Raw genomic sequence first — 115,343 nt, forward strand, 5'->3', positions numbered from 1 at the left:
ACGAAGTGTGTTTGGCCTATCATAAAAAGCGTTATGAGGTTTGTACTCTATACGTTCACTATAACTCTCGGCTAGTGACCATAGGCACTTATGATTGCTGACCTTGGTGACGATTTATTTGCTTTTTTCCCCCACAAACCGATCGCTTTCATTTTTAAAGAGCACATTAAAACTGGTCAATGAACCGTATATGCGGGTAATGTATTGCTGCAAGTCAATTTTATCTTGATCTTCAAGGGTTTTGCTACTGTTTACTTTTTGCTCCATTACCCGTAGTCGGTCACGTACCATCACGATTTTATGAAAAAAGGTTGCAATTGGCATTTCTTTATTTGCAAGGTCACCTCCGGGTTCCAAGATGAGCTTCCCACCTTTCCACTTGTCAGCAATGGCGACTTTTTCATGCGTGTCACCCCATTTCTTTAGAATGCTTACCAAAGAACTTTCCACATCAAAAAGACTAACGGTATCCACATCATCCTCCGAACGTTCAATAACTTCAAATTCGGAATCCAAATCAATGGTTTCGAGACCCTTTTCTATAAAGGTGACCCAATAATGCTGTGATGAAACGTTTGTGACGACCCCTTTACCGTAATCAGGGTGATTTATTCTAGAGCCTATGCCCAATAATTTCATAGTAGTTGTTTTATAAACTCAAAAATACCTCACTCCCTCTCAAAAGCCAATAAGGTCTCATAAAAATCTTGATAGATGGCATCCGCATCGATGCTTTTGTAAAAGGTGACCACTCGATTGCCACTATCACGTGAGGTTTTGATTTTGACGGTTTCCCCAAAATCGGGATTTATAAACACTGATATCAAGGCCAAGTCCCATAAGGTGCGGCTTCTTCGTTCGCCATCAATATGGTCAACCCATCGTTTCTGAAGGTGTTTCCCTAGAAAATGACTACCAATTTTTGAATCCATTACATCAAAACCAATCTTCATGGCACTGGCTACACTTACCGGAATAATGTTCAATTCCACTTCAGACTCCAATAGATAATCAAGTGCAAACGGGTCCATTAAGGGATTGAAGTCGTTTCGCTTCACAATTTCTTTTTCAAAATCAACCGTTGTACCCAACCAATAGACCGTTATGTTCTTGGCTATCTCCGGCTTAATGAATACTGCAGAGCCAACATTGGTCAAGGCCCCAAGGGCAAGAATTGTTAAATGTCCTTTCTCAGCTTCATTAATAATATTATAAGCAGCAGCCGAGTGTTGGGCGCGATCTCCCCAATCATACATTCTGGCAGAGGCTCCCCGATAGGTGGGAATTTGCAAATCCATTTCACCCAATAATTGCTGGTTTAACCGGTGGCTATTTTCCATCGAGTTCTCGATTGACCAATGACTGGTTTGCCAATGGGCCGCATTCAAGGCGGTTACTTTAATGGAAGGTTCCAACAATATGCGAACCAAAGCATATAAATCATCGACTTCATTACCCGTGTCAGCATCTACAATAATTTGCTTTTGTGCCGAACTTATAAGGGTTGCCGTTACACATATCAAAAAAAATAGCTTTTTCATGGTGTCCACTTTGTTTAAAAATAGCAGATATACTTCATAAAACAACAATTGAATCTCACTTCTTTTTTAGTAGTCAAAGCCGTATTTTTGAAGCTTTGCTATGTTTAAAGAAGCTGAATGATTAACTACGAAGAAAACATCGAAGTAAAGGGTGCCCGGGTGCATAACCTAAAAAATATCGATGTTACCATACCTCGTGAAAAATTGGTGGTTATTACCGGTCTCTCGGGCAGTGGTAAATCATCTTTGGCCTTCGATACCATATATGCAGAAGGCCAACGGCGTTATATTGAAACCTTCTCTGCCTATGCCCGTCAATTCTTGGGAGGTCTTGAACGACCCGATGTAGATAAAATCGATGGCCTATCTCCCGTCATTGCAATTGAACAGAAGACTACTTCAAAATCACCAAGGTCTACTGTAGGAACAATAACCGAGGTTTATGATTTTCTTCGTTTGCTATTTGCAAGGGCTGGTGATGCCTATAGCTATGTAACTGGCCAAAAAATGGTGAGTTACAGCGATGAGCAAATCAAGCAATTGATCATTGATAGCTACCACGAAAAAAAAATCAATGTTCTAGCACCAGTAATAAAATCAAGGAAAGGGCATTATCGCGAACTTTTTGAGCAAATTGGCAAGCAAGGATTTGTTAAGGTCAGGGTGGATGGTGAGGTACAAGACATCGTTAAAGGAATGAAAGTCGACCGTTACAAAACCCACGATATAGAAATCGTCATCGACCGCTTAAAGGTTGGCCAAGGAGAGGATTTTGACAAACGCCTCATGGAAACCATTAATACGGCCATGTACTCTGGTAACAATGTTTTAATGGTTCTTGAAGAAGGATCTGATGAACCTCGCTATTTTAGTCGTGATTTAATGTGCCCGACTTCAGGAATCTCCTACCCCACGCCTGAACCCAATACCTTCTCTTTCAACTCCCCGAAAGGCATGTGTCCCGATTGTAACGGTTTAGGACACGTATATGAGGTGAACAAGGACAAGATATTCCCAAACAAAAAATTGTCCATCAAAAATGGAGGTATTGCCCCTCTAGGTGAATACAAGCGTTCATGGGCTTTCAAACAATTGGAAACCATAGGGCAACGCTACGGTTTTGATATGGAAACCCCAATTGAAAAAATACCAAAAGAGGCCATGGAAATCATCCTAAATGGCGGTAATGAAAGCTTTACGGTGGATTCAAAAACCTTGGGGGTCAAGCGCGATTACAAAATCGATTACGAGGGTATTTCGAATTTTATCAAATCCCAGTTTGAAGAATCGAATTCAGCTTCCATAAAAAGATGGGCCAAGGAATACATGGATAAAATTACCTGTCCAACCTGTGAAGGATCTCGTTTGCGGAAAGAATCGCTTTATTTTAAGATTGACGGAAAGAATATCGCTGAGCTGGCCCAAATGGACATCGCAGAACTGGCCGATTTCTTTAATCAATTGGAAGGTAAACTAGAAGGCAACCAAAAGAAGATTGCAGAAGAAATAATTAAGGAAATTAAGGCTCGTATTGGTTTTCTGTTGGATGTAGGTTTGGATTACCTTTCGTTGAACCGAGGGTCCAAAACACTTTCAGGTGGTGAGGCGCAACGAATTCGTCTGGCTACCCAGATTGGCTCCCAATTGGTTGGGGTACTTTATATTTTAGACGAGCCTAGTATTGGATTACACCAACGCGATAATGAACGCTTAATTAATTCACTATCATCATTACGCGATATCGGCAATTCCGTAATAGTTGTTGAACACGATCGTGATATGATTGAAGCCGCTGATCATGTCATTGATATTGGGCCGAAGGCAGGTAAACATGGAGGCAAAATAATTTCTGAGGGGCCACCTTCCGAATTAGTTAATTATGATACGTTAACTGCAGATTATATCACAGGCGATAAAGAAATTGCTGTTCCGCAGAAACGTAGAAAAGGTACGGGTAAAAAAATCACCTTGACAGGCTGTACGGGTAACAATTTGAAGAATGTTTCGGTTGACTTCCCTCTAGGGAAAATGATTGGGGTAACTGGAGTATCCGGTAGTGGAAAGTCCACTTTGATTAATGAAACCCTTTACCCTATCATGAATGCCCATTATTTCAATGGGGTCAAAAAACCAATGCCCTATAAAAAAATATCTGGGCTACAGCATATAGACAAAGTAATTGACATCAACCAATCACCTATCGGCAGAACGCCACGTTCTAATCCGGCGACATATACCGGCGTTTTTAGTGAAATACGTTCACTTTTTGCGAAAACTACCGAGGCTACCATTCGAGGATACAAACCAGGTCGCTTCAGCTTCAATGTCGCAGGAGGTCGTTGTGAGACATGTCAAGGTGGTGGCATGAAAGTTATTGAAATGAACTTTCTACCAGATGTGTATGTACAGTGCGAGACCTGTAATGGCAAGCGTTTCAACAGAGAGACCCTCGAGATTCGGTATAAAGGGAAATCCATAGCCGACGTGCTTGAAATGACAATTAACGAAGCCGTTGACTTTTTTGAAAACATTCCAAAAATCCATCGGAAATTAAAGACTATTAAAGATGTTGGCTTGGGATATATTTCATTAGGCCAACAATCAACAACGCTTTCAGGCGGTGAAGCGCAAAGGGTAAAACTGGCAACAGAATTGTCGAAACGTGATACAGGAAATACATTCTATATTCTTGATGAACCAACTACAGGGCTACATTTTGAAGATATTCGTGTTCTAATGGAAGTTTTAAACCAATTGGTAGACAAAGGAAATACCGTATTAATCATAGAGCATAATCTCGATGTCATAAAAATGGTCGACCACATAATTGACATTGGCTATGAAGGCGGTCGCGGTGGTGGAATGGTTGTTGCAACCGGTACTCCGGAACAAGTTATCAAAGATGACAAGAGCTACACCGCTAAATTTTTAAAGAAAGAATTGGAACCATCAAATAAAAACATTGCAAAAGCAGTTTAAACAATATTATGGCACTAAGCAATCATCCTAAAGGTTGGAACGAAATCAAAACCAACGACTCCTGGGCACTTTTTAAAATTATGGGTGAATTCGTTAATGGGTTTGAACGAATGAGCTTAATAGGCCCATGCGTATCGGTTTTTGGGTCTGCGCGCACAAAACCAGGTGAAAAGTATTACGAGCTCGCCGTTAATGTTGCCAAGAAAATTGCCGAATCAGGATATGGAGTGATTACCGGTGGAGGACCCGGAATCATGGAAGCTGGTAATAAAGGAGCAAACGCTGCTGGCGGAACTTCTGTTGGATTGAATATTGATTTACCGTTTGAACAACACGACAATCCGTTTATTGATCCAGATAAAAGCCTGGATTTCGACTATTTCTTTGTACGAAAGGTAATGTTCGTGAAGTATTCTCAGGGTTTTGTGGTAATGCCTGGGGGTTTCGGTACCCTTGATGAACTTTTTGAAGCAATGACACTTATACAAACCCATAAAATTCAGAACTTTCCTATCATCTTGGTGGGAACTGAATTTTGGGGAGGTCTTTTTGACTGGATTAAAAATACCATGTTGGAAGCAGGAAATATCAGTCCAAAAGATTTGGACCTTATTAAATTGGTTGATACTGAAGACGAGGTTGTTGAAATTATAAACGCATTTTACAAGGGACACACCCTGAGTCCTAATTTCTAAGCCTTGAGTTGTCAAAAGTTATTCTTCTTTTTAATTTTTACGCTGTGCATTCATCCTGCCTCTGAAATCCTTGCACAGAGGCATAGCAACACAATCTCGGCCACTCTTGATGGGATTTCACATGCCATAGAGATAAATCAAGAATTTGTTTACTTCAATAATTCAGGTAAACCACTAAAGGAATTATATTTCAACGATTGGAATCACTCCTATTCAAGCAGTACAACTGCGCTAGCCAAAAGATTTGGGGAAGAGTTTAAGAAGAGCTTGCATTTATCCAAAGAAAAAAATAGGGGGTTTACTTATATCAAAAGCATTACTGACAGTGATAATAATGGACTAAATTGGGATAGGAAACATGCACCAGACATTATCAAAATAGTTTTGAAAGAGCCGTTACTCCCACGTGAATCACTAAAACTTTTCTTTTCGTATGACATTCAACTTCCAAATAGCAAGTTCACTACCTATGGTCATGGCTACCTAAATGGTTATTACTTAAATGACTGGTATCTCACACCTGCAGTTTTTGACAAGGAATGGAAACTTTATAGCAACAAAGACCTTAACGACCTTTACACAGAAGCCTCAGATACAGAGATACGATTAAAGTATCCTAAAGGCTTGAATGTCGCGAGTAATTTCAAGCGTACCAGCTCAACTGATTTCTCCTCAGGGAACTTTTTAATGCTAACAGGCACAAATAGAAAAAGCTGTAGAATTATTCTAACTCCTGAAAAGCGATTTACCACGCACAAAACAGAAACGTTGACCATTACCACTGACCTTGAAAGTGACAAGTACAGTGAAATGTCACAAATATTATCAATCGACCGTATAACAAGGTTCTTATCGGAAAACCTTGGTGCCTTTCCGCATGACAATTTATTGGTATCTGATTTGGATTACGGTAGAAACCCCTTGTATGGGCTTAGTTTGTTACCAGGTTTTGTAAGACCGTACCGAGAACAATTTCAATTTGAGCTGAAGTTCTTAAAAACTGCCCTTTACAATATTGTCAAAGAATCGGTGTATTTGGATGAACGAAAAGAAAGATGGGTTCTGGATGGCATCAAGAATTACTTGATGATCAAATATGTTGATGAATTCTACCCGAACCAAAAATTCACTGGAAAGCTTTCCAATGTCTGGTTGTTCCGATCTTACAATTTGGCAAAGATGGATTTTAATGAGCAGTATTTCTTATTGCAAATGGCTGCTGTTAGAAGAAATGACCATCAATCGTTATTAACACCAAATGACTCACTTACACGGTGGAACCAAAAAATAGCCAATCGTTACAAGGCAGGTCTTGGTTTGTCTTTTTTAGGCGAATACGTAGGTTACGACCATATAGATAAAACCATTAAAGATTTTTATGCTACACACAAAACCGAGCCGAGATTAAAGGCAACCGTTTTCGAAGAGATACTGAATTCAAATTCAGAGAAGGATATCTCGTGGTTTTTTGATGAATTTCTTAATCAGCGTAAAAACATTGATTTTAAGATTAAAAAGGTTGTAAAAACCGAAGATTCCCTTTACGTAACCATTAAAAATAAAACCAAATCAACTGTACCAATTTCACTATTCGGATTGCAAAATGATAGCGTAATCACCAAATATTGGTTAACCGATATCGATAGCACACAAAGAGTGGTACTGCCCAATAACAATGAAACCAGATTGGTTTTAAATTATGACAAAAAGATTCCTGAAACCAATCAACGGAATAATTGGAAGAGTTTGACCGGCAGCATTTTCAGTAACAAGAAGCTCCAACTTCGTTTTTTTAAGGATATTGAAAACCCCTATTACAATCAGTTGTTTTATTTACCGGAGTTCAAATTTGACGTGAATAACGGAATTACCGCAGGTTTGACATTGAACAATAGAACCTTCCTTAACCGTAATTTTAGCTTTTCATTGAAACCCCAGTACTCATCAAAAGAGCAAGCTTTGGTTGGTAGTCTAGGGTTTACCAAAAGAAATTTCTTCACCGAAGGCAAATTAAATAGTTTCAATTATTCATTGAGTTACAGTAATTTCTTCTTTGATACCAATTCTAGATTTACCACTTTCACTCCATCTGTAAGCTTTAATTGGCGACCTACTGACTTCATTTCAAACCACCGACAGTTCCTTTTCGCCAGACTGCGAAACGTTTTTCGAAACATTGATGAAAGCGTGGCTGAAACTATTGATACTGACCCTGACTTCACGATTTTCAATGTTCGTTATGGAGATATAAATAATAGTATTCTAGATTTTAAGTCATGGGTTATTGATGGTCAAATTGCAGGTAACTTTTCAAAGTTATCCGTTGAATGGGAAAGTCGAACCTTATTTAACAACAACCGACAACTCAATCTCAGGTTTTATGCCGGAAAGTTTATAACCAATAATACGAATTCCGATTTTTTCAGTTTTGCATTGGACAGACCCACAGATTATTTGTTCGATTTGAATTATTTAAATCGATCTACAAATGCCAGCGGCCTTAGTAGCCAGCAATTCGTTTTGGCCGAGGGTGGTTTCAAATCAATTTTTGATGACCGATTTGGTAATGATTGGATTATCGCTGGTAACCTTAGCTTTAATCTATGGCAATGGATTGAAGTCTATGGGGATATAGGTGGAATAAAGGATAAAGGCGAATCTGCGCGCTTTGTTTATGATTCAGGTATTCGATTGAACCTCGTCACTGATTTTTTTGAATTGTACTTTCCAGTGTACTCCAACAATGGCTACGAAATTGCACAGCCAGACTATGGCGAGCGCATCAGATTTGTTGTTACCCTAAGTCCCAGAACTTTAACGGGACTGTTTACGAGAAAGTGGTTTTAGTTTGAATTATTCTTAATTCGAATACTTCAATTTAGCTTTAAAATAACATATTATCAATTTATGTGATATTTTTTGTCATATTCTCAATTATTTAAGATGCTTCGATATACGAAAATTCGTTATGGTTTTGTAGTTTTGCAAAAAATCACCCTTCAATGAATAACAATCCCGAAACGAGCAAAAATATTTCATTTGATGACTTCAAATCACAAATCTTAAATGATTACAAGATTGCCGTTACTAGTAGGGAATGTAGTTTGTTGGGAAGACGTGAAGTTCTAACTGGAAAAGCAAAGTTTGGGATTTTTGGTGATGGTAAGGAATTACCCCAGCTCGCAATGGCAAGAGCTTTCCAAAATGGTGATTTCAGAAGTGGTTATTACCGCGACCAGACTTTTATTATGGCCCTTGGCCAATTGACCCCGAAAGAACTATTCCATGGTTTATATGCTACGACAGATTTGGAATTGGAACCGATGAGTGCTGGTCGACAAATGGGTGGACATTTCGGAACGTACAGCATTAACGAAGATGGTTCTTGGAGAGATTTGACCCAACAAAAAAACAGTAGTGCCGATATTTCCTGTACTGCTGGTCAGATGCCACGATTACTTGGACTTGCACAAGCCTCGAAGATTTATCGTGAAGTTGAAGGAATCGATGGTACCAATTTCTCAAAAAACGGAAACGAAGTTGCTTGGGGCACTATAGGTAATGCAAGTACAAGCGAAGGTCATTTTTTTGAGACCTTTAATGCTGCGGGTGTAATGCAAGTTCCCATGGTCATTAGTATATGGGATGACGAATATGGTATTTCGGTTCCTGCAAAATACCACACTACAAAATCGAATATTTCTAAAGTCCTTGAAGGTTTCCAACGTAATGAAGAGGAAAAAGGATATGAAATAATTGTAGTTAAGGGCTGGGATTATACAGGCTTGATACATGCTTATGAAACGGCCTCCGATTTAGCTCGCGAACAACATGTTCCGGTAATGATTCACGTTACCGAATTGACTCAGCCACAGGGTCATTCAACCTCGGGTTCACATGAACGATACAAGTCAAAAGACCGGCTCGAATGGGAAAGGGAAAATGACTGCAACAAACGGTATCGCGAGTGGATATTAGAGAACAATATAGCAAATGAGGCAGAACTTCTAGAAATAGAAAAAACAGCAAAAGTAGAAGTGCGCACTGCACGAAGGGAAGCATGGTCAGAATTCTTGCGGCCACTTTTGAAACAAAAAGAAGAATTGGTTGGTCTTCTAAATCGCATAGCAACAAAAAGTTCAAACAAGGTTTTCTTGCGAAAACTCATCAATGAGCTCGCTGAAACTAAGGAACCCATTAAGAAGGACTTGATTTCTACAGCAAGAAAATCATTGCGATATACCCTAAAAGAAAACATCGGAGAAGTAAAACAACTTCAAACCTGGATTAATAACTTTTTTGAAGAATCCCAACCAAAATACAGTTCTGAATTGTACTCCGAATTACCAAATAGAGCCAGCGCCATTGAAGGTATTGCACCTAGTTATGGCCCTGACAGCCCTGAAGTTGACGGCAGAGTAGTTCTCAGGGATAATTTCGGGGCCGTTTTCTCCAAATACCCTGAAACTTTGGTTTTTGGTGAAGATACTGGGGCAATTGGTGATGTCAATCAAGGGCTTGAAGGCTTACAAGAGAAATTTGGGCCTTTACGTATTGCCGATACAGGAATTCGGGAAACAACGATTATAGGTCAAGGTATTGGTATGGCAATGAGAGGTTTAAGACCGATTGCTGAAATCCAATATCTGGATTATATCTTATATGCCTTACAAACGTTAAGTGATGATTTAGCGACTTTAAGATACCGAACCGTCGGAAAACAAAAGGCACCTTTAATAATTCGAACTAGAGGGCATCGATTGGAGGGAATTTGGCATTCAGGCTCACCAATGGGTGGATTGATTCATTTATTGCGGGGAATCTATATTCTTACACCGCGCAATATGACCCAAGCAGCTGGTTTTTACAATACCCTATTAAAATCGGATGAACCGGCGTTAGTTATAGAAAGTTTAAATGGCTATCGCTTAAAGGAAAAAATGCCCAGCAACCTAGGCGAATTCTGTACACCAATTGGCCAGGTCGAGACGATAAAAGAGGGCAAAGACATTACCCTTCTTTCATATGGATCAACGTTAAGAATTGTTGAGAAAGCGGCACAAGAACTGTTAGAAGTAGACATCGATGCAGAGGTTATTGACGCACAATCATTATTACCTTTCGATTTGAACCATAACATGGTAAAAAGCATAGCGAAGACGAATCGTTTGTTGATAATCGATGAGGATGTGCCAGGAGGGTGTTCGGCCTATTTATTGCAGGAAATCATTGAAAAACAACAAGCCTATCGGTATTTGGACAGTGCACCACAGACACTTACTGCCAAAGCTCATAGACCGGCTTATGCAACAGATGGTGATTATTTCTCTAAACCTAGTTCTGAGGATATCTTTGAAAAAGTGTATTCCATTATGAATGAGGTTAATCCTGTGGATTATCCCGCTTTACGCTAGTCTTTCAAGCCTAAAAACTTCTTTCTGAATTTTTCGGGGTAATTCCTATTTCCCTATTTAATTTGCGATTACTATTTTCGTCAAATAACTAATTCCCCCTTTAATATGAATTCTAATATTCTAAAACACATTGGTTTAGCAATTTTAAGGATAGCGCCGTCCTTATTGATGTTGACACATGGCTACCCCAAATTCCAAAAACTAATTTCAGGTGATTTCTCCTTCGGTAACCCTATAGGTATTGGAGAAGCACCAACGCTATTTTTAGCGGTTTTAGCTGAATTTGTTTGTCCGTTACTTATTATAATCGGCTATAAAACAAAACTTGCGTCTATCCCTGTAATTATTACAATGCTTGTTGCAGCATTCGTAGTTCACCTTTCCGATCCAATTGGTACCAAAGAAAAGGCTTTGTTGTTTCTGGCATTCTACGTTTGTGTATTTCTACTTGGTCCTGGTAAGTTTAGTTTGGACAAACGTTAAAAAGTACCGGCTAATAGCTCTTTAAGTAAATCAGCTTGTGAAATATTTTGGCTTCCTACGCCTTTACCCTTAAGGTCAAGATTGCGTAGGTGGCTAATTATTCTGCTTACCTGTTTCATTGGATAATTTTTGGCTGCAACCTCAAATTCATTTACAAAGAACGGATTGATTCTTAAGGCAGAAGCAACATTTCTTGAGGATTTGTCTTTCAAGCCATGGTATTGCAAGAGTTGCACAAAAAATGCTTGCAAGGTTGCTACCGTAACCACAAAAGGATTGTCCTTTGGGTTTTGTGAAAAATAGGACACGATGCGACCAACTTTTTTTATGTTCTTTTCACCGATGGCCTTTTTAAGTTCAAAATTGTTGTAATCCTTACTAATCCCAATGTGCTTCTCAATGAACTCTGGGGTTATTTTTTTTTCAGCTGTCAGCATTGGTAGCATTTTCTTAAACTCATTTGAAATCCTGCTGAGGTCATTTCCTAGAAATTCAGCCATCATCTCCGACCCTTTGAAGTCTATTTCAAGTCCCCGTGCCTTTGCAAATGAAGAAATCCATGGTCCTACTTGATTATCATATAGTTTTTTGGTCTCCAGTACAATTCCGTTTTCCTTGATTAACTGGTGCAACTTTTTTCGCTTGTCCAGTTTTTTGTATTTGTAACAAACTACTAGAATGGTAGTGAGTTGTGGGTTTTTTGCGTAAGCACCCAGTTGTTCAATGGTTCTAGAAAGCTGCTGCGCCTCTTTGACTATAATAACTTGGTAATCTGCCATCATTGGAAAACGTTTGGCATTTGAAGTTATCTCGTCTATGGTAGTGTCTTTACCATATAAGACCATTTGGTTAAAGCCTCTTTCTTCTTCTGTCAAAACTGAATTTGAGATGTAATCAGAAATTAAATCGATATAATAAGGCTCATCACCCATTAGAAAATATATAGGTTTGAGTTCCTTGCTTTTTATGTCCTTCAAAATCTTCTTTACTTCCTCCATGTCAATAAGATTATGCAAATTTGTGCATGCAGTCTTTGAACTTTCCCAAATTCAACTTTCGATTCAAAAATAGCGAAAAGGGTGTTCAAATATTTGATATAATCCGCAAGAAGTTTGTTGTCTTGCAACCCGAAGAATGGGTAAGGCAACATGCAGTTCACTACCTCATTGAAAATTTGAATTATCCAAAGAATTATATCAATGTAGAAAAGCAGTTAAAGCTAAACAAGCTAACTAAACGTACGGATATTATAGTTTTTGATGCTATTGGAAATTTGGAAATACTTGTGGAATGCAAAGCACCATACGTGAATATTGATCAATTGACCTTTGATCAGATTGCACGGTACAATCTTGCTGCAAATGCGAAGTTTTTGATGGTCACTAATGGGCTTTCACATTACTATTGTCAAATGGACTATGGTGACGAAAAATATAATTTCATACCAGAACTTCCTGAATTTAGCCGTTAATTTGCCCTCGTTTTGAAAATCGCGATAGTCATATTGAATTGGAACGGGGTTACTTTGCTAAAAGAGTACCTCCCTTCTGTGGTTGCACTTTCAAATAATGCGGACATTTGGGTAATTGATAATGCATCAAGTGACGATTCAATTTCTTTCCTAAAAGAAAATTATCCACAAATCAATATTGCAGAGTTAGCGAAAAATTATGGGTTTGCCGGTGGTTACAATAGAGGGTTAAAACAAATTAAGGCAGACATTTACTGCCTATTAAACTCTGATGTAAAGGTATCTGAAGACTGGCTTCAACCCATCATGGAATTATTTCAGAACCGAACTGATATTTCAATTATCCAACCCAAAATACTAGATCTTAAAAAACCTGAGTATTTTGAGTATGCCGGGGCTGCAGGTGGTTTTATTGACCTTCTAGGCTATCCCTTCTGTCGTGGACGTATTTTTCAATCAATTGAAAAGGATGAAGGCCAGTATAATGATGAAATTGATATATTCTGGGCTACGGGTGCATGCATGTTCATAAGAACCGATGTTTTCAAAAAACTTGGTGGCTTTGATGAAGATTATTTCGCACACCAAGAAGAGGTTGATTTATGCTGGAGAGCACAAAACAAAGGACACAAAATTCGATACTGCGGTGAATCTAAGGTTTATCATTTAGGGGGTTCAACATTATCGAACATGAATCCGAAAAAAACATTTTTAAATTTTAGGAATTCGCTTTATTCCATCACTAAAAACCTGCCTGCCAGTAAAGCATTCCCTATAATTTTTGCCCGTTTAATTTTGGATGGGATTGCGGCGGCACGCTTTTTACTACAGCTAAAACCCTTGCATTGCCTAGCAGTATTGCGGGCCCACTTCAGTTTTTACAGTAACTTTCGAAAAATGTATAAAAGAAGGGAAAAGGCTAATTTTTTATTAAAATATTACAGCACAACATCTATAGTGTGGAAACACTTCGTAGGTAAGGTGAACAATTTTAACATTTTAGTAAAAGATTAACGGTGCCGAAATTTTGCCCAGTTTGAATTTGCATAGTTTTGCATCAATTTCTTTTAAAATTAGAACCTATTTAATCATTAATACTTTAATTCACAATTAGTTATGAAGAAAATCATTTTAGGACTTTTTGGTTTAGCGATTTTAGCTTCTTCTTGTGTTTCGCAAAAGAAATACGCTGAATTGGAAGCTAAACATAAAGAAACTCAAGACCTTTTGAATTCGGCTACAGTAAAATTGAATGACTGTTTGGAAGAGAAGGCCACAGCTACTTCTCGATTGGCGTCTTTAGAGACCGAAAACGAGTTCTTGAAGTCCACAAATTCAGGCTTAATAAAACAAATCGGTGATATGACCACCCTAACTGCTCAGGGTGCTGAAAACCTTGAAAAGTCTTTGGAAAGTCTTCAAGAAAAAGACTTAACGATTAGAAAACTCCAAGATGCGGTTACTAGAAGGGATTCTGTGAATCTTTCATTGGTACAAAGTCTTAAGGGTGTTCTAGGAAACCTTGATGATCAAGATATTGAGGTAAGCGTGGAGAAAGGTGTTGTTTTTGTTTCAATTTCTGACAAACTTTTGTTTAGAAGCGGTAGTTACAACGTATCTAGTGAAGCAAAGGCCATTTTAGGTAAAGTTGCCAAAGTTGTGAACAACAAACCTGATTTTGAATTTATGGTTGAAGGTCATACGGATAATGTTCCTTACAGCAGCGGAGTTCTTAAAGATAACTGGGATTTAAGTGCCAAGCGTGCTACTTCCATTGTACGTATTCTACAAAACGATTTTGGTGTAGACCCTGCGAGAATGACTGCAGCAGGTCGTAGCTACTATGTACCATTGGCTAGCAACGATTCTTCAGCCAATAGAGCTAGAAATAGAAGAACACGTATTGTGGTGTTACCTAAATTGGATCAGTTCTACAGTATGATTGAAGAAGGAATGAAAGACCCAGCTATCGGTGGATCTGGAAACTAGTTTAGTCCCTAAATAAAATCTAAAAGGACGGCCAAAGCCGTCCTTTTTTTATTGCAAATGTTCAATTGAACCTTTCCCTTCACGAACAATTTCCACTTCTCCCTTCGACAGGTCAACGACCGTTGAAGCGATATTTCCGCCAAAACCGCCATCAATTACACAGTCAACCAATCCATTCCATTTTTCATAAATTAATTCTGGATCAGTTGTATATTCAATGACATCATCTTCATCATGAATTGAAGTAGAAACGATTGGGTTTCCTAGTGATTCAACAATGGTCGTTATAATGGAATTGTTCGGTACACGTATACCAACCGTTTTTTTCTTTTTAAAGGATTTGGGTAAATTGTTGTTGCCGGGTAAAATAAACGTGTAAGGGCCTGGCAGGTTATTTTTTAAAATTTTAAAAGTAGGTGTATCAATTTGACGGATGTAGTCAGACAGATTTGATAAATCAGCACAGATAAATGACCATTTAGCTTTTTCCAATTTCACCCCTTTAAGTTGGGCCAAACGATTCATCGCTTTAGTATTCGTAATATCACACCCTAGACCATAGACGGTATCGGTAGGGTAAATTACCAAACCTCCATTTCTCAAAATGGATACAACCTCTTCGACTTGTTTTGGATTTGGATTCTCCTCGTATAGTTTGATAAAATCGGCCATATCTACCCAAAGTTAGGGAGAAAAAGCCACCATTAGTGATAGGACAACATCAATTCTAACGGTCAATATCTTTGATATAACCTTGGTCAAACATTGATTTTATTGCATTGTTAGTTAAGACATAGACTTCACTACTATAATTCTTTTTCAAGTCTATTTTTCGAATTCCAGAAATCTTGTCTGTTTCATAGTCATTGTAGTTTACAAATACACTATCCTGAAATACCTCGACAATTTTGAATGTTGAATAGTAATTCGATTCCGTTTTAAAGGTATACGTATCAAACATGGCAGGATTTTCTAGGTACTCTACAACTTTTTTGTCATTTTGAATTGAAGAATAAATCCCCATACCAATTAGTATGGCGATAATTGCAAGTCCGGTGTACTTCCATAATGGTGTCTTGACAGTACCCTTGAAATTTTTATAGGCCAATTTTGCGTCTTCTCCCAATTCTTTCTTCTTGAAACCTTTATGGCACTGTTTGCATTCAAAAACTGCCTTTTTACCAACAGGAAAGAGGGGAATCCAAAAAACATGGACATGCCTACCAAATACACTAGCAGTTAATTTTCCTTTGCTTTCTCCACACGGGCACTTTGCATTTGGGAGATTACTTGATTTAAGATGGGTTGAACGACTTCCGTAGATAATCATGGTTAGTTTGTTGATGGTTACCCCTTTAAAACGGCCGAAAAAAGAATTTGTTTTCTTTTGAACTCGTCTACCCTAATATTTCGAGCTTGGCAAATCGAAGCAGTAACTTTTTAACGTCACCAGAGTCAAATTGAATTTCGGCCTTTTTATCATTACCAACACCTTCGATTTTTAATACTTTGCCTTTTCCAAACCTGGTATGATTGACCTTTACCCCTTCTGCTAAATTGGGGTCGATGACCGCAGTGTTCTTCGAAGGTTCTCCTAGGTTGGGTTTAATTTTCCGAAGCTTTCGAAGTTGATTTTCGTTCGGTTTATGCGTTCGTGGTGGGGTGCCATTTTTAGGTTTTACTTGCCGAAGTTTGCTTTTATCCACATCCCCCCAGATATCGTCACTAATCATTGATTTGTAACGATACCCATCATTTACTGGTGTCAGATTTTCTAGGTATTGCTCGTCTATTTCTTCCAAAAATCGACTAGGTTCTGCATCAATAAGTTTTCCCCATCGATATCGATTTTGGGTATAGGTCAAGTAGGCCTGTTTCTCTGCTCTAGTCAATGCTACATAGAATAATCTCCGTTCTTCCTCCAATTCACTTCGGGTATTCATGCTCATGGCAGAAGGAAACAAATCCTCTTCCATACCAACAATATATACATAGGGAAATTCGAGCCCCTTTGCCAAATGTATTGTCATGAGAGCAACTCGGTCATCATCTCCAACATCTTTGTCCATGTCAGTAGCAAGGGCGACATCTTCCAAAAATTCAGTAAGACTACCTGTAGCGTCAGCCAATTCTTTTTGCCCCTCAACAAAATCCTTTACCCCATTCAACAATTCTTCTATGTTTTCCATACGGGCAATACCTTCTGGTGTCCCGTCCTTTTTAAATTCAAGTAGAAGACCCGTCTTTTTTGATACATGTTCGGCCAAGGTGAATGCATCAGAACCTTCATTCATAATCTGAAAGCTCTTGATCATGTTCACAAAATCGGTGAGTTTATTCTTTGTACCAGCGTTAATCTTCAAATCAATTTTATCAAGATTCTCCATTACTTCGAATATCGAACGTTGATAGTGATTTGCCGCTACAGTTAATTTGTCAATTGTGGTATTGCCTATACCACGTGCCGGGAAATTAATGACACGTTTTAGGGCTTCCTCATCTTTAGGATTTACAATAAGCCGTAGATAGGCCAAAACATCCTTTATTTCCTTACGCTGATAAAAAGAAAGGCCTCCGTAAATACGGTATGGAATATCCTTCTTTCGCAAGGCATCTTCAATGGCTCGCGATTGTGAGTTTGTGCGATATAAAACAGCAAATTCACCATTCTGAAGTTGCTCTTGCATTTTAGTCTCGAATATGGAACTGGCTACATACCTGCCTTCCTCTGCATCGGTGATACTGCGATGTACCTTGATTTTATTCCCGGCATCATTTGCTGTCCAAACCACCTTTTCAAGCTGATCTCGATTCTTGGCAATTACTGAGTTAGCTGCTTGAACAATATTCTTTGTAGAACGATAGTTCTGCTCCAAGCGGTAAACGGCAACATCTTCATAATCACGTTGAAAATTTAAAATGTTGCTAATGTTTGCTCCCCGAAATGAGTAAATACTCTGAGCGTCATCACCCACAACACAGATATTTTGATAACGGTCAGCCAAAGCCCTGACTATCAAATATTGACTGTGATTGGTATCTTGATACTCGTCTACCAGAATGTACTTGAACCGCTCTTGATATTTCATTAAAACATCTGGAAAACGATTCAATAATTCATTGGTTCGCAACAACAAATCATCAAAATCCATGGCTCCAGCCTTAAAGCAACGGTCTACATAATTTTCATAAATTTCACCCATTCTTGGGCGCTTCGCCATAGCATCGGATTCTTGTAATTCAGGGTTTTGAAAATAGGCCTTGACCGTTATTAAACTGTTTTTATAGGATGATATTCGGTTTTGAATCTGCTTGTACTTGTAAATGTCCTTATCCAGCCCCATTTCCTTAATAATGCTATTGATAAGCCTTTGGGAATCTTGGGTGTCATAAATAGTGAAATTACTAGGAAAACCAAGCTTGTCCCCATCATATCGTAAAAGGCGGGCGAATATGGAATGAAAGGTTCCCATCCATAGATTTTTGGCTTCAGAGTCCCCAACAATAGTAGCAATCCGCTTTTTCATTTCACGGGCTGCTTTATTCGTAAAGGTCAATGCCAAAATGTTGAAAGAATCTACCCCCTGCCCCATTAAATGGGCAATTCTATAGGTAAGGACCCTTGTTTTACCAGAACCCGCACCAGCAATAACCATTAAAGCTCCGTCCTTATGAAGGACAGGTTCTCGTTGGGCATCATTAAGCTCGTCTAAATATGACATTCAGTTATCTTAACTCAATTGGTGAAATTAGCCAAAAGAACTAGCTCTAAAAAATGAGATCTTCAATACTTTTAAACAGTATATGTTGGTATTAATGAATTTAGATATATTTAGCTTCCAGAAAATGAAACGAAATCTATTCTTCCTTTTAATTTGGCCTTTCGCCTTAATTTCTCAAGAAAAAAAAACTGGGCCAATTATAACAGACTATGGGCCCGTATGGACAATTGAAAACACTGATTTTGAAACCCCAATCGAAGCGGAATACAAAGTCGTTTTTGATATCATGAATTCTCCCGAAGATGTTTCAAAAAGAAATGCCAGTATTGAAACGGCAGCACGTTTTTTGAATATGCATGCCCAGGCGGGAGTATCAATTCAAAACTTAAAGGTTGCCTTGGTTGTTCATAATAAAGCTTCGAAAGACCTACTTTCAAAAAAAGCTTATTTTGAACGCTACAATATTGAAAACCCAAATGCGGATATGATAGCCCAATTGATGGATGCCAATGTTCAATTTATATTTTGCGGTCAATCTTCCGCATCACGTAATATTCCAATTAAAGAAACAATACCAGGTGTACAACTTGGACTTTCAGCCATGACGGCCTTAATACAATTACAAAATGAAGGCTATCGCCTTATTAAATTTTAAACTCCTCATTATGAGACTTTTTACAACACTATTATTCTGCGCATGTTCAATAGCATGTTTCGCTCAAGGACCTAATTTGGAAGATGATTATGCCGCTATAGAACAGAAAGTTATTGACTGGCGACATGACATTCACCAATTTCCTGAGTTAAGCAATCGTGAGTTCAAAACTTCAGAAAAAATTGCCAAGCACCTTAAGAGTCTTGGAATTGAAGTACAAACCGAAGTTGCACATACCGGAGTGGTTGGAGTATTGAAGGGTGACAATCCGGGTAAAGTGGTCGCTTTAAGAGCAGATATTGATGCGCTACCTGTTACAGAACGCAACGACTTACCTTTTAAATCGGAAGTAACCTCAGAGTTTTTAGGTGAGAAAGTTGGAGTAATGCATGCTTGTGGTCATGATACGCATACGGCTATTTTAATGGGCGTAGCAGAGGTACTTTCAAAGAACAAAGATAAAATAAATGGCACTGTAAAATTCATTTTTCAACCGGCTGAAGAAGGTCCACCACCGGGAGAAGAAGGCGGTGCACTTCTTATGGTTAAAGAAGGGGTGTTAAAGAATCCAGATGTTGATGCCATTTTTGGCCTTCATATCAATTCGCAGACCCCGGTTGGCATGATACGTTATAAAATCGGCGGTGCAATGGCTGCAGCACAAGAATTTAGAATCAATGTTAAAGGAAAACAGAGTCATGGTTCCCAACCATGGTCAGGTGTAGATCCCATTCTAATAAGTGCCAAAATCATTGACGGTCTTCAAACTATAATAAGTCGAGAGGCTAACCTGACAAATGAAGCGGCAGTAATCACTGTTGGAAAAATAAAAAGTGGTGTTCGTTTCAATATCATACCTGAATCAGCTGAAATGTTAGGGACCATCCGCACTCTGGATTATGATATGAAAGACCACATTAACAAGAGAATGAAGGAAATGGTTTCGACCATTGCCAAAGCTTATGGTGGTGAAGCTACTTGTGAAATTAAAGATGCTACAGACATTACCTTCAATCAACCTGAACTTGCACAACAAATGCTACCAACCCTTAGACGTATTGCCGGCAGGGAAAACGTGGTAGCCCAAAAAGCGATTACTGGTGCTGAGGATTTTTCATATTTTCAACGTGAAGTTCCTGGTTTCTTTTTCTTTTTAGGTGGCATGACTCCTGGCAATAAAGAATCATATCCTCATCATACTCCAGATTTTTTAATTGATGATGCTGGAATGCAATTAGGTGTTAAGGCCATGACAGAACTAACATTGGATTATTTGAACGCAGGCAGCTAATTACTTATGGTGCATATATTTCAGTTTCTGAAATCCATCCCTTGGTGGGCCTACCCTATCCTATTTATAATTCTAGTGGCCTTGTGGGATGTTTTTATCCAAAAAAAACATACCATTAAGCACAATTATCCCGTAGTTGGCCATTTGCGCTATTGGTTGGAAAGTATTGGACCGGAAATGCGTCAGTATTTTGTAGCGAACAATCGTGAAGAGCTACCATTTAATAGGATAGAACGTGGATGGATTTATGCCTCCGCCAAAAAGGAAAACAACTACGAGGGTTTTGGAACGGATCGTGACATTTATGCCCATCAACATATTTTCATAAAGAATGCAATGATTGGCTACAAAAAGCCTGTTGGTCATCCAAATCTAAGCGACCCAAATTTTTTGCCTTGTGCCAAGGTAATTGGTGCGTATAACAATAGAAAAAAGCCTTTTCGGCCAGCAAGCATAATCAATATTTCGGCAATGAGTTTTGGTTCGCTTTCGGCGGCTGCCGTTGAAGCTATGAATAAGGGTGTTGAAAAATCAGGTGCTTATCACAATACAGGTGAAGGTGGCTTGTCGCCGTATCATAAGCAAGGAGGTGACGTTATATTTCATTTTGGAACCGGTTACTTTGGAGTGCGCTCCAAAGATGGAAACTTCTCTATGGAAAAGATGAAGGAATTGACGGTGGGCAATCCTTGTATCAAAGCCATTGAAATAAAGCTAAGTCAAGGGGCAAAACCTGGTAAAGGCGGTGTCTTACCTGGCGCTAAAATTACTAAGGAGATAGCTGAAATACGGGGTGTGGAAGTTGGTAAGGACGTACTCTCACCATCAACACACAAGGCCTTTTCGTCAATTGAAGAATTAGTTGACCTAATTGAGGCCATAGCAGAAGAAACAGGACTTCCTGTTGGTATTAAGGCTGCAATAGGAAAAACGGGCCAATGGATTGAACTTGCTGACCTAATGAAAAAAACTGGTAGAGGACCTGACTTTATTGCGGTTGATGGTGGTGAAGGTGGAACAGGGGCAGCACCTCCAAGTTTTGCGGACCATGTCTCGTTACCATTTGTATATGGTTTCGCAAGTATCTATCGTATTTTCCAAGAACGCGGACTAACGGAACGTATTGTTTTTATTGGAAGTGGAAAACTTGGTTTTCCAGCTAAAGCTGCAATGGCCTTTGCCATGGGAGTTGATTGTATCAATGTGGCTCGTGAGGCCATGATGAGCATTGGTTGTATTCAGGCACAAGTGTGCCATACCAATAAATGTCCGGCTGGAATTGCAACGCAGAGCAAGTGGCTGCAAGCTGGAATAAATGTTCCGTTGAAGTCTGACCGTCTTGCGCAATATTTTAAAACCTTTCGAAAAGAACTCTTAGAAATCACTAATGCCTCTGGTTATGAGCATCCGTGCCAATTCAATATGGAAGATGTTCAGGTAAACGTTGACGATGATTATCTTAGCAGCGATTTACGTCGCGTGTACGGTTATCAAAAAGATCAGGTTCCCTTTGAAGGAATGGAATCCCTTTTAAAATGCCCACACTTAGGCGGCAAAAAAATAATTTCAGTATAAATTACCTATTCAAAGCGAAATCTGTTTACGACTCCAGATTCGTAGATAAGATCAAAATCCTAATCCATTTCGATGAAAAAAATATTACTTCTATTTAGCATTCTTTTTACTCTTACAGTTTCTGCCCAGAAAAAATCAGAGTTAATAGCACAAGTTGCCCGCTTACAAAAAGAGCTTGATTCTACGAAATCTGTAGTCGCCAAAGCTGAAAGAGAAGCTTCAAGCAGCAAGACTTTTGCTGAAGAAAAAGAAAGACAATTAAAAGACCTACAGGCCGCGAACACAGCACTTCTACAAAACTTGAACAATTTTGCCGAAGTGTCGAAACGAAATACAACCAATGCGACCAGGGCCCTCGAAACCCTAGACAAAAAAGAGGCCCAGATAAACACCATTACAGATGTCTTTGCAAAAAATGATTCCCTAGCAGTGCAAGTGGTAGGCAAAGCCAAAGGTACCTTGGGTGATGGCCCTCAATTGGGTATCGGAGAACGCTCCATTGGTATTTCATATCCGGTTACTTCCTTTTTTACGGATTATAAAGCCAAACAGCTAACAGCAGAAGGCCAAGCAACTGCCGAGCGATTAGCTGCGTTTTTTGCTAACTACCCAAACTATAATATTGTTGTTGAGGGATTAAGCAATACAGGAGATTTTGACCTAACGGGAGCTCAAGCAAATATCATTGCGTTTGCCATAAATAAAGCAGGGGTGGAAATTAGCAGAATTAGTAGTGCAGGTCGTGATGGTGGATTTAAAGATGGTTTTCTATTTCGAATGGAGCCACAATTTGACCAATTCTATAGTATGGTGAAAGACCAATTTAAAAACTAAGGGTCTATATAATTTTAAGGGTTTGCAAACGTTTGTGTTGTAAACCTAAAATTCCAAACCGACATGAGTGGTGACGATATTTTCCAACTCTTCGCATATTTATTACCTGCAGTGGTAACTGGGGCAGTGGCCTTTTACTTTTTTAGATTACATACCAATAACGAAGAAGGACGTCGACGCTTTCTATTGCATAAGGATTCACAAAAAGAAACACTACCAATTCGACTACAGGCCTATGAACGAATGGCCTTGTTTTTAGAACGAATAACCGTAAATAATCTGGTAGTACGGGTTTCTCCACTTACTGCCGATAAAACAGCTTATGAAAATTTGTTAATTAAGCAGATAGAAAATGAGTTTGAGCATAATTTATCCCAACAAATCTATTTGAGTGATGAATGTTGGAATATTATCAAAACTGCTAAAAATGCCACAATCCGAATCATTCGCTCCGCAGGCATGAGTGATTCCGATTCTGCAGATAAACTTCGTGAAGACATTTTGAATCAAACTATGGAGAAGACCTCTCCTTCTTCTGCTGCACTTGCCTTCATCAAAAAGGAAGTAGCAGCTCTTTGGTAGACCTTTGGTTATTCTTGTTTTTCAGGTTGAATGGGCATGCTCTCTGTATTCTTGTTTTTTGCATAGAGATAACCTCGTTTCCACCATCTTGTCATTTTTTCTTTATTGAAAATCAAGGAATTCGTAGTAAGTATGGTTGGGGTATAATATAGGTTGATAATAACGTCACGTTGATTAGCCACAAGCTTTCCGATTCTAATATTTTGATTTTCAATTCGTTCCAACACAAAGGTGAACATGCTGGTCAAAAGCTCAAAGGCATTTCGTGAAGGCATTTTATTGTAGAAACTAACCTCTGTATGGAGCACGACAACATCTACCTCTGTTGCCCCTAATTGAATAGCCTCTTCTATGGGTACCAGACTGCCCAAACCGCCATCGGCATATTCGCATCCATTCTTCCTTACCAAACTCATAAAAGGAGTATAATTTGAAGAAATCCATATCCAATCTAAAAACTCCTCGTAACCAAAATCATTAATACTCTTGTATTCTACTTGGTTCAGTGAAAGGTTGGAGACAGTGACAACCACATTTCTGTTACTCGCTTTGAGTTCGTCAAACTCATCCCTTGTAATACTATTACCTATAAGTTTGCGAAGGTTTTCACTCTCACCAAAGGTCTTTTTTCCTTTAATAAAATTCTTAAGTATGTTGAAATGGTTTAGAGTGATGATATCTGCCCCATATTTTTTTCGAATTTTATAAGGGCAAACACTAAAAATACTATGCTCATCAACAGATGAGTAGATATTCTTGATTTTGTCGATTTTCCCCAAGGCCAGATGGGATATTAAAAGGCTTCCCGTAGAAGTACCCACAAAAATGTCATACTCCCTACCCAACTCTTCAATGAGAAATTGAGCGACACCTCCTGCAAAGGCACCTTTGCTTCCACCTCCTGAAATCACTAGGGCCTTCATGGATTAATTACTTTTTGGAAGTTTTGTTGTGATTCTTCTGGCCACTGCTTCTCCAGTTGCTCGAACCTCATTTTACCTTCAGGGGTATTATACAATTGACGGATTAAATTTCTTGAAGATTTTTTGAACTGCCAAGCATGGTGGTCCAATGCCAATACTAAATTCTTAATGGATTTATCACTTAATGCTTGTATTTGAGAAAGATACTGAAAGGCCAACTGTCTGACTTCAAAATTGTGTTTAGGTAATGTAAAATCATTTAATTCGTCGTAGAATTCCTTTTTTCTTTCAGGTTCAAACTCTGGAGTTACCAAGGCCAACGTAAGCCATAGTTGCCGTACATTTTTATTAGGCAGCCCCACTACCCCATCCATTTGTTTCAAATACTTAGAACGGTTGGCTGGAAAAGCTTCCCATAATTTAAAAAGGGTCGTTTCTTGGGTGACATAGCTTTTATCTGTAAGCAATGATTCAAATTCTTCTTGCAGGGCATTTGGGAATTTTGGCATAGCTATGGCCACTGCTTGCCGAACTATTAAACTTTCCTCTTGAATTATTTCCTTTAATCTGGTATTTGGAATTTGCTCTTCGAATTCTAGTATACAATGTTTTTTAAATTCATCGGATGCATTGTTCCAATAGCTATCAACCCAGTAATCTGCTTCGCTTTCAGTTTGGTTCGAATAGATTTTCTTGACAAATAAAAAGTTCTTGACTTGTTGGCTTTTTTGCTCCAGAAGCCATTTAACTTCCTGCCAAGGGAATTCCGCACTTTCAAGCCAAATTTTTTGGAAATTCTCTAGGTTTATCCCCGAGGCATTTTGAATTTCATTTAAGAAATCAGAAATCGTTGCATTTTTAAAGGCATAGGTTTTCAAATAGGATTTAATGCCTTTTTTAAAATTTGAATCACCAACACGTTCTCGCAACATTACCAAGGCCCATGCTCCTTTCTCGTAAAAGGTCAAACTACCGGCCCCTGGGTCGGTTAATGCTTCCCCTTGACCATCTTCCGAAAGTTGGTGTAAGGTTTTGGCTGTATCGTAAAGTTTCCAGTAAAAATGATCTTCTCCGAAAAGTTCTTTTTCCGCTAGGTAGGCATAGTAGGTCGCAAAACCTTCATGCAACCAATGGTGCTCCCCACTGACTTCAGTAACCAAATTACCAAACCATTGATGTGCCAGTTCATGGGCGTTTACATTGATATAATTTTTATCTACAAAGGCCGTGGAATCGATAACAAATTGGTTTGAGAATATGGTGCAGCTGGTATTTTCCATTCCGGCATAGAGAAAATCTTGAACAGGTACTTGTTTGTAATTCTGCCAAGGGTATTCTACCCCAATCTCTTGTTCTAAAAAGTCAAAAATTTCTCTAGAATAGCGGTATGTAGGTTCAAATTTTAAGCTATCCTTTGGTTCATAGTACAATTCCAAAGGAACGCCAGACTTTGATTTTAGCACCTTCTTTTCAAAATCCCCAATAACAAAAGCAACAAGGTAGCTGCTCATGGGTTTAGTCATATCATATCTCCAATAATTATGGAAAAAATCCAAGGTGTCAGATGACTTCAAATTTCCATTCGCAATAACTTCAAATTGAGGTGCCGCACGAATTGTTAAATCAAATTCAATCTTATCATTCATATCATCCAATGAAGGAAGCCAATGACTTGTATATTTTCCTTGGCCTTGTGTCCAAACCTGTCCTTTGGAATTGTCTTTTTCCTTCTTAAGAGAAAACCATGAATCCCTTTCCAAAAAGTATACGGTTTGTTTTGGAAAAGCCGCAAATTTCAAAAATAAATGATATGTTTCGCCCTTTTTGAAATCATGATAAACTCGAATCTTATTATCGAAGTATTTATAATCAAAAGGTTTTTTATTTAGAACAACACTACTAAAAGCCATGTTATTTGCATTTAAGAATATTGAATCTACATCTTTCAAGACATGAAAGCGATAGCTTACGCTTCCATTTATGTATCCTTTTTTTAACCTTTTTATTTTAACGTTTGCAGTTGTAAAATCAATACTCTCCTGTCTTTGCGAAAAAGAAAAAGAAAAACAGAATAGTGCAAAAAGAAGAAAGAATCTCATAAAAAGAAAGAAGCAAAAGTCAAGCCAATTTAAGTATTTTCGTTAGATGCGAAGTGGCGTACTGCAAACTCCCCTAGCCTATCTTAAAGGTGTTGGTCCGAATCGTGCCGAAGCCTTAAAAACTGAACTTGGTTTGGAAACCTTCGGTGACCTATTACAATTATATCCGAATCGTTATCTCGATAAAACCCAATATTATAAAATCAATCAACTGCAAAATAGTGGTGCTGATGTTCAGATTGTTGGCAAAATTGTCAATCTAAAAACCATAGAACAAAAGCGCGGAAAACGTTTGGAAGCCTCTTTTGTAGATGAAACCGGAGAGTTGAAATTGGTGTGGTTCCGTTCACACAAATGGATTCGCGAAAACATTAAAATCAATGAGCCCTACGTGGTTTTTGGTAAGGTGAACCGTTATGGAAACAGCTTTTCAATGCCACATCCTGAAATGGAGCTACTTAAAGTCCATCAAGCTGGACTAAAAATCAGTATGCAACCCATTTATCCATCGACTGAGAAGCTGAGTGCCAAAGGCATCACCAACAAAGTCGTCAGCAAGATGTTGCAGCAATTGTTTTTGGAAACTAAAGCTGATTTCAATGAATCCCTACCCAAAACCCTGCTTGATGAGCTAAAGTTGCTTCCGAAGCCAGAATCACTCTTAAATATCCATTTCCCAAAAAGTCAAGAATTACTGGCCAAAGCCCAGTTTCGATTGAAGTTTGAAGAGTTGTTCTATGTGCAACTGCAGTTACTTTCAAAAAAAGCAGCTCGAAAGAAGAAAATTAAAGGACTGCCCTTTAAAGAAGTGGGTGAACAATTCAATTCGTTTTTCAACAACCATTTACCATTTGAATTGACCAATGCTCAAAAACGGGTTATTAAGGAGATACGAAACGATATGGGCAGTTCAGCACAAATGAACCGTTTGCTGCAAGGTGATGTAGGTTCAGGAAAGACCATTGTTGCCCTAATGTGTATGCTTTTGGCTATTGATAATGGGTTTCAGGCCTGTTTAATGGCTCCAACCGAAATCCTGGCCCAACAGCATTACAATGGGCTTAAAGACCTCTTGCTTCAAATGAATTTGAAGATTGCACTACTTACAGGGTCTACAAAACGTGCTGAACGTACATTTTTGCACAACCAATTGGAAAACGGAAATTTAAATATTTTGGTGGGGACCCATGCCGTTCTTGAAGATAAGGTCCAATTCAAGAATTTAGGTTTAGCCATTATCGATGAACAACACCGATTTGGCGTGGCACAGCGTTCCAAATTGTGGCATAAAAATGAAATACCGCCCCATGTTCTTGTGATGACAGCAACACCTATTCCCAGAACATTGGCTATGAGTTTGTACGGCGATTTGGATATTTCAGTAATTGATGAACTTCCGCCAGGTAGAAAACCTATAAAGACCGTACATCGATTCGATTCAAATCGGTTAAAGGTTTTTGGTTTTATTAAAGACGAGATTAAAAAGGGACGTCAGATATATATTGTTTACCCACTGATCAAAGAAAGTGAAGCCTTGGATTACAAAGATTTGATGGACGGCTACGAAAGTATTGCCCGTGAGTTTCCACAACCGGAATATCAAATATCCATAGTGCATGGGCAAATGAAACCGCAGGATAAGGATTATGAAATGGAGCGTTTTGTCAATGGGGAAACACAGCTAATGGTGGCCACTACAGTCATAGAGGTTGGGGTTAATGTGCCTAATGCATCGGTAATGATCATAGAAAGTGCTGAGCGTTTCGGCCTTTCACAACTGCATCAATTACGTGGTCGAGTTGGAAGGGGTGCGGAACAGAGTTTCTGCATTTTAATGACAAGTCACAAATTATCGGCCGATGCAAAAACACGATTGGAAACCATGACAGGAACCAATGACGGATTTGAAATTGCAGAGGTTGATTTAAAACTTCGAGGCCCCGGAGATTTAATGGGTACCCAACAAAGTGGACTGCTAAATCTGAAAATAGCAGATATCGTAAAGGACAACCCTATTCTGAAATTAGCCAGACATCACGCAGTTCAACTATTAAAACAGGATCCTAAATTGGACAAGCCAGATAATCTACCGGTTCGAAGAACCTATGCTGAACTGGTAAAGGATAAAGCCATTTGGGGATATATAAGTTAGGTGCATTCACTATTTCACAATTGATTTCAACTTTGTTGAACATCGTAATTTACAGGTCTCTACTTTCCATTTAAATTACCTACAATTCCTATTTTAGTCGCTTAAATTTATTTATACCGTATTATGGGAAATACGTTGTTTGACAAGGTCTGGGATTCACATGTTGTGAAAAAAATAGAAAACGGCCCAGACGTGCTGTTTATAGACCGTCACTTGGTTCATGAGGTGACAAGTCCAGTTGCTTTTTTGGGATTAAAGAATCGAAATATTCCGGTTATTTTTCCCAATAAAACCTTTGCAACTGCAGATCACAATACCCCAACCTTAAATCAACATCTACCGGTAAAAGACCCATTGTCTGCAAACCAGCTCGCCGCACTAGAAAAAAATGCAGGTGAACATGGTATTCGTTATTGGGGATTAGGACACGAAAAAAACGGAATTGTTCACGTTATAGGACCAGAAAACGGGATTACCCTGCCAGGTGCCACAATTGTATGTGGAGACTCCCATACCTCTACCCATGGGGCCTTTGGTGCAATTGCTTTTGGTATAGGAACTTCTGAGGTGGAAATGGTTTTGGCCAGTCAATGTATTATGCAACCAAAACCAAAGAGCATGCGTATTAATATCAATGGTGAATTGCAATTTGGAGTAACCCCAAAAGATGTAGCGCTTTACATTATTTCGCAATTGACAACATCTGGGGCAACCGGTTACTTTGTAGAATATGCGGGTGATGTATTTAAAAATATGTCGATGGAAGGTCGAATGACCGTCTGTAATTTAAGTATTGAAATGGGTGCGCGAGGCGGAATGATAGCACCAGATGAAACCACATTTGATTATATCGAAGGTCGCGAATTCGCGCCGAAAGGAGCCGATTGGGATAAGGCCATGGCCTATTGGAAAACCCTATATTCTGAAACAGATGCTGAATTTGATAAAGAATTGATATTTGAAGCCTCTGATATTGAGCCAATGATTACCTATGGAACCAATCCAGGAATGGGCTTCGGAATTTCAAATTCCATCCCATCAGCTGGTGAAGGTTCTGGAGCCAAAACCTACAAGAAGTCCTTGGCTTACATGAATTTTAATGAAGGTGATGAAATGTTGGGCAAACCTATAGACTTCGTTTTTTTGGGTAGTTGTACCAATGGTAGAATAGAAGATTTTAGGGCATTTGCTTCCATTGTTAAAGGAAGAAAAAAAGCAGCTAATGTCACCGCATGGTTGGTACCAGGGTCGCATAGAGTTGAAGAAGCCATAAAGGAAGAGGGAATCTTGGAGATTCTTCATGACTCGGGTTTTGAACTCCGTGAACCTGGCTGTTCTGCTTGTTTGGCAATGAACGATGATAAAGTTCCTGCAGGCAAATACGCAGTAAGTACCAGTAATCGAAATTTTGAAGGAAGACAAGGTCCGGGTGCCAGAACATTATTGGCAAGTCCTTTGGTGGCTGCGGCGGCAGCGGTAACAGGTAAAGTCACAGACCCCCGGGAATTGATGCAATTAGAAACGGCTTAAATAAAAAATTACAATCTCGCATTCGCGGGAATATTTAAAAAGAAAAGAAAGATGGCTTACGATAAATTCAGTGTACTTAATTCTACGGCGGTTCCCTTACCCATAGAAAATGTGGATACCGATCAAATTATACCTGCACGATTTTTAAAGGCAACGGAGCGTAAAGGTTTTGGAGACAACCTTTTTCGAGATTGGAGATATAATACCGATGACACCCCAAAAGAACAGTTTGTATTAAACAATCCCATCTACAGTGGAAAAATTCTTGTAGGTGGTAAAAATTTTGGTTCTGGCTCGTCAAGGGAACATGCGGCATGGGCAGTTTATGACTATGGATTCAGATGTGTGGTTTCCAGTTTCTTTGCAGATATTTTTAGGAACAACTGTTTAAACGTAGGTGTTTTACCCGTGCAAATAAGTCCCGATTTTCTGGAAAAGATATTCAAGGCCATTGAATCAGACCCGAATACCGAATTCAAAGTAGACCTCCCTGAACAAACATTTACTATTTTAAGTACTGGAGAGTTTGAAACATTTGGTATCAACGAATACAAAAAAGGAAATTTACTTAACGGTTTTGATGATATTGACTATCTCTTGAATCTCAAGGATAACATTAAGGAATTCGCTCAAACCCGACCTTTTTAATTCAACAAAATGGCTCGAACCATTGAAATAATGGATACTACCCTACGTGATGGGGAGCAGACTTCTGGGGTTTCCTTTACGGCTTCTGAAAAATTGACCTTGGCAAAATTGTTATTGGAGGAATTAAAAGTAGACCGTATAGAAGTAGCTTCCGCAAGGGTCTCTGAGGGCGAATTCAACGCCGTTAAAAATATTACGGAATGGGCAGCTGAAGAAAATAGACTTACACAGGTGGAAGTGTTGACATTTGTTGATGGAGGTGCTTCCATTAAATGGATGAAGAAGGCAGGTGCAAGGGTTCAAAATCTACTCACAAAGGGCTCGATGAACCATTTGACCCACCAATTGAAAAAAACTCCTGAAGAACATTTTGAGGGGATTGCCGAAGTTGTTCAATTAGGACTTGACGAAGGAATCGAAACTAATGTGTATTTAGAGGATTGGAGCAATGGTATGCGGAACTCACCTGATTACGTATTCCAATTTCTTGATTTCTTAGCGACCCAACCCATAAAACGTATCCTTTTACCGGATACCTTAGGAGTTTTGACTCCTTCAGAAACATTTGAATATGTTGAGAAAATAGTCAAGCGTTATCCTACAATTCACTTTGATTTTCATGGCCATAACGACTATGATTTAAGTGTTTCAAATGTAATGGAGTCGCTTAAAGCCGGTGCGCATGGATTGCATTTAACCGTTAATGGCATGGGTGAACGCGCTGGTAACGCCCCATTGGCCAGTACAATAGCCGTTATAAATGATTTCTTGCCAGAAATAAATACAAAGGTTATAGAATCCTCACTTTATAAAGTGAGCAAACTGGTCTCTACTTTTACAGGTTTTAGCATACCAGCTAACAAACCTGTGGTAGGTGAAAATGTATTTACCCAAACGGCAGGTATCCATGCCGATGGTGACAACAAAAACAATCTCTACTTCAGCAATTTGATGCCTGAGCGTTTCGGAAGAAAACGCCAATATGCATTAGGAAAGACATCTGGAAAGGCCAATATTCTTAAAAACCTACAAGAGCTTGGTTTGACCCTTAATGATGAGGAAGTAAAAAAAGTTACTGAACGCATCATCGAACTTGGTGATAAAAAAGAAAAAGTTACCAAAGATGATTTGCCGTACATCATTTCAGACGTATTGGATAGCAGCTCATTTAAGCAAAAGGTATTCATAAAGTCCTATGTTTTGACCCATGCAAAAGGATTGATGCCCTCCACTACCCTTTGCATTGAAATCGATGGCGATTTATACGAAGAAAATGCCCAAGGCGATGGCCAATTTGATGCTTTCATGAATGCTCTAAAAAAGATTTATGAAAAGCGTGATAGTAGTTTGCCAAAATTAATAGATTATGCCGTTCGAATCCCACCAGGTAGTAGTTCTGACGCCCTATGTGAAACCATGATAACCTGGAAAACCAAAAAGAACGATTTCGTTACAACAGGTCTCGATTCCGATCAAACTGTTTCGGCTATTAAGGCCACTGAAAAAATGCTCAATTTAATTTAACCAAAACAACTATATGAACCTTAATATCGCTTTGCTGGCCGGTGACGGTATCGGCCCCGAAGTTATTGACCAAGCTGTTAAAGTATGTAATGCAGTGGCATCAAAGTTCAATCATGAAATAAGCTGGAAATCGGCTTTGGTAGGAGCGGCAGCTATTGATGCTGTTGGCGAACCCTATCCTGATGAAACACATGCGATTTGTGAGGCCTCTGATGCTGTATTGTTCGGCGCCATTGGGGATCCAAGATTTGATAACAACCCTTCAGCTAAGGTTAGACCAGAGCAAGGATTGTTAAAAATGCGTAAGGCATTGGGCTTGTTTGCCAATGTGCGACCTACTTTTACATTTCCGTCCCTAATTGACAAATCCCCTTTAAAACGGGACAGAATTGAAGGTACCGACTTGGTTATCGTACGTGAATTGACCGGCGGTGTTTACTTTGGTGAACGAGGACGACTAAATGAGGGAGAGACCGCCTTTGATACTATGACATACCATCGTTTTGAAATTGAACGCATCGCCAAAAAAGGTTTTGAAATGGCTTTGAAACGTGGCAAGAAGTTGTGCTGTGTTGATAAGGCTAACGTCTTGGAAGCCTCCAGACTATGGAGGGAAACGGTTCAACGAATGGAAAAGGACTATCCCGAAGTTGAAGTTACCTACGAATTTGTAGATGCTGTTGCTATGCGATTGATACAGTGGCCAAAAGGCTATGATGTCATCATAACGGCCAACCTTTTCGGAGATATTTTAACCGATGAAGCCTCGGTTATTTCAGGTTCTATGGGACTAATGCCTTCTTCGTCTTTGGGTGAAAAGATTGGATTATATGAACCTATTCATGGTTCGTACCCACAGGCAGCTGGCAAGGATATTGCGAATCCATTGGCAACAGTACTTTCAGCAGCAATGCTATTTGAAGACCTTAACCTTGCTGAGGAAGCAGAAGCCATTCGAGAAGTAGTAAATAAATCTTTAGCAGAAGGTATAGTAACAGAAGACTTGGCTGATGGAGGCAAATCTTATAAAACATCAGAAGTTGGAGATTGGTTGGCAAACAACCTTTAGTAGTTAATAAAAGAAATAAAAAGGCCCAGTGAATCACAGGGCCTTTTATTATAATAAGTAATCCGTACTTAAAAAATTGCTGACCTTCGCGTCTAAAAGCTGCTCAACAGTTTCATTGTTTAAATCGTTGTCTTTAAACGCTACAAAGGTTCGAATACTAAACGAACGTAAGGCATCATGAACACTGAGTGTTGATTGGGCGGAGTCTTTTCTGCCCGTAAATGGGTAAACATCCGGTCCACGCTGGCATGAACTATTTAGGTTCACACGGCAAACCAAGTTAGCCAATGTATCAATCAATGGGGAAAGTGTATACACATCCTTACCAAACAAACTTACCTGTTGGCCGTAGTTGCTTTCGGCCATATCATCTAAAGGCTCATCGATATCAGTAAATGTGACTACCGGAATTACTGGACCAAACTGTTCCTCTTCATAAACACGCATGTTTTTGGTTACCGGATGTATGACCGATGGCCAAATAAAATTCTCAGAACGCTCCCCGCCTTTAGCATTAATAATTTTTCCGCCTTTCTCTTTGGCATCATCAATTAGCTCCTGAATATATGCCGGTTTACCAGGTTCAGGGAGTGGGGTAAGCTGAACCCCTTCGTCCCAAGGGTTTCCAAACTTCAATTCATCTACAGCAGCTGAGAAACGCTTTAAGAATTCTTCTTCAACATCTTTGTGCACATAGACTATTTTCAAGGCTGTGCAACGCTGGCCGTCATAAGAAAGCGTACCTGCGATACATTCCTTAACTGTCAAATCCAAATCTGCATCTGGTAGAATTATGGCCGGGTTTTTGGCTTCAAGTCCTAAAACCTGACGTAATCTATTACTTTTCGGATGTTGATTGACCAATGCATTTGCGGAAGAACTATGACCTATTAGGGCGAGGACATCAATCTTACCGGTTGTCATTATGGGTCCTGCAATCGCCCTACCCCTACCAAATAGAATATTTACTACACCTTTAGGAAAACTACTTTGGAACGCTTCCAACAGTGGGGTAATTAACAATACGCCGTGCTTAGCAGGTTTGAAAATCGTCGTATTTCCCATGATTAATGCGGGAATCAATAGTGTAAATGTCTCGTTCAACGGATAGTTGTAAGGTCCCAAACAAAGCACCACACCTAGTGGACCACGACGAATATGCGCGTATACACCATCGTGCTTTTTGAAATTTGCAGCATCACGGTCCAGTTGTTTATATTCCTCAATGGTATCATTAATGTAATCAACCGTACGGTCAAATTCTTTGTACGAATCAGGTTTGTTCTTTCCTATCTCCCACATTAACAACTTTACGACCTCTTCACGCTTCATCTTCATTTGGGAAACAAAGTTTTCCATACAGGCAATCCTGTCTTTGACTTTCATGGTGGGCCAAACCCCTTTGCCATTGTCCCAAGCGTTAGTTGCGGCATCCAATGCCTCTAAGGCTTCGGTTTCCGCATTGTTAGGAATACTACCCAAAAGAGTTGGTTTGTACTCCTTTGTAGAAGAAATCGTGGAGAACACCTCTGAAGTTGCTCCGTTCCAGTTCTTTAATTCCCCATTGACCAAATATTGCTTTTGGTGGATTTCATTTTGAATTTGAAATTCTTCTGGAATTAAATTTTGCGTAGTCATCGTAATGAATTTTACTAAAGATACTATTTTGTTTAATATTTTATCTTAAATATTAAACAAAATGAAGGTAACGAAAATTTCTTCGTTTGCTTTTATCTAAACAATGGGTTTCATTGCTGTCATTGACTCTCGCAGTCTTGCGCCAACAATCTCAACTTCATGCTCACGAATGGCCTTGTTAACCGCAATAAGTCTTCTGTTGTCAACACCATGGTCGCTGCCATTAATGAAGTCCTTTCCAATGACATCGGTATCAATGTTTTTCATGAAATCCTCCAATAGGGGTTTACAGGCGTGGTCAAATAGATAGCAACCATACTCAGCCGTATCAGAGATAACCCTATTCATTTCAAATAATTTTTTACGTGCAATGGTATTGGCTATCAACGGGGTTTCATGTAAAGATTCATAGTATGCAGATTCACCGATTATTCCAGATTCGGTCATAGTTTCATAGGCCAATTCAACACCAGCTTTAACAAAAGCGACCATTAATACACCATTGTCATAGTATTCCTGTTCTGAAATTTCAATATCTCCAGCAGGTGTCTTTTCGAAAGAAGTTTCGCCCGTAGCGGCTCTCCAAGTCAATAAATTTTTATCTCCATTTGCCCAATCTTCCATCATGGTCTTTGAAAAATGGCCACTCATTATATCGTCTTGGTGCTTTTGAAATAACGGTCGCATAATTACCTTCATCTCTTCGGCCAAGTCAAAAGCTTTGATTTTTGCTGGATTGGATAGACGGTCCATCATATTGGTAATACCACCTTGTTTTAATCCTTCTGTGATGGTTTCCCATCCGTATTGAATCAATTTAGAGGCATAACCTGCATCGATACCTTTTTCAAGCATTTTATCAAAACTCAGAATCGAACCGGTCTGTAATAGGCCACATAGAATTGTTTGTTCGCCCATTAGGTCAGATTTAACTTCCGCTACAAATGATGATTCCAAAACCCCGGCCCTATGACCACCAGTAGCTGCCGCATATGCTTTTGCTTGGGCGAGACCTTTTCCTTCAGGATCATTTTCAGGATGAACCGCGATTAATGTTGGCACACCAAAACCTCTTTTGTATTCTTCCCGAACTTCAGAACCTGGACTTTTAGGTGCTACCATGATTACAGTCAGATCTTCTCGAATCTGCATTCCTTCTTCAACAATATTGAAACCATGTGAGTATGAAAGTGTGGCCCCTTTTTTCATTAATGGCATCACCGTACTTACTACATTAGTGTGTTGCTTGTCTGGTGTAAGGTTAATAACGACATCCGCATTAGGAATTAGTTCTTCATAATTGCCAACTGTAAAATTATTCTCAGAGGCGTTTTTGTAAGACTGTCGCTTTTCTTGAATAGCTGCATCACGAAGCGCATAAGAAATATCAAGCCCTGAATCTCGCATGTTCAAACCTTGATTAAGACCTTGAGCCCCACAACCAACAATTACTATTTTCTTTCCCTTCAAAGCGTTTACACCATCAGCAAACTCATGCGCATCCATAAAACGGCATTTTCCGAGTTGCTCCAACTGATCTCGTAATGATAGTGTATTGAAGTAGTTTGTCATTTTCTTAAGTGTTATGTTTTGATTTTTAGTTCTCTAATTGAAATTCAGCCAATAATTCAGTAATTGGCATGGTGTCTTTTGTTACTGCGATGCGTCCAGAACGCACAAATTGCATTATACCAAATGGCTCTAATTTATCGTGCATCTCGTCTATTTCGTGTCTTCTACCAGTTTTTGCCAAAACAAAAAAGTCGCGTGCAACCGTTACAATTTGTGCATGACTTTCTTTGATTATGTTTTGAATTTGACGTTCATCAAAAAGTAAGCTAGACTGTATCTTGAACAAGGCAGTTTCTTGAAAAATAGTTTCGTCATCCGTGTGATAAAAAGCCTTAATCACATCAATTTGTTTTTCAATCTGCTGCACGATTCGTTGTACCCATATCTCAGTGGTATGAACTACAACTGTAAATTTTGAAACATTCTCTATTTCTGATTTTGATACATTCAGACTTTCGATATTAATATGTCTTTTCAGGAAGATTCCTGATATTCTGTTCAATAATCCTACGTTGTTCTCTGAATAAACCGATATGGTAAACCACTGTTTTTCCATAATTATGCGATTTTAACTGCAATTATAACTCCTGTCGACCAATCCATTTTAGTAATGGTTATATCGTCACGAATTTCTAGTGTGCTTATTAAATTTCTAACATTCTCGTCATGCCCTTCGGGCCAATTGGGTTGGCTTGACATGTCATCGATGATATAAAAGCCACCTTTATTTATTAAATCCAAAACTTCATCTAAACAAGCATATTTGCCTGGCCAGGCATCGGCAAAGACCAAATCAAAATTGGGACCATCATACCTTTGTAGAAACTCTGCGGCATCATCACAAATCAGATTAACCCTTTTGTCATTTCCAAAAAACTCCGATACACTTTTTACCAATTCACTATCATTGTCAATACTCGTAATAGAAGACTCAGCGTCCATTCCTTCAATCATCCATGAGAGTGATAGCCCAATACCAGTGCCCAACTCCAAGAAATTACCTTTAGGCTTTGAAGCAATCAAACTTTTCAGAAGCGTTCCGATATAAATATCAGAAGGCATGGTAAAACCGATTTCATTAGACTTTTGAAGAAGTCTTGTATACTGTTCAGGCTTTTCTAAGATTAAGGCTTGATCCAATTCTAAGTTATTTAAGTCTTATGTCTGATACTGATGCCCCTGAAGGAATCATTGGAAAAACATTGTCCTCTTTTTCAACCTTTACTTCCAAAAAATAAGGTCCGTCAAAAGCAATCATTTCCTGAACTGCTTTTTCAAGATCTTTACGTTCTGATACTCGGTTCGCCTTTATATGGTACCCCTCTGCTATTTTAACAAAATCTGGATTGGTCATAACGGTAGAAGCATACCGCTTATCAAAAAATAGCTGCTGCCATTGACGAACCATACCCAAAAAATCATTGTTCAAAACCAATATTTTAACTGCGATTTGGTGCTGAAAAATAACCCCAAGTTCTTGTATGGTCATCTGGTATCCTCCATCACCAATTACGGCAACAACTTCTCTCTCGGGCGCTCCTTGTTTGGCACCAATTGCCGCTGGTAATGCAAAGCCCATAGTTCCCAAACCACCTGAGGTAATGTTACTTTTACTTTGTTTGAATTTTGCATAACGACAGGCAATCATTTGGTGTTGCCCCACGTCGGTAACGATTACAGCTTTATGCTCAGATGCCTTATTGACTTCTTCAATCACCTCGCCCATGGTTAAACCAGGTTTGGTAGGATGAATGTCATTCTTTATGACAGCTTCAAATTCTTCTTTATGCTTTTTATCAAATTCCTCTCGCCATTCAGGGTGGGATTTTTCATCTACAAGAGGAAGTATTCTAGCGAGTGTATCCTTTGCATTACCCAATAAGGCAACATCTACTTCAACGTTTTTATTGATTTCAGCAGGATCAATTTCAAAATGAACGATTTTTGCCTGTTTGGCATATGTTTCCAAATTACCAGTAACACGATCATCAAACCGCATCCCAATGGCTAAAAGTAAATCACACTCATTGGTAAGAACATTTGGGCCATAATTACCATGCATACCTACCATGCCGACATTCAAGGGATGATCTGTATCAATTGCTGATTCGCCCATAATGGTCCATGCCGCAGGAATCCCTGTTTTTTCAATAAACGCTTTTAGCTCATTTTCAGCTTCGCCCAAAATAACGCCTTGCCCCCACACGATGTATGGTTTTTTTGCAGCATTAATTAGATCTGCTGCAGATTTTAAAGCACTTTCATCGGCCTTTGGTACAGGTTTATAACTTCGTACACCGGTACATTTGCTGTATTCGAAATCCAATTCATCAAACTGAGCATTTTTAGTAATATCAATCAGTACTGGACCCGGTCTCCCTGATTTAGCGATATAAAATGCTTTGGCAAAAATTGCAGGAATTTCTTCAGCCTTGGTAATTTGATAGTTCCATTTGGTTACGGGAGTTGAGATACCAACAATATCGGTTTCTTGAAAAGCATCGGAACCTAATAAATGCCTCGGTACCTGACCAGTAATGCATACCATTGGTGTCGAATCAATTTGAGCATCGGCAAGACCAGTTACCAAATTGGTGGCCCCAGGACCTGAAGTTGCCATAGCTACTCCTACCCTACCGCTGACCCTTGCATAACCTTGTGCTGCATGGGTGGCACCCTGTTCATGCCTAGTAAGAATATGGGTTAATTTGTCCTGAAATTTGTACAATTCATCATAAACCGGCATGATGGCCCCGCCAGGATATCCATAAATCAAATCTACTCCTTCAGCCAATAAACAATGGATAACTGCTTCAGCACCTGAAATTCGAAGTTTCTCAGATGCCCCTTTTGTTTTCTTTTCAACCTTTAGTGTTTCCATAGGTCTTTCCTGCTTTACTGATACCTAATATAGCAGCTTATTAAATTCAACTTAAATTATAACTCGTCGGTAACGCAACCTTGAGAGGCTGATGAGACCATTTTGGCGTATTTATAAAGACTTCCTCTTTTAACCTTTAACTGAGGTTTGGTCCATTTTGATCTTCTTGCCTGTAACTCCTCATCGCTAATATCAACTGAAATGGTGTTCTTTTCCGCATCAATTGTAATGAGATCACCATCTTTTACCAAAGCAATTCCACCACCATCTTGTGCTTCAGGAGCGATATGCCCCACAACAAAGCCATGTGTTCCACCTGAGAAACGGCCGTCAGTAATCAATGCGACGTCCTTACCAAGTCCTGCACCCATTATCGCAGCTGTTGGCTTTAACATTTCAGGCATACCCGGCCCTCCTTTTGGACCTTCATAACGAATCACTACTACATCTCCTTTTTTCACCAATCCATTCCGAATACCATCGTTTGCCTCGAATTCTCCTTCAAATACTTTTGCAGGTCCTGAAAAATGTAATCCTTCTTTGCCTGTTATTTTGGCAACTGCCCCTTCTGACGCCAGGTTACCATATAAAATGCGAATATGACCTGTTTCTTTTATTGGATTGTCCAAATCATGAACCACTTTCTGACCATCAGTTAAACTCGGTACATTGGCTAAATTTTCAGCAACTGTTTTTCCGGTAACGGTTAAACAATCGCCGTGAAGCATGCCTTTTTCCAACATAAACTTCATAACAGCCGGCACACCACCAACCCGATGTACGTCTTCCATCAAAAACTTACCACTTGGTTTTAAGTCTGCCAAAAAAGGAGTGGAATCACTGATTCTTTGAAAATCATCCAATCCGAATTCTATATTGGCGGCTTTGGCAATTGCTAAAAAATGAAGGACCGCATTGGTAGACCCTCCTAGAACAGTAATTAGTCTTATTGCATTTTCAAGTGATTTTTTAGTTATGATATCACTCGGTTTAATGTCCTTTTCCAATAATTGTCTCAAAGCTTTTCCTGCTTCAATACAGTCATTTGGTTTTTCTTCTCCGGTAGCTGGGTTTGAGGAACTGTATGGAATCGACATGCCAAGGGCTTCAATTGATGAAGCCATGGTATTGGCTGTATACATGCCGCCACAAGCTCCAGCCCCTGGGCAAGCATTTTGAATGACCGCCTTGTAGTCTTCTTCGTTAAGTGTTCCTGCAACTTTCTCACCCCAAGCTTCAAATGCGGATACCACATCGAGCTTTTTCTCTCCTAAACACCCTGAAGCAATTGTACCCCCGTAAACCAAAACAGACGGACGATCAAGTCGTATCATGGCCATCAGTGCACCAGGCATATTTTTATCGCAACCTACAACGGTCACCAAACCATCATAATTCATGGCTTGTACCACAGTCTCCATGGAATCGGCTATGATATCACGAGAAGGCAATGAATAGCGCATACCATAGGTACCCATTGAAATACCATCACTAACCCCGATTGTATTGAATATCAAACCGACTAAATCCGTTGATTGTATGCCCTCCTTGACCTTTTTAGAAAGTGCATTCAAATGCATATTACAAGGATTACCCTCATAACCTGTACTACCAATCCCAATTAAGGGTTTATTCAAGTCGTCTTCGGTCAACCCAATTGCATGAAGCATTGCTTGCGCTGCAGGTTGTGTAGGGTCTTGGGTGACATTTTTACTATACTTATTCAATTCCATATAACATCGTCGTTTCAAGAGATAATTACACTTGAAAATACTTTCATTACCAAAAATATAAGATTCCAATACCCTATTTTTTTAACAAATAGCATTGGTTTAGATTCAGGTTAGGTCATATAGTTTTAACCAATTGATTTCTAAATATTTAAACCTGCTTTTTTACCACATTCAATTAATTCTGAACAGCTAATAAAAAGATTGGGGTATTTTTATGTGCTATGGAAAAAACTGTTTCAGAAGCCATCTCGTATCGTCGTTCAGTACGAATTTTCAATCCGGAAATAGAACTTGACACCAATATTGTGAAAGAGTGTATCAAAAACGCCTCTCTTGCCCCAACTAGCAGTAATCTTCAACTATGGGAATTCTACCATTTGACCGATTCTTCAATTTTAAAGAAAATGACCAAGGCATGTCTTGGGCAAAATGCGGCTAAAACTGCAAAACAGTTGTTGATTGTAGTTGTGCGAAAGGATTTATGGCGTAAACGTGCTGCAGCCAATATCTCGTTCCTCAAAAAATCCTTTGGCAATAAGTCAGCTTCTGATTACTCAAAAAGGGAAAAATTCGCATTGAATTACTACGAAAAATTAATACCCACAGTTTATTTCGATTTTCTTGGAATACTAGGTTGGATTAAATTCTTGATATTTCAAGTATTTGGTCTCTTTAAACCCACTTATAGACAGGTAAGGACATCAGACATGCGAATTGTTGCCCACAAAAGTGCAGGGCTAGCGGCACAGAACTTTATGATAAGTATGGCCGCTCAAGGTTATGACACTTGTCCAATGGAAGGCAGTGATACCCTAAAAATTAAAAAGATCCTGGGACTACCTTTTGGTGCTGAAATCAATATGGTTATCGGTTGTGGTGTTCGCGATGATGGCGGAATTTATGGAGAACGATTTCGAATTCCTTTTGAAGAGGTTTACCATCAATTGTAAAACAACTCAAATTTGATTTTATCACCCATTTTTTTCTGGGCTAAGGCAGAAATAGCATCATTTCGTAGTTGTAATAATCTTGGGTAGCCTCCTGTAGTTTGACCATCACGCATTAATATTATCAGTTTACCTGCAGGGGTGCATTGCACCGTTCCTGGTAAGGTTGCAGATGTTAATATGTTATGGGAGTGACTCTCAAAGGCTTCTTCTAATTGGTAAGCCATACGATTGTTTTCCTTTGAGATATGAAATTCGGAAGCAAACAACTTATCAATTTGAGATTCAGATAAAAGATGGAATTCTGGACCCTGAAAAACCTGTAAATTCGTTTCAGACAGGTAATTGGCCGGTTTCATACCTGATATCAATGGATTGAAATCGGAGTGCGACTTGTAGGCCACTTCGTCATTCTTCGTTAATTGCGCTTTCGGGGTCAATGGCATAAATTGAGATGCACTGTCCAAAACCATTTCAGTTTCAAAACCACCCTTGACACCCAAATAACAACGAAAACCGGAAGCCAGTTTTTCAAAAGATAATACATCACCCTTTTTAACTCGAATCACTGAATAATTCGAAATTGAGTCGTTATTCAATTTAGGGTTCATATTGGCACCCGTCAAAGTAATGAAAGTTGGCTCCAAAAATTCTAGTGTGGGGCCTGTCATCGTGATTTCTAAAACCGGAGTATTTTTTTCGTTCTCAAGAAGCCTATTACACTGTTCGAATGCCATGTTATCCATACATCCAGAAACCGGAACACCTTTATTTCGGAAGCCAAATCTACCAGAGTCTTGTATGGTGGTATAGAAACCGGGTTTCAAAATCTTAAGCATTCCAAGGCAATTTTTCAGGTTCTAAAATTCCCACTTGTGCTTCAATCTTATACACTTCATATTCAGGTTTCCCAATGCTAAAAAACTGTACCTTATCCCCAACACTAACAAAACATGGTGATTTTGCCTTAAGGTTGAACATTGGCACAGGACATTTTCCAATAATATTCCAACCCCCAGGAGAATCCTGAGGATAAATACCCGTTTGCTTACCAGCTAGACCGACAGAACCTTTATCAACATGCAATCTTGGGGTATCTCGACGCTTGGTCTCAAGTACGGGTGGTAATCCGCCCAAATACATAAACCCCGGTAAAAAACCAATGCCGTATACCGTGTAGGAATGGGACGTGTGTAGTTTGATTATTTCTTCTTTGGAAAGACCTATTTGATCTTCTAAGGAGCTAAAATCAAGTGCGAACTCGTCGTCGTAACATACAGGGAGTTTCCATAAATATCGTTCCGTTTGTCCAAGCATGCCTTTTGTGGAATACCATTCTTCCAATTTAGGCTTGATTTCTTGAAAACTAATTGTAGTAAACGGATTGACCAGTGTCAAAGAATTGTAGGCGGGTATAAGGTCCCAATTGTCGTCGAGAACACCTTTTAGCTTTTCTTGAAAAAATAAAATATCATCAAGGATTTCTTCACTTACTTCATTGGGCCATTTAACAATTATTGCGGATTCGCCGTAAGCATCTATGGTTATTGGGAAGGAATTCACTAGGCGATTTTCAGCTTATAATTTGGCAATTCGCGTTGAAGATACGTTAATATTTTAAATGCCGAAGGGGTATCGCCATGAATACAATAAGTTTCAGATATTATAGGTTTATCAACACCGCCAACTGTTCTAACTACACCCTTGATTACCATCCTTTTAATATGTTCCAACACCAATTTTGGTTCTTGGATTAGTGCGTTTTCGTTGGTTCTCGAGACAAGACTTAAATCCGCATTATAATTTCTGTCTCCAAAAGCTTCATAAACAATAGTAAAGTTTAATTTTTTCGCCAATTTGGCCACTTTAGAATTGAATGGTACATATAACCGGCAGTTACTTTTATAAGAGTCAATAGCCTGCAAAAAAACGCCCGCAAGAATGTCATCTTTTGCAATTTGATTATACAAGGCTCCGTGTGCTTTTATATGATGCAAACTACCCCTTTCTTTTTGCAATAAGCTTGAAAATAAATTCATTTGGTTTTTTATACTTTCAACCAAATCCTTACTGGAAATATCAAGAACTTTTCTACCAAAATTTTCTTTGTCAGGATAGCTCGGGTGCGCACCTATTTTAACACCATTTGAGATTGCCAATCCAATGGTATTCCGAATGATTTTTTCATCACCTGCATGTCCGCCACAAGCAATATTACATGAACTGATTAAGGGTAATAGTTGTTCTTCATTGCCCACTCCCTCGCCTACATCACAATTAATATCAATTAGTTTGAATCCCATCTTTAAAAAAGTCCAAATACTTTGGCAATACTCTTCGCGCCTAAAAATAAAGTCAGCAATAAAATCAGGATGCCAAAGGTATTTTGAATCATAGAGTTTTTATTCGATGCCATTACACTGGTTTTGTTCACCATCCACAATAATATGAAAGCTATTAAAGGCAATAAGATGCCATTAGCTACTTGTGCAAATTTTATGACTTCTATTGGTTTGATTTTTAAAGTCAGAAAAAGAACGCCAATAAGAAGAATGCTAACCCATACCATTCGAAAGCGCCAATCTTTCAAACCTTTGTCCCAACCAAAACAACTTTTGGCAACATAAGCAGCTGCTAAAGGTGCAGTTATTGAAGAGGTAAGGCCTGCAGCGAAAAGACCAATACCCATAAAATAATTCGCCCATGCACCGAATAGTGGTTCAAGACCTTTCGCCAAATCATCAGCTCCATTAACATCTGTTGTGTCTATGGCAGATGCCGATATGATTATTGCCATTGAAACGACACCCCCGATGGCAATTGAAATCAAGGTGTCCCATCTGGCTGATTTTAAATGGGAAACTCCATTCCACTTTTCATTTACCAATGAAGCGTGTAAAAACAGATTATACGGCACTATGGTCGTACCAACCAAGGCGATTATGGTCAATAGACTTTCTGATGAAATATTTGGAACGAAGAGTCCATTCAGTAGTTCACTGAAATCTGGTTTTGTCAAGATTGCGGTTACAACAAAAGCGATACTCATCAAAAAAATCAATCCGACAAATACGCGTTCCAAAAGTTTATAATTGCCAAACCATAGTAATAAAAAGGCTGCTATTCCTATGACCCAAGGAAAAAACAAGACATACGAATTGCCAAAAATGGAAGCTAGGCCTAAGGTAGCACCACCAATATTACCTGCTTCATAAGCAGCATTACCAACGAGTATTGCCGAAATAATTAGAACTAAGGCGAAAGTCCTTAATCCGCTATTAGAAACCCCTTCTTTAACCGCATCTGCTAATCCCTTGCCAGTAACCAAGCCTAATCGTGCAGCCATTTCTTGAAGTGACATCGTCGCCAAAACTGAAAACAACAATGCCCATAATAAAGAATAACCAAAAGAAACCCCAGCCAGAGTACAGGCTGTAATTGTTCCTGGTCCAATAAAAGCAGCGGCCACTAAAATTCCCGGGCCTAAATTCTTTAATCTTGAATTTTTCACATCAGAAAAATACGTTTTCTCAACAAGTCATTAACCGTTTATCTAAAAAATTGCATTTCACCTAAAAATGAGAGGTCATTCATCGATTCGTTATACGATTTAATAAATGATAAAGTTATAATAGTCCCAAATCTTATTATAAATCAATTAAACTGACCTACTAAATGAAGTGTAAAGAATGTGGTAGGCCCATAGGCTATTTAGAGCATAGAGAGGCAATGGACTATGTTGGAGTGGAACTCTGCTCTAGGCACTTAAAGCTCATCGAAAAAATAAAAAACGAAAAGGAAACCCCAAAAGAGGCTTTGCAACTGTATTATGCCTTAAAAGAGAATGGATTAAATCCAATGCTCGAATGGTGGGATGGTTCGAAATCCGTTGATATCGCAATTTCAAGGGTAAAACTGAATATCGATATTGGAACGGACTACGAATTAATGACCCACAAACAAGCTTTGGAAGATTTAGAAGAAACCATGCAGTCTTTCAAAAACGGGTTTACCAATATTCGAATTCCCCATATTTTGGTGAAACATTATTTAAGCGATACGGTAAAGTATGTAATTGGAATTGTTGATGGACTCAAACTAAACTTAAAAGTTGTCAATTAGACCTAATAACTAAAGTTAATAAAGCCAAAGGGTCAATTAACTAAGTACTATCCGATTCAAAAAAGACTAAAAGATTTCGAATGCAACAGGCTTTCGGAATCTTTTTTTATTTGCATTACCCAATACTTAAATTCTTCTTGTAATTTACAGGGAATCTCTAAACACCTGGTAAATGAATTACATCGATAGAAGAAAATGGTTAAAAACCGCTGGATTGGGAAGCGGATTTACCCTTCTCAGTGGGGTAAGTACCATAAGTGCCGCAACCAACCAAATAGTAACCGAAAAAACAGAGGGTTCCATTGCCAAATTGAATTCTAACGAAAATCCTTTTGGTCCTTCAAAACGTGTTCGTACAGCTATTAGTGAAGCTTTTGATAAGGCTTGTCGTTATCCATCATTCGTTTTTAGACCATTTTTAGAGCAAATTGCGGAAGCAGAAGGAGTAACTACCGACCACATTGTTATTACAGGAGGGTCTACCGAGGGACTAAAAGCAACAGGCTTGACCTACGGTATTGACCAAGGTGAAATTATAGCTGCCGACCCAACGTTTCAGGCAATGCTTCGCTATGCCGAAGGATTCGGGTCGTACGTACACAGAGTTCCTGTCGATGAAAATATGGGTCATGATTTAAACGCGATGGCCCAGAGAATCAATAATAAAACCCGATTGATTTTTATATGCAATCCCAACAACCCAACCGGCACCTTAATTGACAAAAGCACCTTGAGTGATTTTTGCAGTTCAATCAGTAAAAAAGCAGTAGTATTCAGCGATGAGGCCTATTACGACTTTATAATTGAACCTAACTACCCTAGCATGGTAAGTTTGGTTAAGGAGGGGATGAATGTTATCGTTTCTAAAACCTTTTCAAAAGTTTACGGGCTGGCTGGCATGCGCCTGGGCTATTTGATTGCTCGACCAGACATTGCGGCTAGATTGCGCCGTAACATTATGGCAATGACAAATGTTTTGGCTATTGAGGCAGCGAAGGAGGCCTTAAAGGATGATGAATTTTACAAATTCAGTTTACAAAAGAATACAGAAGCTAAAAATTCAATTTACCGTACTCTCGACGATTTAAATCTACAATATGTAAAATCACATACCAATTTCGTCTTTTTTAAATCTGGTAAACACATCTCTGATTTAATACCCGCAATGCAAAAAGAAGGGGTTATTGTAGGTAGACCTTTCCCACCCTTTTATGACTGGTGTCGTATAAGTACAGGTACAATGGAAAATATGAAACAATTCGATTTGGCCCTCAAGAAAGTATTGGGTTAACCAAATTAGACTCTCAAAAAATGACGCCAATTATTACTCCCAAATCCTAAATACTTTTAGTAATCGCTTCAAAATTCTTTTCTTAGTATCTTCAAAGATGAAAAAGGAAATTTAGGAATGGATAAAAACAAGGCCCGGGTCAAAAAGTGGCTAAAAGTATTTCAATACTTGGCTGGGTATTTGGTGGCAGCATGGACCTTTTTACAGTTTGTTGAGTGGATTCTTGACCGCTACAACATTTCCCCTTATTGGGTCGATATCTTTTTATGGTTCTTTGTGGGCATAATTCCTTCCCTTTTAATTTACCTGTATCATCAAGACAGAATCAACCAAAGAATCTTAAAACTCAGGGAAAAAATAATTTTCCCATTAAATCTTGTATTGGTCTTTATAGGACTATATTTCGGTTTTGGTACCTCTGATTTAGGAGCAACGACTAAAGAAGTGTCCTATTTAGATGCAATGGGTGAATTAAATGAAACTACTGTTACCAAAGAAGAGTTTCGTACACAATTACCGATTTTCAATTTCACCAATTTGACCGATGATGAGGAGTTGAATTGGATGGGTGAAGGCATCGCTGAACTCCTCTTTTATGATTTATTGCAAGACAAGAATATAACACCCGATCAAAATTGGGCAGAGAATACGACGGATAAGGTGATGGAATCGAGTTTTATCTCGGACATTTACGTAGATGGAGAGTTCGAAAAGAAAGATGGTAAATTCAGTATTACATCTTCCATTCGATCCAGTAAAAATGGAGCTGTCATTAATTCAAAAACATTTGAAGGTGACGATTTTTTAGACTTGGTTGATGAAATCAGTCACTTTATAAAAATATCCGTTGATATACCGGAAACCAACAAACTTCAATACATTGATTTGGGCATTAAAGAGTTCGTAAGTACTTCGGTGCCAGCAATCAAAAATTTTGTTCGAGGTAACTATGAAGAAGCTACCGCCCTAGATAGCACATTTGCACTAGCCTATCTTAGAAGTTCTAGAAGGGATATTACCTACAGTAAAGGAAAAATTGATGAACAGGCTCTTGCAGAAAAAGCATATCGTTATCGGGAGCGATTACCGTACGACATGCAAATGGAAGCAATGGCCAACAGATATTTGGCATACGATAAATTCGATGAGGCCAAAGAGTTGGTTGAGATGCAATTGGAGATTTCACCTCAAAATCGCTTTTTGAACAATCTACTCTATGGTATTCATGGCGAAACAAAAGATATAGAAGCTTACTTTGATACCGCACAAAAACGTTTTGAAGCTTCCAAAAGCATGTATAACATTGAGAATATGGCAGATGCTTCTTTGGTAGTTGGAGAGTATGACCGTTACATCCAAATGGTAGATTTCTATTCAAAACTAAACCCACGTAACAACTTTATTTTCCCATATAAACTGGTACCAGAGCTGCTTAAGAAAGATGCTGAAGCAGCAAAAGAAACCCTTAAAAAAACCAAGCTATTACATCCGGGCCAAGACAATATCAATGCTGCATTTGATGCTGCAGTTACTTTTTTAGAAAAAGAAGAAACTGTTGATTTAAATTATTTTGAAGGTATCTATAGGTCACAGCTCAGCGAAGCTTTGGTAAAATTTTGGATAGTTGAAGACCGATTATTATACCATTATTCCAACCAAACGATTGAAACAACCATGCCTACGGGTAAAACCTCATTGGTCGTTGGCATGCCTAATGGATTCACTGGAGAGTATGAATTCTATTCAGATAAGAATGGGATAGCCTACGGAGCAAAGGTCACTGAGAATTATTACAATGGAGGAACTAATGTTTATTGGATTTGGAAATTAGATGATTCGATACGCAAGGCAGAGGAACATCTACTCAATGAGGACTACGACAAGGCCGAAGTCGCTTACCAAGAAGCTATTACCAAGAATCCAAACCACTTCTATTTGAAAAATACACTTCAGCATATTCAATATGTAAAATCAATAGACTCACTCGATTTGCAAAAGCAGTTCAACGATGTGGTTGGTTTATACTCCAAAGAAGGTGTAGAGAATACAAGAAAATTATTTGTCAAAGATGGCAAGCTCATGTACAAAAGAGAGGGAATTCCCAGTAAACAGTTGTTACCAATATCTAGGAACAGGTACATGAACTTGAATTCCCTAAGGCTGCATTTTGAATTTGATTATGAAGATGATGAGGCAGTAGCGAGTTATTCACTGCTCTATGATGCCGAAACCGATAAATGGGAAAATTACGGACCGGAATTGAATTACCTGTATAAGGAAAAGAAGTAAAAAAGCAGCCCTTTTTAGGTGACTGCTTTTTGAAATATTTCCTTAAGACCTATTGGTAAAACGACTATTTACCCGTTCCTTGATTTCTGCTTTCCAAGTATTTCTTAAAATTTGTAATTCTATTTGAAAGTAGTTGTGCGTAATCAGCACCTTTGTATTTCTCAAAGGTTTTTTTAGAAATGCCCTTGTACCAGACTGTTTCTGTATACTGCAAAGGTTCTCCGGGCACTAGTCCTCGTTTGATGTAAATATTTCCTGAAGACAATTTGTAACGTAAAGTATACGATTCATTTTCAACAATATCGACTATCTCAACATCAAATAACTGACCGTCGGACATAATAGCCTGACAGCTCTGATTCTTTTTCAATTCTTCTGGACACCTAACATCGATTATTTTTTCGTCCCAGTACTTAAAGGTGTCAAAATCGGTAATAACATTCCAGACATTTTCTTGGGTGTCGGAGAGTTCAATACTATTCGAAAATTTCTTTTCTGATTTTGCATTTTGGCTAAATGCGAACGATGTGCTTAAAAGCATCATCAAGATTGGCATAAATTTTTTCATGATTGAAGTTTTTGTGATTTACATACTTCAAAATTCAATCATGGAGGAAAAAGAAAGTGTGTCATTTGACACACTAAGAAAACTTTAAGAAAATCTAGGCCGCCGTTAATTTACGCCGAATTCGGTGTAGTGTTTCCCGAGAGGTGCCAATATAAGAGGCAATAATACCCACAGGTACTTCCTGTACCATTTCCGGATAGTTTTGCACCAAATCAACATATCGTTCTTCTACGGACATTTTAGAAATGTTATTGGCCTCAACGACTTTAGAGGATAAGATTTGTTCGGTAATGGTCTGAATAAAATTAGACAGCTCCTGGTTCTTTTCCTTTATGGCCATAAAGTCGGCCCTAGTCATTTCACAATAGCGTACATCGGTAAGTGCTTGGCACTCATTTAGTGTCTGCATTTGATGAAAAAAACTTTCCAATACAGTCCAGCAATAGTTGGGGCTGACAACTTTTAAGGTAACTCGTTCTCCTAAATCATTGTAAGTGAAATAATGGAGGTAGCCCCTTTCAAAAAAATAAATGCTATCCACTTTTTGATGGGCATGAATCAGTTTATCACCTTTTTTTAAGGTCTTAACTTCGCAATGGCTTAGCAGAAAATCCATATTTGCTTCGGAGAGCTTACCAAACCCATTAAAATATTCCCGCATCATTTGCATACCGTAAAGTTAGGAGATTTGGTGCGAAGTGTTTGTTAAATAGTCCTATCTAATCCGAAAATGATTCTTAATTAAGTCCTAATTCTACATCCCACGATTCATTCCAATCCCCTTCTTTCTTTAGATAGTCTATCACTTCTGCTCGCATTCGATGTGTTTCGGCCTCTATCCTTTTAAATAGTTCTTGATAGTCTGGGTCGTCTTCGTAACGCTGATAGCCACCTGATTTCATATTTCCGAACCAAGCTTGCCGATTCTTTTTGATGAAAAAAACTTCATCTAGATATGTAATGAACTTTTCTTTTTGATCGGACAAGTAATAGCAATCCAACAACAATTGGTCACGATAACCATTCGATACAGGGTCATTATCTATGATATTTTGGTTATGGCTACATAGTTTAGTAGCATAACTATCGGCCTTATCCTTTTGATTGTCCAACCTTAAATATTCAATGTACTCCACCAACAATTCATTATACGGATAAACTATTGGCTTTTCAAAAACCGAACCGTTCGCAACATCAGGAAAGCCATTCTCAAAAATTCCTAAAGCAGCTTTTACATCACCATCGAGTAATTCTAAATATGCTAACTCCAATATTTCATCTTCAGGTTCCAATTGCCCTTCATCAATCAAGTATTGCAACAATTCCCGTATTCTTTCTTCGTTTTTTTTGAAATAATGGAAGTACAATACATCGTAGTAAATAGCATCAGTTTCGGAATACCGCATTTGTATGGTGTTGGCATATTTTTCAGCCAGTGGCCAAATATCCAAATCCAAGGCACCTAACATATTATGGTTTAATTTGGCTCTATTGGTGGGGTCTTTTTTCAGATTCTCATGCCTTAACCTAAACGAACCAACCAAGTCTCCATAGGGTTCTTTAACAAGAATCAGCGCTTTTAAAAGAGATCCAGGCTTGTTCACCGTGTCATTTCTTATCATCTTGTCTAGTAAAGCCATTGCCCTTTCAGGTTGGTTCATGTTTTGATAAAGCTTTGAAGCAAATTGACTAGTATAAAAATTATTCAAAGGATCTAATTCCACAGTCTTTTCGAGTTGCTCGTAGGCAAGTTTGAATTGCTTGGCATTTTGCAATTGTAAATACAACGAATAATGGGCATCAGCAAAATTGGGCTTTAGCTCAATAGCTTTTCTTAAATCTCGAATATTTGCTGCTGTGTCCCTAGCAACATTTTTGTTTACCACCCTATTCCTGTAGTTGACATTAGCTCTTAAAACCTCTGGTTTTTCTGGAGCCAATTCCAAAGCTTTTTCCATATGGTACTTTGACTTTTCATCCCTGGTTTTTTTATCTAAACTGCCATAAAAATGCCATTGTAAATATAAAAATGCCAACTCGGCATGGGCTTCAGCGAAGTTTGGTTCCAATTGTAGTGCTTGCTCGAGTAATTCAACTCCTTTTCTAATTGAAGTGTCATCTCGCAATTGTGAGAATTCGCGAGACTTTAAATACAATTTATAGGCTTCGGAGTTTTCCGTTAATCTACTTGCTAAGGCCTCTTGATCTTTTGGTAATAACCGTACTTTTAATTCATTGGCTACCTTTCTCGAAATGCTTTCTTGAATATCAAAAACTTCATCAAAATTTTCATCATAGGTATTCGACCATAAGTGATAACCATTTGCCGCATTAATTAACTGGGCTGTGATGCGTACTCTTCCCCTATGGTAGCGAACACTACCCTCTAATATGTAATTTACTTCCAGTTGCTCAGCAATGTATCGTATATCTTGATTTTTGTTCTTAAACGCGAATGATGAGGTTCGAGCAGGTACTTTAAGACCACTTATATTAGCCAATTCATCTAAAATCTGTTCGGTAAGTCCATCAGCCATATATTCATTTTCCTTGTCAGGACTAAAATTTGCGAATGGAAGTACAGCAATACTGGCTGTTGACTTGTCTTGAAATAAAGTTTTACCCCTAAAGAAAAAGCGATCGACCAACAAAAGGCTCACTAAAAGTGCAAGGATTACAATAATACCCTTATTAAGTTTAGTACCGATTTTTTTGCCATCTTCTTCTGATCGTTTCGATTCTTTGGTCAATTTGAACCCATTAGGAGTCAACTCATACAACCAAGCCAATATTAAGGCTATCGGAAACCCTACAATAAGAATCTTAGTAATCGTAGCAGGAACAGCCTCCGGTAGGTTTAAATTCGGTGCAATAGTATTGGCTATCTGTATTAGCAACCAAGAAGTAATGGCATAGGCAGTGGCAGCCTTATAGACGTTTCGGCGTTTTAATTCTTCGAAAAAATTGTTCATTTTCAATTAATTTATACCCAGTTCGCTGTCCCAAGCAGGGTTCCAATCGCCTTCTTCTTTCAAGTATGTAATAACTTCAGCTCGCATTCGATGGGTTTCGGTTTCAATTCTTTTGAATAATCGTTGGTATTCCTTGTCATTTTCAAAACGATTATAAAAACCAGCCTTCATATTGCAAAACCATTCACCCCTATCCTTTTTTTGAAAAAAAACCTCCTCCAAATAATCTAAAAAAATACTTTTTTGATTAGAAGCATAATAGCAGTTCAATAATATTTTGTCTTTCATATGACTATCCATTAGCTTGTTTTTTTCTATTTGATAGTTATACTCCAAACAAATCTTATCTGAAAAAAGATCGGCTTTTTCATTTTGATTATTAGCACGTAAAAAATCAATGTATTTAAGGATAATTCCTTTACGGGGATACGTCAAATCTTTACCTAAAATGGATTCGTTTGCAATCTCAGGATAGGCTTTTTCAAATAATTCCAAAGCTTCTTTGGGATTTCCTAAATTAAAAACCTTTTGAGCCCTGTACGAAGCAATTTCATAATTGCTAATTTCTCCTTGTTCAAACATAAATTCAATTACCTCACCAGCACTTTCAAAATCTCCCATAAAACTATGAAAGTAGGCCACTATAGGTATTTTAGCCGAATATCTAAGCTGCATTGTCCTAGCATACTTCTCAGCTAAAGGCCACAAATCCAATTCCAAAGCAGCGGCAATGTTCCAATCAAGATTTGCCCTATTGGTAGGGTCTATTTTTATTGCTTGGTGCATTGATTTAAAGCCTTCAGCTAAATCGCCGAAGGGTTCACTGGCCAGCATCGCACCTTTATAACGCAACATTCCAATTTCTTTAGGGTTAATTGCCAATTGTCGTTCTGCGATGGCCAATGCTTTCTCATGTTCCTGATATTTCCAGAATAAATCTCTAGCCAATACATTGGTATAAAATCCATTACCAGGATCTAATTCAACCGCTTTAACCAAATGTTTATTTGCAATTTGTGGATGTTCTGCGGCACGTAATGAAAGATATAATTCAAATTGCGCATCAGGATAATTTGGTTTTAATTCAATAGCTTTTCGTACATCACTAATAATATCAGCAGAATCTTTGTTGAAATTCCCGATATTTCTTCTGTAAGTAGCGTAGGATGTTAATACTTCTGGTTTTTCAGCATCTAAACTTAGTGCCCTATCCATGTGAAATTTCGCTTTTTCATCACTAGTTTTTATATCTAGGCTACCAAACCAGTGCCATAGAATGTAGAGAAAGGACAACTCGGCATGGGCTTCGGTAAAATTGGGTTCATGATCAATAGCCTCTTCCAGTAACTCAATTGCATGTTTTATTGAGGAATCATCGCGCTTTTTAGAAAAACTTCTTGATTTTAAATATAATTTGTAGGCTTCTGAATTCTCGGTGATTCTTTGGTTTAGTGCCTCTTCGTCTTTTGACAATAATCTAACTTTCAATTCTTTAGCAACCTTCCTACTTATATTTTCTTGAATATCCAGCACCTCGTCAAAACTTTCATCATAGGTATTCGACCACAAATGGTACCCATTTGCAGCATTAATCAACTTTGTTTTAATCCTAACCCTTCCATCATAATAACGAACACTACCTTCTAAAACATAGTTAACCTCTAATTGTTCAGCGATAAATTTGATATCCGTGTTCCTACCTTTGAAGGCAAATGAGGAAGTTCGTGCGGGAACCTTAAGGCCATTAATATTTGCCAATTCATCTAGAATTTGATCTGTAAGCCCATCGGCCATGTAATCGTTTTCCTTTTCTGGACTAAAATTAACAAATGGCAAAACTGCGATACTGGCTGTGGCCTTGTCTTCAAAAAGGGTCTGACCTCTAAAAAAGAAACGATCGGTCAAAAGGAGGCTTACCAATAATGCAAGAACCATGATAATGCCCTTATTTAATCTTTTCCCGATTCTTTTATTTCCTTCTTCATTGGATTCAATGTTTTTGGTAAGCTTAAAACCTTCAGGGGTAAGCTCATATAACCATGCTAAAATCAGAACTATTGGAAAACCAATAATTAAAATTTTTGTAATGGTAGCGGCAACTGCTTCCGGAAAATTTAGGTTTGGGCCTACAGTATTTGCGATTTGTATTAGGAGCCATGAGCTTATAGCATATGCTGTAGCTACTTTGTAAACATTTCTCCTTTTTAATTCTTCAAAAAAACCTCCCATGTATATATTTTAATTATTGTATCCCGGGTTAGGTTCCAATTCCGGGTTGGCATCCAATTCCCGTTGGGGTATTGGCAATACCAAAAAATCGCTATTGAAAAACAGGTTGTTCACAGACTGCCCTAACCTTTTGATATCGTGTAATCGATGGCCCTCAAATGCAAGTTCAACTCTTCGTTCAATAAGTACTTCTTCTAAAGTTATATCTGTAATTGGGACCGCATTGGCACGATTTCTAAGTAGATTAATATCATCTTCCGGTGATAAACCGACAGCAGTTCCAAGTCTTAGATTGCATTCGGCTCTTACCAAATGCATTTCGGCCATTCGTAAAAAGGGAATATTTGCAAATTGACCTTGCCATTTGGATGTGACAAAGGTTGAATTACCCTCATAAAAAAAAGAACTTCTGTCATCCAAGGATGTAAACAATTCAAAGTAGGGCGGTTCTATGGTAACATCTGCCGTGACTGAACGCCCTCCAAATTCAATCGTGGCCCAAAACGTATTAAAATCATTAAAACCATCTTGTGTTGTTATTTGCCAGCTGAATATATCTTCCACTCCGTCTGATGTATTATTAAAGGCGAGGGCATAATTAGTAGCAAGTGCATGTCCACTATTTTGGATAACATTGTGTGCAGCATCCCTAGCGTTGGCAAAATTACCTTGCTGTAAAAACAATCTTGCTAAAACTGCCTGTGCAGCATAACGATCAGCAAAAACACCATTGGCATCTGGTAACAAATTGATTGCGTCTGAAAGATCTTGAATGGCTTGTTGGTAAACTTCTTCAAGGGTGTTTCGAGAAGGAAAGCTAATCTGTCCTGCATTTATAACTCCTTCAAGTAAAATTGGTAATCCAAGTTGGGTATTTTGCAAGCCTTGTTCATAAGGTAAGGCGAACAAACGTGCCAATTCAAAATAAACTAAACCTCGAATAAATTTAGCTTCTCCCTCTATTCTTTCCCTTTGCTGCGCATCTTCAACAATTGCTAAATTGTTCAAAATAATATTTGCTTGATTGATAGCTCCGTAGCCAACAATCCAATACTGTTGCGCCCCAAAATTATTTGAGGTCATTTGTTTTCTATTAAACTCTGCTGGCCAAAAAAAGGTGCCCCGCCATGCCAATTCACCGGAATTCGCCAATAATTCGGAAGCTAATTGAATGCGACCGGAAAACAAATCTTGTTGACCTGCTAAATCATAAGCAGCCACCAAAAGTCGTTCAATATTAGCTTCATCTGAAAGAACATTTTCAGTAGTCAAATCTTGAGGAGGAACCAAATCTAGATTGTCATCGCAAGCAATAATTATTAAAAAAATAATACACCCTATATTAAATCTTAAACTTTTCATAGTTCTAAAAATCAACATTAAAACCAAGCGTAAACGTTTTTGCTGGTGGTGCTGAATAGAATTCCAGATTGGGGTTTAGATTGTTATTGGTAATAAAATCGCCTCTCGACTCAGGATCCCACCCATTTGTATAATCAGTTATCGTTAGCACATTTAGCCCAGTCAGATAAATTCGAAAGCGTTGGATGTTAAATTTTTTGGTAATTTCTTTAGGGAAAGAATATCCAAAAGATAGATTTCTCAAACGGATAAAATCGGCTTTTTGAAGATACCTTGTCGATTGTTGTGTTCCATTAGCGCCAAATAAACGGGCTTGAGGCACATTAGTTATGTCACCAGGTTCTTGCCAACGATTCAGCTGGTCACGCGTTTGATTATCAAAAAAATCAGCGTTAGAAGATTGAAATTGTCCACCCCCATTAAATATTGAAGCTCCCCATTGCCCTTGAAAAGTAATACCCAAATCGAATTGACCAATGTTGAAATTATTAGTCATTCCGGCCAAAACTGTAGGAAAAGGGTTGCCGGTAACAATCCTTGAGGCCTCACCGAAATTATTGGTTGTTGATTTATCTAAATTCCCATCCGGTAGTTCAGAATTTCGGTAAAATAGGGCATCTCCATTTTCAGGATCCACTCCAGCATACTCTACCAAATAATACGCCGAAACCGTTTCACCTTCCCTAACAATGTTTTGAAATGAAACAATATCTGCTCCATTTGGTAATGCCTTAACTTCATTTTTATTTGTTGAAAGATTAAATGAAGTTGACCAGGAGAAATTTTCATTTAGAACGTTTTTAGTATCCAAAACAAATTCCCACCCTTTGTTCTCAAGATCTCCTGAATTTCTTAAAACTGAATTAACGCCGGATGTTGAAGGAACAGGAACGTTTAATAAGAGTCCCTCGGTATTCTTAACATAATAGTCTACACTTAGGTTTAATCTGTTTTCAAAAAATCCTAAATCCAATCCAAAATTATACTGCTCTGTTTTCTCCCAACTTAGTTCTGGATCTCCTAAAACTGATATTGACAAACCCGCATTTTGATTATACGTACGAGCTGCGCCAAATAAAGATTGACTTGCATAATTACCTATTTCTGCATTACCTGTAAGGCCCCAGCTTGCCCGTAATTTTAAATTTGAGAGTGTCTTGTCTTCAAAAAGGAATTCTTCATTGGATATAACCCAGCCACCTGAGAATGCTGGAAACGTTCCATATCGATTTTCGTTACCAAATCTTGAAGAACCATCAATTCGCACACTGGCCTTAAATAAGTATTTATTCGCGATAGCCGTATTGGCACGCAAAAAATATGATAAAAAATTAAAGCTATCCTTAGTAGTACTTCCTCCAACAATTTCACCTGCACTTGCCAAAGTTTGTAAATCATCTGATGGAAAATCTTGACCTTGGGTATTTTGTAACCTCCGATTGTCATGTTCAAACGACATACCTAAAACCACATCAAAATCAACTTTACTAAACGTTCTATCGTAGGTCAAATAATTATTCAATACATATTTCTCATTCTGTATCGATAGCGCATTTGCAAAACCATTGGTTGAAGCAAACTCTGTTAGACTTCCAAAAAATCGGTCTTCTGTTTGATTATTGAGATCATAACCAATCTCAGATCGAAAACTTAAATCGTTAACAACATTATATTCACCGAAGAGATTTAAATTATTTCTCCAAATGTTGGCATTTAAATCTGCATTGAACTCTTGAAAAAGGAAATTGTAATACAATGTGTTACCATTTGGAACAATACCACCTTCAGAGAAAGGTCTTGTAAAGGGTATTTGAGCAATTGCCTGCAATGGTGTAGCAAATTGGTTGTCATTCGCTAAACGTGAGATTTGGGTTTTGGAAATTGAACTATTGATACCGACAGCGAATCTATCAGAAACATTATGGTCCAGATTAATTCTTAAGTTATACCGTTCTGAGCGATTGCCCCTTACAATTGCATTCGTTTTGTTATAGCCTGTAGAGAGAAAAAAACGTGTCTTGGCGTTACCTCCAGAAATGTTGACCCCCAAATTTTGAACACCACCATCGATCAAAGCCAAATTCTGCCAATCGGTATTCACTGAACTATTGCGCCAATCTTCTTCATTATCGGCCCAGATATTAAAAAAACCCGCCATATCATCTTCTGTGAACCCAACATTTAATCCGGCTTCAGTAAATAATTCAACATATTCAGCTGTGTTCAAAAACTCACGCCTGTTTGTTGGGGTACTCCAACCGTAAGAAGAATTCAAAGAAATCTTGGTTTTACCCAATTTTCCTTTTTTGGTAGTAATCAATACCACGCCGTTGGTGCCCCTTGCACCATATATGGCTGCTGAAGAAGCATCTTTTAGAATATCGATTGATTCTATATCATCAGGATTCAATCCAATAAGCGGATTTATAGGCGAACCACCCAACCCTTCATAATCATTAATCAAAGGGATTCCGTCTAAAACATACAAAGGTTCCTGAGAACCTGTAATTGTGGCTACTCCTCTAACTCTAATTTTTACACCAGCTTCAGCACGACCTCCAACCTGGGTTATCTGTACTCCTGGAGTTTTTCCTACCAACGTGGTTTGAAAATTTGAAGTAGGTATTTCTTTTATATCTTCAGCTTTAGCCGATACTACATTATCCGTTAGTTTTACTTTACTGGTTTCTCCAAAACCAATAACCACAACCTCGTCCAATCTGGATGTTTCGGACCTCATTGTAATATTTAAAGTAGTACTATTGCCTAATACCACTTCAATTGTAGAAAAACCTATATAACTGAAAACCAGCGTCTGCCCGACTTCGGCATTAATAAAATAATTGCCATCAAAATCGGTTTTTGTACCCAGTGAGGTCTCTTTCAATAAAATATTCACATCAGGCAATGGAATGCCATCACCATCAGTAACGGAACCTTTAATAAGTAATTCTTGAGCACCAATTATTGAAACTCCCCCTGATATAAAAAAAACAACAAGTAAAATTTTTATAACCCTCATTGCTTATATGGTTATGATTTAAAAATATGATCATTCCAATAAGCCACCTTTAATTTGATAGGGGAAAAAGTCTTAGCTAAAGACTTTACAATTTAAGAAAGCAGCTAACATTATCTAGAACCGCCTTTCATCCTCAAACTTCTAAGTTACATCCTCACAGACACTTAAATTTAAAAAAAATATCTAAAGGTTTATGTTTTATAAAAAAGATTAACTGTTTTTTTTTGAATTCTTTTGCATTCAATGCAGTATGGTAAATAATTGTGTCTAACATCTTTACAGAAATCCTCTTAAAAAAAGAAGTACTCTTCAATGTCAAAAAGAATGTGCTGCGACCTTACTTAAAGTATAGCTGATAGCGGTATGAAAACCAGTAGACAATGCCCTTGACTGCTACCATAATTAGAATCTAGGAATTTTTTCATGATATCACCCCAACCAACCTTCTCTATCTAATGATCGGTACTGAATAGCCTCAGAAATATGGTTGCCAGTAACATTTCCAGATTGTTCCAAGTCCGCAATGGTCCTTGCAACTTTAAGAATACGATCGTAAGCCCTGGCAGAAAGGTTTAGGCGTTCCATTGCACTCTTTAATAACTGAAGTGAGGCATCATCAAGTTTACAGAACTCCCGAATCTGTTTTGTGCTCATTTGAGCATTGTAATGTACATTGTCGAATTCAGTAAACCTTTTGGTTTGTACCTCCCTCGCTGCGATTACCCGTTTCCGTATTTCCTGACTGCTTTCCCCTTTTCGTTCATCTGAGAGTTTTTCAAATGGAACTGGAGTTACTTCAATATGAATGTCTATTCGGTCTAACAATGGGCCGGAAATCTTACCAAGATACCGCTGCATTTCAGCAGGTGAGGTTGTTACGGGAGCATCTGGATCATTAAAATAGCCCCCGGGACTGGGATTCATACTTGCCACCAACATAAAACTACTCGGGTAAGTTACGGTAAAACGAGCCCGAGAGATGGTAACCTCCCTATCTTCCAATGGTTGACGCATTACCTCCAAAACACTTCGTTGAAATTCAGGAAGCTCGTCCAAAAACAAGACCCCATTATGTGCTAAAGAAATCTCACCGGGTTGTGGATAGGCTCCCCCACCGACCAAGGCCACATCAGAGATAGTATGGTGCGGTGAACGAAAAGGCCGTTGACACATTAAACCCATATTTTTAACCTTGCCAACGACGCTGTGAATTTTGGTTGTTTCTAAAGCCTCATGAAGGGTCATTGGCGGTAGAATTGATGGCAGTCTTTTAGCCAACATGGTCTTACCTGCACCTGGCGGGCCAATTAAAATAATATTGTGTCCACCAGCAGCCGCAATTTCCATACAGCGTTTTATACTTTCTTGCCCCTTCACATCAGCAAAATCAAACTCAGGAAATTCAAGATTTTTATAGAACTCGGCACGGGTATCTAAAATCGTGGGTTCCAGATTCTTTCCTTCCCCAAAAAAATCAATGACTTCTTCGATATTGTCTACGCCGTAAATTTCAAGTTTATTGACAACGGCAGCCTCCTTGGCATTTTCTTTTGGTAGTATAAAGCCTTTAAAACCCTCTTTTTGAGCTTGGATTGCAATAGGTAGTGCACCTTTTATGGGTTGGAGGCTTCCATCCAAAGATAGCTCTCCCATAATAAGGTATTTATCAACTTCTTCAGCTTCTAGCTGACCTGAAGCTACCAAGATACCAACAGCCAATGTTAGATCGTAGGCTGAACCTTCTTTACGCATATCGGCCGGAGCCATATTGATCGTAATTTTTTTACCAGGAATCTTATAACCATTGTTTTTTAAGGCTGCAGCAATGCGATAATTACTTTCTTTAATAGCGTTGTCGGGCAATCCGACCAAATGGTAGCCAATACCTTTATCTACATTGACTTCAACAGTAATCGTAGTGGCATCAACGCCAAAAACGGCGCTTCCGTAAACTTTGGTTAGCATGGTTGGTGTTTGGAACTAAAATAGTCCTTTTTGGAACAAATGGCTATTCAACCGTAATACTTCTACTAAAAGAAATGGGTTTGCCATAAGTAGTGAAACCATCTACAATAATCTCGAATTCACCGGTAATATCCGATGTAAAGAATTCGAATTGTAATTGACCCTCATCAACTACGACGTTTGGTTTCCATAACAGTAACCTTCTATAATCGGGGATTCTATCAAAACTCCCTGTTTGATCATAAACTTGCGAAAAATAGTTTTTTTGAGGTATTGGTTTCTTTAAATCCAAAAGAACCCCATTCGGTGGACGATAATCCTTAAAATAATCTCCGTCAAAAGTTTCGACATACATAATACCTTGGTATTCTTCGTTGCCCAGACGGAATTGATCTCTAATAAGACTTATTGATTTTATGTTTTTAGCGTTATAGTCTTTAACTGAATTATGGTCGGAAACAAATACCCCATCAAACAGAACAATCGCGGGAAAATTATTGAGTTCTTCGTTGAACCGCTTAAAATCTTGTACAATTCGTATGAAATCATTGCCTGTAGGATTTGGGCGATACCTAGCTATATTGATGATTTCAACCAAGGTTTCTTTGAACGTTTTAAACCGGGTATAATCGTCCAAATTAAAAACCATTGAATTCTCACTGTTAAAAGGATTTTCCGGATTGGTTTGAAGTATGGAGTCCGGTTTCATTGCAAAATATTGATTCTCAACTTGGTTATGTATACTCCGCAATTTTATGGCCTCTGACATTTCTTTTTGAATCGTATATTCTCCAAATTCCAAATTATCCAAGTTTAATTTTCGGGATGGTTTTAGTTGAATATTTGCCTCCTTTTCTGTGCCTGTTGCTTGAAGTACAATGGAACCTGTTTGGTAATCTTCTCTGAGATAGGTATAAAAACCACCATTAAAATCCGTCAAAACGGATTTTAGCACAAACTGTTTACCAGGAAGTGAAACAACTACCGGAGTTTCAGAGATCGGTTTGCCGGTGATTTTATCTTTAACCGTTCCAATCAAAAGTTCCCCATCCCTTTCAGGCAAAAAAATGTGCCCTGACCTATCTAAGTTGGCAAGCTTGTCAACATTTAAATAGTCATTGGCAAAAGAAATGGCATTTGAATTTTTATTTGGATACAACCCGTCCTTTTTCTGTACTCTAATGGAATAGGTGCCATACCCTAAATTTCCTTTGTAATTCTTTAAACCTAATTCTACTTTCTCGCGTTTTTGATAGTTGAATTTCTTCAAAATTATTCCCACAACAGATGAATCCATCTTCAAACTTGATGGTGTTCCCTTTTCCTTATCACCAATCTTGTCTTGGGTTTTAGAAAGTAACAATGACTGGTCAGCAGCATAAGGATTTATGATAATGAGGTCATCCTTGAATACCTGGGCCAATCCATTGTTCTTCATCCACTGCGTATATCCCAAAAGTTTATATACTCCGGATGGAATTTCAGTCGAAACAAAAAAGTCTCCCTGACCTAAACCATCGTTCAATCGAATTTTTTGTTCAAATAAATATTCCTTGTTCCCATTCACTAAAGCTAAATACCCGAGTTTACTTTGTGACGAAAGCCGGCTATTCTGGGCGCTGAAACATTGAAATGAGAAGTAAAGGTATTCGCCAGAAAAAACAACTGGCCCTGTATGGCTCACATAGACTTTTTCTTGAGGCAACTTTTTAAGAACTTCTAAATCCAATTCGGAATTCACTGTTTGTTGGGCCAAACTGCCCGTGAAAACGAAACATACTAAACCGAGGATTTTTACTATTTGCTTCATTCTTCCCAAAATTCAGGTACAACGTTACTTCCCAACTTTGTGCAATCCCCGCAAGTAGCAGGCCATGTGAAAAAAGCTCCATTGTCACCAAAAGCGTATGTCACCGCACCTAATTTTATCAAATCGATCAAGGGCGAATTACATGAGCTTCTACATTCGCCATCCTCACAACGAGGAGGAAATTCTGCGGTCAATCCCGGCATTCGTAATGCCTCTTCTCCACAATTCGTAGGATAAGGTGGTGGTAATTCACCTGGAAATAAGTCAGAATAATTAAAAAACAGTCTTTTTTTACTCACTGATGCCACTTCAAAATACCCGAGAACCATTTCCTCTTCATTGGATATTGATTGAATATTACCCTCTAAAAATCCAGGCTGTACTTGAGAAAATATATTGTCGAAAGAAGAAAATTCGCCCAAACGTTGGTAAAATGAATATGCGTCCTGTGTTTGGGAAAATTGCGTTACCTCAATGCTATACCGGTTTGCGATAAAGTAGTTGTCACTTGAAAGAAAATGAAGCGAAAAATCTTCCACTACCCCAGAGACCAAATCAGCTGTTGAACCTTGAATCAAAGCCGTGGATTTAGAAGAGCCAAAACAAGTTCTACGTTCATCTTCCCAAGGCACAAGGTCCACAGTAAAAGGGATTTCTTGACACGGCTGGTCTTGCACAATTCTAAATCTTACCGGCTGCCAATTGGGTGCTATTATTTTATAGGTTTCTTCGAACTCAAATCTAAAATATGCTGGTTCAATTCCTTCTGTCAAGATATCCAAAAATATACCTACACCATCTTCACCAAAATCATTATCCAGTCTTTCAGCCTTAAAATTTTCAACTTCATAGGCCTCTGGCATTGGAGTAGCACTAGAACTATATTCACGCCCATCGTTGGTTAAAACCTCTAGTGTATAACTTTTGCCTTGCTCTGCTGCGAATTCAACATTTGATGTATAGACGCCATCATTGGTTTCACTAAATTCAAATTGCCGTCCATCGCTATCGATTACAGTGACATTGGCCCCTATTTCTCTTGACGGCACCAAAGAAAGTCCAATAGCTCTTGACAGTAGCACTTCGTGTTGTTTGAATTCATCTGTAATAATTGCCTCAACAACTAAAAAATCTTCTGTGTTAGTAGTCTCAGGACGAAATTCCTCTAAACATGAAACCATGATAAAGGCGAAAATCGAAAAGCCCCATATGTAAAAACTAACATTCTTCTTCATTCCTTCTACTACTTACGAATTCAAAATTTAAAATTATAGGTAATTGCCGGTACTGGGATTCCAAATATGGAACTCTGCAAGGCTTTCACTTGACCTTCTTCGGTCACAAAAAAAACGGAATACGGATTATTTCTGCCTAAAACATTATATACCGAAAGGGTCCAGAAACTGTGCGCCAATTTATTTTTCTTGTGATTACCTTCCATATTGATTCCTAAATCCAATCGATAAAAATCTGGAATACGAAACTGGTTCCTGTTACTGAAGGCGACGAAATCAGAACCCCTAAACTCAAAAGTTGCCACGGGAAAAGTTACCGGCCTTCCGGTTTGGTAGACAAAGTTTGCCGAAAAACTATAGCGCTTTGTCAACTTATAATTCGCTATCAAACTTATATCATGGGGTTTGTCAAAGTTTGAAGGGAAAAAGTCACCTCCATTAATTCGCTCTTCACTGAATGGGCTATCAAAACGGTAAAAGGAACGAGAATAAGTGTAACCCAACCATCCATTAAACTTTCCCCGGTTCTTTTTAATTAGAAATTCGACTCCATAAGCTTTGCCATCACCTTGCAATACTTCTGTTTCAACATTCTCATTAAGAAATAAGTCAGCTCCCGTTTTAAAATCAAGCACATTGTCCAATCGCTTGTAATAGCCTTCAAGACTAAGTTCAAACATATTGTCATTAAAGTTTTTATAAAAACCCAAGGATGCCTGCAGACCTGTTTGTGGTTCAATATTCAAATCGGAAAGTTTCCAGGTGTCAATGGGAGAGACCGTGGTATTATTGGTTAAAGTATGTATGAATTGATAGGCGTTGTTAAAGCTGGCTTTGACAGAAAAATCAGGAGTGAACAAATAACGAAGTCCTAGCCTTGCTTCGGGTCCGCCATAAGTCTCGATTACATCGCCACTACCATAACTAATGGTATCCCTAACCGCGTCTTCATTACGGGGCAATCCTTGTTGATATGTTCGCTGGGTACCAGAGCCTAAAGCGGCAAAAAATGCATATCGCAGACCGAGTTCCAAACTAAGTTTATTGGTAACCGCAATTTCATCACCAAGATATAGGGCTCCTTCAATCGCTCGTTCCGTATCAATAAATACGGGGGCGATATCCGACTCATTACCTTGTGGTTCAATACTCCCGGGATTTACCGAATAAAACTTTGTTGAAATTCCATAATCCAAATCATGTTTATCATTAAGCCTCGTACTCAATTTATACTTGAGTTCGGTTTCGTTGATACTATAGTTCAAATCAAAATCAGTATTGGATTCCCCGTCAAAATCAATTCCAAAACGATAATCGCTATTTGCCAATAGTAAGGCCGCAGTGGTTTTTTCACTATGCCTATGGTTCCATTTAATTGACCCTAGTCTATTCGTATAATTGTAGAGCGAATCAGATGTAATACTAAAATCATCCCTACTGAAATAGGCAGTAGCCCTGATTTCGCTGTTTTCATTGAAACGATGATGATATTTGGCGATGACGTCAATAAAAGAGGCTTGGCTTTTGTTCAAGGACTCTTCATCCAATGCTCTTAGTATCCAATCTGCGTAGGCCCCCCGCCCACCAACGATTATTGAAGAGGTGTCCTTTTTTACTGGAATTTCCAAGGCAAGGTTTCCGGTAACAGGACCTATGGAACCTTCCCCTGAAAATTTTTCCACATTACCATTTTTGGTTCTGATATCGAATACGGAGGATAAACGGCCGCCAAATTCAACGGGTATACTTCCCTTGTATATATCGGCTCCTTCAGTTGTAAAGGGATTTAATGCTTGAAAAATGCCGAAAAAATGAGTGGGATTATAAATTACCGCATCATCTAACAAGACCAAATTTTGATCAGTCTTACCACCACGTACATTCAAGCCCGTAGCTCCTTCTCCAGCTGAAGAAATGCCTGGTAAAGCTTTGGCCACTTGTAATAAATCACGCTCACCAAGTACCAATGGTATATTCTTAGATTCTTCTAGATTAATAGTTTCCGTGCCAGTACTGGTTTCTTCAACATTGCTTACGGCATCTGCTTCAACCGTGACTTCTTCCAATTCCTGTAAGCCTTCTTCCATCAGCAGATTGAGGATTCCATCATTATATATAACAATTTCACGTTCCATATTCTCAATACCCATGGCCGAAGCCGAGATTATGTTATAGCCTGCTGGTAATTCAATGGCATAGTTTCCATTCTCATCGCTTATAACCACTTGACCAGAACCTTTTGACCGAATCGCTAAATCTGGAATCGCTTCATTTGTTCTTCGATTGGTGACTTTTCCTTTGAGCATGTAACTTGATTTTAAGTTGTTGGTATTTGCCCGTCCGATTCTGGTGAGAGGAAACTGTCTTTTTTCTTGTTCTGATTTTTTAAGAATAAAGGTTGGTCGAATACGCTTTTCGGTAATTAATTCATTGCCAGCTGAAATAGCCGAATCCGGTCTTCCAAAGAAATAGCTTGGTAACTCATCATAAATAATGGTATTCCGTAGTAGGATTACCCTTTTTTCATTTTCGAGTATGTAAAAATTAAGATTGGTGTTTAAGAGTAATTTATCAATTGTGGGGCCGATACCATCTTCTTGAATATTTGCAGGAACCTTCTTGTTTACAATCCAATCTTCATTAAAGAAGAAGCTATAGCCCGTATCAGATTCCAATTGCAACAAGGCAACTTTTAGTGAAAGACTGTCCACGGCTTTGACACTATCTTCCTGTGCATTAACTCCTTGCACAAAAAATAATAGTAGGCAAAAAAATAGTAATGCGAAAATAGGAGAAAGAACCTCCCTTCTTCGTTCTTTTTGCATAGCAATAGCGATTGAATTAGCCAATTCTAAGTTAACAAACAATAATCGAAGAATAAAGGATTGAGCGGAAGAATGACCACAAATTTGTCTAGGTTATCCTAGTATTTTGTTCATATATCCAAAAGGCCATCTGGTTTACTCAATCCAAATTGATTTTGAAAAATATATGGGTTTTCCATAGGACGTGAATCCATCTAAAATAACCTCATATTCCCCTTCTAAATCAGATGTGAAAAACTCAAAGTCCAATTCATTTCCTTCTACTGAGACATGAGGCTCCCATAATAACAAACGACGATAATCTGGAATTCTATCGTAGGTTGAGTCAATTTCCGAATAGCGTTGTTTAAAGTAATTTTTATTGACAACTGGTTTTGTGATTTCTGCGGTAACACCATTCTTCGCTTGATACGTTTCGTAATAATTACCTTCAAATGTTTTTACCAATAGCATACCTTGATAGTCTTTATCGGCCATTCTAAATTGGTCTCGTATTAAGCTAATGGATTCTATCTGACGGGCATCAAAATCCCTAATTTCTTCATGGTTAGGAATAAAGACACCATCTATCAAAACTATGGCAGGATAGTCATTGTAGTCTTCTGTAACTTTTTCGAAATCCTGCAAAATTCGAATGTAGTCCCTTTCATTACCGTTATTTCGATAGCCAGCTTTATTTAATATCTCAACCAACGTTTCTTCAAAAGTTTTGAATCTGGTGTAATCGTCTAAATAAACGACCTCGGGAATGCCGCCATCAAAAGGGTCAATTGGGTCTCCTAGTAAAATGGAGTCCGGTTTGGCCGCAAAAAATTGATTTTCAAGCTGGTTGTCAATGCTGCGTTTTCTAATAAGTTCCAGATATTCTTTTTTTAACTTAAAATCATTGAAACTTAATTTCGAAACATCCAGTTCTGGTAACTTTTTTAGCTCAACTTTGTAATCACCTTCTGAATTATCAACTTGCAGAACTGCATTTGACTGTTGGTAGTCTTTCTTTAAATAGGAATAAAAATTGCCTTCGGTATCGGTCTTAGCAAATTTTAATAAGAATTCACCTCCCGGGATGGAAACCACTACCGTTTCACCGGTGACTGGTTCGTTTGAATTTTTGTCGGTCACCGTTCCATAAAGTAATTCTCCACGTTGTTCAGGTAAGAATATATTATCACCCAATTGATTTTCAATTGTCTTCTCAACATTAAAAAAAGCATTTGCAAATTCTATGGAACTATTTTCGCTATCTGACTGAATACCTTCCTTTTTTTGAACTCGAATGGAATAGTTGCCGTAACCAGACGGCCCTTTGTAGTTGCGTAATTTAAGGTTAATGGATTCTCGTTTGGAATAATTTGTTTTATCAAATAGCAAGGAAATGGTAGCTGAGTCCATTTTGACTTCCCGTTCACTAATTAATGCTTCTTCAGGTACTTCTGTCAAAAATTTAGCCTGTTCTACCTGATACGGGTTTATGACAACCAAATCGTCTTGAAACACTTGTGTAATACCATTGTTCTTCATCCAATTTGAATAGCCCAAAAGCTTGTAATTGCCAGAAGGAATGTCTGTACTTACAAAGAAATCGCCTTTGCCCATTCCCTTGTCAAGCTTTATTTTTTGTTCTAGTACAATTTCTTTGGCTTCATTGACCAAAGCAACGTAAGCAACAGTACTGATATTACTTGCTTTATTCGTTTGGGTATTGAAACAATACAATGCGTAATAAAGGTATTCACCCGAAAACAAAACAGGACCGGAATGATGCAGGTATACCTTTTCTTGGGGTAGTTTTTTTAAGCTTTCCAACTCATCATTACCTCTTACCACATATTGTGAAGTAGCCTGTAATATGGCTGCAAACAATATTAAAATGGTTACTAATCTTCTCATATTTTCACTTTTATTCCTCCCAAAAATCTGGTGGAGTGTTTTGACCTATCAACGTGCAATCACCGCAAACTCTGGCAACAAATACATCTATACCAGGACATACTCCGATATTATCAATATTTTCTCCGACATAATTTATTAAACCATCGTTTACCCTTTCAATTACAGAAGGGGGGCATGAGTTGGCGTTCAATCCTGTAAAACAATACGAAACATGTGATTCGGGCGCAGATTCGAGCGTACACGGAAATGGATAATCCGGTAAAGGTTCACCAGGGAAAAAATCGTTGAACTCGATATAGATACGTTGTTCAGAAACAGTACTGGCATCTACATAGCCCAAAACCGTTTCTTGTGTACCGTCAGACCTCGTAACATTAGCTGCCAAAGGTCCTGGTTGTACTTGCGAGAATAGGTTGTCATTTTCTGAAAATTCTTTTAAGGCATTATAAAAATCGAATGAAGCTGAATTTTGTACAAGTTGCCTAACCAAAATGCTGTATCGGTGTGCCGTAACATAATTATCTTTTGGTATGAACCTTACCGGGAATCTTTGGACGGAATTTCCCGAGGTTTGTACTTCACTTTGAATCACCGTATTTGATTTTACTGTGCTATAACAAATTTGATTCTGAACCTCACGCGGTAAAATTTCCAAATCGTAGGTTGGAACAGGTAGTGCGCATGGGTCATAATTAGTAAGTACATAATCTTCCTCGCGCCAGAATGGTGCTACAATCTTATAAGTTTCATCATAGGTGTACCTGTAATTTGGAGAGCCCGAGCCAATGGGCTCACTATCTGCAAAAATTTGAATTCCTTCCTCTCCTAAATCAGTTGTAATTCGTTCAGCATAGAGATTTGCCAGACGAGAAGTTGCAGGTAAACTAATAGCATCGGATTCATAATCTATATTGGATGAGGTAGAAATCTGCAATCGATATTCAACCCCTTGTTGCAGTGCAAAACTTTGGGTTGAAGAATATACACCCTGTTGTTCCTCAAAAAAATCAAAGTTGTTCCCATCGGACCCAATCAATACCACACGTGCGTTTTCTTCGTATTCAACAGAATCCTGTAGGCCCAAACCTAAAGGTCGAAACCTGAAATAAGTCGTATCCGTTTCAATATCCAAGCGGGCTACTGAACGTGTTAAAAATACTTGTTGCGTTTCTAAATTATCTGTGAACGTGGCCTCGACCACTAACATTCCCCCATTTTCATTAGCAACATTTTCGATATCAAGTTCCTCTACACAAGAACTAATCGAAACCAAAACGCCGAGAAACCAAAACAACTTTATGTACCGATTTTTCTTCATTATTCCGTCCAAAATTCAGGTAGTTGATTACTGCCCAGAGCTGTACAATCTCCACAAGCCCTTCGCGCTGTTAAAAATGGACCTCCAGATTCCACTTGCCCCACATTATCCCTTACATAAACAAAATCCCCACTATCTATTGCGTCCAATAAAGGTGAGCCCCCTCCTGGCAAAATCTCTTGTGGCGCACCTAAAAAACTGCAACTTATTGCATAAGGTGGTAGTTCATCATCACCAAAAAAGTCAGTATAGTTAAAAAACAACCGTTTGTTTGACTCACTGCTCACATCAAAAAAACCTATTACCAATTCATCTATATCTTGGGTGTTTTTGATATTTCCTTCAATAAAACCAGGTTGAATACCACTAAACACGTTTTCATTGGTAGACTGCTTTTCTAAGGTTTTATAATAAGAAAATGAAGCTTGATTTACAGCAAATTGTTTAACCAAAATACTGTAGCGATGAGAAATGATAAAATCATCTTTAGGAATAAAACGCACCATAAAGCGATTTAAATTTCCCGTTAGAACATCACCGACCTCATTTAAGATTATTTCGTTTGATTTTTGCGTTCCATAACATACCCTTTTCTCTTCCTGTTTGGGTACTAATCCAAATTCATAAGGGGGTGTGCGATCTAAAACAACCATATCGAATGGAGACCATAGAGGGGCTATAACTTTATAGGTTTCTTCAAATTGGTATCGAAATGTGGCCAATTGTCCATTTTCGACTTTAGAATTTATGAATATTCCTATCCCCTCTTGCCCTTCATCAGTTGTTATTCTTTCAGCATAGATGCTATCAATTTGAGAATTGTTTCTTAATCTTTGGAAAGTTGACTCATAATTCTTGTTGCCAATTTGAACCTGTAATTGGTAATTGACATTAGAGACAGCTGCAAACTTAAGCTGTGAAACATATTTACCAGATTCGGTCTCCTCAAAAAGAAACTCCAATCCATTTCCATCAATTATTCTTACTGTGGCATTCTGAATAGAATTTTGAACGGCATCAAAATTGAAAGCACGAATTTTAGAAAGAAGTACTTCTTGCTCTTCAATTATGTCTGTAAGATTGGCCTCAACGACCAGAACATCCTGCAAATCACTATTCGTTAAGGTATCTTCTGGAATTTCAAATGGTTCAACACATGATGCCAACAACAAGCCTAAAGAAATGAACAATATGTTAGAAAGCACTTTTTTCATTCTTCAGACCAAAATTCAGGTACCACATTACTTCCAAGTTTGGTGCAATCACCGCAAGGCGATGGTAAAGTGAAGAAAGGGCTTAAAAAATCATCTTCTTTTTCTGCTGCAAATACCAAAGTACCTGCAAGAATTTGATCTATAAGTGGAGAATTGCAATTGCCATCACAAATTCCTTCCGCAAAACAATGGTAAGCTTCAGGCCATAGCCTTGGGTTTCCTACAGTTTCACAATTTACCGCATAGGGTGGTAGTTCTTCACCAGGAAATAAATCCTCATAATTGAAATAAACCCGTTTGGAACTAAAAGAACTTAATTCAAAGAAGCCAATGACGTCGACGGAAGAATTATTTTTAGCCGAAATATTTCCATCAATCAAACCTGGCTGTACTTGAGAAAAAACCAAGTCTGAAGACGAAAAATCGTCCAAACTTTCATAAAACGAAAAGGCATCAACACTTTGGGAATATTGGTTTACCAAAATGCTGTACCTATGGGAAATAATATAGTTATCACGACTAAGAAAACGTATGCTTTTGACAATCTCATTTTCAACTTGGTCTTCTGTTGAAGCCAAAATTATGTCTCTTGAACTGTAGGATGCGTAACATGTCTTTGTCTCCTCTACCCTAGGTTTTATTTCAACGACAAACGGATCAGGAAAACACGGTTCATATCGAACTACATCAAATTCAAAAGGGTCCCAATTAGGAGCAATAATCTTGTAGGTCTCTTCATACTCATACCTAAAAAAGTTTGGATCACCATTTGTTGAAGAATTTTTCACATAAATTCCGACACCTTCTTCATCAAAACCATTGAATTCCCTTTTAAATTCAATATCACCTATTTCCACTTTTCGGGGTAAGAATTCCTGTTCGGATCCAAAAGAACTCCCATCGCTAAGGGTAATGTTCAAACTGTAGCCTTCGGAAGGATTGATTACCAGAGCTGATTCACTAACATACGTTCCAGGTTGGGTTTCAAGAAAATTAAACCTTATACCCGAACTGCCCTCCAAAAACACCTCTGCCCCCGTTTCGAAAACAGGTTCTTCTTCAAGTTGGAAAGATCGGCTCAATATGATTTCTTGGTTTATGGGCCTGTCCGAAATTCTCGCATCAACCACAAGTAATGACTCCGTCTGTTCAATACTTGGAGGTTGTATTTCTTCTATACATGATTGCGCAATGACCAGAGTCCAAGCAATACTTATTTTAAATATGTTTTTTATCCCACGCACAAAATCAAAATTTAAAGTTATACGTAATTGAGGGTACTGGGATTGCAAAAATTGAGCTTTGCAACGCCCTAACTTCACCGTTTTCGGTTACAAAGAATACGGAATAGGGATTATTTCTACCCAAAACGTTGTAAACCTGAATAGTCACAAAACTGTGGGCCAGTTTATTCTTTTTGTGGTTGCCTTCGATGTTTATGCCCAAATCCAAACGATAAAAATCTGGAATGCGGAACTGGTTTCGTTCACTGAAGGCTACAAAGTCGGCATTGTTGAAACGAAAAGTACCAATAGGATAGGTTACTGGGCGACCCGTCTGATAAACGAAATTCATTGAAAAACTGAACCTTCTTGTTAAACGGTAATTAGCAATCAAGCTAACATCATGAGGCTTGTCAAAATTTGAAGGGAAAAACTCTCCATTATTAATACGTTCGCTACTAAATGGGCTATCAAAACGATACAATGACCTTGAATAGGTATAGCTTAACCACCCATTAAAGTCTCCCCTATTTTTCTTCAGTAAAAACTCCACACCATAGGCTTTTCCATCACCTTGTAAAATCTCGGTTTCGACATTCTCATTTAAAAAGAGATTAGCACCCGTTTTAAAATCGAGTACATTCTGCATGCGTTTGTAATAGCCCTCGATACTGGCTTCGTACATGTTGTCATTAAAGTTTCGATACAAACCCAAAGCCGCTTGATAGCCTGTTTGGGGTTCAATGTTCAAATCAGACAATTTCCAAGTGTCAATTGGCGAGACCGTAGTATTGTTGGTGAGGGTATGCAGAAATTGATAAGAATTATTAAAGCTTGCCTTAATGGAAAAATCTGGCGTAAATAGATAACGAGCAGAAACACGCGCTTCTGGTCCGCCATAGGTTTCTATAACTTCTCCGCTATCATAAGTTATGGTGTCACGAACCGTGGATTCGTTTCTTGGAAAACCCTCTTCATAAGTTCTTTGGGTACCGTCACCCAATGCTGCAAAGAAGGCATAACGTACGCCAAGATTTACCAAGAGTTTATCGGATAATTTGATTTCGTCGCCCAGAAACAACGCTCCTTCCACTGCCCTTTCTCGAGCAATCTCGATGTTCTGAATATCGGATTCCGAGCCCGCAGGTTCAATACTGCCAGGATTTACACTATAGAATTTACCTGAAAAACCATAATCGAAGCTATGTTTGTCATTTAAGCGGGTATTTAATTTGTACCGAAGTTCGGTTTCATTAATAGCATAGTCCAACTCAAAATCACGGTTACCTTCCCCATCAAAATCAATTCCGAAACGATAGTCACTATTCCCCGCTGTTAGTACACCATTTGTTTTTTCACCCAAACGATGTGCCCATCTAGTGGAAAACAGTCGGTTACTATAATTATAAAGTGAATCTGAGGTAATACTGAAATCATCCCTGCTGAAATAGGCGGTACCACGAACTTCACTGTTCTCATTGAATTTGTGGTGGTATTTTAAAATTCCATCAAAAAAAGACGCCTGACTGTTGTTCAATGATTCATCGTCTAAAGATCTCAAAATCCAATCGGCATAAGCACCCCTAGCTCCTACAATTACTGAAGATGCTTCTTTTTTTAGCGGGATTTCCAAGGCTAAATTTCCGGTTACTGGACCAATGGAACCTTCACCTGATAATTTTTCAACATTGCCATTTTTGGTTTCTATATCAAATACGGAAGATAAACGGCCACCAAATTCCATAGGTACTGAACCTTTATAGATGTTCACACGTTCCGTCGTAAAGGGATTCAAAGCTTGAAAAATGCCAAAAAAATGGGTTGGATTGTAAATTACAGCATCATCCAATAATACCAGATTCTGGTCGGTTTTGCCTCCTCTTACATTCAAACCGGTGGCGCCCTCTCCGGCAGAAGATATACCTGGTAATGCCTTTGCCACCTCTAATATGTTTCGTTCACCAAGTACCAATGGAATATTCTTTGATTCTTCTGCATCGATTTGTTCTGTTCCTGTCTGTGAATCCACCACGTTGCTTACCGCATCTGCTTCAACAACAACTTCATCAAGCTCTTCCAAACCCTCTTTAAGTCTTAAATTGAGTCTGCCATCATTGTACATGATTACTTCTCGTTCTGTACCCTCAATACCCATTGCCGAGGTTGTCAATAAATTGTAGCCTGCAGGAATTTGAATTTGATAATTACCCTGCTCGTCGGTAACGGCTACCCTGTTTGAGCCTTTTATTTGTATTGCCAAGTCTGGAATAGCCTCGCCTGTTCTGGCATTCAAGATTTGTCCAGATAAATTGTAAAATGATCTTAGGTTATCTCGGTCAGTCTTTCCAATTCTTACTGGTGGGTATCTTCTTTTGCCTTCAGACTTTGGAACATCATAAAAAGAAGGTGGAGGAATATTTTGATTGATACGATTTTGTTGCTCGGCCAATTGAAGTGAATCGGTTTCATCAACAAAACCAAATGGTAGCTCATCATATACCAAACTATTTTGTTGAAGAAAAATTCGCTTTTCACTATCCCTAACAAAGTAATTTAATTCCGTTTCGTTTAAAAGTTGGTCGAGAATGGTAGAAAGGGAATCTGCATCGAAAGTTCCATTCACATATTTATTATTAACCCAATCATCAAGGAAGAAGAATTGATACCCCGATGATTTTTCTAATTGTAAAATGGCAGATTTCAATGGAATACTATCAAACTCCATTTTAGCAGGAACATCCTGCCCTCTAACAAATACACCCAATAAAATAAGGGTACATACCAGTAGATTGGTCGGTTTAAACATTTGGTCGAATTAGCTATTCAGCTAAAAGATACGACTAAAAATGATTAAAAAATATACCCTTACGGAGATGTCAATTTTTTAAGGTGAAGACTAATTTATCCTCAGAATTAGCCTTAATTTCTTGCTCATTCATCATCATTTTTCGGAACTCACCATTCACATACATTTCGGCTTGGTCCTTGTAATGCTTACTCATGGGATTCCCAGACTGCCCAGTAGGTAGAATACTTATGCTATTCTCAATATCGGAAAAGTCGATGATGCGCCTTGTTGATGGTATACTGGTAACTTTGTAAGAGCCATCTTCCAAGGTTCTGAATCCTTGATTGTTCAATGTCTCACCTGTACCTACTGAAGGAAAAGGACCTACATTAAAATATTTTCGTAACGATTCCACACGGCCAATTGGATGGTCGTGTTCTAAAAAATGAACCCTATCCCAGGTCCATGTTTCGGTATCATCGCCATATGCAGCCGACAATTCTTTCCATGTCACGTCGAAAGTTGCGGCCAAGATTGCAGACTTCGACTCTTTGATATCTGTTGTAGTAACATTGTCCCACCAAGCGGAATCTTCATTTTCAAAAACCTTGTGAAGTTTTAATTGATTTCCATAGGAATAGTATTCTTCCATAGAATCAAATTCATCAGCGAATAATTCTCTATGAAGGTTATCTCTGAATTTTTCGTAAAAAACGCCTCCAATACTCTTTAGACCAAAGGTTCCGTCCCAATCCAATAATTTTTCAACATAGGCCACTTGAGTCTCGTTTAGCTTGTCAACGTCAACAGCTGACAGACAATCAACTAAAAACTCCGATGCCGTTCTAAGTTCAACGTCATTGGCAAGATCTGCCATATCTTGACGTGTCCATCCAAGCGGTTTTTCGTTCATTGCATCAACAATGCGCCCTGCGCGATGCCATGATTTTGAGAAATATCCTGGAACATACATTCCTGCGGTCGAATCTGGCTGGTTGTTTGCCGAAAAGACATAATTCTGTGGAGGATTAATACATCTTGGATTTTTTGAAAAATCAAGATACTCCAAAGGGTCATCTTCTCCAGAAGCTCCATCTAAAATAAATTTTGTACTTGTGCTATCTGGCATTCGATAAAGTTTGGCCGTTCCCCACCACGCGACGTTGCCTTCTGCATCGCCATACATGACATTTAAACCTGGTGCATGAATTTTAGGTAAAGAGGCTTCAAATTCATCAATTGAATTTGCGTGATTCAATTCAAATAAACCATGCAGCATTTGATTCTCAAACTGTGTATAAATCCAGTGCATACTCACCGGAGTATCAACAATAACCCGAGTTCTATTGGCATAATTGGCGTTCACTATGGGGCCGCGGTGGGTCTTCTTATATTGGAACTCAACGTCACCAACCTCTTTAACCTTAATGGTTTTAGAAACATACTCGAACTTTCTCCACTCGTCTTTAAACTTGTATAAAGTGGTGTCAGTAGGATGATTCTCCTCGTAGTAAAAATTAGTGTCGTCATTAGCCAACATTGTCAACCCATGGGCCATTTTTCTATTGTGTGCCAACAAAGGAAAAGGCACCCCTGCTAAGTAATATCCGTATTTTTCATAATCTGGGGTAACCAGGTGTGCCTCGTACCAAACAGAAGGTTGTGCTTGAGCAATATGTGGGTCGTTTTCAAATAAAACTGCACCTGTGGCCGTTTTTTCAGAGGCCAAAACCCAACTATTACTGCCATATATTTCAGGAATTGGAAGATTCTCAAGTGCATGATTGATTTTCTCATGAATAGCCACCAAATCTGTTCTCGTAGAGTCTTGGTAATACGGAATTTTTATAGCATCATTTGGGTTCTCTTCAAACAATTCGGCCGTGTATATAGAATCTAGGCGCCCTAATAAGTTTGTGTTCACGATATCCCTTGCACCTTTATTGAAGGTAAAACCCATATACGCTACAGCATTCATTACGTCTTTTATTTCAAATGGACTTTTTTCTAGCCCGGTTAGGTAAAACTCAACTGGTGTAGGGCCTGATTCAATAAATTGATTTACACCTTTTAAATAAGATTCGGACAATTTAAGAACGGGGTCATTTGGGTCCATACTGGCCAAATTGTCCTCATTATATTCATCAATACCTAAAGACAAAAAGAACTTGTCTGTTTCCAAGGTAACTTCCCCAAAGATTTCAGAGAGCTTTCCAGAACCAGCCCTCCGTAACAATTCCATTTGCCAAAGTCTGTCCTGTGCATGTACATAGCCCAAGGCAGTTAATGCATCTGATTCGTTATCAGCATAAATATGAGGTATACCATAAGTATCAAAATAAACTTCAACTTCTGCAGAAATACCTTCTAAATCGTGTTCCCCTTCGTAGGTTGGAGTTAAGGAATTTAGAAATAAAAATCCGCCGAAAATCAACAAGATTAGGATACCTAAGAGAATGAGAAGAAACTTGTACCGCTTTTTCATTTGGTCTTTGAGTTACGTTAGTTCCCAAATTTAACCAATTTTGACCCTCAGAATTTGTTGTGTTGATTTTTCGACTTTAAATCTATTGTCAGCGCGATAACCTACTACCCAGACAATTTGATCGTTCGAACATAAAAGCCACACTTCTTCCTTGGTATATTGGTCTATCTTCTCATCCTTTAAAAATTTGGAAAGTTTTTTCTTGCCTTCCATACCAAATGGTACAAACCAATCTCCTTTCCTTTTTTTTCTTAGAACTAAAGGGTACTTAAGCTTATCCTTATCAACATAAAGCGTGTTTTTTGTGAACCCATCGAATTCTTCGACCAATTCAAAATTGAGTTTTAAAGGTTTGTCAATTCTTTTATCTGTTTCTTGAATTGAAATGGCGTCTTGACTTTCTGTTGACGGTAAAGCTTGCAGAATTAAACTTTTACGATCTTTTAATAACCGATGTGTGTTGGAACGAATTTCCTTACCGCTAGTTCCATCCAATAAGCGTAGCATATCCTCCCACTGGGTAAATCCAAATTCAGCAAAGATTAAGTATAGAAGGTCCTCTTTAGGATTTTGCTTTTGCAATTTTTTAATTGAAATCTTGATGAAATTATCCTTCAATTCAAACAGTTTCTTTTGGATTTCAAATTTGTAACGTTTCAAAATCTCTTTTGTCGAACCCAAGTGATTCAGGGTCTTTTCAAAGTTTTGAAGAAATTCTGGGTTCAGGTCCTTTAGACTGGGCACAACCTCGTGCCTGATTTTATTTCGTAAATATTTTGTTTCCGAATTGCTGGCGTCTTCCCTCCAATTCAAATTGTTATCTAAGGCATAGTCCTTAATTTCATCTCTTGTAAATTGTAACAAAGGTCGGATTATGCGCCCATTTTCTTCGGGAATTCCGGTTAAACCAGCTAATCCGGTGCCGCGCGAGAGGTTAATTAAAAACGTTTCGAGGTTATCATCTAAATGATGCGCGGTAAGCACATTTTTGAAACCATGTTCCCAAATCAGTTCTTTAAACCATTGGTAACGCAAATCTCTGGCTGTCGTTTGAATTGAACCCTTTTTTTCATTTGATTTGAGGTCAAAACTTTTTACAAAAACCCTTTTGTTCAGCGAATCCCCTAATTCACGTACTAAAGTTTCATCTGCATCACTATCCTTTCCCCTAAGCTTGTAATTGCAATGCGCCAAGGCAAAATTCAACTTCAATTCATGACACAAATGAACCAGGGTTATGCTGTCAAGTCCACCGCTACAAGCAATTAATAGTGAGGTCTTATTCGTTTTCCAATGCCACTGAGCAATATGTTCTTTAAATTTTTCTAGCAAAAGACTATAAACTGTTTAAAAAGCGTTGCAAAGCTTCTTTATGGGCATCTGACAATTCTGAATCAGTAATACCCAAATCCGCATCAAAATTCTCATGGAAAAACGGGAGTGAAAAAGTGGCGCAAATCTCAGCACCAAATCGAGGTAAGAGACTCTCAATTACACCCAGTGCACCAATTCCTCCCCTTTTTCCTGGTGCGGTTGACATTAGCAAAACCTTTTTGTCCAAAAGAAATTTTCGCTCTAAACGAGAAAGCCAATCCAACACATTTTTAAAATAGGCAGAAGGATTCCCATTGTGTTCATTTACAGATATGATAAGTCCATCAACCTTCTGGATGTCGTTTTTGAATTCGACCAGTGAATTGGAATAGCCTTCTTTTTTTTCGGTATCCTCACTGAACATCGGGAAAGGGTAATTCGCTAGGTTCAAGGTTTGAATCTGGTGACCTTCGACCAATTTAACAGTGTATTTTACTAATTTATAATTAATGGAAGTTGAAGAATTACTCCCTGCAAATGCTAAAAGTTGAGCCATTTTTTAAAATAAATAGGTTTTTCGCTAAAATACCCTAAATCAGATGGTTTTGTATGGATTTTCTCTAATTTCGCCCTGTTAAAAATCCAAATACGACCGGAAAGAGTATATAGGTTTACAAATGGAGATCAAAACGCAGTCGAACCGCCTTTTTTTTATAGATGCCATGAGGGCATGGGCCATCTTAATGATGCTGCAAGGGCATTTTATTGACGGCCTTTTAGAACCCTCTTTTCGTGATTCATCGAACGCTGCCTATAATATTTGGTTGTATTTTAGAGGAATTACCGCCCCGGTATTCTTTACCGTCTCCGGGTTTATATTCACTTATCTATTGGTACGTGTACCCCAAATCGGTTTTGAAAATCCGAGGGTAAAAAAGGGTATTCGCCGCGGATTACAATTGTTATTAATTGGATATCTGCTACGACTTAACCTCTTTGGGCTATTCAAAGGAGAAATTTACGGAGCTTTCTTTTTGGTCGATGTGCTTCACTGCATTGGTCTTTCAATACTCGCAATTATTGGTGTTTATTTGTTTGCCTCTAAAAGAAAGAAATTTGTCTTTCCATTGATTTTAGTTTCAATAACCTTGTTATTGTTTCTGTTTGAACCAATTTACAAGCAGTTCAATTATGGGTTTTTGCCAGTCGGAATTGCAAATTATCTAAACAAGGTCAATGGCTCGGTTTTCACCATAATACCCTGGTTAGGTTATGCCACCATTGGTGGAGCTTTAGCCCTGCTATTCAAAAGATTTAAGGATTTTAAATACCTATATCCAACAGCAATTATAATGGCACTTATAATTGGTAGCTCCTTATTGTTCTTTTCATCTCCCCTTTTTGCTTGGCTTTATGAAACGAGCGGTTTAGGCTTGTTCAACATGATACAATCAAATAACTACCTCTTTATTCGTCTTGGTGATGTTTTTTTGGTGTTTGCCGTATTTATATTGGTTAGAAGTTTGTTGACCAATAAAACGATTCTAAAAATTGGCGCGAGTACGTTGACCATTTATGTGGTCCACTTTATAATTCTATATGGTAGTTTTACCGGATTGGGCCTTTACAGGTTCTTTCACCATGAACTACAACCGCTAATCGTTATTCCAGGAGCACTTCTATTCATGCTCGCTTGTACGGGTATTTCACTGAAATACATGAAGCACGAGGTCGAAATCAAGCAACAATTAACTACAGCCATTCAATTTGGGAAGGAACAACTACTTTGGGTATACCAAAACTCATTGCCCTTAATAAAAGGATTGGTACATCGGTTGCGAATACTACTTCAGCGCTTGTTCGGTCTTATCAGAAACTAACCCTTAAATATGCAGCGGCCTATTGTCCGTTGCGGCTAATGCAGCTTCCTTAACCGCTTCAGCATAGGTCGGGTGTGCATGGCTCATTCTAGACATATCTTCTGCTGAAGCTCGAAACTCCATTGCCGTGACAGCTTCCGTAATCAAATCTGCGCAACGAGCTCCAATCATATGTACGCCGAGAACTTCGTCCGTTTTGGCATCAGCCAGAATTTTCACAAAACCATCAATATCCATACTTGCCCTCGCCCTTCCCAATGCTCGCATTGGAAATTGACCTGACTTGTATTCTACTCCTGCTTCTTTCAATTCTTCCTCGGTTTTGCCAACGGCGGCAACTTCAGGCCAGGTATACACCACCCCTGGTATTAAATTGTAGTTGATATGTGGCTTCTGACCGGCTAAAATTTCAGCGACCATGGTACCTTCTTCCTCTGCTTTGTGCGCCAACATGGCACCGCGAATCACATCTCCAATTGCATAAATATTGGATATACTGGTCTGTAAATGGTCATTTACTTCAACTCGACCCCGGTCATCAAGCTTAACGCCAGCAGCTTCAAGGTTCAATCCATCAGTATACGGCCGTCTTCCAACTGACACCAAACAATAATCACCCTTGAATTCTACCTCCTGACCCTTTTTATCGTCTGCTTTGACGATGACTTCATTTCCTTTACGTTCAACAGACTTGACCTTATGTGAAAGGTTGAATTTTACCTTTTGTTTTTTCAACACCTTCATCAGTTCTTTTGAAAGCGCTCCATCCATTCCGGGTATAATACGGTCCATATATTCAACAACGGTCACTTCAGCTCCCAATCGTTTGTACACTTGGCCCAGCTCCAATCCAATTACGCCTCCACCAATGACTATCATATGCTTTGGAATCTCAGGAAGTTTCAAGGCCTCAGTTGAAGTGATGATACGCTCTTTATCTATCTCGATAAATGGCAAGGTCGACGGTTTTGACCCAGTAGCTATAATGGTATGTTTCGCTTCAATGGTCTCTGATTTTCCCTTAGACTTTTTGATTTCTATATGGGTAGCATCGGTAAAGCTTCCTACACCTTCAAAAACATCAATTTTATTTTTATCCATCAAAAATTGAATTCCCTTGGTGGTTTGGTCTACTACCCCATCTTTACGGGCAATCATTTGCTTTAAATTGACTTTGACTTCACCTGGAATTTCAATACCATGTTCCTCAAAATGTTTGACCGCGTCTTCATAATGATGCGATGAATCCAACAAGGCCTTAGAAGGTATGCAGCCAACATTTAAACAAGTACCACCCAATGTGGCATACTTTTCAATTATGGCAGTTTTCATTCCCAACTGGGCACAACGAATTGCGGCCACATAGCCACCTGGTCCCGAGCCGATTACGGCTACATCATATTGACTCATAAATCTTATGGATTTTTAAAATCGAATTGTGTTTAAAACAACATCAAAAATACGAATGTTTTAAGGAATAATCTTCACCCATTCATGGGCATTAATGGAAATCGAACCGCACTAAGATGGCCGGCCCACAACCCAGCTAGAAGCATCGCATTTGAACCGGACTCAAAGCTCAAGATGCCTTGAAAACCCTCACAATTCTCAAAAATCATGAATTTCGCCAGTATGAATAGGGATACAAAAATATGTGGTAAGATGCTTTTTCTGACTACCATTAAAGACACAATAAAACCACTCACCCATGCAGAAGCAAAAAGAGAGGATTCCAATAATACAAGTTCAGTATTCGAAGCTGTACATAGGGAAAAACCTTTAAAAAAAACGGATTTGGTTAGTGTTGTGTATAAGACCAAAATTAAAACTCCCATAACGGTTGCAGCCGAAATGAGAGTGGTATATAGTCGTCTGCTCATTTTTTGATTGGATTGATACCCTCCAAATTAGCAGTAATATGTCCTTAAGAGATGCCTTTTAACAGTAGATTAGGTTAAACTTTTACAAAAGTATTTGAGTGGTTTGTTTCACAGCATCTATTGAAAATGAGCTTTGTGTGCTACCAATCTGATCTATTGCAGTGAGCTTGCTAACCATAAATTCACGGTATGCCTTCATGTTTTCAACATTGATAACCAAGATATAGTCATAGTCCCCACTGATGTGGTGACACTCGGTAACCTCTACCAATTCCTGAATCTGTTTTTCAAATCGTTTGATATTATCTTTTGTATGTTGTATTAATCGCACATTACAAAAAACTGTGAAGTCCTTTTTGATTTTTGACTTATCCAAAATAGCTACATACCCCTCAACTACACCTTCACGCTCTAATTTTCGTATTCGTTCATAAGTTGCAGTGGTAGAAAGATCAAGTTCAAGGGCGTAAGCCTTTGTGGTCTTTTTGCAATCTTTTTGCAGAAGATTTAGGAGCTTCTTGTCGATTTCATCCAAATCCATAGGCAGTAATTTTTCTGTTAAGCTAGAATCAAACTACTAAATTTAGAACGTAAATCTATTATTTAGTATTATCTAGATTATGCTTCTAAATATATACAATATGATTGATTTTTAATCAAGTTAATTAGACTTTTGAATAAAAATCATCTCAATGAAATCCAAAGCAGCACAACAATTACAGGACTTACATTATTTTGGGGAATTCGGTGGTGTAAACCCATCGATTTCTGATTCTTCCACTTACACCTTTCTATCAGCCAAAACCATGTTCGATACTTTCGAAGGGAATACCGAAGGTTGTTACTTGTATAGCCGTCACTCCTCCCCTTCCAATTTATATTTGGGTGAGGCAATGGCTGCATTGGAAAATACGGAATCGGCAAATGTTTATGCAAGTGGTATGGGTGCCATAACAGCAACCGTAATGCAATTGTGCGCTGCCAACCAACATATCGTTGCCAGTAGAACCATTTATGGTGGTACCTATGCCCTAATGAAGAACTTCCTTCCAAAGTTACATATCAATACAAGTTTTGTAGATATCACCAACCTTAAAAAAGTTGAAGCTGCAATCACAGAAACAACTAAAGTCCTTTACTGCGAATCAGTCAGTAATCCGCTTTTGGAAATAGCTGATATCGAAGGGCTATCGGCATTAGCTAGGAAATATGGAATTGCTTTGGTGGTTGACAACACCTTCTCTCCCCTTACCATTAAACCAGCAGATTTGGGAGCGGATGTTGTGATACATAGTTTGACCAAATTTATTAACGGTACTAGTGATTGTGTGGCAGGAGCTGTTTGTGCCTCTACTGAATTTTGTTTGGCCTTGAAGGATGTTAATGATGGTGCGGGCATGCTTATGGGCAGTACCCTTGATAGCTTGCGTGCCTCTTCTATTCTTAAAAATATGCGCACACTACATATTCGAATGAAAAAACACAGTGAAAATGCACAGTACTTAGCGGAGAAATTTGAGACTGATGGCCTTCGTGTTGTTTATCCTGGTCTAGAATCCCATCGTGGCCACAAGGACCTTAAGAGGCAAATGAACGCTGAATATGGTTTTGGTGGTATGTTGACAATAGATGTTGGTTCATTGGAAAAAGCGAATTTATTGATGGAATCCATGCAAAAAGAGAACCTCGGGTACTTGGCGGTAAGTCTAGGATTTTACAAAACGCTATTCAGTGCTCCGGGCACTTCGACATCTTCAGAAATACCACTTGAAGAACAACAAGAGATGGGTTTGACAGATGGCCTGATACGATTTTCAATTGGTCTGGATAACGATATTGAAAACACTTATTTAAGGATGCGGAAATGTATGGAGCAACTAGGCATTTTTGAAACTTTAGCGCTATCGGTCTAATTAATTTGGTTTGCAGATCAAGGGTATAAATTGTATTATTATCCTTAATCTAGTAACCAAACCATGCCAGAAAACAAAAAGCCAAAATTTCGCGAAGAAGAAAACGTTGTCGAAAACGTTGAATTGAATATTTGGGAAGCCCTTATTCCTGTTTTCGCCCTTGTAGGCATGTTGGCCTATAATGTTTACGTATTCGGCGATGATGCCTTGAGCGGCTCAAATCAATTCATTCTATTACTTGGTGGTGCGGTTGCTGCAATAGTTGGTTTCTTCAACAAGGTATCCTACAAACAAATGTTGGCAGAAGTTGCCGAAAACGTTCGCTCAACAACTGGAGCTCTCCTAATCTTATTAATGGTTGGGGCACTTTCGGGTACTTGGCTGGTTAGTGGAATTATCCCTGCAATGATTTATTACGGCTTGCAAATATTAAATCCAACTATTTTTCTAGCGGCTTGTGTCATCATTTGTGCTATCATTTCAATTGCTACGGGAAGTAGCTGGACTACAGCGGCGACCGTGGGAATTGCACTAATTGGAATCGGTGAAGCTTTGGGGATTTCGCTGGGAATGACTGCTGGGGCAGTGCTATCAGGAGCTTATTTCGGAGACAAGCTTTCGCCCCTTAGTGATACAACCAATTTAGCACCGGCCATGGCAGGAGGCGAGTTGTTTTCACATATAAGATATATGACCTTGACTACGGTGCCAACAATCACGGTAACCCTTTTAGTATTCATTATCCTCGGGTTTACAATTGAAACTTCTGGTGTAGCAGACACTGATGCTATTTTAGCGAATATCGATGCGGCCTTCAATATAAACGGATGGCTATTTATAGTTCCGTTGGTAGTTATCTTTCTTATTGTTAAAAAGGCCCCTCCTCTAATGGCGTTGCTTATCGGAACATTGCTTGGCGGTGTTTTTGCACTGTTCTTTCAACCTGATATCGTTGCAAAGATTGGCGGTGGTGAAGCATTGGATTTTGCTACAGGCTATAAGGGTATTTTGAATGCGATTACCGTCGACACCTCAATTGAAACTAGCGATGCTGCTCTGAACGATTTGTTTTCTTCAGGAGGTATGGCCGGAATGTTAGGCACCATTTGGTTGATTGTTTGCGCCATGGTTTTTGGAGGAATAATGGATGGTATTGGTGCATTACAACGCATTACAAAATCCTTGTTGAATCTTGCGAAAACCACCTTTGGATTGTTTGCCAGCACCGTTGGGAGCTGTCTGGCGCTAAACGTAACAGCCTCGGATCAATATTTGGCTATTGTGGTACCAGGAAAAATGTTCTCTAAAGCCTATGAGGAACGAGGGTTAGCTCCTGAGAATCTTAGTCGAACTTTAGAGGATTCCGGAACTGTCACCTCTGTGCTTGTTCCTTGGAATACTTGCGGTGCGTACCATTCAGGTGTATTGGGTGTTGGCGTTGGTGAGTATTTCCTATATGCAATTTTCAATTGGCTGAGTCCGTTTATGACTCTTCTTTTTGCTGCATTCAAAATTAAAATCAAGCAATTGGCCTTGCCAAATAATGCATAAAATGCATTGGGCTTTTTAGTAATTTTGCACCTTCATTTACAATTATTTACTACAACAAAGAAAATATATGGCATCAGTTACTTTAGGGGGAACACCCGTTACAACATCAGGAGAATTACCTTCAAAAGGCACTTCCGCACCAAACTTCGACCTCAAAAAGGTTGACCTATCACCAGCCAGTTTAGATGACTACAGCGGCCAGAAGGTCGTAATGAACATTTTTCCAAGTGTTGACACTGGTACTTGTGCTGCTTCAGTACGCCAATTCAACCAAGAAGCAGCTGAACTCGAAAACACTAAAGTCTTATGTATCTCTAGGGATTTACCTTTTGCCCAACAACGATTTTGTGGTGCTGAGGGCATTGAGAATGTAGAAATGTTATCAGACTTTGAATCGGGAAATTTTGGAAAGAGTTACGGATTGGAATTTGCCGATGGCCCTTTTAAGGGTTTACATTCAAGATGTATTGTAGTCCTTAATACCGAAGGAACGATTGTGCATACCGAGCAGGTAGCTGAAATTGCTGACGAACCCAATTATAAAGCTGCGTTAGAAGCCTTAATGGATGCCTAAGGAAACCTTGTTGCAAAATAGGATCAAGGGTGTAAAAGTTGCACTTAAAGGCGCACTTTTATTGGTAAAGACCGAGGCCAGTATTAAAGTGCAATTCGGCATCGCTATTTTAATGACCATTATAGGATTCGCTTTACAAATTTCGAATACCGAATGGATGTTACAATTCTTTGCCATTGGTCTCGTTATGGGTATTGAGGGCGTGAACACTGCAATTGAAAAACTGGCTGACTTTGTGCACCCAGACCATCACGAAAAAATTGGTTTCCTAAAAGACATCTCGGCAGGTGCCGTAATGATTGTGAGCCTTGTTGCCGTGCTCATTGGCCTCATTATATACATTCCAAAAATAATGGCACTAACAACTATTTAAGGACTGTAACCGTAAATTTAAAAACCAAGTAAACGCTAAATGGCCAAGAAGCGCAGAACATCGAAAGCGAAAACAACTGCAAAGAAGAAATCTTCGGGTTTCACCTTTTCCAAACAAAATAAAATCATCTTTGGGAGTTTGCTCATTGTATTGAGCATAGCGCTTTTCTTTTCGTTCTTAAGCTACTTTTTCACTTGGCAAGCTGATCAAAGCTTGCTTACCGAATTTTCCGATAGAAATGCCAATGCAAAAAATCTATTGAATAAATTCGGAGCAGCTGTCAGTCACTTTTTTATGTACAAAGGCTTTGGCTTAGCAGCTTTTGTCTTTCCACTATTATTGGCAATAACAGGTCTATACCTATTTCTTGGCCTTGATAGCAAAAAGTTATGGAGCAAATGGATATGGGGATTATTGGCAGTTATCATGATTTCCATTTCACTAGGCTTTTTCTTCTTCGAAAAACCGTTATTAGGCGGTGTCGTAGGTTATGAGATGAATGACTTTCTGCAAGACTATATTGGTAGGATAGGAATTTTTCTAGTCCTGATTTTTATGTTGGTCGTAGTTTCTGTTCGATTGTTTAATTTTTCTCCAGAAGCCATCGGAAATTATTTTCGCGAAGCAGGGATTAAAATACCGGAACGAAAACCTCGGCAAAAAAGAGAAAAGAAAACAGCTCAAACTGTACTTTCTGAAGATAATCCAACAGTGGAATTTGATTTGGATAAGGCTCCTGACGGTCCAAGTCTGACCATAAATGATGCATATACCCATAAAAAAGACATTCCGTCCGTCAATCCTGAAGCAGGTCTCGATGTAAACCTTCCTGAAATTGAAGAAGAACAAATTGCCTTAAAGGTTGAGGAGGTTGTTGAAGAAAAGGAGGTTACCGATATCAAAGCCGACAATTTGGTGAAGAAATACGGTTTCTATGACCCAAAACTTGATTTGGCCAAATACAAATTTCCACCTTTAAATCTTCTGGACCCCCACGGAGTTTCAGGTGGCATCACCATCAACCAAGAAGAATTAGAGGAGAACAAAAACAAAATTGTTTCTACACTTAAAAATTACAAGATTGGAATTTCGCAAATCAAAGCGACCATTGGGCCAACTGTAACGCTTTACGAAATTGTTCCTGAGGCCGGTATTCGAATTTCCAAAATCAAAAACTTAGAAGACGATATTGCCCTTTCTTTAGCAGCATTGGGCATTCGAATTATAGCACCAATTCCAGGGAAAGGTACTGTCGGAATTGAAGTCCCAAATAAGAACGCAACAATTGTTTCTATGCGTTCGGTAATTTCATCGAGCAAATTTCAAAAGGCAGAAATGCAATTGCCCATTGCATTCGGTAAGACCATCAGCAATGAGACTTTCGTGGTCGATTTAGCCAAAATGCCCCACTTGTTAATGGCTGGTGCAACAGGTCAAGGTAAATCGGTAGGTTTAAATGCGGTTATCACCTCCCTGCTCTACAAAAAACATCCTGCAGAAATCAAATTTGTACTCGTCGACCCTAAAAAGGTTGAATTGACACTTTACAATAAAATTGAACGGCATTTCTTGGCAAAACTTCCGGATTCTGAAGAAGCTATCATTACAGATAATACCAAGGTAATCAATACGCTGAACTCGCTCTGTATCGAAATGGACCAGCGATATGAATTATTGAAATTGGCAATGGTTCGAAATATAAAGGAATACAATGCCAAGTTTAGAAATCGAAAATTAAATCCAAATGATGGCCATAAGTTCCTGCCCTACATCATTCTAATCGTAGATGAGTTCGCCGATTTAATCATGACTGCAGGCAAAGAGGTTGAAGCACCTATTGCGCGGTTGGCACAATTGGCAAGGGCCATTGGTATCCACTTGATTATTGCGACACAAAGACCGTCGGTCAATGTCATAACCGGAATAATTAAAGCTAATTTCCCGGCTCGGGTGGCATTTCGCGTAACTTCAAAAATTGATTCCAGAACCATTTTAGATTCACAAGGTGCTGATCAGTTAATCGGTCGAGGTGACATGTTGTTTACACAGGGCAACGATGTAATTCGACTGCAATGCGCATTTGTTGACACCCCTGAGGTTGCTAAGATTACAGAGTATATTGGTTCACAACGGGCGTATCCTGACGCACATTTATTACCAGAATATGTCGGTAGTGATGATTCTGGCACGGGAGTTGATTATGATATCTCGGATAGGGATTCAAAATTCCGTGAAGCTGCAGAAGTTGTAGTAATTGCACAACAGGGTTCGGCTTCCCTAATCCAACGAAAATTAAAATTAGGGTATAACCGTGCCGGTCGAATTATCGACCAGTTGGAAGCTGCAGGTATCGTCGGTCCCTTCGAAGGAAGTAAGGCCAGACAGGTTTTAGTACCAGATATGCACAGTTTAGAACTATTATTGCAAAACGAAACAAACACATAATGAAAAAAGTACTTTTCTTTTTATCCATATTCACATTCGCATTCACTCTAAATGCGCAAAACTCAGAAAAGGCGAAAACGCTATTAGATGAAGTTTACACCAAGGTCGTTTCCTACGAGAACATCAAAATTGACTTTACCTACTCCTTAGAAAACAGCGAGGCAGGAATTAAACAGGAAACCAATGGTAATGTCACATTGAAGGGGGATAACTACCTCGCTAATCTATTTGGTTCTACCCAACTTTTTGATGGAAAAAAATTATACACCATAGTGCCTGAAAATGAAGAAGTAACAATAGAAGATCAAATAGACAATGATGAAACCGTCACTCCTTCTAAAATGCTGACCTTTTATAAAACCGGTCATAATTATGCTTGGGATATCCTTCAAAATAGTAGTGGAAGGCAAATTCAGTTCATCAAATTATCCCCAATTGATAGTAATACCGAGATTAAGTCAATCTTATTGGGTGTTGACACACAAACAAAACATATTCACAAGTTGATTGAAACCGGTAAAAATGGCACCAAAACGACCATCACCGTTAATTCTTTCAAAACCAATCAACCCTTGTCAAAAAGCTTATTTACTTTTGACGAAGCCAAATACAAGAATGAAGGCTATTATATCATTAAGAATTAATGCATTCAGCAGGTGTTGCCCATAATTGACCGATACGTTTTATCGCGTTTTCTTTATAACTTTTTTGGTTCTTTTGCCGTCTTAATGGTCATCTTTATTTTCCAGACCATCTGGCTTTTTATTGATGACTTAGCAGGCAAGGATCTGGACCTCATTATTATTGGCAAATTCCTTTTTTACCTTACCCCTTCCCTACTTGATAAGGTATTACCGCTGACGGTACTTTTATCTTCAATACTGACTTTCGGCACCTTTGCTGAAAATTATGAATTTGCAGCCATGAAGGCTTCCGGAATTTCGCTTCAAAAAGCGATGCGCAGTATTGTCGTATTCGTAACCATACTGGGTATTGCTACTTTTTTTCTAGCTAACAATGTCATTCCTGTTTCAGAGCAGAAAATTTTCAATATGCGTAAGAACATCGCCAAAGTAAAACCTGCAGCGGTAATTGTAGAGGGTGTTTTTAGCGACATTGAAGGTGCCGACATGAATATGAAGGTCAGCGAAAAAGCTGGGGATAATGATCAGTTCTTAAAAGACATCATCATCCACCAGAAGCAGAATTCGCTAAACACTACGGTCATTAAAGCCAAGGAGGGTGAACTGATAAGTAGTGAGGAATCTGATTTGATCTCTTTAGTTCTTAAAGATGGGCACTATTACGAAGAGGTACAGCCAAAATCAAACAAAAACAAACGGAAGCATCCGTTCGCTCGTTCAGAGTTCGAAACCTATATAAAGAACATTGACATTTCAGAACTGAACAATCAAGATTTAGAGGCAGAATCAGACATCACCACTGACAAAATGAAAAATGTTGTGAGGCTCCGAAAGGATATTGATTCCTTGCGAAAAAACAACATCAACCAAGTAAAAGCCTTTTCCAAAAACATTACCTCTAGAATGGGGGCTTTTTTAATCAGCGACCGCGACTCCTTGAACAAACGCAAAGTTGAAACAAAGACCATAAATGACACTGTTGTGGTAGCAAAAGATGTTGATTTGGCATCGCTATTACCGGAATGGCAAAAAACGCAAGTCCTAGAAAATGCAAAAAACGCTGTGGGCAACGTATTGAACAGTATTCGTGGAAAAAAAGAAGAATTGGGCAAACGATATGAAGTTTACAACCGACATATTCTTTCGTTGCATAAGAAATTCGCCTTGGCATTTTCTTGTATAATTCTATTTTTTGTAGGTGCACCTTTAGGGGCGATAATTAGAAAAGGTGGTATTGGCCTGCCAATGGTGGTTGCCATTGTTCTATTCTTGGCCTACTATTTTTTAGGTGTATTCGCCGAAAACTATGCAAAAAAAGGCAACATGCTACCGATGATAGGCGCTTGGTTTTCAACGCTGATTATGTTTCCCTTTAGTATAATACTGACTAGACGGGCTACAGCTGATAAAGGATTAATGAGTATTGGCAATATTTTGGATGGATTTACACGAGTTTTCAAGAAAAAGAAAGATGATGCAGACAACAGCTGACAAGCGAATTCAATTGAATACGATTGAAGAAGCCATAGCGGACATTCGTCAAGGCAAAGTAATTATTGTGGTTGACGATGAAAACCGAGAAAATGAAGGAGATTTTGTTGCCGCTGCCGAGCTTACCACCCCCGAAATGATAAACTTTATGGCAACCCATGGACGTGGACTTATTTGTGCCCCGTTAACTGAAGGTCGCTGTGAAGATTTAGGTCTCGGCAAGATGGTAACCCATAATTCAGACCCCCTCGAAACGGCATTTACTGTTTCAGTTGATTTAAGGGGCAATGGCGTAACCACAGGTATTTCTGCTGCAGATAGGGCCAAAACTGTTCTTTCTTTGGTCGATAATCAGACCAAACCCCATGAACTGGCACGACCAGGACATATCTTCCCTTTGATTGCAAAGGAAGGTGGCGTACTTAGACGTACTGGACATACTGAAGCGGCCATCGACTTTGCGCGTTTGGCTGGACTCAAACCCGCAGGTGTTATAGTTGAGATAATGAATGAAGACGGTAGCATGGCTCGCTTACCCGAACTCTTCGAGGTTGCCCAAAAATTCGATTTGAAATTGGTCTCAATTGAAGATTTGGTGGCCTATAGAATGGAGCATGATAGTCTTATTGAAAAGAAAGAAGACTTCAAAATCAACACCCGTTTCGGTGAATTTAGACTTCGAGCCTATCAACAAACCACCAACGACAATGTGCATATAGCCTTGACCAAAGGATCATGGTCGGTAGATGAACCCGTTTTGACCAGAATCAATTCCAGTCAGGTAAATAACGATATTCTGGGGACCTTGACCAAAAACCCGGACAAGCAATTAAAGTTGATGTTTGAGACCTTAAACAATGAAGAAAAAGGAGCAATGGTATTCATTAACCAAAGTCAACAGGGCAACGAATTATTGGACCGTTTAAGCGAATTCAAAGAGCTACAAAAACAAGGGATTTCAGAAGCTCCAAAGATTGATATGGACGCCAAAGACTTTGGTATTGGAGCACAAATCTTACATGACCTAAACATTTCAAAAATTCGATTGCTCTCTAACTCGCAACAAACCCGTAGGGTTGGAATGGTTGGATATGGTTTGGAGATTGTTGAGTATGTTGGGTATTGAGTCTTCTTATTTCGTTATTTTACTCAGTGTAGTAAACATTGTTTTCGCGCGTTCCCGAACTTCCTCTTCGGGCCAGCCCAATTTTATTAGACAAGAAATATTTCGGCCAACCCAATGGTCTGATTCAGAGAAATCACTTTTGGAATAGTCTGGAAGTTGATCCAATACGGCCTCGGGTAGTTTTCCAAGGGCTACTTTTTGAATTAGATGTTCCCACTTGCGATAGTAATGCCAGTTGTTGTCATACCAATAAAAACAAGCGTCAACTCCTGCTTGTCCCAAATTCTTATGAGCTTCTCGCGCCAATTCCTCAGAAGGGAGAAAGAAATTCAGAAACGAATGATTCTCTTCTCCGCCTTCGGGTACACGTCGAAATGTAATTCCTTCAATCTTGGAAAGTGCTTCTCGTAAAATGGTGTAGTTCCTTTTTTGAATACCCACAAACTCATCCAAACGGTTAACCTGCGCACAACCAACGGCAGCATTCAACTCTGAAATTCGAAAATTGTAGCCTAAGAAAGGGTGGGCCTCTCCTCCCCTATCATTTCCGATATGGTCATGACCGTGGTCGGAATACATATGGGCATTCTCATAAAAGTCTTGGTTGTTGGTTATAACCGCTCCCCCTTCTCCACATGTTACGGTCTTTACAAAGTCAAAAGAGAAACAACCCAGGTCGCCAATACTTCCTAAGGGTTTGCCATTGTAACTACCCCCAATGGCCTGACAAGCATCTTCCAAGAGCAATAAATTATGCTTCTTACAAATGGATTTTAAGGCTTCTAAGTTCGCCATACTACCACACATATGAACCGGCATGACCACTTTGGTCTTTGGTCCAATTGCTTTTTCAACTGCCTCAGGTTTTAAGGTTAGCGTGTCATCTACATCAACCAATATTGGAACTGCACCCAAAGCGATAATGGATTCAAAACTGGCGACAAAAGTAAATGTTGGCATAATGACCTCGTCTCCCGCCCCAATGCCTGCGCTCGCTAAGGCGACAGTTAAAGCAGCAGTACCACTACTTACGGTGTGGCAAAAACTAGTCTGCATTCGATTAGCTACGGCTTCTTCCAGTTCCTTGGCTTTCCAGTGGCCATTGCGCATACCATCAAATCCATACCGCATTAAAACTCCATTGTCCAATACATCTTGAACCTGTTTTTTTTCCAATTCACCAAAAGCTTCGAATCCTGGCATACCAAAAGTTTAAATCTTCTTTCAAAAATACACCTAGCTCAATTAATATCAGCACTATTTTCAACTGAACCTTTGAAGATGTCATTCTCACTTAAACATTGAAATTTAATTATTCGTAAAATATATTGTTATAAAAAATCATATTCGTAAAATATGTTTACTTTTAATGAATAATCAAAAAACCTTTACAATGAAAAAATTTAGTATTCTTTGTTTAACACTGGTATTGGGTATTGCTGGGTTGCAAGCTCAAGGAAGTTTTAAAGCAGGTCTTTCCGCTGGACTTCCTATTGGAGATGCGGGTGACTTTGCAACATTCGCCATTGCCATTGATTTAGGATATCTTTTTGAGATAAACGATCAATTTGAAGCTGGGCCTACCTTGGGTTATTCGCATTCGTTTGGAGATGAATTCGATACTGGTTTTGGTTCTGTCTCAGTTGAAGACATACAATTTTTACCAATAGGTGCAGCTGGTCGTTTCCATGCTTCGGAAGAATTTACAATTGGTCTTGACCTTGGCTATGCCTTAGGCATTGATGACGGCAACGATGGTGGGTTTTATTATTCTCCAAGAGCACAATACGCTGTTAGCGAGACAATTGATATTGTTGCAGCTTTTCGGGGCGTCTCTGTAGATGGGGGGTCTTGGGATATTATATCGCTAGGCGTGGAATTCGGAATTGACTAATTCAAATAAACCAAACTTAATTAGTAATAATCCCCACCTAGGTGGGGATTATTGTTTTTAATTATTTCGTTGTCAAATGGTTGAATAGATTTTCTATTTTTAATAGATAAACCAATCCCACCATGAGAGCCCTTCACGTAGTCACTGCATTAGTTCTTTTGGTATTCACGGGTACAATTGCACAGCAAAGTCAAAAATTGGATAGTTTACTAACCAGCTATGCTGCACAAGTCGAGGATTCCCTAAAAGTGCAAACGGCTCATACATTGTATGAAGCCTATCTAGAAAGTAATCCTAAAAGGGCTGATTTCTATGCTCAAAAGGCCTTGGAAATCTCACAACGAATAGGTTACAAATCAGGAATTGCCAAATCTAACCACCGAATGGGAAAAAGCTTGCTCATTGCCCGTGAACTGGATGCTGCCAATGAGTATTTTGAAAAGAGCCTTGTTATTTACAAAGAACTTGATGACCCACACCATCAAGGATTAGTATTCATTGATTTGATACAGTTGGATTATGTGAAACCCAATTATAATAGGGCATTAGCACGTATTAATGAAAAACTGTCAGTTTATTCCAAACCAAAGCCAGATTCGCTGATTCTCTTAAGGCTTTATAATATTCAGGCCAAAGTATATACGCGGCAGACCAATTATGCCGAGGGATTCGAATCAGCACTAAAAGCTTTGTCAATTGCAGAGCAGCTCAAACTACCCGCTGAGATAGTAAAAGTTAAGGGTATTTTGGGCAACCTTTATCACTACACCAATGATAAAGCGAAAGCGATAGCCATAAAAGAGGAAAATCTCGAATACTACAGGAAACAAAATAATAGAAGAAAAATAGGGCATGCACTTAACGATATTGGGAACTCCTACTATGTTATTGAAGAATATAAACTGGCCTTAAGGTATTTAGAAGAAAGCTTAAGTTTTTCCGAAGAGGTTGGTAATCAAGGATTGATTGGCATTACCCTTTTTAATATTGGTAAGACCCATATTCGTTTGGGAGCAATACAGAAAGGAATAACTTTTTTGAAACGCTCTGTAAATCATTCAAGGTATGTTTCGCAGCATGCACTATCTGAATCTTGGGCACTAAAACGATTGGGAGACGTCTACACGGAAGAGCTACGTACGCCAGAAAAGGCATTGCCATATCTGGATAGAGCCATTATTTTGGCGGATTCCATAGGAAACAAAGATGATCTTTACCAGTCTTATCGTGATCGTTCTCAAGCTTATGAGGCTATGGGTTTCTATGATAAAGCAATCAAAGATTTTGAACGCTATAAGACTATAAATGATAGTGTTTACAATATCGAAAGATCAAAGGAAATTGAGCATTTAAAAAAGGAGTTCGAAACAAGAGAAAAAGAACAACAGATAGTATTGCAAAAAAAGGAGATTACCGTTCTAGAACAACAAGCCTCCATCGGAAGCTTACAACGGATATTACTGGTAGTTGCCTTAGTGTTTTCAATGATAATTTTTTATGCGTTGTGGCAACGATTAAAGCGCAACAGGCAAGAAAAAGAAAAAATAAATGCTGAACTCGCCTTTAAAAAGAAGGAATTGACAACCAATGCTTTGCATTTAGCCAAGAAAAACGAAGTCTTGGAAAGTCTAAAACAAAAAGCGGAAGAATTAAAAGTAACTGACGATACCAAGAATGGCTACCAACAATTGATTCGAACCATCAATTTTGACTTACAGGATGATAACAACTGGGAGAATTTTGCACGATATTTTGAAGCCGTACATAAGGATTTTAATAGAAATGTAAAGGCTAAATATCCACAGGTGACCTCAAATGAGCTTCGCCTGTTGGCCTTATTAAAAATGGAACTCTCTTCGAAGGAAATTGCCAACATTTTGAATATTTCAAAGGAAGGAATCAAAAAAGCCAGATATCGACTACGTAAAAAACTAAAAATAGAGACGGACGACTCCTTACAAGAGTTGGTTATAACCCTTTGAGCACCATGAAAACCATTGTTCGCTATATTTTAATATTTCTGCTTATTTCTTTTACCAAACTTATTGGACAAACCAATGAGCAGTTGGATATTCTAATTGAAACCTATGGTTCGCAGATTGATGACACTTCCAAAGTAAAAACGGCTGCGGCCATTTTTGAGGAATATTACAAGCTTAACCCAACCAAAGGTCTGGTATTTGCAAAAGATGGTTTCCTTTTGGCCGAAAAACTTGGTTTTGAAAAAGGAATTGCAGTTTCATTATTACAGCAGGGAAAGTACTTCAAATTGTTACGTAAAAATGATTCCGCTGAATATTACTTGAAACTAGCTTCAAGAAAATTTGAGGCATTAAAGGACCATAAATCCAAAGATATGGTGAGCTTTCACCTACTAAAAGTTGCCTCCCAAAAGGGCAATCATCAACAGGTTTTAAATGAAGTCAATGAAAAAATAGACTATCATACCAATATCAAAAAGGATTCATTTTTAATAGCGAGATATCTCGACCTTAAAGCGAGTACTTATCGTCATTTGACCGAATATGACAAAGGTTTTAAAAGTGCTTTTGATGCCCTGAAAATTGCCAAAAATTTAGATGACAAGCAATTATTATTGGATTGCTACACTACTATCTCAAATTTATACCACTACATAATCGATGATGAAAATGCGGACCTGTACGCCGAAAAAGCTCTAAAAATTGCTAAAGAAGGAAAGTTTATGCGTGCCGAGGCTAATTTGTTAAACAACCTTGGCAATTCCTTTTTCTTTCAAAAACGCTATGAGGAATCATTGACCTCCCTCAAGAAAAGTCTGAAAATATCTGAACGAATTGAAGCTAACGACCTTATTTCAATTACAAATTTTAACATCGGAAAATTATATGTGGAACAAAATGAATTGAATAAAGGAGTTGATTTTCTAAAACAATCAATTACCCACTCAAGGACCGTTACAAAAAATCCTGTTTATCTCGTTTGGGGCTTGAACGGCTTAACTAATGCTTATAATAAATTAAGTGAACCCCAAAGGGCAATTACGTTAGCCGATGAGGCGATTAAAATTTCAGATTCGACTGGTAATTTAGATGATCTTTCACTCGCATATTACCAACGTTACGAATCTTATGGATTGCTTAAAGACTATCAAAAAGCTTTAGAAGACCTAAAGTTGCATAAGGGTATCAACGACTCCGTCTATAATATTTCAAAGAGTAAGGAAATACAACGATTGACCACTGAATTCGAAACGAAGGAGAAAGAACAACAAATCGCTTTGCAGGAAAATGAGATTAGGGTTTTGGAACAAAAGGAAGAAATCAGCACCCTGCAAAAAATAGTATTAGGTGGCTTGTTGATAATGTCGCTATTTGGATTTTATGGAATACATCAAAGACTAAAGCGTAGCAAGCTGGAAAAAGAAAAAATAAATGCCCAATTGGCTTTTAAAAAGAAGGAATTGACAACACATGCCCTACACTTGGCCAAAAAGAATGAAGTATTGGCAGGTTTAAAACAAAAGGCAGCCGAACTAATAGATGAAGACGGTTCAAAAAATGGTTATATACAATTGATCCGAACCATTAATTTTGATTTACAGGACGATAACAACTGGGAAAATTTTGCTCGATACTTTGAGGAAGTGCATAAAGATTTCAATAGCAATGTTAAGTCAAAATACCCTCAATTAACCTCCAATGAATTACGCCTTTTGGCACTCTTAAAAATGAATCTTTCCTCAAAAGAGATAGCCAACATTTTAAATATATCACAAGAAGGGATCAAAAAAGCTCGATATCGTCTTCGAAAAAAACTCGATATTACATCTGAGGATTCTTTGCAAGACCTCGTATTAAGCCTTTAAAATTCGGCGGACGGAAACACTGTCCACTCCTTGTCCCATAATTATTATATGAGTGTCCACCAGTTGTCCACCTCTATTATTTTAACTCTCAATATCAGCGATTTAGGTTTGTGATGTCATTAAGTTGACAACCAGTTTTGTGGTCTTGCTCGGATAAGGGCTGCAGACCGATACCGGGCAGGTCACACAGAACAACTATCAAGTTTAATCCACAAAACAATTCGTGATGAAAGTAGATTTAAAATTAATTAACAGGTATTCAATTTGGTTAGTGTTACTTATTGCAATGGCCTGCAGTAAAGATGAAACTTCTGAACCTATTGATCCTGAGGGGCAATTGGAAGAAACACAATCAAATGTTGATACCGATGAATACGAAAGAGACGAAGGCCAATTGGGTTTAGGAATAAGTGTACGGAGTTTAAAACAAAAGGGATATGCACCTACCAAAGCCATTATTTCCATTTTGGAAGGAGATAAGGCCGGTGACTATGAAGTAGAAATAGACCAAAACACCTTTCTGGCCACCTTTTCATTCGAAAATAAAGACCTATCGGAATCTGAGAAAAACGGCTTGGAGGATGGCGTTGCCCTTAAAATAACCGTAGAAAATGAACTTGGAGAAGTTCTCGCAGTTTATACCAGCACCAGGTATTCTTTGATGTCGAGCCCTGAAGAAATTGAAGTAGATGATTCTACCAAAGCTGATATTAACCCCATAGTCTTGAATCCTGAAGTGGACTACTATTTACAAATATTAAATGCCGATTTAACCGCGGTATTTGGTGCTCCTTCTGCCACTTTACGCACTTCAACCACAAATTTTGCGACAGAAGTTAAAGTTAGGTCAAGTGAGGATTTAGATTATGTAAACGATACGCAAGAGACAATCCCATTCACTAGATTTAGATTTGAAACGGTAGATGCTGAAAACAACATTTTCAACATCTACAATCCAAATGGGGCTAAAAAGCATTATTTATATATGGATGGCAACAATCGTTTAAATGTACAATCAGAGGCCAATTACTCGAACAATAACGGGAATACTCCAGATGCTGCTAGTCGCGCCAATTATCAATTTAAAATAGAAAAAGTGGATACCGGAAAATTCGTTATCGCACCAGAAACCACTAATATTCCGTTGATCGCCTCAGCAAGTTTAGCATCCATTACTTCTCAAGTAGTAGAAAACCCATCCCATTTTAGAATCTTGAACTTTGAAATCGACTGGAGTATCCAATCACGAAAAACGAGTTTTTTGGCGCCAATACTTCCACCATCACAAACAATTGCAGCTTACAATACAGCACTCAAAAATTGTGGTAGTGGGCCCTTAACAGATGTTGTCGGGGTAACCGAGTCATTGACCCGAACGGATACCTACTCTTGGTCTGAATCCATTCAAGTTGCTACATCGGTTGAAGCCAGTTTATCAACAACAATCTCGTCAACAATTGAAACCAGTGTCAATACACAATTTTTTGGTGCTTCAAATTCGGTAACTGCATCGGTAACAGCTGGTTTAAGTGTTGGGCATACCACAACTGAAACCAGGACAGAAACCAACGAAACGACCACTTCAGAAAGCATTAAACTCGCTTCAGAACGAACGATTACCGTTCCGCCGGGCAGAGGAACAACTGCTGCTGATATTTATCAAAAGTATGAGAACATTCGAATACCCTACGTTCAGAAATATGAGATTCGTGGAAATTATCAAGATGGAAGTAAATTAAGTGGATTGGAAATAATGTCGCAATTCAATTTTAATGGATTCTCAGGAGTAGTAAATGAGGTGGGTATTGATTTTATCGACATAACACTTAGAGGTACCTCAGTAATTAGTCATTTGGTCTCAAGGGAAATCGTGACGAGGGATATTCCAGATGCATGCCAAAACTAAAACATTCAGTTTTCTTTAAAATATGTGCTTAAAGAAGTCATCTAGTTTTTAGACTTCAAGGTTTTTATTCTTGTGTTATCACTATAAATTTCAGGCAGATTAATTCTTTGTTTAGCATAATAGGAATGAAAAAAGCTTCACCTTAGTGAAGCTTTTTTTCGAACCATAGGCAAACTTGTTCGAATTCAATATCCAGAAGCACCACTATCAGGTTGGGCGGCATCTGAGGCTCCGGTCATTAATTTTTTGTCAGAATCATAGGTAATACCCATCAACGCTCCCATATTGTAGCGTTCACGAAAGGTATGCCCCATTGATTCAAGTATTTTTCGAGTATCGGGTGATAAAAGGTCCTTTTCGTAGACCACTTGGTCAGGTAACCATTGGTGATGAATTTTCAAGGCTTCAATCGCCTTGTCAATTCGCATTTCAAATTCCAATACGTTCAAGGTGGTCTGAAAAACGGTATTGATGATGGTGCGCCCACCAGGGCTACCAATAACCAGATATGGTTTTCCGTTTTTGCCAACTATGGTCGGTGTCATACTTGAAAGCATTCGTTTTTCGGGAGCGATTAGGTTTGGCTGACTCCCTATTTGTCCCCTACTATTTGTGATTCCTGGTTGTGGATTAAAATCCCCCATTTCATTATTGAAAATAAAACCCAGCTCTGTGGAGCCCAATTTTGACCCATAACTGTACTCTAAGGTATAGGTCATGGATACGGCGTTACCAAATTTATCCATCGTTGATAGATGGGTTGTGCTTTCACCATCATAGGGATGGCCGTATTTAGTTGAATCACTAACCGAGGCCCTTGACATATCAATGCCTGCAAACCTTTTTTGCGCAAACGCTTTTGAGGTCAATTTCTCAATCGGGATATCCGGATTAAAATCTGGATCGCCCAAATGTTCGGCACGGTCCGCATATGCCCTGCGCATGGCTTCTATCAATAGGTGTAAATGTGCTGCACTGTTGAACTCTGCTTTTTTGAAATCGGCCAGTTCCATGAGGTTCATCATTTCAACTAAAACAACACCGCCAGAACTTGGTGGCGGCATGGAATAAATATCGTACCCCTTGTAATTTCCTTGAATTGGTTTGCGTTCTATCGCCTCGTACTTTTTCAAATCCTTTTTAGTGATCAATCCTCCATTTTCCTTCATCCAAGAAGCAATCTTCGTGGCTGTGCTACCCTTGTAAAAACCATCCCGACCTTTATCTCGAATTAATTTCAAAGTCTCTGCGAGTTGCGGTTGTTTCCATAAATCACCTGGCTCTGGAATGGTTCCCTTCTTAGTAAGAAAATAGTTCTTCATAAACTCAGTACCATCTTCTTGCTCATGAAATCGGTTTGCTGCTCGGTAGAGGGACCAATTAAATGGAAAACCTTTTTCCGCTTGGTCTATGGCAGGTTGTACCAATTCTTTCCAGCTGAGCTTGCCATATTTTTGGTGCGCCATATAAAGTCCAGCTACGGTGCCTGGCACCCCAATGGCTTTTGCCGTTTTGTGGTTGCTATCTTCAATCACTTTACCGTCGTCATCAAGATACATATCAGGAGTAGCTGCGAGCGGTGCTTTTTCTCGAAAATCCAATGTGGTGACCTTTCCATCTCTGTTCATGAAAACAATAAAACCACCACCGCCAATATTTCCTGCTGCGGGATGTGTAACTGCCAAAGAAAATGCAGTGGCTATAGCAGCATCAATAGCATTACCTCCCTTTTTTAGTATTTCCACCCCAATTTCAGACGAGGTTCGGTCTGAAGAAACTACCATTCCGTTTTTGGCATACGTTTGGGCAGTGCCCTGTATACTTAAAAGTAGAATTGAATTAATTAGAAAAAAGCGTAGTGTTCGATTCATCATTTCTTTGATTTTATTTGAGCGGTTTTGTGAAGCTATCGAAGATAGGGATTTAAAGAGATGATAAAATCTGCTAAAAGAATTCATTGATTTTAAAATTTCTGGAATTATACAACCAACAACTTTCAATGTTAATTTAGAAGAAGAAAAAATCCTTATCAGATTCTAGTAGGATTAACCGGTTTCTCTCGTGGATACCTTAAGAACAAAACCAAACATTAAAGCTCATTACCGCTAAGGCTTTTCGGGATTCACTTCGTGCATCCCTCATACAGCATTATGCAAATGCTGAAGTCTTTAAATAAAAAAACCACTAGAGTAAACTCTGTGGTTTTTTTATTTCAAGCCTAGCGCTTGATTGCGGAGGAAGAGGGATTCGAACCCCCGGAGGTGTGACCCTCAACAGTTTTCAAGACTGCCGCATTCGACCACTCTGCCATTCCTCCTTTTGCGGGTGCAAATATACATCCTTTTTATATTTTGAAAAATTACTTTTTCAATGTTTTCGTTGTTTCACCTTGCCCAACGATAACAATACTTGTTGTGTCTAAAAAAAGACCGGTTTCTACAACCCCTGGAATACTAATAAGCTTAGTGTTTAGGGTTGTTAAATCATCTACATCGAAGATATCAATGTCGAGAATAAAGTTACCCTCATCTGTAGTGTAGGGTTGGTCAGCTTTCATTCTTAAGATTGGTGACAAGCTCATTTCCTCAAGAATTTTCGAAATACTTGTCGTTGCAAACTGAATGGTTTCTACTGGCAATTTGAATTTACCCAAGCGTTCAACTTGTTTGGCAGCATCTGCAATGATGATATTGATATCCGTATTATAGGCCAATATCTTCTCTCTTAACAATGCCCCACCACCACCTTTTATCAACTGAAAATTGCCATCAAATTCATCCGCACCGTCAATAGTAACGTCCAATCTTTTCGCCTTATCGAGTGTAGTCAAAGGAATACCCACCTCTATTGCCAAGGTTTCTGTCGCATCTGAAGATGGCACACCAACTACTTGTAAACCATTTGCAACCAACCTTCCCAAACCCTTCACCATGTGGGCAGCGGTAGAGCCCGTACCCAGACCCACTTTCATACCGTCTTTAATGTATTTGAGGGATTCAAGTGCAGCAATTTCCTTTTCTCGGTCTTTTGGGTTGGATGACATTATTAATTTGAATTTAATTGTTTGAGCGCGTTAATTTAATGCGGAAGATTCTAATGAGGAAATCCATTCCTTTAATTTTGAAATATGATAAAAGCAGTGATTTTTGATTTGGATGGCACACTCATTCAAACCGAAGAATTGAAGGCAAGGTCATATGCCCAGGCTACACACCTATTGACTAAAAGAATGGTATCTGAAGAAGATGTTTTGGATGTTTTTGGAGACTTGGTGGGTCTTTCTAGAGAAAAAGTGTTGCAGGGTTTAGTTAAAGAGTTTCAAATTGAATTTAAGAGTTCACTTGAGACCGAAGCATTATTTGAAATTGAACAAAAACTTATTGAGAAACGTTTGGAAATATATCATGAAATACTTGAAGATGTGGATATGTTATCTGAACATTTCTGTGAAGATACCCTCGGCCTTTTTCGAAAAATTGCCGAAGAAAAACATTGTAAGGTTGTACTGGCTACGATGTCACATTTGTTAGAGGCCAAAAAGGTAACATCGGTAATAGGTATCTACGATAAATTTGACTTAATTCTTACCAAAGACGATGTCGAAAATGGCAAGCCTAACCCCGAAATTTATTTAAAAGCGATAGAGAAACTCCAGCTTAGGTCGAATGAATGCTTGGTGCTAGAAGATTCCGTAAATGGAATAAAGGCAGCCAAAGCTGCCAAAATTCCTGTTTTTGCCGTTACCAATTCCATCACTAGAAAATCGGTATTGGAAAGTAATCTGGTGCAACCTGAGTTTTTGGTGGATAACATGAAAAATCTTTCAGGTCAAGTTTTCAACTTTATTCAATCAATGAAAGACCAATGATTTTGAATATCATTCAAAAAATGATAAACCCCAGAATCACCAATAGATTAAATACCACACTAGTTACCAGCAAACGATAAATTACAATGGGCTTCTGAACTGTTAATATTGAAGCATTATGTATACTACATATAGCCACACAAGCCAAGACCAAAAGCATCGAAAGGAGTCTATTATCCAATGTTAGGGCTTGAAAAATAGCGATTGAACCAAGGCAAGTGGAAAGAACTATTCCCAATGAGGAATACCCTGATATGTTCTGTGTAAAGTCTCTTTGAATATTTGCTAAAGCTTTCATTTTGTTTGTTTTGAATTTCAAATCAAAATTACCTTAGCCAGCTCGTTCAAAATATGACGAATGTCATGTTCATGATAAAACCAATTGCTCTTGATTCATAAGATTGACCAAATTCTCAACAGAATGCGATGAAGCAGCAATAATTTGTTTTTTGGCTCCTATCAGCATGAGCATCTTTTGAAATGGTGTTTTCGTCTTCCAGTAAATCTCAAAATGGAGTTCGCATTTTGCATCTCCCAATGGTTTTAACGTAAAGAATTGGTACATACGTTCAACCGGTGGTGGGTCAAAGGTCAATTCCCCATAATTTAATTGATCCATAGCTACCGGTTTGACGACTGTGGTGAAGTCAAAACTTTTCCCGTTGATGACACAAGTATGTTCAGTACCCACTCGTGTAACTTCATCTTCTTCAAATACGAACTCGTCAACGCCCTCAACCCAAAGATGTCGATAACGGTAATTCGAGAGCATTTCATAAACTTCATAAGCACTTCTATCAATAATGACTGTCTTAGTAAAATTCGGGGGCATGTCAGGTTGATAAACTATCGGTGGTTCAAAAGCCCTTAGTTTCAACAAGGTTACATCTATGTTCGCATGCAGGTAGTTAATTATTTTTCCATCATATTTATCGCTTCCCCTATCAAACTGAAAAAGTGCACTTTCATAGTGTTCAGTAAGCTTTATTTCTTTTGCCAAAGCCTCACTTATCAAAATGTAGTTGTCACCTTCAATTGAATTCTTGAGAAGTCGGTGCGCCTCTATAACACTTTCACCAAAGGGTTTTCGATTCCCTTGTACATTTAAAAACTGTAAATCACCGCAATGCAGTATTATTTTCAATTGAAGTTTAGGTGCGGTGGCACAGGCATTACACGGGCAAATACGGTTGGTTTCCAACATCTTTAGGTGACTATAAAAAGCCGTGTACATCGTTTCTACTTGAGCCAAAATCTTCTCTTGCGAAGGAATCTCATTTTCCTTAAAAAAGAATAGGGCATCACCTTCTATTTCGGCTAACTTAAGTTGTTGTGTATTTGCAGCAATCAACACCTCTAACAATTCAGAAATCACATGCTGACTATGCTCAACTTCAGTGGTTTGCACAAAATTGGTAAAGCCGGAAATATCTGGAATAAACAATAGGGATTTTGACATTATTGGATGGGTTCTTTAGTAACTTGGTTGTGCTATTATCTTGGTAGGAATGGAGCTCAAATACTTACATAATTCCACTAGTTTTGTCGCATGATTCCTGAACACATTAAAAATAGAAAAGGTGCCAGAAGCCTGAAGGACATAAATCCAGAGGTTCTGGATTATTTGAACCAGGGCAAAATTGAAACAGCCAATTTAATGGAATGGTTAGCTATAGACCAGCAAGCCCTATTAAAAGTAGTTTTGGAAGAGACAGAAAAAGTAAACTGGTTACCCAGCTTCGAAGAGGCTATCAACTCCCAAAAAAAGCCTACAGCAAATAGCAATACAAAGGTTATAGGAGAGACTTTTGCCCAGCTTACTTCGGATGATGGCTTTTACCAATATCTAAAGTCTCATACCAGTGATGTAGTGCGGTGTTGGGCCTGTTGGGCTGAAAGTCTTTTGCAGGACGAGATAGGCACCTTGTTGAACATATCAAAATTCTACGCTGCAGACAAACACTTTGGTGTTCGCGAAGTAGTGATTTTTGCCAGTAAGGATCGAATGAACGAGCAGTTGGAGGAATGCGTAACGGAATTATCAAAATGGACAACATCCAAAGATGAAAATATTCGTCGTTTTGTAGCTGAAGCAATGAGACCTGTGGGCGTTTGGGTTAAGAAAATCGAAGCTTTTCAAGAAAATCCAGCGAAAGGACTTCCCTTACTTGAACCGTTGAAATCAGACCCTTCCAAATATGTCCGAGATTCGGTTGGGAATTGGTTAAACGATGCCAGTAAATCAAAACCGGAATGGGTAATTGAAGTCTGTAGTCGTTGGCAAAAGGAATCACAAACAAAAGAAACGGCCTACATCATTAAAAAGGCGCTACGGACCATTCAGAAAACAGAAAAGCCCTGATGTTCAAATCAGGGCTTTTTTACAATTTTCGTTGTCGAAATTATTTCACTTCTTCGAAGTCAACGTCTTCAACATTGTCACCTTCCGCGGCTCCGCCACTTCCAGCTGAACCTCCATTGTCTGCAGTTTCAGGTCCACCAGCTTGTGCAGCATCGGCCTGTGCCTTGTACATTTCTTCAGAGGCGACTTTCCAAGCTTCGTTTATCTTCTCCAAAGCTGGCTCAATAACCGCGATATCCTTGGTTTCGTAAGCTTTCTTCAACTCTTCCAAAGCATCTTCGATAGGCTTTTTCTTATCATCGGAAAGTTTATCTCCAAACTCGTTCAACTGCTTTTCCGTTTGGAAAATCATGCCATCTGCTTCATTCAATTTGTCCGCTTTTTCTTTAGCAGCCTTATCTGCTTCAGCATTGGCTTCAGCTTCAGCTTTCATCTTTTGGATTTCCTCGTCGGTTAATCCTGAAGAAGCCTCAATTCTAATGTCTTGAGATTTACCAGTAGCCTTATCAGTTGCGGAAACCTTTATGATACCATTGGCATCAATATCAAAGGTCACTTCAATTTGAGGTGTACCCCTTGGTGCAGGCGGAATACCGTCTAAATGGAATCTACCGATAGTTTTGTTATCCGCAGCCATAGGACGCTCACCTTGTAATACATGAATCTCAACCGAAGGTTGATTGTCTGCTGCTGTTGAGAATACCTGTGACTTCTTTGTTGGGATTGTGGTATTAGCCTCGATTAATTTGGTGTTAACACTACCCATGGTTTCAATACCCAATGAAAGTGGGGTAACATCCAACAACAAAACATCCTTTACGTCTCCCGTCAAAACACCACCTTGAATCGCAGCACCAACAGCTACTACCTCATCCGGATTTACGCCTTTAGAAGGTTTCTTTCCGAAGAATTTTTCAACAGCTTCTTGAACTGCTGGAATTCTCGTAGAACCACCGACCAAAATAATTTCATCGATATCACTCTTTGAAAGTCCTGCTGACTTTAATGCAGTCTCGCAAGGCTCAATAGTCCTTTTTACCAAATCGGAAATCAACTGCTCAAACTTCGAACGGCTCAATGTTCGAACCAAGTGCTTTGGTCCTGAAGCCGTAGCTGTTACGTATGGTAAGTTAATCTCAGTTTGGGTAGAAGCAGACAATTCAATTTTTGCTTTCTCAGCCGCTTCACGTAGACGTTGCAATGCCATAGCATCTTCACGTAAATCCAAACCTTCATCAGATTTGAACTCTTCGGCCAACCAATCAATTATTTTTTGATCTACATCATCACCACCCAAATGGGTATCCCCATCAGTTGCCAATACTTCAAAAACACCATCACCCAATTCCAAAATGGAAACGTCATGGGTACCCCCACCGAAATCAAAAACTACTATTTTTTGATCTGCATCTTTTTTGTCCAAACCATATGCCAATGAAGCCGCAGTTGGCTCATTGATGATTCTTTCAACGGTCAAGCCAGCAATTTCACCAGCTTCTTTTGTGGCCTGACGTTGTGAATCGTTAAAATAGGCAGGTACTGTAATTACGGCCCTACTTACATCTTGCCCAAGATAATCTTCGGCAGTCTTCTTCATTTTTTGAAGAATCATGGCCGATAATTCTTGTGGCGTATACAAACGACCATCAATGTCAACACGTGGTGTATCGTTATCACCCTTCACAACATTATAAGGAACCCGATTCGCTTCTTTGGACGACTCGGAATATTTGTTCCCCATAAATCTTTTAATGGAATATATTGTTTTATGTGGATTGGTCACCGCCTGTCTTTTTGCAGGGTCACCAACCTTAATTTCCCCACCTTCAACAAAAGCGATGACAGAAGGTGTAGTACGTTTACCTTCGGCATTCGGAATTACAACTGGCTCGTTTCCTTCCATCACGGAAACACAGGAGTTCGTCGTACCCAAATCAATACCTATAATTTTACTCATGTTCTGTATTTAAGATTGTCAATTTCTAATTCAAAATCCCTTCACTAATGTCAATGACCGTGCCATCGGTAGAAATATGACAAGCTGACAGTTAGTGGTAAAATCCCAAACTTCAAATCTCAAATTCCAACTATTTTGAGGGAGGTTCTGACACTTAATTTTGTGATTTGGATATTGTCATTTGGAATTTTCATTCGGGTTATCTTTGAAACAAAATCCTACCAATGGAATGCATTAGTGTCTTTGACATGCTTAAAATAGGCGTTGGCCCTTCAAGTTCACACACTTTAGGACCTTGGAGAGCGGCTGAGCGCTGGTTGGAAGAATTGAATACAGCTGAGGTTTTAAGTGATGTTAACGCTGTTCAAGTTCACTTATTTGGTTCTCTTTCGCTCACAGGAAAAGGGCACGCAACGGATATTGCCGTAGTATTGGGATTATCAGGGGAAGATCCTGTCACAATTGATTGTGACAACATTGACAAAATAATTGAGGGCATAAAAAATAAAGGCATGTTGCCTTTAAACGGTGAGAATTCCATTGACTTCGATTTTACCAACGACATTGTTTTCGACCGTAAATTTCTACCCTTTCATGCGAACGGACTGCGTTTTGATGCAACATTGAATAATGGGGCTATCATATCTGAGACCTTCTACTCTATTGGCGGAGGATTTGTTGTCAAGGAGGAGCGGGAAAATGCACAAGAAAACAAGCAACTGTTCAAGCAATTTCCATTTCCTATCAAAACTGGGGATGAACTTTTAAAATTCTGCAGGGAAAAGGGCAAAACTGTCTCAGAAATTGTCTGGGAAAACGAACTTGCCTTACGTTCCGAATCTGAAATCACTGAAGGCCTTAAAAGCACCTGGACGGCAATGTTGGAATGTATGTACACGGGCTGTCATACTCAGGGTAAACTTCCCGGAGGGCTCAATGTAAAAAGACGGGCTTTTGAAATGCATCAAAAATTAAAAGGCGCTACCCCCTATTCCAACCCTCAAGAATGGTTGGAAAGCATTCGGGATACCGAGGTGAAATTTCGACAGATTTTAAAATGGGTTAGTTGTTTCGCCCTAGCCGTTAATGAAGTCAATGCTTCCCTTGGTCGCGTGGTGACAGCACCCACTAATGGCAGTGCTGGAGTCATCCCCGCGGTATTGATGTATTATTTGGTCATAGAGAACCATGATGGAGATTTTGATGATATCAAACGCTTTCTGTTGACCGCCAGTGAAATTGGGAGCATCTTTAAAAAAGGAGCCACCATATCCGCTGCCATGGGCGGTTGTCAAGCAGAAATAGGCGTTTCTTCGGCAATGGCCGCTGCAGGACTGACCGAATTAATGGGGGGAACTCCCGAACAAGTCTTAATGGCTGCCGAAATTGCCATGGAACATCATCTAGGCCTTACTTGTGACCCCATAGGTGGATTGGTACAGGTTCCTTGCATTGAACGGAATAGTATGGGGGCGATTAAGGCCATCAACGCTTCTGAATTGGCTTTGGATACTGACCCAACTGAAGCAAAGGTTCCATTGGACAAAGTGGTCAATACGATGTGGGAAACAGCTAAAGATATGAGTAGCAAATACAAAGAGACTTCTGAGGGTGGATTGGCCGTTGGGGTATTTTTGAGTGATTGTTGATAAAGGATGGATTAGGTTAAGATTGGTTAAATTGTAATGTGAAAAATTGATTTAACAATTCAAAAAAATGGCTAGGTAATGAAGCTTACCCTTATTCTCCTTTTATTTTGCTTTAGTATTCATGCCCAAGATCAGTTTTATGCACCTTTTGAAAACTATGACTTGGCCTCTGGAGATTACCAATTTATAGGTTCATATTCTTTTGCTGTAAATAAAATTCCAATAGTAGACTCTTTGAAACAATTCTACATTGATGACCTTGAGGCCTTAAAATGGATTAAAGAAAACTGGAGATTTAATAAATACTTACCCGCTTATGAATGTGGTTATGATTACAATTTTTATCTGGTAAAAAACGGTGAGGTTTTAGATAGCTTTTCGCTAAATATTGAATGTAGGGAATTGGTCACCAAAATCGGTTCGTTTGACTTTGATATAGGTTTATTATCCTATCTCATAGGAAAAACTAAACCGATAATTAGGACATACAAGAAATTCGAAAATCGAAAAGAAGGCTTGCTTTATCTAGATTCAATTAACCAAGACTCCAAATATCTGGCCCATAAACCCAAAACTTGGATTGAATTTGAAGGAAAATTTGAATTTAAATTCGATGACTTTCAAAACTTTAAAAATGCTGAAACACTGATTTCAAATCTTGAGAATAAAATTGAAAGGAATTACGGTAAGAAATTTCAATTGGATTTAAGCCAGGCTTCACCTGATTATTTTAATTTTTATCTATTTACCACCAAAGAAATTTATAAAGCTTTCGATTTGTTTGAAATAACCAGAGAATGGGAACCACTAAAAAAAATTGACCTCATAACCTATTGGCGCGGCGAATAATGATTGAAGAAGCTTACTATATATTCCAAGAGTAATTATTGGTAAATTCTGTGCAGCCATAAATAGCAGAAACCATTCAGGTTTTAGTACATTGTACATGCTCGAGAAACACACCAATAAAATTAATAATGGATATGGAAAAAACGAGACGAAAATTCTTAAAGAATAGCATGCTAGTTGGGCTCACACCATTGTTACCAACTAACCCATTTAGTGCTTTAAAGGCCATAACTGAAGAAGCAGAAGAAAAACTTAAAATCCTCATTCTTGGTGGCACCAGTTTTTTAGGGCCCCATCAAATAGCATATGCCTTAGAACGAGGGCATGAAGTCACCACTTTTACCCGTGGCAAAACTGTTCCAAAGATTCATGAAGAACTGTTTTCTAAAATTGAAAAACTTATAGGTGATCGTGAAAACGACCTTGAGGCGCTAAAAAATAGAAAATGGGATGTGGTCATCGACAATTCTGGGCGCAGAAGAAAGTGGACTGAAGATACCGCCAATTTGTTGGTCGATAATGTTGAGCTTTATATGTACACTTCTTCCATAAGTGTATACTATCCTTATACAGGAAATGACTTTTCTGAATCTCGGAAAGTTGTAACCGAAATCCCTGCTGATGCCTCTGAACAAGAAAAGCGAACCTATGAATATGGGGTAATGAAGGCCACTTCAGAAATCGCTGCAATGGATGTCTTTGGAGCGGAACGTTCAATTATTGTTCGGCCTACCTTAATTGTTGGTCCAGGGGATAGAACAGACCGTTTCCCCTATTGGGTAACACGTTTGGAAAAGGGTGGGGATATCATTATTCCTGGTAAAAGTGATGAAGTTGTCCAGTATATCGATGTACGCGATTTGGCCGAATGGATGATACGGTTATTGGAAGCTAAAGCAGCGGGAGTGTACAATGGATCCGGCCCTGGATTTGAAATGACTACAAATGCCTTTGTTCATGGGATACATGCGTGCTTTAATTCTCCAGTAAATTATATTCAAATTGACGATGCCAAATTTTTAGAAGAAAATGGGCTGATTGGAATTCAACCTTGGGTAATTCAGCTACCGCAATATGCAGGCATGTCAAAAAGTGACAACAGTAAGGCTATCGCTGCAGGTCTTTCTTTTAGGTCTTTATCTGAAACTGTCGGGGCGACCAAAGAGTGGTGGTATTCAGATGCAGTAACTCAAGAAAGAAGGGATAATATATTATCTGGGGAGCAGTCTTTGATGCAAAGGGAAAAGGATATTTTGCAGAAATGGAAAGACCGAATGAAAAATGAATAGTATTTCATTTGAAAAAGCCAATCTTTCAGATGCGTTACGAATCTCGGTACTGCTTAAAACAGTTTACATTCAAACGTATGCAGTGGATGGAGTGACGTACGAATTTGCAAATTTTATTACCACGAGATTTTCACCCGAATCAATTGAGAAGACTATTAAAAAAGGGCCGAACCAATTGTTAATTGCTTACAACACCAGTAATCCAATTGGGGTTGCTGAGTTTATTTACAACAGCAGATGTCCAATTAGAAAAGAACCAGTTTCCGAATTGAGCAAACTGTATGTTTTGGAACGATTTTATGGTAAGGGAGTGGGATATGGTTTGCTCAAAGAAGTTGAACGCTCAGTGGTTGAACATGGAGCCAAAGAACTCAACCTTGAAGTCTATACCAAAAATTCAAGGGCCATCGCCTTTTACAAAAGACAGGGATATCAAACGCTTGGAAGAGTTGATTTTCCTATGGAAGTCAATACCTATGAGAATTTGGTAATGAATAAAAAATTCAAAGACTAAAACTCGACCAACAAGATGAGGGTTACCAAAATCAATAGTTTACTTTGAAAGAGTATAAATGTAACGAAGGAAAAAACAAAGCTGTACTACCTATCCTTACCGAAATATTGGTCATTTAACTAGAAAAGAATAAAAGCTATCCAAAAGCAAGGCCACACCATAAGTTGATTATCCTGTTAGGTGATTGAACATAGCGCGACTTATAACAAAGTTTTATAATTCTCTGATAAGGGTTATCCATATTTTTACAAAAAAGATTGTTAATTACTTAAACGAAAAAGAAAAACCATGAGGTTATCGATACTATTAATGTTGAGTTTGGTGTATTTCAATGCCTCTTGCCAAACAGGTAACAAAAAAGAAGATACAAATAGCTATCCTATTCAAAAGACAGAAGCGGAGTGGCAACAGCAGCTGTCCCAAGAGCAATTTTATATTTTGCGAAAGCAGGGAACAGAATACGCATTCTCTGGTGCCTATTGGGACAATAAGAAAAAAGGAACCTACTACTCTGCCGCAACCGGTCAACCCTTGTTCAGTTCTGAGCATAAATTTAAATCAGGTACCGGATGGCCAAGCTTTTACCAACCAATTGACGTAGAAGCAGTAAAAGAAATTGTAGACCGAAGTCATGGCATGGTGCGCACTGAGGTAGTTGACAGCGGCAGTGGCTCGCATCTCGGCCACGTATTCAATGATGGCCCAGCACCAACCGGCCTTCGATATTGCATGAATTCAGCATCATTAATTTTTGTTGAAGAAGGAGCGGAATTACCAGAAATTGTAAAGGAATGGCAAGCCAACTATGGTAAATAAGACTACCGGGTTTAGTCTAAAGTTGTGAAAAAGCCAGAGGCTTTAAAAATACCCTGACAATTTCGTTCATTGAGTTGGCGTATTGTTGGTCTGCAAGCAAAGCTTTCCACTGGGGATGTTGCACAAATTTTGCCCATCCCTCATTGTGGGCATCCATATCTTCAACTGCAAGCAAATAGGTTAAACACGGCATATTGTCGCCTGCAATGTTGTAGCCAAAAAAGACCATGCCCAATCCGGCGTCTTTGAATATTGCAAATTCGCTTTGGAACATTTTTACCTTTCGTCTCAATGCATCTTCATTATAACTGTTATAAATACGGAGCTCTAAAAAATCCTTTCCTTCAGCAGGGGGCTGCAAGGATGGGAATCCTTTGGTTGAACTGATTAGGTCAGATTTAAAACGGTCATATGGCATAGTGTTCGGTGCTGCCTTCAAATAGCTATTCGCAGCAGTTTGATAAGCTTCATCTGCTTCTAAAGCATCAACTGAGTTTTGATATGCCGATATGGTTGGATAAGGTAATAAGAGGTAAATCTTCCTTGGCATAGCCTGGCTAGTCTCTTCAAAAACACCTATACCTTCAACCCCTTGTCGGTTCAATGCGGGAATAAGAGCATCTTCGAAATAATTAAGCAGTAC

The 115,343-nt window shown here is 38.7% G+C and carries 89 protein-coding genes and 1 tRNA gene (2 of these 90 only partly in view); 42 read left to right on the forward strand and 48 right to left on the reverse strand.

Features of this window, described 5'->3' with window-relative positions:
* The 3 genes in view from HCU67_RS10730 to HCU67_RS10740 are tightly spaced (at most 29 nt apart) and all read right to left on the reverse strand, a layout consistent with a single transcriptional unit that may run on beyond the window.
* On the reverse strand, nt 1-114 hold the start of the coding sequence (locus HCU67_RS10730) for a methyltransferase domain-containing protein (RefSeq protein WP_168553490.1). 612 nt of this gene lie to the left of the window's left edge; the window shows 114 of its 726 coding nt (coding positions 1-114); the start codon lies at nt 112-114; its stop codon lies beyond the left edge, outside the window.
* Nucleotides 115-639: a hypothetical protein gene (locus tag HCU67_RS10735; protein WP_168552622.1), complete on the reverse strand. Its 525-nt coding sequence runs from the start codon at nt 637-639 to the stop codon at nt 115-117.
* A 29-nt stretch (nt 640-668) separates the two neighbouring features.
* Nucleotides 669-1,541 carry a nucleoside hydrolase gene (locus HCU67_RS10740; protein ID WP_168552623.1) on the reverse strand — a complete coding sequence of 291 codons (873 nt, stop codon included), beginning with the start codon at nt 1,539-1,541 and terminating at the stop codon, nt 669-671.
* Nucleotides 1,542-1,658: 117 nt separating this feature from the next.
* Between HCU67_RS10740 and uvrA the strand changes: the two genes are divergently transcribed.
* The 5 genes from uvrA (at nt 1,659) to HCU67_RS10765 (ending at nt 11,112) form a co-directional block, all read left to right on the forward strand.
* Nucleotides 1,659-4,520: an excinuclease ABC subunit UvrA gene (gene uvrA, locus HCU67_RS10745; protein WP_168552624.1), complete on the forward strand. Its 2,862-nt coding sequence runs from the start codon at nt 1,659-1,661 to the stop codon at nt 4,518-4,520.
* 8 nt (nt 4,521-4,528) lie between these two features.
* Entirely contained in the window at nt 4,529-5,215 is a 687-nt protein-coding gene (locus HCU67_RS10750) for an LOG family protein (protein ID WP_168552625.1), read from the forward strand.
* Nucleotides 5,216-5,218: 3 nt separating this feature from the next.
* Nucleotides 5,219-8,062: a gluzincin family metallopeptidase gene (locus HCU67_RS10755; RefSeq protein WP_210423688.1), complete on the forward strand. Its 2,844-nt coding sequence runs from the start codon at nt 5,219-5,221 to the stop codon at nt 8,060-8,062.
* Nucleotides 8,063-8,217: 155 nt separating this feature from the next.
* The gene (locus HCU67_RS10760) at nt 8,218-10,629 is read left to right on the forward strand and encodes an alpha-ketoacid dehydrogenase subunit alpha/beta (RefSeq protein ID WP_168552626.1); all 2,412 of its coding nucleotides are present in this window, start codon (nt 8,218-8,220) and stop codon (nt 10,627-10,629) included.
* A gap of 105 nt (nt 10,630-10,734) precedes the next feature.
* Nucleotides 10,735-11,112 (forward strand): DoxX family protein, encoded by a 378-nt coding sequence (locus HCU67_RS10765; protein WP_168552627.1) that lies wholly within the window; start codon nt 10,735-10,737, stop codon nt 11,110-11,112.
* Here HCU67_RS10765 and holA read toward each other — a convergent pair.
* A complete protein-coding gene (gene holA / locus HCU67_RS10770) occupies nt 11,109-12,110 on the reverse strand; it encodes a DNA polymerase III subunit delta (RefSeq protein WP_168552628.1) in 1,002 nt (333 codons plus the stop codon). The two genes, HCU67_RS10765 and holA, sit on opposite strands and share 4 nt — an antisense overlap.
* 26 nt (nt 12,111-12,136) lie before the next feature.
* Here holA and HCU67_RS10775 point away from each other — a divergent pair, with 26 nt between their 5' ends.
* The 3 genes from HCU67_RS10775 to HCU67_RS10785 all read left to right on the forward strand — a co-directional run bounded on the left by HCU67_RS10775 (nt 12,137) and on the right by HCU67_RS10785 (nt 14,572).
* On the forward strand, nt 12,137-12,583 hold the full coding sequence (locus tag HCU67_RS10775) for a type I restriction enzyme HsdR N-terminal domain-containing protein (protein WP_168552629.1): 447 nt from the start codon (nt 12,137-12,139) through the stop codon (nt 12,581-12,583).
* 12 nt (nt 12,584-12,595) lie between these two features.
* A complete protein-coding gene (locus HCU67_RS10780; RefSeq protein WP_168552630.1) occupies nt 12,596-13,597 on the forward strand; it encodes a glycosyltransferase family 2 protein in 1,002 nt (333 codons plus the stop codon).
* A 102-nt stretch (nt 13,598-13,699) separates the two neighbouring features.
* Nucleotides 13,700-14,572 carry an OmpA/MotB family protein gene (locus HCU67_RS10785; RefSeq protein WP_168552631.1) on the forward strand — a complete coding sequence of 291 codons (873 nt, stop codon included), beginning with the start codon at nt 13,700-13,702 and terminating at the stop codon, nt 14,570-14,572.
* A 48-nt stretch (nt 14,573-14,620) separates the two neighbouring features.
* On the opposite strand, the gene HCU67_RS10790 is transcribed toward HCU67_RS10785, so the two are convergent.
* The 3 genes from HCU67_RS10790 to HCU67_RS10800 form a co-directional block, all read right to left on the reverse strand.
* Nucleotides 14,621-15,244, reverse strand: coding sequence for an L-threonylcarbamoyladenylate synthase (locus HCU67_RS10790; RefSeq protein WP_168552632.1), 624 nt, complete (start codon nt 15,242-15,244; stop codon nt 14,621-14,623).
* A 55-nt stretch (nt 15,245-15,299) separates the two neighbouring features.
* On the reverse strand, nt 15,300-15,902 hold the full coding sequence (locus HCU67_RS10795) for a hypothetical protein (protein ID WP_168552633.1): 603 nt from the start codon (nt 15,900-15,902) through the stop codon (nt 15,300-15,302).
* Between the two features lie 67 nt (nt 15,903-15,969).
* Nucleotides 15,970-18,294: an ATP-dependent helicase gene (locus HCU67_RS10800; protein WP_168552634.1), complete on the reverse strand. Its 2,325-nt coding sequence runs from the start codon at nt 18,292-18,294 to the stop codon at nt 15,970-15,972.
* A 124-nt stretch (nt 18,295-18,418) separates the two neighbouring features.
* Between HCU67_RS10800 and HCU67_RS10805 the strand changes: the two genes are divergently transcribed.
* From HCU67_RS10805 to HCU67_RS10825, 5 genes are all read left to right on the forward strand, one after another.
* Complete coding sequence (locus HCU67_RS10805) at nt 18,419-18,949, forward strand: DsrE family protein (RefSeq protein WP_168552635.1); 531 nt, start codon at nt 18,419-18,421, stop codon at nt 18,947-18,949.
* A gap of 10 nt (nt 18,950-18,959) precedes the next feature.
* Nucleotides 18,960-20,240: an amidohydrolase gene (locus tag HCU67_RS10810; RefSeq protein WP_168552636.1), complete on the forward strand. Its 1,281-nt coding sequence runs from the start codon at nt 18,960-18,962 to the stop codon at nt 20,238-20,240.
* A 6-nt stretch (nt 20,241-20,246) separates the two neighbouring features.
* Entirely contained in the window at nt 20,247-21,815 is a 1,569-nt protein-coding gene (locus HCU67_RS10815; protein ID WP_168552637.1) for an FMN-binding glutamate synthase family protein, read from the forward strand.
* Nucleotides 21,816-21,887: 72 nt separating this feature from the next.
* Nucleotides 21,888-22,649 carry a coiled-coil domain-containing protein gene (locus HCU67_RS10820; protein WP_168552638.1) on the forward strand — a complete coding sequence of 254 codons (762 nt, stop codon included), beginning with the start codon at nt 21,888-21,890 and terminating at the stop codon, nt 22,647-22,649.
* 63 nt (nt 22,650-22,712) lie between these two features.
* The gene (locus HCU67_RS10825; protein WP_168552639.1) at nt 22,713-23,231 is read left to right on the forward strand and encodes a DUF7935 family protein; all 519 of its coding nucleotides are present in this window, start codon (nt 22,713-22,715) and stop codon (nt 23,229-23,231) included.
* An 8-nt stretch (nt 23,232-23,239) separates the two neighbouring features.
* Here the strand turns inward: HCU67_RS10825 and HCU67_RS10830 are convergent, their stop codons facing one another.
* Together HCU67_RS10830 and HCU67_RS10835 are read right to left on the reverse strand one after the other, a co-directional pair.
* Complete coding sequence (locus HCU67_RS10830; protein WP_168552640.1) at nt 23,240-24,154, reverse strand: patatin-like phospholipase family protein; 915 nt, start codon at nt 24,152-24,154, stop codon at nt 23,240-23,242.
* Entirely contained in the window at nt 24,151-26,253 is a 2,103-nt protein-coding gene (locus HCU67_RS10835) for a M1 family metallopeptidase (RefSeq protein ID WP_168552641.1), read from the reverse strand. Before HCU67_RS10835 ends, HCU67_RS10830 begins: the two co-directional genes overlap by 4 nt.
* A gap of 46 nt (nt 26,254-26,299) precedes the next feature.
* Here HCU67_RS10835 and recG point away from each other — a divergent pair, with 46 nt between their 5' ends.
* The 5 genes from recG (at nt 26,300) to leuB (ending at nt 33,176) form a co-directional block, all read left to right on the forward strand.
* A complete protein-coding gene (gene recG, locus HCU67_RS10840) occupies nt 26,300-28,405 on the forward strand; it encodes an ATP-dependent DNA helicase RecG (RefSeq protein ID WP_168552642.1) in 2,106 nt (701 codons plus the stop codon).
* A gap of 123 nt (nt 28,406-28,528) precedes the next feature.
* The gene (gene leuC / locus HCU67_RS10845; protein WP_168552643.1) at nt 28,529-29,935 is read left to right on the forward strand and encodes a 3-isopropylmalate dehydratase large subunit; all 1,407 of its coding nucleotides are present in this window, start codon (nt 28,529-28,531) and stop codon (nt 29,933-29,935) included.
* Nucleotides 29,936-29,986: 51 nt separating this feature from the next.
* Entirely contained in the window at nt 29,987-30,583 is a 597-nt protein-coding gene (leuD, locus tag HCU67_RS10850) for a 3-isopropylmalate dehydratase small subunit (protein WP_168552644.1), read from the forward strand.
* 9 nt (nt 30,584-30,592) lie between these two features.
* Nucleotides 30,593-32,107: an alpha-isopropylmalate synthase regulatory domain-containing protein gene (locus HCU67_RS10855; RefSeq protein ID WP_168552645.1), complete on the forward strand. Its 1,515-nt coding sequence runs from the start codon at nt 30,593-30,595 to the stop codon at nt 32,105-32,107.
* Between the two features lie 13 nt (nt 32,108-32,120).
* Nucleotides 32,121-33,176 (forward strand): 3-isopropylmalate dehydrogenase, encoded by a 1,056-nt coding sequence (leuB, locus tag HCU67_RS10860; protein ID WP_168552646.1) that lies wholly within the window; start codon nt 32,121-32,123, stop codon nt 33,174-33,176.
* A 48-nt stretch (nt 33,177-33,224) separates the two neighbouring features.
* On the opposite strand, the gene HCU67_RS10865 is transcribed toward leuB, so the two are convergent.
* From HCU67_RS10865 to ilvD, 6 genes are all read right to left on the reverse strand, one after another.
* A complete protein-coding gene (locus tag HCU67_RS10865) occupies nt 33,225-34,814 on the reverse strand; it encodes an NADP-dependent glyceraldehyde-3-phosphate dehydrogenase (protein WP_168552647.1) in 1,590 nt (529 codons plus the stop codon).
* Between the two features lie 96 nt (nt 34,815-34,910).
* A complete protein-coding gene (gene ilvC, locus HCU67_RS10870; protein ID WP_168552648.1) occupies nt 34,911-36,386 on the reverse strand; it encodes a ketol-acid reductoisomerase in 1,476 nt (491 codons plus the stop codon).
* Nucleotides 36,387-36,411: 25 nt separating this feature from the next.
* The gene (gene ilvN, locus HCU67_RS10875) at nt 36,412-36,942 is read right to left on the reverse strand and encodes an acetolactate synthase small subunit (protein WP_168552649.1); all 531 of its coding nucleotides are present in this window, start codon (nt 36,940-36,942) and stop codon (nt 36,412-36,414) included.
* A gap of 2 nt (nt 36,943-36,944) precedes the next feature.
* On the reverse strand, nt 36,945-37,526 hold the full coding sequence (locus HCU67_RS10880) for an O-methyltransferase (protein ID WP_246865761.1): 582 nt from the start codon (nt 37,524-37,526) through the stop codon (nt 36,945-36,947).
* Nucleotides 37,527-37,533: 7 nt separating this feature from the next.
* A complete protein-coding gene (ilvB, locus tag HCU67_RS10885) occupies nt 37,534-39,267 on the reverse strand; it encodes a biosynthetic-type acetolactate synthase large subunit (RefSeq protein ID WP_168552650.1) in 1,734 nt (577 codons plus the stop codon).
* A 56-nt stretch (nt 39,268-39,323) separates the two neighbouring features.
* Nucleotides 39,324-41,000: a dihydroxy-acid dehydratase gene (ilvD, locus tag HCU67_RS10890; protein WP_168552651.1), complete on the reverse strand. Its 1,677-nt coding sequence runs from the start codon at nt 40,998-41,000 to the stop codon at nt 39,324-39,326.
* Nucleotides 41,001-41,221: 221 nt separating this feature from the next.
* Here ilvD and HCU67_RS10895 point away from each other — a divergent pair, with 221 nt between their 5' ends.
* Nucleotides 41,222-41,950 (forward strand): nitroreductase family protein, encoded by a 729-nt coding sequence (locus HCU67_RS10895; RefSeq protein WP_168552652.1) that lies wholly within the window; start codon nt 41,222-41,224, stop codon nt 41,948-41,950.
* Here HCU67_RS10895 and HCU67_RS10900 read toward each other — a convergent pair.
* The 4 genes from HCU67_RS10900 to HCU67_RS10915 are packed head-to-tail and all read right to left on the reverse strand — an operon-like array spanning nt 41,941 to nt 45,458.
* Nucleotides 41,941-42,786: a 5-oxoprolinase subunit C family protein gene (locus tag HCU67_RS10900; RefSeq protein WP_168552653.1), complete on the reverse strand. Its 846-nt coding sequence runs from the start codon at nt 42,784-42,786 to the stop codon at nt 41,941-41,943. The genes HCU67_RS10895 and HCU67_RS10900 overlap by 10 nt on opposite strands.
* Complete coding sequence (gene pxpB / locus HCU67_RS10905) at nt 42,779-43,510, reverse strand: 5-oxoprolinase subunit PxpB (RefSeq protein WP_168552654.1); 732 nt, start codon at nt 43,508-43,510, stop codon at nt 42,779-42,781. Before pxpB ends, HCU67_RS10900 begins: the two co-directional genes overlap by 8 nt.
* Entirely contained in the window at nt 43,510-44,250 is a 741-nt protein-coding gene (gene pxpA, locus HCU67_RS10910) for a 5-oxoprolinase subunit PxpA (protein ID WP_168552655.1), read from the reverse strand. The genes pxpB and pxpA overlap by 1 nt, the downstream gene beginning before the upstream one ends.
* Before the next feature lie 2 nt (nt 44,251-44,252).
* Nucleotides 44,253-45,458, reverse strand: coding sequence for an Nramp family divalent metal transporter (locus tag HCU67_RS10915; RefSeq protein WP_168552656.1), 1,206 nt, complete (start codon nt 45,456-45,458; stop codon nt 44,253-44,255).
* 164 nt (nt 45,459-45,622) lie between these two features.
* Here HCU67_RS10915 and HCU67_RS10920 point away from each other — a divergent pair, with 164 nt between their 5' ends.
* The 3 genes from HCU67_RS10920 (at nt 45,623) to HCU67_RS10930 (ending at nt 49,649) form a co-directional block, all read left to right on the forward strand.
* Nucleotides 45,623-46,069, forward strand: coding sequence for a hypothetical protein (locus HCU67_RS10920; RefSeq protein WP_168552657.1), 447 nt, complete (start codon nt 45,623-45,625; stop codon nt 46,067-46,069).
* Nucleotides 46,070-46,241: 172 nt separating this feature from the next.
* On the forward strand, nt 46,242-47,360 hold the full coding sequence (locus HCU67_RS10925) for a pyridoxal phosphate-dependent aminotransferase (RefSeq protein ID WP_168552658.1): 1,119 nt from the start codon (nt 46,242-46,244) through the stop codon (nt 47,358-47,360).
* Nucleotides 47,361-47,477: 117 nt separating this feature from the next.
* Nucleotides 47,478-49,649 carry a tetratricopeptide repeat protein gene (locus HCU67_RS10930; RefSeq protein WP_168552659.1) on the forward strand — a complete coding sequence of 724 codons (2,172 nt, stop codon included), beginning with the start codon at nt 47,478-47,480 and terminating at the stop codon, nt 49,647-49,649.
* A 64-nt stretch (nt 49,650-49,713) separates the two neighbouring features.
* On the opposite strand, the gene HCU67_RS10935 is transcribed toward HCU67_RS10930, so the two are convergent.
* The 18 genes from HCU67_RS10935 to HCU67_RS11020 form a co-directional block, all read right to left on the reverse strand.
* Complete coding sequence (locus tag HCU67_RS10935; RefSeq protein WP_168552660.1) at nt 49,714-50,217, reverse strand: hypothetical protein; 504 nt, start codon at nt 50,215-50,217, stop codon at nt 49,714-49,716.
* 94 nt (nt 50,218-50,311) lie between these two features.
* The gene (locus tag HCU67_RS10940) at nt 50,312-50,881 is read right to left on the reverse strand and encodes a Crp/Fnr family transcriptional regulator (RefSeq protein WP_168552661.1); all 570 of its coding nucleotides are present in this window, start codon (nt 50,879-50,881) and stop codon (nt 50,312-50,314) included.
* A gap of 73 nt (nt 50,882-50,954) precedes the next feature.
* On the reverse strand, nt 50,955-53,189 hold the full coding sequence (locus tag HCU67_RS10945) for a hypothetical protein (protein WP_168552662.1): 2,235 nt from the start codon (nt 53,187-53,189) through the stop codon (nt 50,955-50,957).
* A 6-nt stretch (nt 53,190-53,195) separates the two neighbouring features.
* A complete protein-coding gene (locus tag HCU67_RS10950) occupies nt 53,196-55,418 on the reverse strand; it encodes a hypothetical protein (protein ID WP_168552663.1) in 2,223 nt (740 codons plus the stop codon).
* Between the two features lie 9 nt (nt 55,419-55,427).
* Nucleotides 55,428-56,780 carry a RagB/SusD family nutrient uptake outer membrane protein gene (locus HCU67_RS10955; protein ID WP_168552664.1) on the reverse strand — a complete coding sequence of 451 codons (1,353 nt, stop codon included), beginning with the start codon at nt 56,778-56,780 and terminating at the stop codon, nt 55,428-55,430.
* 4 nt (nt 56,781-56,784) lie between these two features.
* Nucleotides 56,785-59,802: a SusC/RagA family TonB-linked outer membrane protein gene (locus tag HCU67_RS10960; RefSeq protein WP_168552665.1), complete on the reverse strand. Its 3,018-nt coding sequence runs from the start codon at nt 59,800-59,802 to the stop codon at nt 56,785-56,787.
* 429 nt (nt 59,803-60,231) lie between these two features.
* Entirely contained in the window at nt 60,232-61,767 is a 1,536-nt protein-coding gene (locus tag HCU67_RS10965; RefSeq protein ID WP_168552666.1) for a YifB family Mg chelatase-like AAA ATPase, read from the reverse strand.
* Nucleotides 61,768-61,810: 43 nt separating this feature from the next.
* Nucleotides 61,811-63,577 (reverse strand): hypothetical protein, encoded by a 1,767-nt coding sequence (locus HCU67_RS10970; RefSeq protein WP_168552667.1) that lies wholly within the window; start codon nt 63,575-63,577, stop codon nt 61,811-61,813.
* A complete protein-coding gene (locus HCU67_RS10975) occupies nt 63,574-64,812 on the reverse strand; it encodes a DUF4249 domain-containing protein (RefSeq protein ID WP_168552668.1) in 1,239 nt (412 codons plus the stop codon). Before HCU67_RS10975 ends, HCU67_RS10970 begins: the two co-directional genes overlap by 4 nt.
* Nucleotides 64,813-64,832: 20 nt before the next feature.
* The gene (locus HCU67_RS10980) at nt 64,833-67,661 is read right to left on the reverse strand and encodes a TonB-dependent receptor (protein WP_246865762.1); all 2,829 of its coding nucleotides are present in this window, start codon (nt 67,659-67,661) and stop codon (nt 64,833-64,835) included.
* Between the two features lie 111 nt (nt 67,662-67,772).
* Complete coding sequence (locus HCU67_RS10985) at nt 67,773-69,527, reverse strand: hypothetical protein (RefSeq protein WP_168552670.1); 1,755 nt, start codon at nt 69,525-69,527, stop codon at nt 67,773-67,775.
* Nucleotides 69,528-69,537: 10 nt separating this feature from the next.
* On the reverse strand, nt 69,538-70,848 hold the full coding sequence (locus tag HCU67_RS10990) for a DUF4249 domain-containing protein (protein ID WP_168552671.1): 1,311 nt from the start codon (nt 70,846-70,848) through the stop codon (nt 69,538-69,540).
* Nucleotides 70,848-72,062, reverse strand: coding sequence for a DUF4249 domain-containing protein (locus HCU67_RS10995; RefSeq protein ID WP_168552672.1), 1,215 nt, complete (start codon nt 72,060-72,062; stop codon nt 70,848-70,850). Before HCU67_RS10995 ends, HCU67_RS10990 begins: the two co-directional genes overlap by 1 nt.
* The gene (locus tag HCU67_RS11000; RefSeq protein WP_168552673.1) at nt 72,059-73,306 is read right to left on the reverse strand and encodes a DUF4249 family protein; all 1,248 of its coding nucleotides are present in this window, start codon (nt 73,304-73,306) and stop codon (nt 72,059-72,061) included. The genes HCU67_RS10995 and HCU67_RS11000 overlap by 4 nt, the downstream gene beginning before the upstream one ends.
* 4 nt (nt 73,307-73,310) lie before the next feature.
* Entirely contained in the window at nt 73,311-76,091 is a 2,781-nt protein-coding gene (locus HCU67_RS11005) for a TonB-dependent receptor (protein ID WP_168552674.1), read from the reverse strand.
* Nucleotides 76,092-76,161: 70 nt separating this feature from the next.
* Complete coding sequence (locus HCU67_RS11010; protein ID WP_168552675.1) at nt 76,162-78,558, reverse strand: penicillin acylase family protein; 2,397 nt, start codon at nt 78,556-78,558, stop codon at nt 76,162-76,164.
* Between the two features lie 30 nt (nt 78,559-78,588).
* On the reverse strand, nt 78,589-79,890 hold the full coding sequence (gene tilS, locus HCU67_RS11015; RefSeq protein WP_168552676.1) for a tRNA lysidine(34) synthetase TilS: 1,302 nt from the start codon (nt 79,888-79,890) through the stop codon (nt 78,589-78,591).
* Between the two features lie 4 nt (nt 79,891-79,894).
* Complete coding sequence (locus tag HCU67_RS11020; RefSeq protein ID WP_168552677.1) at nt 79,895-80,428, reverse strand: NADPH-dependent FMN reductase; 534 nt, start codon at nt 80,426-80,428, stop codon at nt 79,895-79,897.
* 121 nt (nt 80,429-80,549) lie between these two features.
* Between HCU67_RS11020 and HCU67_RS11025 the strand changes: the two genes are divergently transcribed.
* Nucleotides 80,550-81,752, forward strand: coding sequence for an acyltransferase family protein (locus HCU67_RS11025; RefSeq protein ID WP_210423689.1), 1,203 nt, complete (start codon nt 80,550-80,552; stop codon nt 81,750-81,752).
* 3 nt (nt 81,753-81,755) lie between these two features.
* Here the strand turns inward: HCU67_RS11025 and lpdA are convergent, their stop codons facing one another.
* The 3 genes from lpdA to HCU67_RS11040 all read right to left on the reverse strand — a co-directional run bounded on the left by lpdA (nt 81,756) and on the right by HCU67_RS11040 (nt 84,173).
* The gene (gene lpdA, locus HCU67_RS11030; protein ID WP_168552678.1) at nt 81,756-83,162 is read right to left on the reverse strand and encodes a dihydrolipoyl dehydrogenase; all 1,407 of its coding nucleotides are present in this window, start codon (nt 83,160-83,162) and stop codon (nt 81,756-81,758) included.
* A gap of 74 nt (nt 83,163-83,236) precedes the next feature.
* Nucleotides 83,237-83,632, reverse strand: coding sequence for a hypothetical protein (locus tag HCU67_RS11035; RefSeq protein WP_168552679.1), 396 nt, complete (start codon nt 83,630-83,632; stop codon nt 83,237-83,239).
* Between the two features lie 82 nt (nt 83,633-83,714).
* On the reverse strand, nt 83,715-84,173 hold the full coding sequence (locus HCU67_RS11040; protein WP_168552680.1) for an Lrp/AsnC family transcriptional regulator: 459 nt from the start codon (nt 84,171-84,173) through the stop codon (nt 83,715-83,717).
* A gap of 151 nt (nt 84,174-84,324) precedes the next feature.
* Between HCU67_RS11040 and HCU67_RS11045 the strand changes: the two genes are divergently transcribed.
* From HCU67_RS11045 to ribB, 8 genes are all read left to right on the forward strand, one after another.
* Entirely contained in the window at nt 84,325-85,545 is a 1,221-nt protein-coding gene (locus HCU67_RS11045; RefSeq protein WP_168552681.1) for an aminotransferase class I/II-fold pyridoxal phosphate-dependent enzyme, read from the forward strand.
* 63 nt (nt 85,546-85,608) lie between these two features.
* Nucleotides 85,609-87,096 carry a Na+/H+ antiporter NhaC gene (gene nhaC / locus HCU67_RS11050; RefSeq protein ID WP_168552682.1) on the forward strand — a complete coding sequence of 496 codons (1,488 nt, stop codon included), beginning with the start codon at nt 85,609-85,611 and terminating at the stop codon, nt 87,094-87,096.
* Between the two features lie 67 nt (nt 87,097-87,163).
* On the forward strand, nt 87,164-87,670 hold the full coding sequence (gene tpx, locus HCU67_RS11055; RefSeq protein WP_168552683.1) for a thiol peroxidase: 507 nt from the start codon (nt 87,164-87,166) through the stop codon (nt 87,668-87,670).
* Nucleotides 87,663-88,043 carry a diacylglycerol kinase gene (locus tag HCU67_RS11060; protein WP_168552684.1) on the forward strand — a complete coding sequence of 127 codons (381 nt, stop codon included), beginning with the start codon at nt 87,663-87,665 and terminating at the stop codon, nt 88,041-88,043. Before tpx ends, HCU67_RS11060 begins: the two co-directional genes overlap by 8 nt.
* A 39-nt stretch (nt 88,044-88,082) precedes the next feature.
* Nucleotides 88,083-90,488: a DNA translocase FtsK gene (locus HCU67_RS11065; protein ID WP_168552685.1), complete on the forward strand. Its 2,406-nt coding sequence runs from the start codon at nt 88,083-88,085 to the stop codon at nt 90,486-90,488.
* Nucleotides 90,488-91,132 carry an outer membrane lipoprotein periplasmic chaperone LolA1 gene (gene lolA1 / locus HCU67_RS11070; RefSeq protein WP_168552686.1) on the forward strand — a complete coding sequence of 215 codons (645 nt, stop codon included), beginning with the start codon at nt 90,488-90,490 and terminating at the stop codon, nt 91,130-91,132. The genes HCU67_RS11065 and lolA1 overlap by 1 nt, the downstream gene beginning before the upstream one ends.
* A gap of 12 nt (nt 91,133-91,144) precedes the next feature.
* The gene (locus HCU67_RS11075) at nt 91,145-92,623 is read left to right on the forward strand and encodes an LptF/LptG family permease (RefSeq protein WP_345890710.1); all 1,479 of its coding nucleotides are present in this window, start codon (nt 91,145-91,147) and stop codon (nt 92,621-92,623) included.
* Nucleotides 92,607-93,749, forward strand: coding sequence for a 3,4-dihydroxy-2-butanone-4-phosphate synthase (gene ribB / locus HCU67_RS11080; protein WP_168553494.1), 1,143 nt, complete (start codon nt 92,607-92,609; stop codon nt 93,747-93,749). Before HCU67_RS11075 ends, ribB begins: the two co-directional genes overlap by 17 nt.
* Before the next feature lie 6 nt (nt 93,750-93,755).
* Here ribB and HCU67_RS11085 read toward each other — a convergent pair whose 3' ends face one another.
* Entirely contained in the window at nt 93,756-94,952 is a 1,197-nt protein-coding gene (locus HCU67_RS11085; protein WP_168552687.1) for a DegT/DnrJ/EryC1/StrS family aminotransferase, read from the reverse strand.
* A 190-nt stretch (nt 94,953-95,142) separates the two neighbouring features.
* Here HCU67_RS11085 and HCU67_RS11090 point away from each other — a divergent pair, with 190 nt between their 5' ends.
* The 4 genes from HCU67_RS11090 (at nt 95,143) to HCU67_RS11105 (ending at nt 101,396) form a co-directional block, all read left to right on the forward strand.
* Complete coding sequence (locus tag HCU67_RS11090) at nt 95,143-95,643, forward strand: outer membrane beta-barrel protein (RefSeq protein WP_210423690.1); 501 nt, start codon at nt 95,143-95,145, stop codon at nt 95,641-95,643.
* 122 nt (nt 95,644-95,765) lie between these two features.
* Nucleotides 95,766-97,625 carry a helix-turn-helix domain-containing protein gene (locus HCU67_RS11095; protein ID WP_168552688.1) on the forward strand — a complete coding sequence of 620 codons (1,860 nt, stop codon included), beginning with the start codon at nt 95,766-95,768 and terminating at the stop codon, nt 97,623-97,625.
* A 5-nt stretch (nt 97,626-97,630) separates the two neighbouring features.
* Nucleotides 97,631-99,490: a tetratricopeptide repeat protein gene (locus HCU67_RS11100; protein ID WP_168552689.1), complete on the forward strand. Its 1,860-nt coding sequence runs from the start codon at nt 97,631-97,633 to the stop codon at nt 99,488-99,490.
* A gap of 226 nt (nt 99,491-99,716) precedes the next feature.
* Entirely contained in the window at nt 99,717-101,396 is a 1,680-nt protein-coding gene (locus HCU67_RS11105) for a hypothetical protein (protein WP_168552690.1), read from the forward strand.
* Nucleotides 101,397-101,581: 185 nt separating this feature from the next.
* Here the strand turns inward: HCU67_RS11105 and ggt are convergent, their stop codons facing one another.
* The 3 genes from ggt to rpiA form a co-directional block, all read right to left on the reverse strand.
* Complete coding sequence (ggt, locus tag HCU67_RS11110) at nt 101,582-103,270, reverse strand: gamma-glutamyltransferase (protein ID WP_168552691.1); 1,689 nt, start codon at nt 103,268-103,270, stop codon at nt 101,582-101,584.
* A gap of 358 nt (nt 103,271-103,628) precedes the next feature.
* A tRNA-Ser gene (locus HCU67_RS11115) sits at nt 103,629-103,713 on the reverse strand.
* 42 nt (nt 103,714-103,755) lie between these two features.
* On the reverse strand, nt 103,756-104,439 hold the full coding sequence (rpiA, locus tag HCU67_RS11120; protein ID WP_168552692.1) for a ribose-5-phosphate isomerase RpiA: 684 nt from the start codon (nt 104,437-104,439) through the stop codon (nt 103,756-103,758).
* Nucleotides 104,440-104,523: 84 nt separating this feature from the next.
* Between rpiA and HCU67_RS11125 the strand changes: the two genes are divergently transcribed.
* On the forward strand, nt 104,524-105,264 hold the full coding sequence (locus HCU67_RS11125; protein ID WP_168552693.1) for an HAD family hydrolase: 741 nt from the start codon (nt 104,524-104,526) through the stop codon (nt 105,262-105,264).
* A gap of 13 nt (nt 105,265-105,277) precedes the next feature.
* On the opposite strand, the gene HCU67_RS11130 is transcribed toward HCU67_RS11125, so the two are convergent.
* Together HCU67_RS11130 and HCU67_RS11135 are read right to left on the reverse strand one after the other, a co-directional pair.
* Nucleotides 105,278-105,562: a hypothetical protein gene (locus HCU67_RS11130; RefSeq protein WP_168552694.1), complete on the reverse strand. Its 285-nt coding sequence runs from the start codon at nt 105,560-105,562 to the stop codon at nt 105,278-105,280.
* 69 nt (nt 105,563-105,631) lie between these two features.
* On the reverse strand, nt 105,632-106,723 hold the full coding sequence (locus HCU67_RS11135) for a DUF2652 domain-containing protein (protein ID WP_168552695.1): 1,092 nt from the start codon (nt 106,721-106,723) through the stop codon (nt 105,632-105,634).
* A 90-nt stretch (nt 106,724-106,813) separates the two neighbouring features.
* Between HCU67_RS11135 and HCU67_RS11140 the strand changes: the two genes are divergently transcribed.
* Nucleotides 106,814-107,626: a DNA alkylation repair protein gene (locus HCU67_RS11140; protein ID WP_210423691.1), complete on the forward strand. Its 813-nt coding sequence runs from the start codon at nt 106,814-106,816 to the stop codon at nt 107,624-107,626.
* 40 nt (nt 107,627-107,666) lie between these two features.
* On the opposite strand, the gene dnaK is transcribed toward HCU67_RS11140, so the two are convergent.
* Nucleotides 107,667-109,583, reverse strand: a complete 1,917-nt coding sequence (dnaK, locus tag HCU67_RS11145; RefSeq protein ID WP_168552696.1) for a molecular chaperone DnaK — start codon at nt 109,581-109,583, stop codon at nt 107,667-107,669.
* A gap of 224 nt (nt 109,584-109,807) precedes the next feature.
* Between dnaK and HCU67_RS11150 the strand changes: the two genes are divergently transcribed.
* From HCU67_RS11150 to msrB, 5 genes are all read left to right on the forward strand, one after another.
* The gene (locus tag HCU67_RS11150) at nt 109,808-111,232 is read left to right on the forward strand and encodes an L-serine ammonia-lyase (RefSeq protein WP_168552697.1); all 1,425 of its coding nucleotides are present in this window, start codon (nt 109,808-109,810) and stop codon (nt 111,230-111,232) included.
* 78 nt (nt 111,233-111,310) lie between these two features.
* A complete protein-coding gene (locus tag HCU67_RS11155; RefSeq protein ID WP_168552698.1) occupies nt 111,311-112,081 on the forward strand; it encodes a hypothetical protein in 771 nt (256 codons plus the stop codon).
* A 134-nt stretch (nt 112,082-112,215) separates the two neighbouring features.
* Nucleotides 112,216-113,370: an NAD-dependent epimerase/dehydratase family protein gene (locus HCU67_RS11160; protein WP_168552699.1), complete on the forward strand. Its 1,155-nt coding sequence runs from the start codon at nt 112,216-112,218 to the stop codon at nt 113,368-113,370.
* Nucleotides 113,363-113,884: a GNAT family N-acetyltransferase gene (locus HCU67_RS11165; RefSeq protein WP_168552700.1), complete on the forward strand. Its 522-nt coding sequence runs from the start codon at nt 113,363-113,365 to the stop codon at nt 113,882-113,884. Before HCU67_RS11160 ends, HCU67_RS11165 begins: the two co-directional genes overlap by 8 nt.
* Before the next feature lie 288 nt (nt 113,885-114,172).
* The gene (msrB, locus tag HCU67_RS11170) at nt 114,173-114,700 is read left to right on the forward strand and encodes a peptide-methionine (R)-S-oxide reductase MsrB (protein ID WP_168552701.1); all 528 of its coding nucleotides are present in this window, start codon (nt 114,173-114,175) and stop codon (nt 114,698-114,700) included.
* 16 nt (nt 114,701-114,716) lie between these two features.
* Here the strand turns inward: msrB and HCU67_RS11175 are convergent, their stop codons facing one another.
* Nucleotides 114,717-115,343: the 3' portion of an NIPSNAP family protein gene (locus HCU67_RS11175; RefSeq protein WP_168552702.1), read on the reverse strand. Its footprint extends 117 nt past the window's final position; only the last 627 of its 744 coding nucleotides appear in the window; its start codon lies off the right edge, out of view; the stop codon is at nt 114,717-114,719.

This window comes from Croceivirga thetidis (assembly GCF_012272815.1).
Classification (GTDB): domain Bacteria; phylum Bacteroidota; class Bacteroidia; order Flavobacteriales; family Flavobacteriaceae; genus Croceivirga; species Croceivirga thetidis.

What these genes read in the sequence shown, in the direction of transcription:
- HCU67_RS10735 (WP_168552622.1), bottom strand. Translation starts at nt 639, where the DNA reads ATGAAATTATTGGGCATAGGCTCTAGAATAAATCACCCTGATTACGGT.
- HCU67_RS10740 (WP_168552623.1), bottom strand. Translation starts at nt 1,541, where the DNA reads ATGAAAAAGCTATTTTTTTTGATATGTGTAACGGCAACCCTTATAAGT.
- uvrA (WP_168552624.1), top strand. Translation starts at nt 1,659, where the DNA reads ATGATTAACTACGAAGAAAACATCGAAGTAAAGGGTGCCCGGGTGCAT.
- HCU67_RS10750 (WP_168552625.1), top strand. Translation starts at nt 4,529, where the DNA reads ATGGCACTAAGCAATCATCCTAAAGGTTGGAACGAAATCAAAACCAAC.
- HCU67_RS10760 (WP_168552626.1), top strand. Translation starts at nt 8,218, where the DNA reads ATGAATAACAATCCCGAAACGAGCAAAAATATTTCATTTGATGACTTC.
- HCU67_RS10765 (WP_168552627.1), top strand. Translation starts at nt 10,735, where the DNA reads ATGAATTCTAATATTCTAAAACACATTGGTTTAGCAATTTTAAGGATA.
- holA (WP_168552628.1), bottom strand. Translation starts at nt 12,110, where the DNA reads ATGGAGGAAGTAAAGAAGATTTTGAAGGACATAAAAAGCAAGGAACTC.
- HCU67_RS10775 (WP_168552629.1), top strand. Translation starts at nt 12,137, where the DNA reads ATGCAGTCTTTGAACTTTCCCAAATTCAACTTTCGATTCAAAAATAGC.
- HCU67_RS10785 (WP_168552631.1), top strand. Translation starts at nt 13,700, where the DNA reads ATGAAGAAAATCATTTTAGGACTTTTTGGTTTAGCGATTTTAGCTTCT.
- HCU67_RS10790 (WP_168552632.1), bottom strand. Translation starts at nt 15,244, where the DNA reads ATGGCCGATTTTATCAAACTATACGAGGAGAATCCAAATCCAAAACAA.
- HCU67_RS10795 (WP_168552633.1), bottom strand. Translation starts at nt 15,902, where the DNA reads ATGATTATCTACGGAAGTCGTTCAACCCATCTTAAATCAAGTAATCTC.
- HCU67_RS10800 (WP_168552634.1), bottom strand. Translation starts at nt 18,294, where the DNA reads ATGTCATATTTAGACGAGCTTAATGATGCCCAACGAGAACCTGTCCTT.
- HCU67_RS10805 (WP_168552635.1), top strand. Translation starts at nt 18,419, where the DNA reads ATGAAACGAAATCTATTCTTCCTTTTAATTTGGCCTTTCGCCTTAATT.
- HCU67_RS10810 (WP_168552636.1), top strand. Translation starts at nt 18,960, where the DNA reads ATGAGACTTTTTACAACACTATTATTCTGCGCATGTTCAATAGCATGT.
- HCU67_RS10815 (WP_168552637.1), top strand. Translation starts at nt 20,247, where the DNA reads ATGGTGCATATATTTCAGTTTCTGAAATCCATCCCTTGGTGGGCCTAC.
- HCU67_RS10820 (WP_168552638.1), top strand. Translation starts at nt 21,888, where the DNA reads ATGAAAAAAATATTACTTCTATTTAGCATTCTTTTTACTCTTACAGTT.
- HCU67_RS10825 (WP_168552639.1), top strand. Translation starts at nt 22,713, where the DNA reads ATGAGTGGTGACGATATTTTCCAACTCTTCGCATATTTATTACCTGCA.
- HCU67_RS10830 (WP_168552640.1), bottom strand. Translation starts at nt 24,154, where the DNA reads ATGAAGGCCCTAGTGATTTCAGGAGGTGGAAGCAAAGGTGCCTTTGCA.
- HCU67_RS10835 (WP_168552641.1), bottom strand. Translation starts at nt 26,253, where the DNA reads ATGAGATTCTTTCTTCTTTTTGCACTATTCTGTTTTTCTTTTTCTTTT.
- recG (WP_168552642.1), top strand. Translation starts at nt 26,300, where the DNA reads ATGCGAAGTGGCGTACTGCAAACTCCCCTAGCCTATCTTAAAGGTGTT.
- leuC (WP_168552643.1), top strand. Translation starts at nt 28,529, where the DNA reads ATGGGAAATACGTTGTTTGACAAGGTCTGGGATTCACATGTTGTGAAA.
- leuD (WP_168552644.1), top strand. Translation starts at nt 29,987, where the DNA reads ATGGCTTACGATAAATTCAGTGTACTTAATTCTACGGCGGTTCCCTTA.
- HCU67_RS10855 (WP_168552645.1), top strand. Translation starts at nt 30,593, where the DNA reads ATGGCTCGAACCATTGAAATAATGGATACTACCCTACGTGATGGGGAG.
- leuB (WP_168552646.1), top strand. Translation starts at nt 32,121, where the DNA reads ATGAACCTTAATATCGCTTTGCTGGCCGGTGACGGTATCGGCCCCGAA.
- HCU67_RS10865 (WP_168552647.1), bottom strand. Translation starts at nt 34,814, where the DNA reads ATGACTACGCAAAATTTAATTCCAGAAGAATTTCAAATTCAAAATGAA.
- ilvC (WP_168552648.1), bottom strand. Translation starts at nt 36,386, where the DNA reads ATGACAAACTACTTCAATACACTATCATTACGAGATCAGTTGGAGCAA.
- ilvN (WP_168552649.1), bottom strand. Translation starts at nt 36,942, where the DNA reads ATGGAAAAACAGTGGTTTACCATATCGGTTTATTCAGAGAACAACGTA.
- ilvB (WP_168552650.1), bottom strand. Translation starts at nt 39,267, where the DNA reads ATGGAAACACTAAAGGTTGAAAAGAAAACAAAAGGGGCATCTGAGAAA.
- ilvD (WP_168552651.1), bottom strand. Translation starts at nt 41,000, where the DNA reads ATGGAATTGAATAAGTATAGTAAAAATGTCACCCAAGACCCTACACAA.
- HCU67_RS10895 (WP_168552652.1), top strand. Translation starts at nt 41,222, where the DNA reads ATGGAAAAAACTGTTTCAGAAGCCATCTCGTATCGTCGTTCAGTACGA.
- HCU67_RS10900 (WP_168552653.1), bottom strand. Translation starts at nt 42,786, where the DNA reads ATGCTTAAGATTTTGAAACCCGGTTTCTATACCACCATACAAGACTCT.
- pxpA (WP_168552655.1), bottom strand. Translation starts at nt 44,250, where the DNA reads ATGGGATTCAAACTAATTGATATTAATTGTGATGTAGGCGAGGGAGTG.
- HCU67_RS10920 (WP_168552657.1), top strand. Translation starts at nt 45,623, where the DNA reads ATGAAGTGTAAAGAATGTGGTAGGCCCATAGGCTATTTAGAGCATAGA.
- HCU67_RS10925 (WP_168552658.1), top strand. Translation starts at nt 46,242, where the DNA reads ATGAATTACATCGATAGAAGAAAATGGTTAAAAACCGCTGGATTGGGA.
- HCU67_RS10930 (WP_168552659.1), top strand. Translation starts at nt 47,478, where the DNA reads ATGGATAAAAACAAGGCCCGGGTCAAAAAGTGGCTAAAAGTATTTCAA.
- HCU67_RS10935 (WP_168552660.1), bottom strand. Translation starts at nt 50,217, where the DNA reads ATGAAAAAATTTATGCCAATCTTGATGATGCTTTTAAGCACATCGTTC.
- HCU67_RS10940 (WP_168552661.1), bottom strand. Translation starts at nt 50,881, where the DNA reads ATGATGCGGGAATATTTTAATGGGTTTGGTAAGCTCTCCGAAGCAAAT.
- HCU67_RS10945 (WP_168552662.1), bottom strand. Translation starts at nt 53,189, where the DNA reads ATGAACAATTTTTTCGAAGAATTAAAACGCCGAAACGTCTATAAGGCT.
- HCU67_RS10950 (WP_168552663.1), bottom strand. Translation starts at nt 55,418, where the DNA reads ATGGGAGGTTTTTTTGAAGAATTAAAAAGGAGAAATGTTTACAAAGTA.
- HCU67_RS10955 (WP_168552664.1), bottom strand. Translation starts at nt 56,780, where the DNA reads ATGAAAAGTTTAAGATTTAATATAGGGTGTATTATTTTTTTAATAATT.
- HCU67_RS10960 (WP_168552665.1), bottom strand. Translation starts at nt 59,802, where the DNA reads ATGAGGGTTATAAAAATTTTACTTGTTGTTTTTTTTATATCAGGGGGA.
- HCU67_RS10965 (WP_168552666.1), bottom strand. Translation starts at nt 61,767, where the DNA reads ATGCTAACCAAAGTTTACGGAAGCGCCGTTTTTGGCGTTGATGCCACT.
- HCU67_RS10970 (WP_168552667.1), bottom strand. Translation starts at nt 63,577, where the DNA reads ATGAAGCAAATAGTAAAAATCCTCGGTTTAGTATGTTTCGTTTTCACG.
- HCU67_RS10975 (WP_168552668.1), bottom strand. Translation starts at nt 64,812, where the DNA reads ATGAAGAAGAATGTTAGTTTTTACATATGGGGCTTTTCGATTTTCGCC.
- HCU67_RS10985 (WP_168552670.1), bottom strand. Translation starts at nt 69,527, where the DNA reads ATGAGAAGATTAGTAACCATTTTAATATTGTTTGCAGCCATATTACAG.
- HCU67_RS10990 (WP_168552671.1), bottom strand. Translation starts at nt 70,848, where the DNA reads ATGAAGAAAAATCGGTACATAAAGTTGTTTTGGTTTCTCGGCGTTTTG.
- HCU67_RS10995 (WP_168552672.1), bottom strand. Translation starts at nt 72,062, where the DNA reads ATGAAAAAAGTGCTTTCTAACATATTGTTCATTTCTTTAGGCTTGTTG.
- HCU67_RS11005 (WP_168552674.1), bottom strand. Translation starts at nt 76,091, where the DNA reads ATGTTTAAACCGACCAATCTACTGGTATGTACCCTTATTTTATTGGGT.
- HCU67_RS11010 (WP_168552675.1), bottom strand. Translation starts at nt 78,558, where the DNA reads ATGAAAAAGCGGTACAAGTTTCTTCTCATTCTCTTAGGTATCCTAATC.
- HCU67_RS11020 (WP_168552677.1), bottom strand. Translation starts at nt 80,428, where the DNA reads ATGGCTCAACTTTTAGCATTTGCAGGGAGTAATTCTTCAACTTCCATT.
- HCU67_RS11025 (WP_210423689.1), top strand. Translation starts at nt 80,550, where the DNA reads ATGGAGATCAAAACGCAGTCGAACCGCCTTTTTTTTATAGATGCCATG.
- lpdA (WP_168552678.1), bottom strand. Translation starts at nt 83,162, where the DNA reads ATGAGTCAATATGATGTAGCCGTAATCGGCTCGGGACCAGGTGGCTAT.
- HCU67_RS11035 (WP_168552679.1), bottom strand. Translation starts at nt 83,632, where the DNA reads ATGAGCAGACGACTATATACCACTCTCATTTCGGCTGCAACCGTTATG.
- HCU67_RS11040 (WP_168552680.1), bottom strand. Translation starts at nt 84,173, where the DNA reads ATGGATTTGGATGAAATCGACAAGAAGCTCCTAAATCTTCTGCAAAAA.
- HCU67_RS11045 (WP_168552681.1), top strand. Translation starts at nt 84,325, where the DNA reads ATGAAATCCAAAGCAGCACAACAATTACAGGACTTACATTATTTTGGG.
- nhaC (WP_168552682.1), top strand. Translation starts at nt 85,609, where the DNA reads ATGCCAGAAAACAAAAAGCCAAAATTTCGCGAAGAAGAAAACGTTGTC.
- tpx (WP_168552683.1), top strand. Translation starts at nt 87,164, where the DNA reads ATGGCATCAGTTACTTTAGGGGGAACACCCGTTACAACATCAGGAGAA.
- HCU67_RS11060 (WP_168552684.1), top strand. Translation starts at nt 87,663, where the DNA reads ATGCCTAAGGAAACCTTGTTGCAAAATAGGATCAAGGGTGTAAAAGTT.
- HCU67_RS11065 (WP_168552685.1), top strand. Translation starts at nt 88,083, where the DNA reads ATGGCCAAGAAGCGCAGAACATCGAAAGCGAAAACAACTGCAAAGAAG.
- lolA1 (WP_168552686.1), top strand. Translation starts at nt 90,488, where the DNA reads ATGAAAAAAGTACTTTTCTTTTTATCCATATTCACATTCGCATTCACT.
- ribB (WP_168553494.1), top strand. Translation starts at nt 92,607, where the DNA reads ATGCAGACAACAGCTGACAAGCGAATTCAATTGAATACGATTGAAGAA.
- HCU67_RS11085 (WP_168552687.1), bottom strand. Translation starts at nt 94,952, where the DNA reads ATGCCAGGATTCGAAGCTTTTGGTGAATTGGAAAAAAAACAGGTTCAA.
- HCU67_RS11090 (WP_210423690.1), top strand. Translation starts at nt 95,143, where the DNA reads ATGAAAAAATTTAGTATTCTTTGTTTAACACTGGTATTGGGTATTGCT.
- HCU67_RS11095 (WP_168552688.1), top strand. Translation starts at nt 95,766, where the DNA reads ATGAGAGCCCTTCACGTAGTCACTGCATTAGTTCTTTTGGTATTCACG.
- HCU67_RS11100 (WP_168552689.1), top strand. Translation starts at nt 97,631, where the DNA reads ATGAAAACCATTGTTCGCTATATTTTAATATTTCTGCTTATTTCTTTT.
- HCU67_RS11105 (WP_168552690.1), top strand. Translation starts at nt 99,717, where the DNA reads ATGAAAGTAGATTTAAAATTAATTAACAGGTATTCAATTTGGTTAGTG.
- ggt (WP_168552691.1), bottom strand. Translation starts at nt 103,270, where the DNA reads ATGATGAATCGAACACTACGCTTTTTTCTAATTAATTCAATTCTACTT.
- rpiA (WP_168552692.1), bottom strand. Translation starts at nt 104,439, where the DNA reads ATGTCATCCAACCCAAAAGACCGAGAAAAGGAAATTGCTGCACTTGAA.
- HCU67_RS11125 (WP_168552693.1), top strand. Translation starts at nt 104,524, where the DNA reads ATGATAAAAGCAGTGATTTTTGATTTGGATGGCACACTCATTCAAACC.
- HCU67_RS11130 (WP_168552694.1), bottom strand. Translation starts at nt 105,562, where the DNA reads ATGAAAGCTTTAGCAAATATTCAAAGAGACTTTACACAGAACATATCA.
- HCU67_RS11135 (WP_168552695.1), bottom strand. Translation starts at nt 106,723, where the DNA reads ATGTCAAAATCCCTATTGTTTATTCCAGATATTTCCGGCTTTACCAAT.
- HCU67_RS11140 (WP_210423691.1), top strand. Translation starts at nt 106,814, where the DNA reads ATGATTCCTGAACACATTAAAAATAGAAAAGGTGCCAGAAGCCTGAAG.
- dnaK (WP_168552696.1), bottom strand. Translation starts at nt 109,583, where the DNA reads ATGAGTAAAATTATAGGTATTGATTTGGGTACGACGAACTCCTGTGTT.
- HCU67_RS11150 (WP_168552697.1), top strand. Translation starts at nt 109,808, where the DNA reads ATGGAATGCATTAGTGTCTTTGACATGCTTAAAATAGGCGTTGGCCCT.
- HCU67_RS11155 (WP_168552698.1), top strand. Translation starts at nt 111,311, where the DNA reads ATGAAGCTTACCCTTATTCTCCTTTTATTTTGCTTTAGTATTCATGCC.
- HCU67_RS11160 (WP_168552699.1), top strand. Translation starts at nt 112,216, where the DNA reads ATGGAAAAAACGAGACGAAAATTCTTAAAGAATAGCATGCTAGTTGGG.
- HCU67_RS11165 (WP_168552700.1), top strand. Translation starts at nt 113,363, where the DNA reads ATGAATAGTATTTCATTTGAAAAAGCCAATCTTTCAGATGCGTTACGA.
- msrB (WP_168552701.1), top strand. Translation starts at nt 114,173, where the DNA reads ATGAGGTTATCGATACTATTAATGTTGAGTTTGGTGTATTTCAATGCC.